We start from the raw sequence: 115,343 nt of genomic DNA, 5'->3' as shown, positions 1-115,343 counted from the left end.
CGCTGCGCAGCTTGCACGCGCGCTCAAATGGTGAGTTCTTCGGTTCGGTGCTCTTAGGCTCAACACGGCGCGCTTTTACCGGCGCTGCAACCGGCCGACACCTGCGGTCTTTCCGCTTACTTTCGGGCGGCCTGCAAACCCACTGACACAAGAGACAGAGGTTCTGAAAAGATGAGTTTGCGGCCTTGAGGAGCCCTAGAAATCACGCCTATGACTTAGCGCTGGTCTTAAAACATCGATCCCAGCTTGATCAGGATGGGTGTCCAATCGATTCCGGCGAAGGCTGCAGAAGCGCTCACCAAAGCTAGGCTGATGCCGCCAAACATGGTGGCCCCCACCACGGGAAGCTTCGCAGTAGCTTCATCAAGACTTTCCGGTTCAGACACCGCGCCACACTGAGTGGAGACAACATCCTGCGAGCTGAGTGCAGCGCCCTTCAGGGAGTCATCGCTTTGAGAGCCCAATACGGAGGCCAGCTGGCACTGCTCTTCTGGGGCTAGTTCCACAGCCGAAGCAGCTGCGCCGCCACCCAGCAGGGTGGCAGATGCGAACACGGATAGACCTACTCGCAGAGACAAGCGGCGCATACTGACTCAACCTCCGAAGAACAATAATTAATGTTCTGACAGTATATACCTAACTACTTCCAATAAAAAGACGCCGTGGGGAATGATTCCCACGGCGTCCTGCGTTGACTAGCGCTGGCGCATCAAGGTTGCCCTAGGCTTCCGCTTCATCCACTGCGTTTGCCTCTTCCTGCGCCTTGAACTGCTTGCGCAGCATAAACAGCTGGCGCACGGTTTCTTCCTTGACCGCGTCGTTCATGGCATTGAACATGTCGCCGCCTTCCTTCTGGTACTCCACCAGAGGATCTCGCTGCGCCATGGCACGCAGACCGATGCCTTCCTTGAGGTAATCCATCTCATAGAGGTGCTCGCGCCACTTCTGGTCAATAACCGGCAGGATGATCATGCGCTCGGTATTGCGCATCTGGCTCTCACCACCGATAGCGCTCACAGCTTCTTCGAGTTGGTCATACTCGGAATTCGCATCAGCCAACAGTGCATCGCGCAGCTGCTCCGCAGAAATCTCGCCGGCGGAGCCGTACTCGGTACCGGCGACAAGCTCCTCGTGCGTCATGGTCGGCCCGTAGAGGGATTCCAGCGCATTCCACAGCTCGTCTAGGTTCCAGTCCTCCACGTAGCCGGTAGCCGTCGCACCCGCCACGTAGGCAGACACGGTGTCGTTGATCATCTCGCGGATGTTGTCCTTGATGTCACTGGCCTCGAGGATGTCGTGGCGGGTGGCGTATACCACCTTGCGCTGCTCATTGAGTACCTCATCGTACTTGAGCACGTTCTTACGCATCTCAAAGTTCTGGTTTTCCACCTGTGCCTGTGCACCCTTGATGGAGTTAGAGACCATCTTGGCCTCGATCGGCACATCATCTGGCACGTTGAGGCGGTTCATCATATTCTCCATGGACTGGCCCACGAAGCGCACCATGAGCTCATCACGCATGGACAGGTAGAAACGGGTCTCACCCGGGTCACCCTGACGGCCGGAACGGCCGCGCAGCTGGTTGTCAATACGGCGCGACTCGTGGCGCTCGGTGCCCAATACGTACAGGCCGCCGGCCTCGCGGACCTCGTCGCCCAGGCGCTTGGAGCGTTCCCTCTCCTGATCGATTTCGGCGTCCCAGGCCTCCTGGTACTTCTCTTCATCCTCAAAGGGATCGAGGCCGCGCTCGCGCAGCTTCTCATCCAGGATGACCTCGGGGTTACCGCCGAGCACGATATCGGTACCGCGGCCGGCCATGTTGGTGGCGACGGTTACGGCGCCCGGGCGGCCGGCACGGGCGACGATCTGTCCCTCTTCCTCATGGTGCTTCGCATTGAGTACCGAGTGCTTGATTCCGCGCTTGCTCAACAGTTGCGAGAGGTACTCGGAGCGCTCCACGGAGGTGGTACCCACCAACACCGGCTGGCGGTCGGCAACGTGTTCCTCGATGTCATCCACCACCGCAGCGAACTTGGCTTCCTGGGTCTTGTAGATGCGGTCGGAGTGATCGGTACGCTGGTTCGGCTTATTCGTCGGAATCGGCACCACATCTAGCCCATAGATGGAGTGCAACTCAGCAGCCTCGGTTTCTGCGGTACCGGTCATGCCGGAAATCTTGTCGTAGAGGCGGAAATAGTTCTGGAGCGTAACGGTGGCGAGAGTCTGGTTCTCGTTCTTGATCTCCACCTCTTCCTTTGCCTCAATAGCCTGGTGCATACCTTCGTTGTAGCGGCGGCCAGCCAGAACACGGCCGGTGAAGCTATCCACGATCAGCACTTCGCCATTGCGGACAATGTAGTCCTTATCGCGGGTGAAGAGCTCCTTCGCCTTCAAGGCATTGTTGAGGTAGGACACCAACTGGGAGTGCTCTGGGGCGTAGAGGTTTTCAATGCCCAGCTGATCCTCGACGAATTCGACGCCCTCCTCCAGCACACCAATGGTGCGCTTCTTGTGGTCCACCTCGTAGTGGATGCCCTCGCGCATCTTCGGCGCTAGCTTGGAGAAAACGCCGTAGAACTGGGAGGAGCCGTCGACCGGTCCGGAAATAATGAGCGGGGTACGGGCCTCGTCGATCAGGATGGAGTCAACCTCATCCACAATGCAGTAATTGTGGCCACGCTGGACCGTGTCATTGAGCGAGCGGACCATGTTGTCGCGCAGGTAGTCAAAGCCCAGCTCATTGTTGGTGCCGTACGTGATGTCGCAAGCATAAGCTTCCTTACGCTCCGCAGGGCGCATTTCGGAGAGGATGACGCCAACGGTGAGGCCCAGCCAGCGGTGGACACGGCCCATCATCTCGGCGTCACGCTTGGCCAAGTAATCGTTGACCGTCACGATGTGTACGCCCTTGCCCTCCAGCGCATTGAGGTAGGCCGGCAGCAGCGAGGTCAGGGTCTTGCCCTCACCGGTGCGCATCTCAGCGACGTTGCCGAAGTGCAGGGCGGCACCGCCCATAACCTGCACCTTGTAGTGCTTCTGGTCAAGCACGCGCCAGGCAGCCTCACGCACGGTGGCGAAGGCTTCGAGAAGGATGTCATTCATCTTTTCGCCATCCGCCAGACGCTTCTTAAACTCGTCAGTCTTAGCCTTGAGCTCGTCGTCCGACAGCGCCGCGAATTTATCTTCTAAGGCAATAACATCATCTGCAATTTTGGCCAGGCGCTTGACGGTGCGCCCCTCACCGGCACGGAGCAGCTTGGAAAGTCCAAACACGTCTAGATAGTCCTTCTTGTCGCGACAAATAAGTTAACTCGTCGCCATTGTACTCACTAGCTTTTCTCTCACGATTCGCCACCCAACCCAAAGCGCAATTCTGTCCCCACCCCGACGTTTGCAGGACGCTCCCCTCGGCCGTCACGAAAAAAGATGATCGAAGATTAACAATGCCTAATAGGGACATAAGAAGGCCCCCTGTCTCGCTGCGCGTGTGCGCTGCGGTGCAGGGAGCCTGTGTATTAGGCCCTACGGCCTTTAAGGCTCAGGCCTTAAGCATCAGCATCCGTCAAGGAAATAAGACCGTAGTCGAATGCGTGGCGGCGGTAAACCACAGAAGGCTTGTTGTTCTCCTCGTTGATAAAGAGGTAGAAGTCGTGGCCGACCAGCTCCATCTCGCTGAGCGCATCATCAACAGACATCGGGGTTGCTGGGTGCTCCTTGAAGCGGACAACCTGGCCCGGACGAACATCCTCGACAGTCTCGGCGTAGGGATCGATGTAGCGCTCTTCCTTAGCGGGCTTAGCTGCCTCAGCTTCAGCGACCAGCTCAGCGGCGATCTGACCAGTACCCTTCTGGGCGCGGTGGCCGGACTTCACGTTCTCACGGCGCACCTTAACCTTGCGCAGGGAGCGTTCCATCTTGCCCAGAGCGGTCTCGAGTGCCGCATAGAAAGAATCTTCCTTCGCCTCGGCGCGAGCGATGTGCCCCTTACCGGTAGCGGTGATCTGCAGACGCTCTGCCTCGGACTCGCGGCGCGGGTTCGGCTCGTGCTGCAGCTCCACGTGGAAGAAGGTCAGGGTCGGATCAAGGCGCTCGATCTTGGCTAGTTTTTCAGTGACACGTTCCTGGAAGTGCTCCGGAACCTCCACGTTACGGCCGGTGATGGTGACCTGAGCGTTGGTCTGCTGGGACATGAAATGCCTCCCTATACTCGTGGGGACTGAATGACTGCACATTCTGCGGACTTCTACAAGCCTGTGATAAGGAGCCGGAAGCCCGCTTCCCTGTGACACCCCTCATGTTACCACTGGTCATAACCTACACGATGACTGGCCCCTACACTCATGCATGATGATGGCCCGCCCTACGCATCTGCCAGCACAATCGCGCCCGCGACGTCACCCCCGATAGCCCATACACGCGCGGCGCTAGCACGCAGAGTTGCGCCGGTGGTGATGACGTCGTCGACAAGCATCACGTTCTTCCCCACCAGTTCGCGGGCGGCGGGACGCAACAGCACGGCTGTCCGCATGTTATCGGCGCGCTCCACGGCGCTGAGCTCTGATTGATCCGCACTGCTTTCAGCCGTGCTCAGGGCATTAACCACAGCCCAGCCTGGAAGCCTGGCAGCCGCTGCCTGGCACAGCGCGGCAACAGGATCGCCACCGCGGCGACGAGCCGAGGACACGCGCGTCGGCGCTGGCACGAGCAACCCAGTCTCCGGGATATCACCGCGGGCGCGCAAGTAATCGATGCCGGCAGCGAACACCGCCCCGAGGTGAGCACGCACTGCGTGGTGCCCGTGTTCCTTCATGGCGATGATGACACCACGGCGAGTATCGGAATAGGGACCAAGAGCCCATGCCGGAAACCCCAGGGGCCGCGGCCGTTCCACCCGGCGTGGAACCTGCCGCAAGTGTTCCTGGCAGGAAGCGCACAACACCCCGCCCGCAGCTGTTTCTCCCCCGCACCCAGCGCAGGGGCGTGGCAAGAAAAGCTCCACGAGAGCGGCCGTGGCCTCCCCTATCCCCCGATTCTTCGGCATGCGCCCCACTTTAGCGCGACTCTAGCGCGCGATGATGGGTGAGGATCGCACTCCCTGCAGGCCTTCGACTTCACGCCAATACGAGCGTTCAGATCCGCCTGCGGGAAGCTGCAGTAGAGCATGCGCATCGGTGACGTAGTGCGTCGACGGCGAGGAAGCCACCGCCACCACCGGCGCGGTGATATTTCCGGTAGGTAAGGTGGTAGCAGAGGAACCGTCTTGCTCAATACGCCACACGGGCGAATTCGACGCCGAGGTACCCACGAGCAAAGAACCATCCGTCTGCCACTCCACGGACAAGGCCGAGCCGGTCAGCTCTGGACCAACTTGGTGGATGTTGACGATACGCCGCTCGCCCGAGGTCGCGCGGGCCACCACGCCTGTGTAAATGCTGCCGTCGATGATCATGGCGATACGGGCTCCCGTGAGGGACAGTCGAATGACCGAGATCTCTCCCTCCATGTTCTCCAGTGCAGAGGTGTCCACCTCCGCGGTACTCAGTTCGCCAGTCGCCGGCGAACGCGTCACACGGACTACATGTTTGCCGTCAACAACGGTCCACGCCACCTGGCCGCCCACCTCAAAGGTGGGGCGGGCTAGGGTTTCGCCCTTGACCGAACCCTTGAGTCCGTGGCCGAGCTCGCCCATCGCCAGCTGCGATTCCTTCTCAGAACGCTTACGCACCGCGGCCACCATCCCCTCATCCGAGATATCGGCGGACTGGATGTCATGGATCTGGCCGGCCATGCCCTGTACCTCGGTGCTACCTTCGCCCTTGACTTCCAGCAGGGAGCCGTCGTTGACGGCGTAGAGCTTGGGCACGGATTGGGCAGCTACCTCTGGGTTAAACTCGGCGAAATCATCGATGGTCATCTCCTCCATGTTGTCAACCAAGGGGCTGCCATCGATGGTGGCGCGAACTGAATTAGTGATCTCCGCGTTGTTGAGAGTCCAGACCAACTGGGAGGCAAATTTAAGGCGCTCCTCCTGGCTCATTGCTGACATCCCACTGAATTCATACACACCATCGTTGATGCCTAAGAAAGTGGCATCCTTCGGGATCAAGGTGGAGGTCGCCGGAGCGATATCGGAAGACGGACCCTGTAGCAGGAGGGTGACCAACTCTGAAGCGATCGAGTCCTTTCCCGAGTAGAGCCACCGACGGTCCGCCACCAGTAGGCGCTGGGTTGTACCGAAGAAGTACAGCGACTGCGGGCGGTAGCGGTTGCGCAGTTCCGTGCGCTCGATCACCGCGCCAGTAGGCAGGTCGGTAATGCGCCATTGCCCATTGAACTGGCGCAGGCGGACAGTCGCCTCAAGACGCGAGTTATCCGGGACATAGGCCCCGCCATTCGCCAGACGGCCGATAATGTTGCCGCGCACTGAATACTCGAGGGCACCGTCTTCCATGTTTGAGGTCACAAGGTCGATGGAGTCCACGACGAGCACGGTATCCGTGGGATCCCAGGAATTAGCGATTTCGGAGGCAAGGAAGGTGCGGGCAGCAGCGTAGTTGCCAGTGGGAATCGCCACGGCCGAATAGAAGTCACGGACTAAGAGGTCCGGTTCGCTATCGGTGCGGGGCTCCACGACGGCATCGTCTGCCCGCTCATGAGGTTCAAAGGTGCCGATCACCTGGGGATCAGTGTTATGCGGCAAAGTCGAGCACCCGACGAGGGTAGTAAGCGCGACGCAGCTGAGCACTGCGAGTGAGCGGCGGGCCGGAATCATCGCTGGGCCTCCTCGTCGAAATCGGGGACGATGTCTTGATTGAACGGCGCTTCCGCGCCACGCGCTTCGCGCTCCGAGGGCCACACTATCCCGTTATCCGGCTCTGCCTTTACTGCAGGGGCTCCTAGTTCAGTGCTCACGTCGAGCGCGGACTGTTCCTCCGCTTCGACGGGCTTCGGAGCGCCCGGGACCTCGAGGGCAATGGGCTCAGATTCCACCGCTTCCCCCGGGGTGCGTGGCAGGATTAGACGGAAGCGCGAGCCGGTGCCGAAGTAGCCGATGGCATCCAGAGTGCCTCCATGGAGCACGGCATCCTCGCGAGCGATGGCCAAGCCTAAGCCGGTTCCGCCTGAGTGGCGCTTGCGCGAGGAATCCGCGCGCCAGAAGCGGTTGAAAACCAGCTCCTCCTGACCTTCCTTGAGTCCCACGCCAGAATCGGTGACGGCGATGCCAACGGCATCCTCAGTCGCGCCGATATCCACGGTGACGGGGTTGCCTTCAGAGTGATCAATGGCGTTCGCGAGCAGGTTACGCAAGATGCGCTCGACGCGGCGCGAATCGCATTCCACAGCCACGGGTTCCTCTGGGGCATGAACGATAACCTCCACCCCCAACTCGGCGGCGAGGTGTTCCACCTGGCTCAGTGCGGAGTCCAGGCAGGAGCGAATGTCAAGGGAGGCTGTGGACAAATCAGCCACGCCTGCATCGTGGCGAGAGATCTCCAAAAGGTCCGCGAGCAAGTCCTCGAAACGGTCCAGCTCCTTGATGAGCAACTCCGCCGAACGTTTGGTGTAGGGGTTGAACTCTTCTGCGTCTTCCGCGATGACATCCGCCGCCATGCGCACCGTCGTCAGCGGCGTGCGCAACTCGTGAGAGACATCGGAAGTAAACTGCCGCTGGAGGTCGCCATATTCCTCCAGCTGGGTAATCTGCTTTGACAGCTTGTCTGCCATGTCATTGAAAGAGGAAGCAAGGCGGCCCATCTCATCATCCGAGTTGACCACCATGCGCTCGCGCAGGTGGCCGGCGGCAAATCGTTGTGCAATGCGGGATGCGGAGCGAATCGGGACGATCACCTGCTGGGTAGCCAGCCAGGCAATACCCACGAGGAGGACCACGACCACCACTCCGGCAGCCGAGAGCAGACCACGCATAAGCGCCATCGTGGACTCCTCGGACTCCATGGACAATACGAGGTAGACCTGGGTATTCGGGATATCACTTTCGATGGGTGTGCCCACCATCAACGCGTTATAGGTCGCCCCCGACTGCTGGTCCACCGTGGCATATTGCTGGACAACCTGACCGCGGCCGACGAGCTCGCGCATCCCATCGGGAATACGGTAGCCCTCCGGCGAGGTCGTGGCCGTGCCGTCTGAGTTTTCCACGACGATGACCGGCTCATACACGGCTTGGGCATCGGGCTGTTGCGCCGACATTTGGCCCAAGGCGGCGCGCGCAGAGTTGATGCGCACCTGCGTTGAATTTGCTGTGCCGGTGGCATCGATCTGCTGCTCCACGGCCACACGGGCGCGGTCGAGCTCCTGCAGTGCGGTGTCTTCCTTCTGGCTCACGAGCTGTTGTGTCAACACCGACACCAGTGCATACGCCAGGATGATCATGACCACCGTGGAGGCGACCAGCATCATGCCCAAGACACGTGTCTGCAGGGACGTGCGCCAGCGCTCGACGACGCCATCCCGGGCTCGCCTTAACCAACCAAAAATAGCGGTAGTCCTTTACTCGGCGATTTTTCCAGTCTTGTATCCCACACCGCGCACCGTGAGCACGATGTGTGGATCTTCTGGGTCGTGCTCGATCTTTGCGCGCAGGCGCTGAACATGCACGTTGACCAAGCGAGTATCGGAAGCGTGGCGGTAACCCCAGACGGATTCGAGCAACGCCTCGCGGGTGTGCACCTGTCCGGGCTTTCGAGCCATCTCCAGCAGGAGGTCGAACTCTAGCGGGGTCAGCGAGATCTCCTCGCCGCCCTTACGGGTGACGGTGTGCTCGGGGACGTCGATAAGCAGGTCCCCTACCTCAATTATTTCGCTCGTACCCCCGTCAATCCGGCGCAGGCGCGCACGGATACGGGCGATGAGCTCTTTCGGCTTGAAGGGTTTGGTGATGTAGTCATCCGCGCCCGATTCGAGGCCAAGGACCACATCGACGGTATCGGTCTTTGCGGTGAGCATCACGATAGGCACCGAGGACTCGGTACGGATGGCACGGCAGATATCAACGCCGTTCATGCCCGGAAGCATGAGATCCAACAGGATCAGATCGGGGTCATGCTCGCGGAAGGCCGGGATGGCCTCATTACCATCGTTGACGGCAATAGGTTCCAGCCCTTCCGCCTCGAGCACGATGGTAAGCATTTCGGCAATCGCCGGATCATCATCCACGACCAAGATTTTCGGTGCCACGTTATTGTTCTCCTACAAGCTCCTTGACAGCTTGGATAATCATATCGGCATCCGCGGTGGCGATCCACCGCCCTGCCCACTGCTGCTCCGCCAACCGACGGTAGGCAGCCGCCGTGCGTGACTGCAGCGCGGCATCGCGTTCATAGCGGTCGCGGTTGCGTCCCTCATCCTCTGCTGCACGGGCCACGGCACGCTGGCCGGCAATGGCTACGTCGGTATCCAAAAAGATCTGCAGTTGCGGCACCGGCAGGCCGAAGCGCTCGAATTCGAGCTCATAAATCCAATCGACAATGAGCTCCCCTCCCACCCGCGCGGAAGAGTACGCGGCGTTGGAGGCAACATAACGGTCCAGAATGAGCAGAGAGTCCGAGGACGCAGCGGCGGTGAGGAGCTGTTCCTTGGCGCCGCGCCGATCCAGTGCAAAGAGCGTGGCCATCCCGTAGATCGAATCGGTGAGGTCACCCATACGCCCGTAGAGCGCCTCCTGCGCGAGCTGGGCATGGATGGAGTCTTCGTAGCGCGGGAAGCTTAAGACTTCGACATCGCAGGCTAGTTCTTCCCGCAAGCGCTGGGTGATGGTGTTCTTACCCGCGCCGTCAATTCCTTCAATACTGATCAGCATGCTTGGTGTATCTGGTGCTCGAGCTGTTTCTAGGAAAGCTGGCTCTACGACAGAGCCTCAATGAAGGGCTCAAGGTCATAGTCCTCTTCCACACCTTCGATCAGCTCGAGGGCGTTTTCGTTCAGGTTCTCGCTGCCGGAGCCGGCGAGATCCCGGATGAAGGGGTAGTCCTCAACGACCTCCCCGGCGCTGAACGGAGCACCTGCCCAGATGGCAGCAATCGTGGCCGCCGCTAGGGCGTTGCGCTGCTCCTCTTCAGTCTGCGCCTCACCTGAAGCCGCAAGCGCGCAGGCATCATCGACCGCAGCAACGATCTCTTCATCCTCTAGATCAGCCAGTTCATCCAAGAAGTCGACGTTGGCCTCGTCAGCGAAGATGTCTTCATCCCATGAGCTCATTGTTTTCTCCTTTATGCTCTGGTGAATTAGGGGTCTGTGTTCTTATATCCACGGTGGGCCGGTGCGGATTCGCAGGCGGGGCACGCCGCGCAGCCGCTATCTAATCCAAGTTCTACCATTCTTTAGGCGCACGTATGCAAGGCTTGCTCCTGCGGGCCCGTTTTATTACGGCACTAGCTATCTACCTTTCCTTCCTCTTTCACATTTCTCTCTCCTTCTACAGCGCACCGAAGACCGGCTCGCATAAGAAGCGCGTGGGGATTATTGCCCAGCCCATTTACTATCCTCAGTTTCGTGTTATCGTTGTTACCGTCTTGTGACATTTGAGCAGGCTTTTGCGCAGCAATTTGAGTAGGAAGGAGAGCGCCCCGCATGACGAGCACCCCTCGCCGCATTGTGACTTTCGTCGTGGCAGGCCTCCTGTGCGCCGTCGCCGTTGGCATCGCAGTTTGGCGCATGAGCGCGCCGGATTCCGTGGTATCCAAGCCCTCCGCCGCCACCGCTGCCTCAAGCGCTCCGGCCACGTCATCTTCGGCAACGCACTCCTACACCACCACGGCCTCCCCGACCTCGACGCGCTCCAAGCAGTCCCAGACTCAGGTTGCCGCACCCGCGGAGGATCCGTACTTGGCACCGAATGCCGTGGTGAACCGCACGGAACCGGCTGCGCCCACGGCTGTCTACCGCCCTGATAATGTCTCCTCGCTGCAGAACCAGCAGCCGCAGGTAACGCCGAACACGCAGTACCCGCAGGCGCCGCTCAGCACGGCGCCCACTGCGCCGCCATCTGAAGGTTCCGCTACGACGGCCCCTGGGTCGCCAGTACCGGGCTCTCCTCAGCCGAGCTCAGAACCGACGCAGCCGCCGACCACACCGGAGTCACCGACGATCGTTCCACAAGAGAGCCCAACGGAGGACCACCACGCTGGCCCGCAGTCCTCCGGGCAGCCACAGCCTGAAGAACCTTCTGACTCCCCTGAGTCCTTCAATCCGCGGCCAGCTGGGTTCACCCACGAAGCTCCCGCACCTGATGCTGAGACCCCCGCAGAACCCCGCGAAGCAGGCAAGAAACCGTGGGAAGGAACCGCCCCACTAGTCGGCGATGGCGCGAAAGCTCCGGGGCGCGACGCCGAGACTCATCGAAGCAACGAGGCTCCCACCCCAGCGGCACCGACGGATGATACCCCCGTCGCCGAGGAACCTTCTGCAGCAACCCCCACCGCCACTGCTCCAGCTGAAAGCTCCCCCGAGCCAACTCCCGGACCGGCGATCACAGAGTCGGCTTAAATTCTCTCACACTTAAATCCCCTCACAGCTGCCCAGGCGCACACAAAGCCTGGGCAGCTGCGCAGTTTTAAGGCTGGCCGCACGCCATGGGCTTAGACGCGGGCGATGAATACCTCAGCACCCTCGGCGCCGGCAGCGCGGACGGTAGCAACAGGGTCGTTGGCAGGGAGCCACGCAGCGTGGCCCGCGCTTAAGTTGAGGCTCTCTGCCTCCGCGTTGCTCAACGCAGCTGCGCCGGAGGTACACAGCAGAATCATCGGGCCATCGCTGTCGACATCGACGCTCTCCTCGCCGGAAAGCTCTACACGGTCCAGCAGGAATTCCTCAATCGGTACCGGATAGGACCATGCCTTCGCGCCCTTCACGTTTCCGGTTTCGGAGGCATCCACTAACTCCACTCGCGGGTCTTCAGCCGCCTCGTAGGTGAGGACCTTGACCAGTTCAGGAACGTCAACGAACTTCGGGGTCAATCCGCCGCGTAGCACGTTATCGGAGTTGGCCATGATCTCTACGCCTAAGCCGGAGACATAGGCATGCAGCTGCCCGGCGTCGAGGTAAATCGCCTCCCCCGGCTGCAGGACAATGTGGTTGAGCAGAAGCGCTCCCAGAACGCCGATATCACCTGGGTACTGTTCATTGAGCTTGGCCACGGTACCCATCACGGTGGTCATCCACGGCTCACTTGCCTGGGTGCTGCACAGTCGCTCACCAGCAGCCACCACCGCATTGATCAGTTCCTTGCGCTTGGGGCCAGGGATAGTAATCCAGGTGGTAAACAGCGCGCGGAGACTATCGCCTTCGGCGGCTGGATCCGCATCAAGCATGCCTTCATAGTGCGCTAGTTCTTCGCATTCCAAAGCCGCGAAGAGGCTGCGGGTCTGCGCAAGGGGGCGGAATCCCGCCATGGCGTAAAACTCGGTGAGCGCCACGATGAGTTCCGGCTTGTGGTTGTCATCCTTGTAGTTGCGATTAGCTGCCGCGAGATCGATTCCCGCCGCGTTCTCGCGGGCAAAGCCTTCTTCGGCCTGCTGTTTCGAAGGATGCGCCTGCAGCGATAGCGGTTCGGCGGCTGCCAGAATCTTCAGCAAGAAGGGCAGGCCGGCACCATACTTGTCAGCCACCCGCTGTCCCAGCTGTCCTTCGGGGTCGGCCGCGATGATCTCATCCAGCTTCTCCTCCCCAATCGTTGAAGGGTCAGCCGGATGCGCACCGAACCACAGCTCTGCTACCGGGCTGTGGGCTTCCGGCTCGCCGAGCAGCGTCGGGATAAGCGTGCGCGAACCCCACGAATAATTGCGGGCAGCGCTGGTGAGCAACTTCATTGAAATCCTCTATTTCACGTCGTAGGCGGTCGCGGCATAACTGCGCGTAATCAGCTGCAGCGCGCGGGCCAATTCCCCACAGGAGGTGTCGGCGCTCGCTGCTGCGAAAGAGTGGGGAAGGTTCGCCTCTTCCTGTCCCCATAAAACAACTCTCAAGGGTACCAAAGGCTCTTCCGCTTCAAACGGGTCATAGAAAATATCAGTCGGGTCTGTCTGCAGAATCGGCCCTAAGCCTTCCGCATCAACAACGGTCCCTCCCAGCCCGTGGGCTGCCCACAGCGCACCAGCCATACGGGCAACAAGCGCGTCAAGGTGCACGCGCGTACGCTCCTCCGACAGCGCATAAGGATCGGGCCCACAGCTGTGGATGACTCGCCCGCCCTCTACGAATTCACGCAACGCGCGCCCAGGGTTCGTCGTGGAGTCACGTTGCGGGGATAGTGCTTCCAGCTCACGGTCCACTGCATCGGCGACGTCCTCCACACGGCGGGAAACGAGAACTGGGTCTTCGCTCAGCACCGCGTACACCGCGTGCACAGCTGTAATCACGCGCACCGGGGAGATCCCTTCGGCGGTGGGTAGGTTGGCAATGACGATGGTGTCCTCGGGGGCGTCGTCGATCTCATTGAGAAGGACTGTCGTAGCACCCCGGCGCGCAGCAGTATGCAGCGCGCGCTCCGCCCACGGGCTATCCCCCGCCACCACCACGACATCGAGGGCACCGGTAAAGCGCGGTAGTGACTCGCTGACCATGATGGGGACTTCAGCGGGCTCAGCTAGGCCCACAGCAACGTGAGCGGCAGCGCGGGAAACTTGGTCGGCGGCAAGGATGACGACGCTGCGCGGGCGGAGTCCGCCCAGCACGCGAGCAAGCTCCGGCACGGATGCAGCCACCACGCGCGCCTGGGCGCCTTCGTGGGCAATGTCAAAGAAGCCCACGGTTTCGGGGTCATAGGAAGTCATAGGCCCGAGCATAGCTAGGATTAGTGGCCATGAGCATTCATCCGGTAGTCCTTGTCGGCGGCGGCCCTGGCGCGTGGGATCTCATCACCGTGCGTGGCATGCGGGCGCTGCAGGAGGCCGAGGTCATCGTGGCAGATCACCTCGGTCCTACCGCCCAGCTGGATAAGCTGTGCGATATAGGCACCAAGGAACTTATCGACGTCTCCAAGATCCCCTACCGCGCCCAGGTGGCCCAGGAGCGCATCAACGAGATTCTGGTTGACAACGCCCGCCAGGGGCGCCGCGTGGTCCGCCTCAAGGGTGGGGATCCTTATGTGTTTGGGCGTGGTTTCGAAGAACTCACTGCGCTTACGGAAGCGGGCATCCCGGCGGAAGTGATCCCCGGGGTGACCTCGGCGGTCGCGGTGCCCGCACTGGCGGGAACGCCGGTGACGCACCGTGGCGTCGTCCATGCCTTCACGGTGGTCTCCGGGCACCTGCCGCCAGGCCATCCCAAGTCTTTGGTGGATTGGGCAGCCCTGGCGCAATCTGGGGCTACGTTGTCCGTCATCATGGGTGTCAAGAACGCGGCTGCCATCGCTGCTGCGCTGATCGACGCCTCCCTGTCGCCCCACACCCCCGTGCGCATCATTCAGGAAGGCTCCCTCGATGGCGAACGAGCATTCCAGTGCGAGTTGGCTGAGCTAGGGGCCACGATGGAAGAGAACTCGGTGGCTCCCCCGGCGGTCATCGTCATCGGTGAGGTTGCCGGGCTCTAGCGCCAAGTTCTACTCAACTCCGACGCGCTCGTCCTCCGAATCCGCGGAGCTTCCCGCATGGGCGCCCTCGCGGCCGGTCGGCTCCGTCGTTTCAACGACACGGCTGCCGGTGCGCTGCTGCGAAGCGCTATCCCCCTCCGCGCCCTGCGCGGATCGAGCCCGGCGTTGATTCGCCCAGACCGTGAGAGCAACTCCGAGGACCAGCGCAGCGACCTGCAGCAGAAGGATCTGCTGATGCGCCAGCGCCCACCCTAGTGCTCTAGGAATGTTGAGCGTCACGATAGCCGTGCCCACGAATCCCCCAAGGAGCGTGGGGTTGATGCGCGAGATGAGCCAGGCTGCAATCGGTGCGGTAATCACCCCGCCGATAAGCAACGCTACAACCGCGGCAGCGTTAGCCACGATCTCCTCCCAGAGGCCAACGATGAAGCCCGCCGTGGCACCAAAAGTAACGAGGAATTCTGCAGTGTTGACCGTGCCGACGATGCGCCGCGGCTGCTCACGGCCGACCGCCATGAGCGTCGAGGTGGAAATCGGGCCCCACCCACCGCCGCCTGAAGCATCGACAAAGCCTCCCACCACGCCGAGCCCCGCGAGAAGAGGAGTGGAGTGCTGTCGAGTTTCCTGCGATGTGCGGCTCCGTGGGCGCGAGAAGCGCCAGACGAGGTTGATGCCTAGGACCACGAGAATCGCAGACGTTACGGGCGCGGCAGCTTCGAGAGAAAGGTTAGACAGAACCGTCGCTCCGATGAAGGCTGACAGGCCTCCCGGCACACCGAGCTTGAGCACCGTAGGCCAGTGCACGTTGCCAAAACGCCAGTGGCTAATTCCGGAGACCAAGGTGGTACCCAGCTCCGAGGCGTGCACCACGGCGGAGGCCGTCGCGGGTCCCAAGCCAGCTAGCAGCAGGATGGTGGTGGAGGTGACGCCGAAGCCCATGCCGATGCCACCGTCGACAAGCTGCGCGGCGGCACCCGCAACCGCGATGAGAATGAGGCTACGCATGGGCCACCTCCGCATAACGGTGGGAAACAATGCCGGCGAGTGCCTCACCCAGCGGAGGGAGAATCTGCCGAGTCTCCCCATCGCTGCGCCCTGCATCCTCGTCGAGGCGATCTAAAAGCAGGCCAGGGCTCACAAAGAGTGGCACGACGACCTCCTGTTCTCCGCCCGAGTCAACGGGCTGGCGCGCACCGCGCGTGGCATAGGCAACCTTCGCTGTGCAACCGGCAAGCTCACCGACACGACGCGCTAGACCAGCAACGGCGGCGTTGGCACGCTCATCGGAGGAGCCGACAGAATAGAGCACAACGGTATCTGTTCCCTCTGGAACTCGCTCTGCCAGCAGACGCGCCATGTCCTCACCGGTACCGAGTCCACGGGCTTGGTGAAGGCGCACTCCAGATGCCGCAGAAGCCTGGGCCACAGCTTCAGGAACGTCGATGCGCTGGTGGTAGCCCTCGGTAAAGAGCAATGGCACAACGACCGCCTCGCGTATTCCTTGCGCTGCTAGGCAGCGCGCCGCCTCATCAAGTGGCGGGTTATTGAATTCTAAGTGTGCGGCGGTGGCCGGCACACCGGCCAATTCGCCAGCGGCGTGGGTCAGGGCCATAACGTTCGCTGCAGCCTCAGGGTGGCGTGAGCCGTGTGACAAGGTTAGTAATGCCGTGGTAGCGGTCGGGGCGGTCATGGTGGGTTTCCTTAATTCTGAGTTTTCGCGGTGGAATGGCCGCGGCGAGCGAGAGAGCGCTGCAGCGCCTCCGCGGAGGAGACCGCCGGCGCGGGCGCTACGGGGGCATCGTCTTGGCCGTGGAAGCGTACAGAAAAGATGCGGAGGCACTCTTCGCACTTCCAGGCAAAATCATCTTCCTCATCTGGGAAAAGGTTTGTCCCAGCGCAATAAGGGCAAAAGGCTGGGTGATTGCGGTTGGGGTTAGGTTGACGGCGAAAATTCACTGCAGGTCCTCCTCGTCCGCGCGCAAGACCCAGTGGCGGAACTGTTCGCCGTCTTCGCGCTGTTCCTTGTACTTGTTGACCAAGCGAATGACATAGTCCGGAACCTCATCCGCCACCACCTTGTGCCCACGCAGCTTTCTGCCCCAGTCCGGAGATAGCCCGAGGGCGCCGCCAAGGTGGACCTGGAAACCTTCAACGCGGTTGCCATCGGCATCCGTCACGATCTGTCCCTTGAGCCCGATATCCGCTACCTGCGAACGCGCACAGGCGTTGGGGCAGCCGTTGAGGGCAACAGACAGCGGGACGTCGAGGTCACCGAGGGCATCTTCCAAGATGTCGACGAGCTCGATGGCGCGGGCCTTGGTGGTCACGTGCGCGAGCTTACAAAACTCCAGGCCGGTGCAGGAGATGACGCCGCGGCGGAACTCCGAGGGCTGGGAGTATAGGCCCGTCTCATCCAATGCACGTGACAGCGCGGGAATGTCCTCTTCTTCCACGTCGAGGAAAAGCAGCTCCTTCATCGGTGTCGTGCGAATGCGGCTGATGCCGAATTTCTCGGCCACGTCGGCGATGGCAATGAGCTGCTCGCCAGTGGCATGCCCCACGGTGGGTTTCACGCCGACGTAGAACTTGCCGTCCTGCTGGCGGTGCACGCCCACGTGATCGCGGTTGCCGGGGGCGACGGGGAGCGGGAGGCCATCGAGAAGCGGCGCGTCGAGGTATTCCTCCTCCAGTACCTTGCGGAACTTCTCAATGCCCCACTGCGCCACCAGGAACTTCAGACGCGCGCGGTTGCGGTTGCGACGGAAGCCATAGTCGCGGAAGATGCGCGCCACACCGGCCCACACCTCCGGCACGCGCTCGAGCGGAATCCACGCGCCGAGGGATTGCGAGAGCATCGGGTTCGTGGACAGTCCTCCGCCCACGAAGCAATCGAAGCCCGGGCCGTACTCCGGATGCTGCGTACCCACAAAGGCAACGTCCTGGATCTCGTGGGTCACGTCCTGACGAACGTTGCCGGAGATGGCGGACTTGAATTTACGCGGAAGGTTATGGAATTCATCGCGCAGGAGGTAGTCATTCTTAATCTCCTCGATGGCTGGGGTGGCGTCGATAATTTCGTCGGCAGCCACCCCCGCTACCGGTGAGCCAAGAATGACGCGGGGCACGTCGCCGCAGCCCAACAAGGTATCCAGCCCCACAGAGCGCAGTTTCTCCCAGATGGCGGGGACATCTTCAATCTGAATCCAATGCAGCTGGATGTTCTGGCGGTCCGTAAAGTCCGCGGTGGAGCGCGCATAATCGCGCGAAATCTCTCCCACCGCCCGCAGCTTGGCGGGATCCGCGCGGCCGCCGTCGAAGCGCACGCGCATCATGAAGTACTCGTCCTGTAGCTCGGCGTTGCTGAGCTTGGATGTCATCTCCCCGCCTAGGTTCTGGTTGCGCTGGGTATATAGACCCAACCACTTGAAACGTGGGGCAAGGTCCTCTGCGGGAATCGAGGAAAATCCTTGCTTGGAGTAGATATCGATAACGCGCTGACGCACTGCTAGGGCGTCGTCGGCCTGCTTGATTTCCTCGTCGGAGTTCAGCGGCGCGGTGCCGTCAATCTTCCACTGGCCTTCCGGTTTCTTCGCACGTGGCTTTCGCTGTGTGGCGGTGGTCATAATTTGCTGCCTTTCGTCGGTTAGTGAAAACCTACCGGTCTAGCAATAACAGACAAAGCGGTCTTTTTTATTTTCTCCCGAATATGCAAAGCACGCTGGGTTTATGCCACAATGTTCTCCGAATGTAATTAGGCCCAGTTGCCCTACAGCAGACAAGCCGGTTCAATGAAACCCACGCTTGTTTAGACCTAAGCTTTCGTTAGTTACTACAACATTCCGAAAGGCCATCATGACCCAGCAGCCCCTGAAAGTAGCCGTCATCGGCGCCGGCCCAGCCGGCATCTACGCCTCCGACATCCTGGTGAAGAAAACCGGCGGCAACGTTCAGATCGATCTCATCGAGCAGATGCCCGCCCCCTTCGGGCTCATCCGCTACGGCGTGGCTCCGGACCACCCGCGCATTAAGGGAATCGTTAACTCCCTGCACCGAGTGCTCGACACCGAACAGATCCGCCTTCTGTCCAACATCAACGTGGGCCGCGATGTCACCGTCTCCGAACTCGAGGAGTACTACGACGCCATCGTCTTCGCCACCGGCGCCGTCGGCGACTTGGGCATGCAGATCCCCGGCTCCGATCTCGAGGGCGTCCACGGCGCCGGCGAATTCGTTGGCTTCTACGACGGCAACCCACGCTTCGAGCGCTCCTGGGATCTCTCCGCTACCGACGTCGCCGTGATCGGCGTGGGCAACGTGGGCCTCGACGTCGCCCGCATCCTGGCCAAGACCGGCGATGAGCTCAAGGAATCCACCGAGATTCCCGACAACGTCTATGAGTCCCTGGCCAAGAACCAGGCCACCACCGTCCGCGTCTTCGGCCGCCGCGGCCCGGCGCAGGCCAAGTTCACCCCGCTGGAGCTCAAGGAGCTCGACCACTCCCCGACCATCAACGTGGTGGTGGCCCCGGAGGATATCGACTACGACGAAGCCTCCCTCAAGGCCCGCGAAGAGGCCAAGTCCTGCGACCTGGTGTGCCAGACTCTGGAAGGCTACGCCATCCGTGAGCCGAAGGATGCCCCGCACACCCTACAGATCCACCTCTTCGAGCAGCCGGTGGAGTTCATCGGTGAAAACGGCAAGGTTACCGCTGTGAAGACCGAGCGCACCGCACTCAACGGCGATGGTTCTGTCTCCGGCACCGGCAAGTTCACCGAGTGGCCGGTACAGGCCGTGTACCTGGCCGTGGGCTACCGCTCCGATGCCATCGAGGGCGTTCCCTTCAATAAGCAGAAGAACGTCATCAACAACGACGGCGGCCACGTGGTTGACCTCGACGGCGATATCGTCCCGGGCCTCTACACCACCGGCTGGATCAAGCGCGGCCCGGTGGGGCTCATCGGCAACACCAAGTCCGATGCCACGGAGACCATCGGCATGCTGCTTGCCGACGCCGAAGCGGGCAACCTCTCCCACTCCCGTGACGAGGACATCGTCGAGCTCTTCAAGTCCAAGGGCCTGGAGCACCTGACCTGGGAGGGCTGGAAGAAGCTTGACGCCGCCGAGCGCGCCCTGGGTGAGGCCGAGGGTCGCGAGCGCAAGAAGCTTGTCGAGTGGGAAGAGATGGTCAACCACTCGCGCGACTAAGCCGGCTCGTCCCAATTAAAACTGCCCTATCTGACGAAGTTATCGCTCCCGCCGCAATGAACGCGGGGAAAATCGTCAGATAGGGCAGTTTTCGTCTCAAGGCTCGAGGCCTTCGTGTGAAGGCACGTGCCTTCACACGCTAGGCGCGGATGATGCCGAGGACCTCGTCGACGATGGCCTGCACCTCGTCTTCAGTCTTAGCCTCAACGTTGAGGCGCAGCAGCGGCTCGGTGTTGGAGGCGCGGACGTTGAACCAGGCCTCGGTGCCCTTCAACTGTACGGTCACGCCATCGAGCTCGTCGACGGACTCAATCTTGTCCGCCAGCTCATCCAGCACGCGCTGGGTCGTTGCCTTCTGATCCTCCACGGTGGAGTTAATCTCTCCCGAGGCTTCGTAGCGCGAATACTGGGCCATCAGCTCGCTCAGCGGCTTGTCCTGCTCACCCAGGGCTGCCAGCACGTGCATGGCCGCGAGCATGCCGGAGTCCGCATTCCAGAATTCCTGGAAGTAGTAGTGAGCGGAGTGCTCACCACCAAAGACCGCCTTCTCCTTGGCCATCTGGGCCTTAATGAAGGAGTGGCCCACGCGGGTGCGCACGGCCTTGCCGCCCTTCTCCGCGATGAGCTCCGGAACCGTCTTCGACGTAATCAGGTTGTGGATGACCGTGGAGCCTGGGAACTTGTCCAAGTAGCGCTCCGCCACCAGTGCACAAATAGCAGACGGCGGCACCGGCTGGCCCTTCTCATCCACCACGAAGCAGCGATCCGCATCGCCATCAAAAGCCAGGCCGATATCCGCCTTCTGCTCAACGGTGAACTTCTGCAGGTCCACCAGGTTCTTCGGATCTAGCGGGTTCGCCTCGTGGTTGGGGAAGGTGCCGTCCAGCTCGAAGTAGAGGTCACGCACGTCGAAAGGCAGCCCCTCAAAGACCGCCGGGACGGTGTGTCCACCCATGCCGTTCGCTGCGTCGACAGCCACGACCAGTGGGCGGGAGTTCTCCAGCGGCACCAAGCCGCGAAGGAATGCCGCGTAGTCCGGCAGAACCTCACGCTCAGTGACGGTGCCCGGCTCGCCGTCGAAGGCCGGGATGCCGTCGATCAGCATGTCCTTGATCTGCTCCAGACCTGTCTCCTGGCCCACCGGAACAGCACCCGCGCGGCACAGCTTGATGCCGTTGTACTTCGCCGGGTTGTGGGAGGCGGTAAACATAGCGCCCGCGCAGTTCAGGTGGCCGGCGGCAAAGTACAGCTCATCGGTAGACGTCAGACCGAGATGGATAACATCGAGGCCCTGCGCAGCAGCGCCCTCCGCGAAAGCAGCGGCCAGCTGCGGGGAGGAAGGACGCATGTCATGGCCCACCGCCACGGTGCTCTCCCCTTCCCCACGGAGAATCGCGGCAAAGGCCGCACCAGTATCACGCACGAGGTTCTCATCGATGTCCTCGCCCACGACACCACGGACGTCATAGGCCTTGATCACTGCATTGAGCTGTTCACGAGTTCGCATAGCCCACAAGCATACCCCCGTCGGACGCGGTGATCTGCGTCCGACGGGCTAGAAAGCGCCCGAATGGCTACTCTGCGTCCGGCACCACAGTCAGGTGAGCGCGGCGGCGCTGGCGGGCATCGTGCACTCGGCGGGTGCGGAACACAGGGTGGTTGGAGTTACGCGGATCGGCGCCGTCGAAGGTGGCGGAATAGTCAATGGGATCGGCACCGGAACCAGCAGTGGAATCATCCACCAAGCCTGTGGTCACGCGCCCGGCCTCGCGGACCGCTTCGGCGAGCGCGGTGAGGTCATCATCCTCATCGAGTTCGATGCGGTCAACGCGCACCATCTCCCAACCTTGCGGGGCGGTGATGCGGGCGCTGTGCTTTTCGCACAGGTCCCAGGCGTGGGGATCGGTTTCTTCAGACAGTGGGCCCACGACGGCGGTTTGCTGCGCGTAGGCATAGGTCAACGTCGCCACGGCGGGACGGCCGCAGCCGGGGCGGGAGCAATGGCGAGAGCTATTCACGGGCCCAAGTCTAAACCCTAACTTGAGATTTAGATAGTCCAGCGCGGCGCGTCTCGCCGCAAGCCCTGTTCCGGGCGGCTTAAACTAAGCCGCATGAGCACGCCCCGCCCGCATATTCGCCCGGCCCGCCACCGCCATGGCCGCGGTGCACGCGGACCCCTGCTCCCCCACAACACACCGCGCTATCGCAGCAGCGCTGAGCGCTTCGACATGGCCGTGCTGGAGGCCTACGCACCCATCCACAATGCTTTCGCGGAACAGCTCACCGGGCTCGATCTCGCGGTCGATACCGTGCCCCGAATGCGCCTATCCGTGGATATGACCGTGATGCCGGATGAAATCATCGCCGATGGCCCGGTTCCGCTCGGACGCATTGTCCCCGCAGGGGTCGATTCCGATGGGCAGCCCACACGCGCACGGTTGGTCATCTTCCGCATGCCCGTGGAGGAGCGTGTGCATTCTGCCCAGGAGCGCGAAGAACTACTGTCCACAGTGCTCACCGCGCTGGTGGCACATTATCTCAATGTCGATCCAGGAGATATTGATCCGCGCTTTACCTGGTAAAACCACTATTCCCCCTTACTGTTGAACTCTAAGCCCAACAACAAAGGGGAAGTAAGGTTGTTCGCTCGCGGTTGCGCTACGCTCTAACCAATTTCACGCTTGAGGCGGCGACGCTCACGGTCTGACAGTCCACCCCAGATTCCGAAGCGCTCATCATGCTCCAGGGCATACTCGAGGCATTCATCACGCACCGCACAGGCCTGGCAGATACGCTTAGCCTCGCGGGTAGATCCTCCCTTTTCAGGAAAGAATGCTTCCGGGTCCGTTTGGGCGCACAGCGCCTGGTCTTGCCACTCCTGCTCGACGGCACCAAAGAGTTCATCGAGCGACATCTCTGCAGCAGCACCGCCACGGAGAATAGCGCCGTTATTCGTTGTATTGTCCACGCTGCTTCCTTTCTCCGAGGTCGTTTCTCTCTTAATTCGGTGGCACCGACCCTACACCGAAAAGATTTTTCGGTGCCGCGCCCGCCGTGCCGTTTATTACACTGATGTCATTTCACACCGAATCACTAAATATCGTCAACCTGTCGCGGAAGATTTTTGCGCAGCTCCAGCGAAAACGCTGTACAGAGTCCCCAACTTTCACATCAGTCACAGATCTCCTAGTCGGGGGGTAATCGTCGGGGGTACTACATGTAGTGCCCTCCCCCTATCCTGTGAACAATTCCAAGGTTTCTTCGGCGTGTCGCCACCCAGTCCGGCAAAACACATGGATCCCATTCGCACCACGAAAACCACGAGTCACGGCCATGCGTATCGCTTAGCCTTCGGCGCCGTTACTAAACACAAGAAAAGGAAAGCGCCGAGAGACACCCCCTGCTCTCCGCGCTTTCCTATCGCTTTATTCCACTGCGCGGCAGCACTTAGGCGTCGGAACTAAAACGCACGCCCGCGTCCGGAATGCTCACACCAGGGAAGACGCGCATGCCGCCCTGCAGTTCGCAGCGCGCGCCAATAGTGGCGCCTTCACCGATAACGCAGCCATCGATGTGCGCGTTGGCGCCAATGTGCGCACCCGAGGCAATGATGGAATTGTTGATGATGGCACCCGGCTCAATGGTCACGCCATCAAAGACCACCGTGCCATCCAAACGCGAACCCGCCCCAATGACGGAACCGCGGCCCACCGCCGTACCAGACAGAAGGAGCACGCCACCGGCAATACCCGCGGACTCATCCACCACGGACTCACCCGTGCGGCCCACCAACAACGGCGAATGCGCAATACCGCGCACCAGATCAGAGGAACCGCGGACGAAATCATCCGGACGGCCCATATCGCGCCAGTAGGAGTTGTCCACGTGTCCGACCACAAGGCGGCCCGACTCCAACAGCTGCGGGAAGGTTTCGCGCTCGACAGAAACCACGCGGCCTGCCGGGATGGTCTCGATAACATCCTTCTTGAACACGTAGCAGCCAGCATTAATCTGGTTCGTCGGCGGATCCTCAGTCTTCTCCAAAAAGGCCGTCACCCGGCCCTCAGAATCCGTCGGAACACAACCAAAAGCGCGAGGATCAGCAACGTTGAGCAGGTGCATCGTCACATCCGCATCCTTGGAGTGATGCGTATCGAGGATGCCGTTCAGATCCATTCCGGACAAAACGTCACCGTTGAACACCATGACCGTATCCTGGCGCAACTTGTCATAGACATTGCGGATACCGCCACCAGTGCCCAGAGCGGTCTCCTCCACCACGTACTCAATCTCCAAGCCCAACTCGGAGCCGTCCCCGAAGTACTCCTCAAAGACCTCCGCCTTATAGGAAGTAGAAAGCACCACGTGCTCGATTCCTGCTTCCTTGATACGAGCAAGCAAGTGCTGAAGGAATGGGTAGTTGGCCGTGGGCAACATCGGCTTCGGCGTGCCAATCGTCAGCGGGCGCAGACGGGTGCCGCGACCTCCCACCAGAATGACGGCATCGGCCGTCGATCCCCACTGGGGCGCTGATTCAGTCATATCGTTCCTTAATCTCTTTTCAGATAAGCCACCGTTAGTGTATAAGCGCCCCAGCCCTAGGAGCCGTCGCGGCACGCGCTTAAAACCAGCCCGCGCACCCGCAACCCCAGCCACAAAGCCGCGCGCAGTGGCGCTTGGTACCAGTACGGGTGCCTATCCGCTTGGAAGCGATAGGCGGAGTCATGGTGGGCACGCAGCATCGCGCCGCGATGGGCCTGCGTCGAATGGCCCTTGGCGTGGGTAATCACCGCCGTGGGGCAGAAGATATTGCGCCAGCCGGCGCGGACAAAGCGGTCACCTAAGTCCACGTCCTCCAAATACATGAAGTAACGCTCATCAAAGCCGCCAATCTGCTCAAAAGCCTCCCAGCGCACCAACAGACAGGAGCCGGATAGCCAGCCGGCCGGGCGCTCGCTGTCCATGTCGGCATCATCGCGGTAGGCGCGCGACCACGGATTGGAAGGCCAGATTGTGCCAAAGAGCGCATGGCCAACACCCGTCAGCAACGTCGGCACCGCGCGAGCAGAGGGATAGTTGCTACCATCCGGCTCCACGATGCGCGGCCCCACCGCCGCGGCATCTGGGTGGCGGCGCGCACACGCGATCAGCTCATCCAGAGAACCTTCGCTAAACGTCACGTCCGGGTTAGCAATGAGAAAGAACTCTTCATCGACGCCCTTCGCCCGAGCGAAACGCGCGCCGGCATTCATTCCGGCGCCATAACCGAGGTTTCCCCCGGTATCGAGGAATTCCGCGTCCGCGTGCTCCCGCGCGGCAGCTTCCGGCACCCCATCGGTCGAGCCGTTATCGGCGAGGATGGTGAGGGTTGGACGGGACGTCGCCAAGCGCAGCGAGGACAAGAAATCGCTGAGGTAACGGCCAGGAGAAAAGGTCACGGTGACCACGGCCAGGGGTTTCTGTATATTCTTCACGATAAATTTGAGCGTACCCAACGCCAGTGCGCGCACGCGCCCGCGACACTGCTTCACGTTTTTGCAGCGAGCTCACCTAAACTAGTCCCGTGACTTCCCCGAACTCCCCGCGCGCCGCCCGCCATATCCAGGCCGCGCCCTCGCAGTCCGCGCCCACCGCCCAACGAGGATCGACGCCGGTGAAAGCCGTCGTCGCGTTCCTGTCTGCTGTCGTCCTGGTGCTCTCCGGCGTGGGCTACTTCACCGTGGGAAAGCTGGGAAATGATATTTCCTCCGCCTCCAACCTGGCGCTGGGTAACCAGGGTGGTTTCAAGGACAGCAGTCTCGATGGCGCGGTCGATATCTTGCTCGTGGGCAAGGACTCCCGCACCGATGCCAAGGGGAATCCGCTTTCCGAACAGGAGCTGGCAGACCTGCATGCCGGCGTGGACGAAGGTGAAGAAAACACGGACACCATCATGGTGATCCGTATTCCCAACGATGGCTCGCGCGCCACGGCAGTATCCATTCCGCGCGATACCTATGTCCACGACGAAGACTTCGGAAACACGAAGATCAACGCAGTCTTTGCGCAACACAAGGTAGCCAAGATGGAGGAGCTGCAGCAGGACAACGCGGAGGCTGAAGCAGCGGGCAAAAAGGCACCTCATACGGACAAGGAGATTGAGAAGGAAAGCACGGAGGCCGGCCGTTCTGGCCTCATTTCGATGGTGCACCAACTCACTGATGTCAGCGTTGATCACTACGCAGAAGTGGGATTGCTAGGCTTCGTGCTGCTTACCGACGCCGTCGGGGGCGTCGACGTCTGCCTCAACGACGCCGTCGATGATCCGATGTCGGGCGCCAAGTTCCCGGCCGGGCGCCAAACCTTGAAGGGTTCCGAGGGCCTCTCCTTCGTGCGCCAGCGCTATGATCTTCCGCGCGGTGACCTTGACCGCATCGTGCGCCAGCAGGCCTACATGGCATCGCTGACCTCGAAGGTGCTGGACTCGGGCACGCTGACCTCCCCTGGCAAACTCAACAAGATTGCCGATGCCGTGGAGCGCTCCGTGGTCATCGATGACGGTTGGGACATCATGGGCTTCGTCACCCAGCTGGCCGGGCTGGCCGGCGGCAACGTGACCTTTACGACGATCCCGGTGACCTCAATTACCGGCGTGGGTGACTATGGCGAATCGGTGGTGACCATCGATACCGCAGAGGTCCACCGCTTCATGGAAGATTTGGCCAAGTCCCAAGAAGAAGCCGAGGAAGAAGAAAAGTCTGAGAATGCCGCCTCGGACGAGGGCGGCGACAACGGCGAGAAGCCCGTGGCTGAAAACCTCAACCTGCACGTCTTGAACGCCGGCAACGTCGACGGAATGGCCGGCGGAATCGGCGCGTGGCTGAAGAACGTGGGCTACACAGTTGAGCGCACGGCCAATGCGCAGTCGGGCCTGTATACCGAGTCCCAGATTGTGGCCGCGGATGCTAACGATGAGCGCGCCCGGGCCCTGGCTGAGCAGCTCGGCGGACTGCCAGTCACGGCCAACGAAGAGCTCGAGCCGGATACCTTCATCGTGGTGGCTACTGATGATTACTCCGGCCCGAAGGATGACTCCGCGCAGGAAGAAGAGGCTGCTGCGGAGCCCAGCCAGGGTGGCGACACTCAGCAGGTTGGTACCCCGGGCGATGATTTCGGTACCGCGGAGGTTTCGCCTGAGATCGACGCTGGCGGCGATGGCCCGCGCTGCGTGAACTAGTCTGCTGCGAGGTGAACTCGCAGTAGACTCAAGGGCCTAGTCACCGGTCGTTCGTGGCGGGCTGAGCGCCTGCCACCTACGATGGGCGGACATGGAACTCCTACAGCATCTCCTGTCCGCCGATGCCTCTGCTCCCCGGCTCAGTGTTTATAACGAAACTGACGGCACCCGCATGGACTTCTCGGCGCAAACGCTGGAGAACTGGACCTCCAAGATTGCCAACATGCTGTTGGAAGAGCTCGACCTCGAACCAGACACGGATTCTCGCATCCTCATTGACCTTCCGGTGTCCTGGCAGGCTGCCGTCATTGCGCTTGGGGCGCTCGCCGCCGGAGTCCCCTTCGACATTAAGAATGGTGCGGTTGCTACAGAACCGCACGCCGACGATATCGCCGTGGTTTTCACCTCCCCGGAGACCTATCTCAAGGCTGCGGCGGGCGCCGACTCTGCGTCAGCCCCACTGGTCGATACGGTGCTAGTCACGCAGGATCCTTTTGGCCGCGGCGTTGTCGAAAGCGGCGGCGAGCTGCCGCTGGGCACCATCGACTTCGGCCCCACCGTGCGCTTCTATGGTGATCACTTCTATGGCACCACGACCCCACTGCCGGAGCTTTTCCCCACGGATTTGGGCGCTGAGCGCGTGCTTTCACAGGGCTGGACGGACACCGCTTCCTTCCAGCGTGCAGTGCTCGAACCGCTGGCCGCGGGCGGCTCCGCCGTCATCGTGGCGGGCCTGTGCTCAGCCGACCGTTTGCAGGAAATCGCAGACAACGAGAAGGTCACCGTCCGCTCCTAAAAGCCTTCATGAGATAGTAGAGCAATGTTCAGCTGGCTCTACATCTTTATCGGCGTGCTCATCCTCGTGGGGACAATCTGCCAGGGCACCATCGGATTTGGGCTGGGCACCATCGCCACCCCCATCTTGGCGCTGATCAAACCGGAGCTGGTTCCCACGCTCATTCTCTTGCTGGCCTTCGTCATTTCCACCACGACGATGCTCAAAGCGCGCTCGGCGGTGTCCTGGGACATCGTGGCCATCTCCTCCATCGCGCGAATACCCGGATCCCTGCTCGGCGCGTGGGCCATTGCTTCCCTCTCCCACCGCGGGCTCTCCCTATTCATCGGCTGCGCGGTCATCTTTGCCATGACTTTGTCCAGCCTCGGCTGGTCCCCCAAGCGCACCACCACCAACATTGCGGTGGCAGGCGTTGCCTCTGGGTTCCTGGGAACATCCACCTCCATCGGCGGCCCGCCCATGGCGCTGGTACTCAAGGGCTATGACCCAGCCCGCATACGCGGCACCCTGTCGGGTACCTTCATCATCGGCTGCACCATCTCGCTGGCGATCTTGGGCTTAAGCGGGCAAATCACCAGCCTGCAGCTCACCGCTGCCGCGGCTTACCTGCCGGTAGCCATCGTGGGCCTCATCGCCGCCAGCTACCTCAACCGTTTCATCAACGCCAAGGTGCTCAACCGCATCGTCCTCGTCGTGGCTATCAGCGCGGCCCTGGCGCTCATCGTTGAGGGGCTGGTTGCTGCCTAGCGTCAGCCGTATGCTGCCGGGCACAACTGCCAGGAACATGCCCCACACTGCCCGTCCTGCCAAAGTTTTCGCCTCTGACTCAAGATCTGGCAATAACTTCGTCACCTAGGGCAGTCGGGTGGCTCCGGGAAGTCGGGCGGTTCTGGATAGTCGGGTGGTTCCGGCGGCACAGGCGGCACATACCCCAAGTGCTCGCTGTATTCCCACGGTTTCGGCTTGGGCGGCAACACTCCCTCGTGCCAGAAACCGATGAACTTGAAGTAACGCTTCTCAAAGTCCGGATTCCTGGCATTAGCTATCTGGTCAATGACATAGTCCAGATGATGCGCCACGCAATGACCTGTATAGCGCAGCGTTAGCCACCCAATCAGTGCGCCCTCATTGTTCTTCCAATGGTCCCGCAACCATGACTCTTGCTGGGAATGGAATTTCATCCCGTTGATTTCTACCGCAACTTTGAGCTCTGGGAGCACGATGTCCCAGGTGTAGTGGCCGATAACAACGTTGCACTCGACCTTGAGCCCACGCCTTTTCAGCCCCTTGGCTACTTTCACCTCCGCACCAGAATCCGTGAACAACGCGGCCTGCTCTAGCATTCGTTGGCTTGCAACAGGGGTGACATTGAGTGCTTCGCGGTGACTATCCAGTCGGGCGCGTCCGGCCTTCGAGGAGTAGATGGACTCAAACACGCGAATCCCCAGTTCAGGACTAACAGATTTCATGGCGACAAGAGGATTAAGGACCCGGATCCCAGACGAGGTAACGAAACTCTCGACGCTCACCCGCGAGTGCACATAAAAGGTTGATGTCGGCATTCTCTCCACACTGGCGAGCCGCAGTGGAAAAGTCACGGTCTCGCCAAGAAGCACCTGGGCAGCCGTTGTTCCTGTCGCCTTAAGGAATGGCCTGTGCTCCTGTAATAGCTTTAATAGTTCTAATGGCTCGGGCCTGCCCCAGACATAAAGCCCCTTGGCAAGTCGCGTAATCTCTCCTCGGCGCACGCGAGTTGCAAGCGCACCTTTAGATAGGCCGCACACAATGCCATGTTTCATGTCATTCCCCCCGGAAAGTTAGGCTCCAAGGTAACACGGCACGCCGCTGTGTGCTGCGCAACCGCCCTACTCGCCAAAGTTATTGTCTCCGCCTCAAGATCTGGCCAGATCTTTGGCAACTGGGGCAGTTTTGTCGACTGCGAAACTAGGCGCGCGAAGCGCCCAGCGCCAAGAAAACGCCCTAGCGAAGCGACCCCTCAATAAAACTGCGGAACCGTTGGGCAATCTGCGCAATCTCTTCCCCCGCATAGTGTCCCGGGGACCAGGCCGCGACCAGCGGTACCCCTGCCAGAGCGCGCTCACCATCGACCACGTCGAAGCCCACCAGCCGCACTGGTTGCAGCTCCGTCATGAGCGCTACGGCTCGCCCAGCACGCGCCAAGGCGCATAACGTTGCCGTATCATCGCACTCCACGTGCGAGCCTAAGGCGTAGCCAGCCGTGCCCACGAAGGAATCCACCACCCCGCGAGACACACTTCGCCGCGAGGGCAGCGCCACATTTTCCTGCAATAACCGTTTAACCTCCACGCTGGTCGAACCCGCACACTCCAGTGCTAAGGGATGCGTCGGCGGCACCCAGGCACGCACCGGAATCGTGCCCAAAGCCAGCGAGGCCACGTCATTGCCTGGCGGAATGGTAGCAATCACCACGTCGGCGGCGCCTTCCAGCGCGTCGAAAACGTCATAGTGCGTGACCGGGGTCGTGGTGAGCAGAGGGATAGTTGAGCCAGCGGCCTCAATAAAAGGGGCAAGTAGCGTCGAAATCGTCGTTGGCGTAGCCGCCACACGCAACGCCGGGACACTGCCCGCCCGAAGTGCCTCCACCGCCTGCCCGGCGCGCGCGGATTCCGCGAGGAGGCGGCGGCAAGTCGGGATGAGGGCATGCGCCGCATCGCTGAGCGCTAGCGAGGAACCAGCCCGCACGAAGAGCTCCAGGTCCAGTTCTTTCTCAAAGCGCCTAAGCTGCCGACTCAGCGCCGGCTGAGTTATTCCAAGGCGTTCCGCAGCAGCAGTCACCGTGCCGGAATCCACAACCGCAAGGAAATATTTGGCCTTCACCATGTCCATTTCCCTACTTTTACCACCAACCATGCCCTGAGGGTTTGGCTTTCCAGCTTTTTAGACATTAGACAACATGACATCACCAAAGAATAATGAGACCACCAACACAACTACTTCAGGGAGGTTTCCATGTCACACGTCGGCGCCGCCATTGCCGAATCCCTCGCCGCGCACAACGTCACCCGCGCATTCCTCGTGCCCGGCGAAAGCTTCCTTCCCGTGCTCGACGGCCTCTACGATTCCCCTGTGAAGGCCATCGTCACCCGGCACGAAGGCGGTGCCACCTACATGGCTGAAGCCCACGGCAAAGCCACCGGCCAGCCGGGCGTCGCCATGGTCACCCGCGGCCCCGGGGCGGCCAACGCCTACGTGGGTATCCACACCGCTTGGCAGGACGCCACCCCGCTCGTCCTCTTCGTGGGCCTCATCCCCACCGCCGACCGCGACCGCGAGTCCTTCCAGGAATTCGACCCTAAGGCCTGGTTCGGCACCCAGGCCAAGCAGGTCTTTGTCCTCGACGATCCATCGCGCGCCTCCCGCGTTGTGGCCGAGGCATTCTTCCAAGCCCAGCAGGGTCGCCCCGGTCCCGTCATCGTGGGCCTGCCGGAGGATGTTCTCCACCAGGAGTTCACCGGCAGCATCCACCCACCCATCCCGGTATCGGAGGGCGCGCTTTCCGACGATCACCTGGACCTCCTCTCCCGCGAGCTGAGCCACGCAGAGCGTCCACTCATTTTTGCCGGCGGTCCGCGCTGGACCCCGGAGGCCGCAGAGAAGATCACTCGCTTCGCCGAAGAGCACCGCATCCCGATCATTCAAGACTTCCGCGCCGCTGACCGCGTGCCTTTCGACTCCCCCGCCAACGCCGGCTGGCTCGGATATGGCCGTGATCCGCGCGCAGCGCAGCTACTCGAGGACGCCTCCCTGGTCATCGAGGTAGGAGCTGTGCTGGGTGACGTCCCCACCGACGGCTACACCCTGCGCCAGTCTCCGCAGGCACGCAACATCGCGATCAATCCTGATACCAGCCTGCGCGGGCACTCGGTGGCGCTGCTAGAACACATCGTGGCAAGCCCCGTGGCCTTCGCTAACACGCTGGACCGCCTAAACGTCGAGGGCACGGACAAGCGCGGCGAGTGGTTTGATACCGCGCACGCGAACCACCTCGACTTCGCCACCCTCCCCGAGCCAGCGAACTACCGCCCCGGAAAAGACGGCACCGCCCACATGGAGGCCATCCTCGCAGCACTCCACGAGCAGCTGCCGCAGGATCCCATCTACACCTTCGGCGCCGGCAACCACTGCATCTGGGCCCAGCAGTTCCTGCGCTCGCAGGTCTACCCCTCCCAGTTCAGCGTGCGCAACGGGTCGATGGGCTACTCCATCCCGGCCGCGGTAGCCACCAAACTGCAGTTCCCGGAGCGCACTGTGGTCACCATTGCTGGCGACGGCGAATACCTCATGAACGGCCAAGAGCTGGCCACCGCGCTGCAGTACGGCGCGCCCTTCCTCATCATCGTCATGTCCAATGGCGAGTTCGGAACCATCCGCGATCACCAGAAGAAACACTTCCCTGCTCGCGTCTCCGGCACGCAGCTTATAAACCCGGATTTCGCGGCCGTCGCCCGCGGCTTCGGCGCGCATGGCGAGCTCGTCACCGATGACTCGCAGGCACAAGAGGCTGTAGCCCGGGCCTTGCGCGCCATCACCGAGGACGGCGTACCGGCGCTCATCAACGTCATCACCGACCAGGACCACTCCCTGCCCATCGAATAGAGGAGGCTCACCATGAGCTCTGCCAATACTCCACCAACACCATCCACGCCGCCCACCACTGATCTGAAGGAGGGCGTGCACATTGTGGGCGAGGGGGACGCTGCCAAGCAGCGCCCCGCCGCCTCCACCGCATCGTGGATCATTACGCTCTTCGGCACCGCGGTGGGTGCGGGCATCCTCTTCCTTCCGCTCAATGCGGGCGGTTTCGGTTTCTGGCCGCTCGTCTTCGCTACGGTCTTCATCCTTCCGCTGGTGTACTTTTCACACCGCACCTATGCACGCATCGTTGCGGGCGCGCCCAAGGAGGACCATGGCAAGGACATCCTCGAGCTGGTTTCGCAGTACCTGGGCAAAGGCCAAGGAATTGGCTTCGCGGTGCTGTACTGGATCACGGTCTTTTCCACCGTCCTGATCTACGGTGTCTCCATTACCAACGCGGTGGATAGTTTCATCGTCAACCAGCTTGGCGGGCCCTCCATCGACCGCTGGCTACTCGCCACCATCTGCGTCGGAATCATGACCGGCGGTTTCGCCATCGGCCGCAAACCCATGATTTGGCTGGCCCAAGTGCTGGTCTACCCGCTCATCATCGCACTGGCAATCACCTCCATCTACCTCATTCCGCGCTGGGACCTGCACAGCTTCATCCATTTCGACGATGGTGCCGATGGCTGGGGCCAGATACTCAAGGGCATCTTCCTCATCCTTCCGGTGCTGGTCTTCTCCTTCTCCCACATGGCGGCGCTTTCGCAGTTTGCCATCGACATGCAGCCGCAGTACGGCGAGAAGACCGAGAAGCGCGTCTCCCGCACGGAGTTCTACACCGCCATCCTGCTCGTCGTCTTCACCATGTTCTTCGTGTGGTCCTGCGTCCTCGCACTTGGCGCCGACGGCATGAATGAGGCACTCGAGCAAAATATTCCGGTGCTCTCCTACTTCGCTAACGTCACGGGCACTCCGTTCATGGCCTACATGGCCCCCATCGTGGTCATCTGCGCCATCGTTTCCTCCTACTTCGGCCACATGCTCGGTACCGAAGAGGGAACGGAATACCTGCTGAAGAACGCCGCGCCACAGCTGGCGGAAAAGGTCTCGCACCGCACGCTGCTCAACATCATCTATGTCATCGTCTTCGTGTGCACCACGCTAGTTGCCATCTTTAACCCCTCCATTATTTCGATGATTTCCGTGGTCTCCGGCGTCTTCGTGGCGTTCATCGTTTACCTGGTTCCGGTGTACATGTTCAAGAAGTTGGACGTATACAAGCAATTCCGCAATGACCCGTGGAACTACTTCGTCTTCGGCATGGGCCTGCTGATTATGGCCGTGACCATTTGGGACATGATTTAGAAAGGACGTGATTATGCTTCGTAGTGATCTCTCGAGCTTCCCCGAGTACAAGGTGGGCAAGGACTTCCCCAACGCGCTCAAGCTCTCCTCCAACGAGGTCCCCTTCCCTCCCGCGGAGGACATCATCGCCGCGGTTGCCGACGCCGCCCGCACCACCAACCGCTACCAGCAGCCCGGCAGCTTGGAGCTCACCAACGCCTTGTGCAATTACCTAGATGTTCCGGCGGATAATATCTTCGTCTCTGCGGGTTCCACACCCATCCTGCAGGCCACCATCTTGGCGTCGTGCCACACCGGTGATGAGGTCATCGTGCCCTGGCGCAGCTTCGAGGCCTACCCCCTCTACGTGCGTATGGCCGGAGCGGAGCCAATTCTGGTCCCGCTCACGGAGGATTACCGCGTCGATCTGGAAGCAGTGCTCGATGCACTGACAGACAAGACCAAGCTCATCATCCTGTGCAATCCCAATAACCCGACGGGCACCGTCATCACGCGCGGTGAATTCCGCGCTTTCATGGAACGGGTGCCCCAAGACGTCGTCGTACTGCTCGATGAGGCCTATTGGGAGTACAACGACGCCCCCGATACCCCGGATTCGGTGGAGGAATACCAGCGCTACCCCAATCTGCTCGGCGTGCGCACCTTCTCCAAGGCGTGGGGTTTGGCCGGCATGCGCGTGGGCTACGCGGTGGCAGGACCGGAAATCATCAACGCGCTGCGGCTACTCTCCCTACCGCTGACGGTGACCGCCATGGCAGAAACTGCCGCGGTGGAGGTGCTCAAGCGCCACGACGAGCTTGACGACGCCGTCGAGATCACCAAAGCACAACGCGACCGCGTCTGCACAGAGCTGGGAGCCGAGAAGTCCTACGGCAACTTCGTCTGGCTGCCGCGCCCAGATGCCGAAGAGGTGGAAACGAAGATGCTTGATGAAGGCGTGGTCATCCGCCGCTACCTCGATGAGGGCGTGCGCGTGTCCATTACAGACGAAGCCGAGACCACCCAGTTCTTGGAGGCCTGGCGCCGCGCAGGGATTCAGCCTTGGCGGGGCTAGGTGGCCTCCTTTCACCCCCTCAGCCCAAGTACCCCATAAGCCCATACTGAGATATATGGTATAAAACGCAAACACCTTGCAATAAATCACATTCAGCCCCATAATGGGGCGCAACCCATACACACTTCAATCATTGGAGGATGAAGCAATGTCCGGATTTCGCGTAGAAAACCCCGCTACCGGTGAGGTTCTCGAGACTTTTGACCACGCCACTGACCAGGAGGTCCTGGCCGCTGTCGACTCCGCGCACGAGGCATTCCTCAGCTGGCGCGAGACCCCGATCGAGGAGCGCGCCAAGGTAGTCACGCGCGTTGCCGAGCTCTTCGAAGAGCGCAAGGATGAGCTCGCAGAGATCATCGCTACCGAAATGGGCAAGCCGGTCTCCGAGGGCCTTGAGGAGGCTGAGTTCAGCGGCGCCATCTTTGGCTACTATGCCGACAACGGCCCGAAGTTCGCCGCCGACGAGGAAATCCCCGTCGAAATGGACGGCAAGGGCTACATTCAGCGCCTTCCCATCGGTGTTCTGCTTGGCATCATGCCGTGGAACTTCCCCTACTACCAGGTTGCGCGCTTCGCTGCCCCGAACCTGATGCTGGGCAACACCATCGTCTTGAAGCACGCCACCATCTGCCCACGCTCCGCGCTTGCCATCCAGAAGATCATGGATGACGCCGGCGTACCCAAGGGCGTCTACACCAACATCTTCGCTACCCACGATCAGGCAGAGAAGATCATCGAGCACAAGGAGCTGCGCGGTGTGTCCCTCACCGGGTCCGAGCGCGCTGGTGCTGCGGTGGGCTCTCTGGCTGCGAAGAACCTCAAGAAGGCGGTACTCGAGCTCGGTGGCTCCGACCCGTACGTCATCCTCGACACCGATGACGTCAAGCAGGCAGCCAAGGATGCGTGGGAGACCCGCATGTACAACACCGGCCAGGCATGCAACTCCAACAAGCGCCTGATCGTGATGGAGGATATCTACGACGAGTTCGTCGCAGAGCTGGTCGAGCTCGCAAAGGCCATGAAGCCGGGTACCCCGCAGGAGGCTTCCGAGACCGTCTACACCCCATTGTCTTCGCGCAGCGCGGCAGAAAACCTCAAGGATCAGATCGACCGCACTGTGGCGGCCGGCGCCACCCTGCACGTCGGCGGCGAGCTCGTGGATGAGAAGTCCTCCTACTTCAGCCCCGCCGTACTGACCGATGTTCCGGTTGGCTCTGATGTCTACTACGAAGAGCTCTTCGGCCCCGTGGCCACCGTGTTCAAGGTCAGCAGCGACGAAGAGGCCCTCGAGCTGGCCAACGACACCCAGTACGGCCTGGGCGGTTGCGTCTTCTCCAAGGACGTCGAGCGCGCCGAGAAGATTGCCCAGCGCCTAGAGGTCGGCATGTCCAACGTCAACACCTACGCGGCCGAGGGCGCCGAGGTCCCCTTCGGTGGTGTGAAGAACTCCGGTTACGGTCGCGAGCTGGGCCCCTACGGCATGGATGAATTCGTCAACAAGCGCACTTACTTCGTGGCCAACTAAGGAGATTCCATGACGTCACTAGGAAACTTTGTCCTCGAGGTTCACACTGCGCTTTTCGATGGCCACGAGACCTCCGTCCTGGACAAGCACTTCGCCGACAACTTCGTGGAGCACTCTCCCCTCATCGCTGATGATGCAGAAGGGCTCAAGAAGTTTGTCGCGGATCTGGGAGAGGGCCTGAAGTACACCAACGCCCGGGTGATTGCCGATGAAGCCAACGGCCTCGTCGCTTTGCATGGCCGCTTCGACGGCATCGAGGATGAGCCCTTCGTCGGTTTCGATATCTACCGCGTCGAGGGCGACAAGATTGTCGAGCACTGGGACAACCTCGTTCCCCTAGCAGAACCGAACGCAAGCGGCCGCACGCAGCTCGATGGCGCTACCGAGATCGGAGATGAGAGCCTCACCGAGCAGAACCGAGAGTTCGTCATCGAGTTCTTCACCCGCTCGCTCATCGGCGCTGATTACTCCGGCTTCATCGACAACACCCGCGATGATCAGTTTGCCCAGCACTCCCCTGATATCGCCGATGGTGCCCAGAACTGCGTCGATTTCCTCACCAAGCTGAAGGAAGACGGCGAGGGGCTGGAGTATGAGCGCATCCACCGCACGGTTGCACAAGGACAGTTCGTTCTAACCCATTCCGAAGGCAGCATCGCTGGTGCGCGCCATTCCTATTGCGAGCTGTGGCGCGTCGAGGACGGCAAGCTCGTTGAGATGTGGGATGCCATCTCTGAGGTCCCCTCCGATGACGAGGCACTTCATGACCACGGCATCTTCTAGGCCATAGCCTAGGCCGCACGCCGAAAGGCTGGGCCGCTCCAAATTCCTGGAGCTGCCCAGCCTTTCCGTCTTTTCGGCACGATCTGCAACTAGGTCTGAGCCACAACTGCCCGATCTGCCAAAGTTGTCGCCCCAGCCTCAAGATCTGGCCAGAACTTTGGCAAGTAGGCGGGTGTCGCGTCTAAAAGCCGGTGCTACGCCCAGCCTGCCGGCACCAGCCCAAAGATGGAAATGATCGAGTAGATGAAGGCCAAGACGTAGACCACGATGATGGTGCCCTGGATTACCGGGTGTGCGAGTCCGCCCACGTTCCAGCCTGGGTCGCGGTCGCCCTTCTTTCGGGAAGCGTGCAACAGCATCACCGGAATGACGGACATGATGGCGCCCGCGAAACCACCAGCATAGGACAACGCCGCAACGAAGCCGCCGAGACCAGCAATGGAAATCACCAATGGCGGAACAACCGTCAGTGCTACTGCCACGATGCGCTGTCCCTTCACGCCTTCCCAGTGGAAGATGTCCAAGACGTTGCGCATGGTGGTAAAACCAATCGCCAGGAACGAGGTCAACATAGCCGCCAGGGCAAAGATATTGGCCATGTAGTAGGCCACCGGGCCAAGGGCCTCGCCCCACGCGATGGTTACTACTTCGGTGACCTCCATGCCGAGCAGACCAAGGGCAGCAAAAGGAACCAACGCCAGGGTAAAGCCCGTGATGACCATGCCCATAACGATTGCCCGCGCGGTCTGCTGCGGTTTAGCCGGGTCCATGCCTTGCACCAGCTCCGGAACCACGTACTGCGCCAAGAAAGAAAACACCGCCAGGTTCAGAATCGGGACGATGAAGAACGGGTGAAGAACCAAAAGGTTCTCAATCTTGATTCCCGGGCCTAGGATCGTCCATCCGCACAGGACAGCGATGATGATGGCCATGCCTGCGGTGATGGCTCCTTCAGTCTTACCCGTGGTGTGCAGCCCGCGGTACATCACCCAGGAACCGAACCCAAAGAAGATCAGCGTGCCGAGGAGCGGCGACAACCCGAAAATATTGTTGATCAGGTCGCCCGAACCAGCGGCATAAGCAATGAGCGCGCCGATGCCGTTGACGATGATGGCCACGAAAACCAACCACCGGCCCCATTGCCCCAGGTAATGTTCCGCCAATCCGGAAACCTGTAGCGGCGCCTTGGTGCGCATGGCAGACTCCGCCACGTACAGCATAGAAATGGTCGTCAGCGTACCGGCCACGAGCAAGGCGATAACGAGTGCGAGGAATCCTCCGTTGCGAGCGGCATAAGGAATGGAAAGGACTCCAGCACCGATGTTGGTGCCAAAAATAAGGGCGATGCCCTGCACGAAGGACAGCGCGGGTTTGAATTCCGCCGTGGACTCATCCCTCTGCGGCACGGAAATGTTGTTGGACAAAGACTTCTCCGATAACTAAGGACTAATAAAACAGGAGCTCACCCGGAAAGATCCAGGTGAGCAACAAGGAACTACTTGTATTCGTTGAACTGCTTCACGACGACCTGCAGCGCTTCACGCCACAGATCTTCCGGAATAGCCAGGGAAGGTAGGAAACGGATGACGTTGTGGTCGAGGCCGCAGGTCAGCAGCAGGACGCCTTCGGCCTTGGCGGCGTCGGCAATCTTGTGCACCAGCTCGGAGTCCGGCTCACCCTCAGCGGTGACGAATTCGAGGGCGAGCATCGCGCCGCGGCCGCGGAATTCGGCCACGCGCTCATCGCCCAGGATGGGCTCCAGCTCCTCACGGGCAACCTTCTCTAGGTTCTGAGCACGCGCGCCGAAGTCCTTCTCTTCGAATTCCTTGAAGGTTGCCAGCGCAGCAGCACAGGCCACCGGGTTGCCGGTGTAGGTGCCGCCCAGGCCACCTGGCTGCGGGGCATCCATAATTTCTGCACGGCCAGTTACCGCAGACAGCGGCATGCCGGAAGCAATGCCCTTCGCAATGGTCACCATGTCCGGCACGATTCCCTCATGGTCAGAGGCGAACCACGTACCGGTGCGCATCATGCCTGCCTGGATCTCGTCGACGATGAAGACCACATCGTTCTCGTTGCACCATTTCTGGATTGCTGCGAGGTAGCCCTCGGCTGGGACGACGAAGCCGCCCTCGCCCTGAATCGGCTCAGCAACAACGCAGGCTAGGTTGGCTGCACCAACTTCCTGCTCAATCATGGTGATGGTCTTCTGGGCTGCCTCGGCGCCGCTCAGGCCGTCACGCAGTGGGTAGGACATCGGCGCGCGGTAGATCTCCGGGGCGAAGGGGCCGAAGCCATTCTTGTAGGGCGACTGCTTGGCCGTCATCGCCATGGTCAAGTTGGTGCGGCCGTGGAAGGCACGGTCCATGACCACGACACCGCGCTTGCCGGTGTAGTTACGGGCAATCTTCACTGCGTTCTCCACGGCCTCTGCACCGGAGTTGAACAGCGCGGTCTTCTTCGGGTGATCACCCGGGGTGACCTCGTTGAGCTTTTCCGCCACGGCGACGTAGGACTCGTACGGGGAAATGGTGAAGGAGGTGTGGGTGAAGTGTGCAACAGCATCCTGCACCGCGGCCACGACGGCCGGGTTCGAGGCACCAGCGGAGGTCACGGCGATGCCGGAGGCAAGGTCGATGAAGCGGTTGCCGTCGGCGTCGGCGAGAATGCCGCCATCGGCATCCACCACGTAGCCCGGAAGCGAGGGCGCCATGCCCGCGGGGAGGGCGTTCTTGCGACGCTCATCCAAGGCGGCGCTCTTCGGGCCCGGGACCTGCTGGCCCAGGTGACGGGACTGCTCAATGTGGTACTGAAGTTCCTGCATGGTCTTCCTTTTGTGTTCGGATGAATAGGATGCCACTTAGTGTGGCCCCTACCACCCTGGAACCACTATGGACAGGGTGTATAAATTTTCTATCCATAGCTGTGTACCCTGTCTACCATGCGTGAGATAACCTTTCGCTGGCTGCTCAACCAGCGCTCGTTGAACCTGCGAAACATCGTCACCGATAGCGCTACGTTCAACACTATCCACGCCTCCGAGCTCGCGGACCCCAGCGAGTTCACCTCCCCCGGCGCGCTCATGCTCACCCTGGGGCTTGCTTTTCAGGAAGAACCGGAGGGGTTTGAGCGCTATGGCGCGGCTCTGGCCACGGCCGGCGTGCAGGGCATCGGCTTCGGTACCGGGCTGGCCTTCAGTGAGGTCCCCACAGAACTTATCCGCGCCTGCTCCCAGCACAATCTCACCCTTTTTGAGGTCCCACGCGCCACCCGCTTCGTATCCATCACCACAGCCGTGGCTCAGGAACAGGCCCGCTTGGACAACAACGCGCACTTTGCACTCCACCGCCAGCAGGAACGCCTCAACCAGGCGGCAGCCACGAGCATCGACGCACTCATCGCACAGGCAGGCAAGGAACTCGGCGCCGCGGTAGCAGTAGCCAGTTTCTCCGGAGCGGTGGTCAGCCGCAGCGATCGCGGCCGGATCAGTGCGGCCGACGCCGCGGTGGAAGCCGCGGAGCAGACGGGGCGGGGAACGGGGACGTCGACAAGCACAGGCGCCACCATCACCAGCATCTTCGGATCAGCGGGACGACGCTGGGCCATCGCGGTAACGCGTGCAGAGAAATTCGATTCCTACTCCCGCGCGCTCATCCGACACCTCACCGGCCTGGCCAGCCTGCTCTTAGATCATCCCGACACCACTGCGCACACGATCCTCGGAGCGTTGGCGCTTGATACCCAACTGGCCGGCGTTGACTCCCCCGCCCTGCAGGCGGCTTTTCATATGGCCGATAGCCATGATCTCATCGATGTCCTGTTTCTCACGGCAGCTTCCCCCTCCCGCCTCGCGCGGGCTTTGAGCGAGATCGGAAAAGCCGAGCCTCTCAACCTCATCCGCCCGGAACACGATTCGGCCCTTATCGCGCTTCCCCCGGGCACCGCACACCCAGGTTTAAGCGGGAAACACACTCGCTACCTCCGCACATCCATCCTGCAGCGCATCCAATGGCAGGCGTTGACACCGGCGCTCTTGTCCTCTCTCCAGAGCCACGCGCGCAGCCTGCCGCTCGGCGCTGTGGCCACCTTCGATTCGGCTGCCCCTACCTGGCTGTCAGAGCCCGGAGTACCCGAGGCCCTCACTGCCCGGCGCGCGGCGACGGTCAGCCGCCTAGCCGAACACGATGTTCAGCACAATACGGAGTTGCTCGCCACTTTGCGCGCCTTCCTCGTGGGCAACGCCAACCTAGCCACTGCCGCCGCGGAGCTTGGGGTTCACCGGCACACCGTGCGCGCTCGGTTGGATAAAGTGGAGCAACTTTGTGGCGTGGACTTGGCTAACCCCGTCACCCGCGCAGAACTCCTCTTACTCAGTATTGATTCTTAACTGACCATTGAGGACTCAGTTCGGAACGCTGACCCCGAGGATGAGCAGCTCCGCCGCCACGAGAGGATCCTTGAGGTCGACTTCGAGAAGATCCTCCAAGTCCGCGATGCGCTTGCGAACGGTATGCCGATGCGATTGCAGCTCCTCAGCGGTGCGGCTCACGTGCCCACCCGCGCGCAAATAAACCTCCAAGGTTTCCGCCAATTCGGTGCCGTGCTCCGCGTCGTACGCGCGCACCTTGCCCCAGGTTTCTTCGGCGCGATTGTGCACCGCACCCTTGACCCTGGGATCCCTGGTCCAGCTCAGCGTCCGCGATTCTGGTCCCGCCAACATTCCTGGCTGCAGCCCAAAGGCGAAGGATTCCAATTCACGGACAACTCCTACTCCCAGCTCGCCCCATGGCATGGGTTGCCCCACGACGATGCGCTTGCTTCCCCGAATATCACGCAACAAGTCTTGCAAGTTCTTCATCGAACGACTCCCCCTAAAGAGCAGGAGGCTGGAGGAGTTATCCAGCGCGTACTCGAAAAGCAAGCGCCCGTGCTCCTGCAGGCGAGCGTCCAAGGCGTGGAGGAAGCGCTGGTGGGCGCGCTCGCCTTCCGACTTCACTAAGACCGGACGTACCCGACCCTGCGCATCGCCCACCATGTGGAAGATGCGGCGCATGGGATCTTCCGGCTGGTCCATGCCCAACTGAATGGCCATGGCCATGGAGTTGAGTTCGTTTTGGGTGCGCCGCAGCTCCTGCGGGCGCTTCACGGTGAGTTCCGCGAGACCTGCAGCCTGTTTGAGCAGTGCGCGCTCGTTCACACCGAAACTCTCACGCGCCACCGCCAGCAGCCCGAAGGAGCGCGCACCGTGGTCGGCCAAGCGCTGGGCCAAGACGTTCCACCCGCCGACGCGGCGTGCGGCGTAGAAGTTCTGCGCGCGGGTATCGGTAATTACCGGGCCCCACTCCACTGGGGGCAGGCCGGGGTGACTCGACTGCGCGAAGACCCGTCCGTCCTTATCCACGAGGCAGCAGTGCGCTCCCAACAGGCGTCCGGTCTTATCCACGAGGGCATCGAGGCCGGCGATGGCGGCGTCGTTCAGCGCACCCTGCTGCGCAATGAAGAGTTCCAGGCCTTCCTCACGCTGACGCTGAAGCTCGTCGTGGAGACGCGCGAGTACCGAAACGAAGGGAACACGCCGCGCCACCGTGAAGAGCGAAATATCGCATTCCCGGGCGGCCTCCACCATGGAGGGCGGAACCTCGGCAAAGGCAATCCCAACGCCGAAGCCCACCCCCGTTACCCCGCCTTCGGCCACCCTGTGGATGTACTCCGCCAGCTCTTCCGGCTTCCCTTCAAAGGCCATGCCGGTAAGCAGGATAACCACCTCAGACCCCACAAACTCGCGGGGATCGCGCAGCTCACACGGGTGTATTACGGAAAAAGGGCGCCCACAATCGTGCAGAATTTCTATCCCCAAATCAGGCTGATTAGCCAACCATCTCAGGGAAACGCTCCCCTCTTCCAGCCCGACCGCTACCCCCGTATCCATTGTGGACAAATTCTCACCATTCTTTCACCAGATTGTCTATGGCCCTTCTGAAGTTTAGCCATAAGAATGACCCACGTCATAAAAAAATTCCGAGTATTAAGGAGCAGACAGCATGCAGGATCTCAAGCACCGCCTCCCCCAGGAGCGGAATGTCTCCACCGCAATCCCTGGCCCTCGCAGCCAGGAGCTGAATGCCGCCCGTGAAGCAGACGTCGCTGCTGGCGTCATCCCGGGCTACCCCTCCTACATCACCGACGGTGATGGTGGCGTGCTTGTCGACGTCGACGGCAACACCATCGTCGACTTCGCATCCGGCATCGCCGTGACCTCCGTCGGCGCCTCCAACCAGCGCGTTGCCAAGGCCGTGGCCGAGGCCGCCAGCCACCTCACCCACACCTGCTTCCTCAATGCTCCGTACCAGGGCTTCGTTGATGTCTGCAAGAAGCTCAATGAGCTGACCCCGGGCACCCACGAGAAGAAGACCTGCCTCTTCTCCACCGGTGCTGAGGCAGTGGAGAACGCCATCAAGATCGCTCGCCGCTACACCGGCAAGAACCGCGTTGTGGTCTTCGACGGCGCCTTCCACGGCCGCACCAACCTCACCATGACCATGACCGCCAAGAACAAGCCCTACAAGCAAGGCTTTGGCACCCTGGCCGCTGATATCTACCGCGCGCCGATGTCCTACCCGCTGCGCGACGGCCTCGACGGCAAGCAGGCTGCAGCGCGCACCCTGCGCTACATCGAGCAGTACGTCGGCACCGAAGAACTGGCTGCCGTCATCATCGAGCCGGTGCAGGGCGAGGGTGGCTTCGTCGAGCCTGCCAAGGGCTTCCTCCCGGCACTGCAGGAATGGTGCACCGACAACGGCGTTGTCTTCATCGCCGATGAAATTCAGGCCGGTATCTGCCGCACTGGATCCTGGTTCGCCTGCGACGATGAGGGCATCATCCCGGACCTCATCACCACCGCCAAGGGCGTGGGCGGCGGCATGCCGCTGTCCGCTGTGACCGGCCGCGCCGAGATCATGGATGCCCCGGACCCGGGCTCCCTGGGTGGCACCTACGCCGGTAACCCGGTGGCCTGTGCTGCTTCCCTGGCAGCTTTCGAGGAGATGGAGGAGCTGGATCTGGCTTCCCGCGCCCGCGAGATCGAGGCCATCACCCGCGAGGAGCTGGAGCCGCTGCTCGAGCTCACCACCGTCGCCGAGGTCCGCGGCCGCGGCGCCATGATCGCCATCGAGCTGGTAGACGACAACAACCAGCCGAACGCTGACCTCACCGCCAAGGTAGCCAAGACCTGCCGCGAGCAGGGCGTGCTCATCCTCACCTGCGGCCTCGACGGCAACGTCATCCGCCTCCTGCCCCCGCTGGTCATCAATGAGTCCACCCTGCGCGACGGCCTCCAGGTCCTGGCCGAAGCCATCCGCGCAAACTAATCCACACCACCACCGTCTAAAAGGAGACACACCACTATGAAGATCTACGATTGCATCATCCTCGGCACCGGCTACGGCGGACTGGGCATGGGCGCCCAGCTGGTCCGCGACGAGCAGAAAGACTTCCTCATCCTCGAGGCTGCCGATGAGGTCGGCGGCGTGTGGCGCGACAACACCTACCCGGGTGCTGCCTGCGATACCCAGGCTCTGATCTACTGCTACTCCTACTTCCTCAACCTTGGCGTCTCCCGCATGTTCGCCGGTCAGGACGAAATGCAGGGCTACCTCAAGGCTCTTGCTGAGGAGTTCAACCTCTACGACCACATCAAGTTCAACCACCGCATCACCAACGCCGAGTGGAAGGAAGACCTCAAGGCCTGGGAGATCGAGGCCAACGGTGAGACCTACTACGGCCGCGTCTTCGTCGGTGCGTGGGGCCAGCTCTCCAAGCCGAAGGTTCCGAACTTCCCGAACCGCGAGGCATTCCAGGGCGTGCAGTTCCACTCCGCCGAGTGGAACCACGACGTTGACCTGGCCGGCAAGAAGGTCGCCGTCATCGGCAACGCTGCTTCTGCAGTTCAGCTGGTCCCGGAGGTAGCAAAGGTGGCGGAGAAGCTCTCCGTGTTCCAGCGCTCCGCTAACTACATCCTGCCGCGCAACCAGGTCATCTTCACCGATGAGGAACTTAAGGAGTTCCAGGAGAACCCGGATTCCTACCGCGCTATCCGCCAGGAGATCCACGAGGTCCGCGAGGAGGGCTTCGACCGCACCCGCAAGGGCACCGATTCCGCTGCTGAGGGTGTCGAGCAGGCCATGGAGCACCTGCGCTCCCAGGTCAACGACCCGGAGCTGGTGGAGAAGCTCACCCCGACCTTCGCCTTCGGCTGCAAGCGTATTCTGCGCTCCGATGACTTCTACCCCACCTTCAACCGTGACAACGTAGAGCTCATCACCGCTGGCATCGAGAAGTTCACCGAGACCGGCATCCGCACCGATGACGGAGCAGAGCACGACTTTGACGTGGTCATCTACGCCACCGGCTTCCACTCCCAGGAGTTCCAGGGTGATTTGCCGATTGCTGGCCGCGATGGCGTCGACCTGCGCGAGCGCTGGGGTAACTCCCCGGAGGCTTACCTGGGCATGACCGTGGACGGCTTCCCGAACTTCTTCATGCTCTATGGCCCGAACACCAACCTCAACCACCACTCCGTGGTGGCCATGCTCGAGGCACAGGATCGCTACATCTCCCAGGCCGTTGCTTACCTGCGCGAGAACCCGGAGGCAGCCCTCGACGTGAAGAAGAACGTCATCGACGAGTTCAACACCAAGATCCAGAAGGAGCTCGAGGCATCTGCGTTCTCCGCTGACTGCTCCTCCTGGTACAAGAACGAAGAAGGCCGCGTCATCAACAACTGGTCCGGCAACGTCGCTGAGTACTACGAGCTGACCGACAAGCTCGAGCTCAACGACTACGAGCTGGTCTAGGAGGTAGTTCACAATGCACACTCTGCACGACGATTTTTCCGGGCGTCCCGTCGCTGAGGATGCGTGGAAGGCGCTGAAACCTTTCCGCGATGGTGGGGCGAAGTCCTTCCATAACTTCCCCATCCCGCAGGTGCGTGAGAACTACGTAGCCTCGGCCCACGCCAACCCGCTCCACGAGGAGAAGGAACCCGCGACCACGGATTTCCAGGTTGACCAGTTCCAAGTTCGCCTCTACGACCCCCGCCCGGAGGCGGAGCGCGGCCAGGAGACCCCAGCGGTGCTCTACATGCACGGCGGCGGCTGGCTCATGGGCAACCTGGAGACCCACCACTCCTCGGTACGCCGTATCGCGGTGCTGACCGGTCTCCCGGTCGTTGCGGTGGACTATCGCCTTGCCCCGGAGCACACCTACCCGGCGGCTATCGACGATTGCCGCGCTGCCTACCGCTGGTTGTCCAACCCTGAGGCCGAGCACGGCCTGACCGTGACCTCCATCGCGGTAGCGGGTGACTCGGCCGGCGGCCAGCTCGCCGCCACCCTGGCGAACGAGTTTGTGAGCGAAGAAGACGTCGCCAAGCTCAGCTCCCAAATCCTGCTCTACCCCATCACGGATTGCTCCCGCGAGCGAACCGAGAACGGTGCCTCCTACAAGCGCTTGGAGGAGGGCTTCCCGCTGGCATCGGACACCATGCGCTGGTTCATCGATACCTTCGTCACGGAGGAGGCACAGCGCACGGCAACGGATCTCTCCCCGCTGTTGCTAGAAGAGCTACCGGAGGGCCTGCCCCCGTCACTCGTGATCACGGTGGATAACGATCCGCTCGCGGACGAGGGCATCGAGTACGCCGGCAAGCTGGCGAAGGCGGGCGTCGACGTCACGCACAAGCACCTTCTGGGCTACCACCACGGGCTGTTCACCTCCGCCGGTGTCATTGACCGCGGCGAGGAAGAGCTCGCAGTCGTCGCCGAGTTCATCAAGGCGGCAGCGAACTAGAAGCTTCCGCTCCATCACGCACGGGGCAGGCACCTTCAAAGGCAGCCTGCCCCGTTTGCATAAGTAGCTATTTCTGTCCACCTAAAGTTAGGTTCACCATGCTTAAACGCTCATTCGGCATCGCGATGGCCTTCATCGGCGTACTCGCGGGTGCCTCCTTCGCTTCCGGCCGCGAGGCCCTTCAATACTTCGTTGCCTTCGGCAACATGGGCATCGTCGGTGCCATCGTTGCTGCACTGGCCATGACCATCTCCGGTATCACTATTCTCCAACTAGGTTCTTATCACCGTGCCAAGGAGCACACCTCCGTCTTCAACGCGGTGTCCACCCCCATTGTGTCGAAGGTCCTCGACTTCGCCACGCTGACCTGTCTCTTTTGCATCGGCTTCGCCATGTTCGCCGGTGCCGGCGCCAACCTTAACCAGCAGTGGGGCTGGCCAGTATGGATCGGCGCGGTCCTCATGCTCGTGCTCACCCTGCTAACTGGCCTGCTTGACGTGGACAAGGTAACCATCGCCATCGGCGCTATCACCCCGTTCATCATCGTCCTGCTCACCATCGGCACGGTCTATACCGTGCTCACGTCCAACCCCGATTGGTCGCACCTCAACGAGCAGGCACAGCAGCTGCCGACGACGCTGCCGAACTGGTGGGTCTCCTCTATCAATAACCTGGGTCTTAACGTCATCGTCGTGGTCTCCATGATGATCGTTATTGGCGGTAACTTCCTCGATGCTAAGGAAGTGGGCTACGGCGGCATCCTCGGCGGCCTGTGCTTCCTGTTCCTGCTGGCGGTCCTCGTCGGTGGCCTCTACGTCTCCGTGGGCCCGATCACCGAGGCTGAGATGCCAACGCTGGCCATGATTGAGCAGATTCACCCGTGGCTTGGTGTCGCCATGTCCGTTGCTATTTACGGCATGATTTATAACACCTCCATCGGCATGTTCTATGCCTTTGCCAAGCGCCTCACCCGCGGCAAGCCGCAGCACTTCTACAAGGTCTATGTCATCTCCGTGCTCATCGGCTTCGTGCTCTCCTTCATCGGCTTCTCCAACCTCATCGGCTGGGTTTACCCGATTCTGGGCTACATGGGCATCGCCATCATGTTCATCATCGGCTTCGCCTGGCTGAAGAACCGCGGGGAACTGCAGTCCGAGGCAGACCTGCGCCGCCGCGCACGCGAGCTCCTCAAGAAGCGCTTTGAGAATGACAACCACCTCTCCGATGAGGAGATGCGTGAACTCGTGGCCATTGCTCGCAACTCCTCCATCCCGGAGTCTGACTTCATCAAGGAAATCATGACGGAAGTTGATTCCGCGGATCTCCCGGAGGACATGCAGATTGGCGATGGCAAGCTCCACGCGCTCATCACCGGCAAGCCCATCCCACGCAGCAAGAAGAAGGTGTAGTTCTCTCCCCTCCCCCTCTCACTCTCTGCCCTCACACCTTCTCCGTGCCCCCGCATCCAGCCGCCTAGCGCTGCATACGGGGGCGCAGCGCTTTCCACAGCGCCCACAGGACCAGGTCCGCATCGGAGAAGCGAATACGTTCCGCCAGTGCCTCCAACCGGTGCCGGACCGTATTGGCATGTACACCCACGACCTTGGCCGCACGGGCGACAGAAAACCCTTCGGCCTCATAAGCGTGGAAGATTTCTTCCCCATCTTTAATGGAGCCGATGGCGCGGTCGAGCTGCCCCACTGCATCTTCGAGGCCGCGCTGCCCCAGGTAGGCCGCTGCCTTCTCAATGGCACTGCACTGAGAAAACTCCATGCTCTGCAGGTGCAAGGAATGTTTCCGCTCCACCACCACAGCGGCAAGCAATGCCTGCAGCCACGCCTGCGGGCCTTCCTCGACGGTATCGAAGCCGTCGGAAAGCCCCACTGAGCCGAAGAGCACATCCGCAATCTTGGTCTCCGTACCCGATTGCGTCGTCAGCACGCAGGTACGGCCAGCCACATATCCCAGCACCAGTGGCACGCCCGCATCTTGGGCCACGGCGAAAGCTTTGTCGCGCACATCACTGCGATAGGAATCCTTGATGGAATCGGAAACGATGAGGCGCATTTTCGCGTGTTCCGAAAAGCCCCGCCTGCGCAACGTGGTGGCCACTTCTTCCCTATTCGAATTCTCATCGCACAACGCCACCATCAACGCGCTCGATTCGGCAACGTGGTTGCGCAGGATGTTTCTCTGCGCCATGAGGGAAGCGGTGAGCAGTTCCTCCAGCGCTGCGAAAGCGGGGTCATCGAAGTCTGCATCCTGACTGGTCTGCCGCCCCCGGATCAGCCAGTAGCCATGGTCGAAGGAGGGGCTCTCACCAGCAATGTCAAGCCACCGAGCAAAGACCTTCCAACGCCCCACGTGCATGCTCGTGGTGCTGTGGTTGACCACCACCGACAGGGAACGTGCAATACTCCGCGCAGGCAGTTCGCCGGCGGCGGCAATAACCCGACCATCAACGGTCAACAACAACAAGGAATCTCCACTAAACCTGGCAAATCGCGCGAGGATCTCGGACTCCGGCGCCGGGTTAACCAACCCGGGGCTTAATTGCCCGATGGTGCTGAGCTTGCGCCAGGATGCCAGGTTGGGTTGGCGCCGCAAAAGCTCATCCACCGCGCGCCGGATATCTTGGCGCGTGATCCCATCGGTGCCGTACAGGAGGGCGCCGGTTCCCTCTACCGAGTCCAGGACTTCCTGCTCATCGAACTCGGAGTCGAGGAAGATGACCCCGGCGGCGTCGACCAGCCGGCGCTGGATGGCGCGTGGGCTTCCCTCCGGCTGGGGAAGGACTAGCCAGCCCGCCACGTCCCCATCGCCCTCGGCGCACAGCCCCACAAAATTCTCATCCTCGAGCGTCTTGCTCAAGCGGCGCAGCCGCGGCTCCATCACGACGAGATCGGCGATCCGCAGCACCGGATCATCTTGTGACGCCACTTAATCCTCCAAAAAATAGTGTCCTATCTTACTTTTAATCAGGTAATTCTAGCGCCCTGCAACCTGGCTTTTTGGAGTTTCCTCCACCGTTTTCCATCTTGATTCACTGTTTCTCCATTGCTCCCCTCCTCATGCCATATCAAGATTCCTCTCAACCGAATTCACCATCTTTTGAAAGAGAGGTCCACACCATGACGGAGACCAAGCCTTTTCGCGTATCCGTTGACGTCGGCGGAACGTTCACCGACGTCGCGATTGTTAACACCGAGACCCACGAGTTGTCGGTAGCCAAGGTTCCCTCCACCCCGGATGACCCGATGAAGGCGGTGATGAACGGCCTCAAGTCGGCCGACGTCCAGCTCAACCAGGTCGAGGTGTTCTCCCACGGCACCACAGTGGCCACGAATGCGTTGATCCAGCGCCGCTTCCCGCCGGCAGCGCTCATCACCACGAAGGGCTTCCGCGATGTGTTGGAGATCCGTGACGGCACCAAGGATGAGCTCTGGGATGCCTACCACGACGTTCCGGAGCCCTATATCCGCCGCCGCGACCGCTACGAGGTCGAAGAGCGCATCGACTTCGACGGCGCAGAGGTCACCCCGCTCGATGAGGCAGAGGCACGCCGCATCGCCGGCATCCTGCGCCGCAAGAAGATTGAGACCGTGGCGATCTGCTTCATCAACTCCCACGCCAACGCCTCCCACGAGGAACGCATGGCCGAGATCCTGCGCGAGGAGCTTCCCGACGCCGCTATCTCCACCTCCTCCGAAATCCTCCCAGAGATCTTCGAGCACGACCGCTTCTCCACGACCGTCGCCAATGCGGTCCTAGCCCCGCTCGTCTCCGGCTACGTCAACCGCCTATCCCGCCAGCTGGAGGAAGGCGGCTACGACGGTGACCTGCTACTCCTCCACTCCGGCGGCGGTTCCATGACCCCGGAGATGGTCTCCCGCTACCCGGTCCGCCTGGCCGCCTCCGGTATCGCCGCCGGCGCCATCGCGGTGCAGGACATCGCTACGCGCTGCGGCTACTCCAACGCCATCGGCCTGGAGATGGGTGGTACCTCCACCGACATCGCCTTGGTCTACGAAGGTGATATTCGCATTACCAAGCAGTGGCAGGTCGAGTACGGCTTCCCCATCTGCTTCCCGTCCATTGAGGTGGGCACCATCGGTGCCGGTGGCGGTTCGGAGGCCTGGATCGATGAGGCAGGATCCCTGCGCAATGGTCCGCAGTCGGCCGGTGCGGATCCGGGGCCGGTCTGTTACGAGCGCGGCGGCACCGAAGCCACGAATACCGATGCCAATGTCACCCTCGGCCGCCTCGGCACTGAGCTCATCGGCGGCGCGCTGAAGCTCAACCCGGATGCCGCGCGTGAGGCCGTCAACAAGACCGTCGCCGATCCTCTGGGCCTCGATACCGAGACCGCCGCGGAAAACATCGTCCAGGTGGCCAACGCCAACATGGCCGACGCCGTTCGTCTGCTGTCCATCCGCCGCGGCTACGACCCGCGTGACTTCGTCCTCGTCGTCGGCGGCGGCGCCGGCGCACTGCACGGTGCCGAGGTGGCCCGCGACCTCTCCATCCCCACCGTCGTCGTCCCGCCGCACCCGGGCGTTACCTCCGCACAGGGCTGCCTGCTCGTGGATATCCGCCACGACATCACCAAGATGTACCAAGCCCCTGTGGATGAGGTGGACACCGCAGACCTGCGCAAGGAATTCCAGGCACTCATTTCCGAAGCCCGCGAGCGCCTCCACAAGGAGCACGTGCCAGAGGAGCGCATGAAGTTCAAGCTGACTGCCTCCATGCGCTACCGCGGCCAGTGGCGCTCCCTCACCGTGGAAATCCCCGAGTCCGATAACCCGCTCGATGATGCCGTCGCCATGTTCCACGACGAGCACGAGCGCGAGTACTCCTTCGCTGACCGCGAAGGTGCCGTGGAGTTCTACCAGATTGGCCTCATCGCTATCGGTGAGCTGGAGAACCCGCCCTTCAAGCACTATGACGTCGAAGAGCACGAGGCAGAGCTCCCGGAGACCACCCGCCCTGTGTACTTCTCCGCGCACGGCGGCTGGGCCGATGTCCCGATTTACCACCGCCCGGATCTGAAGGCCGGCGCAAAGCTCAACGGCCCCGCCATCATCGATCAATTCGACGCCACCACCGTCATTCCGCCTGGTGACCGCGCAGAAATTGATGAGTGGTCCAACATCCGCATCCACATCGGCAAGGCGACCAACGCCTAAGACGCTCGCCTAAGACTCTCCTTTGAAAGGAATCGACATGACTACTACTCAGACACAGCCACAGAAGCCGTCGCCGTCTTCTTCCAGCCGCCGTACGCTCGACCCGGTTACCTTCGAGGTGCTCAAGAACGCCTTTGCCACCTCGGTCAACCTCATGTCCGAGCAGATTCTTCGCACCTGCTATTCCTTCGTTATTTATTCGCGCGACTTCTCCTCCGCGCTCTGCGACGCCGAGGGCAACACCGTCATGCAGGGTGACCAGGACATCGCCGTCCACGTCGGCACGCTGCACTTCCAGTGCCAGGCCGTGCTCGAGGAATTCGGCGATGACATCCACGAAGGCGATGTTTTCGCCATCAATGACCCCTACCAGGGCGGCACGCACATGAATGACGTGTCCTTCCTGCGCCCCATCTTCTACGAGGGCACCCTGCTGGCCTTCGCGCAGAACAAGGGCCACTGGGCTGATGCCGGCGGCTCCGTCCCGGGCTCCTTCGATGTGTCCGCCACTAACTACTACACCGAGGGCCTGCGCATCACTCCGGTGCGCGTGTGGTCCAAGGGCGTGTTCCTCAAGGACGTGGCCAAGCTCCTAGCGGGCAACACCCGTAGCCCAGAGATCGTCATGGGTGACCTCAAGGCCCAGGCCGAAGCCACCGCGGTCTGTGAGCGTGAGATCCACCGTCTCGTGGACAAGTACTCGGTCGACATCGTGCGGACCGCGCTGCGTGAGGTCCAGGACTACGTGGAAGACATCGTCAGCGCCCGCGTCGCCGACTTGGAGGACGGCGAGTGGTCCACCACCGACTACATCGACCTCGACCCGGCCAAGGAAGAAGGCCTGGTTCCCATCAAGGTGACGATGCGCATCAAGGGCGGGCGCCTCTCTTACTCACTGGATGGTTCCGCACCGGCGGTCGCCAGCTTCCTCAACGCCGGCTATGGCTCCGCGTTCTCTGGAATCGTCGCCGGTACGAAGACCTTCTTCCCCGATGTACCGCTCAACTCCGGTCTTTACCGCGCCATGGACATCGACCTCGGCCCAGAGGGAACCGTGGTCAATGCCGGAATGCCGCACGCGGTGACCGGCTTCTGTTCCGGCCCCTTCGAGAAGATCATGAACGCCGTCTTCGAGCTGTGGTCCCAGCTCATGCAGGAGCGCGCCATGGCTTGCGCCTTCAACCTGGAGTACCTGCTCATCGGCGGTTGGGATACGCGTGATGCGAAGAAACCGCAGGATAAGGGCGAGTTCTTCATGTGGTACGACTGGATGGCCGGCGGCTGGGGCGGTCGCGTCGACCGCGATGGTTCTTCTGCTACCGCACCGGTCTTCGGTCCGGGCCTGGCGGTCCAGCCGGTGGAAGGCCAGGAGCGCCTCTCCCCTGTGATCACCAGCCACCACGCGCTGGTCACCGACTCGGCCGGCCCCGGCAAGTTCCGCGGCGGCGTCGGCGTATCCAAGGGCGGCGTGCTCACGGACGCGAACCAGACCGTGATGAGCTACTGCTGTGACCGCTCCCGTTCGGTCACCTGGGGCATTGAGGGTGGTCTGCCGTCTATCCCGCAGGGCGTGTGGCTCAACCGCGGCACCCCGGATGAGAAGTACCTCGGAGCGCTCTTCTCCAACGTGCCAGTCGGCCCGGGCGATACCTTCGAACGCCCCTCTGCCGGTGGTGGCGGATTCGGCGATGCCCTGGAGCGTGACCCGCAGGCCGTGTTGGAGGACGTCATCGACGGTTACGTGTCCGTGGGCCGTGCTGCCAAAGACTACGGCGTTGTCATCCACGCCATCGACCCCGAGATCGATGAGTACGAGCTCGATGAGGAGGAAACCACGAAGCTACGTGAGGAACTTCGCTCCTCCCGCCTGGACAAGCTGGCGGAGGACCCGGAATCCGTGGCAGAGCGCTACAACGCGGGCGAGCTGGACCAGCTCGACCTGGTCCGCCACTACGGCGTCATCCTGGACTGGGCCACCGGTGAGCTCCTGCCCACCACCACTCAGCAGTACCGTGAGCAGATGACCAAGCGTTCCTCTTCCCACTGGAAGTAGGTGGCGCCCCGCCCAGCCTCCTAAACTAGGGAGCATGTCTCTCCTCGGCCCCGTACTCTCCCATCTCGCCAGCGGCACCCGTGTCCCCGACGAGCTGCGCGAGCAATTGGCGGCCGAGGAGCTTGGCGCGCTTCGGGCCATCGAGGAGACCATGCGCGCCAACCACACATGGCGGGTGATGTCGACCAAACTGCTCGACGTCTCCCACATGCTCAACTCCGGCCGCGAATCCACTGATATCTTCCAGGCCATCGTGCGCCACGCGCGCTCCACCATCGGCACCGACGTGGGCTATCTCAGCCTCAACGATGAGGACACCGGCTTTACCAAGGTGCTGGCCACCAGTGGTGTCGTCACGGAGGAATTCCGCACCATCAACATGCCGATAGGCTCCGGAGTCCTCGGCATCGTGGCCGCCACCAACCGCCCAGCGTGGACCTATGACCATTCCGCAGATCCCAACGTTACGCACGTGGATTACGTGGACCGCGCGGTAGAAGCCGAAGGAATCCGCGGAATCCTCGGCGCCCCGATCCGCACCGCCGGGCGCACCATCGGCGCGCTGCTCGTGGGCGACCGCCACCCCCGCCACTACACGCACGAAGAAATCGCGGCCCTCGAGGTGCTTGGCTCTATTACCTCCGTGGCGCTGGAGAATGCGCAAGTCATCGAGAGCCAAGGCGAATCCGTGGCCGAGTTGACCCGCTCCCAGATTGCGCTCAGCCGCCATGTCGAAGAACTGCAGTGGCTCAATGACGTCAACACGCAGCTGCTCCACGTGCTGATGAATAACGCGAGTTTTGAGGAACTCGAACGCGTGTTGGCTGAAAGCCTCGATGCACCGGTGATGCTGTGGACCACGGAAGGTGCCCCGAACACTTCCCCAACCAGTACCTTCCCCGTGGAGTTCAACGGGCGGGCCTTAGGCACGATTGGCGTGGACAAAGAGCTCAGCGATGCCGAACTGCGCGTCATCAGCCACGCTTCTGCTGCCTTTACTGCGATTGCTCTTTTTGCCGAAGCGCTTGTCGACGCCACCGCGCGCAAAGTCGATGACCTCGTCTACGCCGTGGCTCTGGGTAATGCTGGGCGCGAGGAGATCGCTCGTCTGCGCCACCTAACGGGAATCAGCCTGAATTCTTCGGTACAGCTCTATTTCGTCGGCTTACACTCGGCAAAGAGTTTGCCAACTCGCCCGCAACTAGAGCACCTTCTGCCGGGAAATGCCGCTATCACACACCACGACCAGCACGTGTGCGTGCTGTACCAGCCGGATCGAGCAATTGATAAGGCACTTGCCCCGCTGCTGTCTGAGTTTCCTGACTTGACGGTTTCTGCCATCGGCTTCGACGGGCTGGATTCGGCACGCAGCGCCCACGATTCCGCTATGGCCTACTTGGAGTCAGCTTTAGCGCTCGGCGTACAAGGCCGCTTAGTCACCGAAGATACCTTGGGCACTGTCGGCCTCATCTTGGGCGCGGACCCGCAGGCGTTGAGCGCGCTGTCCACGCGCACGATCGGCCCGTTGGTGCGTTATGACGCGGAGCATTCCACGGAGCTGACCGATACCGCGCACCACTACTTGCTCTCCGGCCACAGCATCCCGCAAACAGCTCGCGCCATGTTTATCCACCCCAATACGGTGCGCCAGCGACTCGACCGGATCGCTGAGCTCATGGGAGATGAGTGGGCCGTGGGCCAGCGCGGGCTCGATGTCTTCGTAGCGCTGCGCGCTCACGCGCTCAGCAGGTAGAGAATTCTCCATCCGAGCATATATTGGGTGTAGTTTTTCCCATGCCGTTCTCGCCCTCCCCGACGTGACGTGGCGTACATTGCGAGGCATTAACCCCATCCGATGTCTGGAGGTATCAATGTCTGACACGATTACCATTCGCGGCGCCGTTCTGGAGCGCTCCGGCGATGAGCGCCCCTACGCCGACTCTCAGCCCATCACCGTGAGCGAGCTCGAGCTCTCCGCTCCCGGCGAGGGCGAGATTCTGGTCAAGATCACCGCCGCTGGCCTCTGCCACTCCGACCTCTCCGTGGTCAACAACAACCGCCCCCGTCCGCTGCCGATGCTGCTAGGCCACGAGTCCGCCGGCATCGTCGAGGAAATCGGCCCGGGTGTTACCAACGTCAAGGTTGGCGACCACGTGGTCATGACCTTCCTCCCGCGCTGCGGCGAGTGTGCCGGCTGCAAGACCGACGGCAAGATGCCGTGTGAGGTTGGCTCCAAGACCAACAACGAGGGCACCCTCATCCGCGGCACCCGCCACCTCACCCGCAACGGTGAGACGGTTCAGCACCACCTCGGTGTCTCCGGCTTCGCCACCCACGCCGTGGTCTCCGAGCTCTCCGTCGTACCGGTGGGCTCCGATGTCCCGGCGGACATCGCCGCTATCCTCGGCTGCGCCATCCTCACCGGTGGCGGCGCCGTCCTCAACGAGATTGATCCGAAGCCGGAGGACAGCATCGCTGTCGTTGGCCTCGGTGGAGTGGGCATGGCCGCGATCATTACCGCCGCTGCACTCGGCGTGAAGGAGATCGTGGGCATCGACATGCAGAAGGACAAGTGCGAAAAGGCCCTCGAAATCGGCGCCACCTCCGCCATGACCCCACAGGAAGCCGAAGAGTCCGGCAAGAAGTTCACCGCCGTCGTGGAGGCTGCCGGCCACCCGAAGGCACTGGAGACCGCTTACAAGGTCACCGCACCGGGCGGCCTGACCGTCACCGTTGGCCTGCCGGCACCGGGCTCCACCATCACCATCGACCCGCTCGTAATGACCGGTGAAGCACGCCGCGTGCACGGCTGCTACCTGGGTTCCTCCGTTCCGTCGAAGGATATCCCGAAGTACGAACAGCTATGGCGTGAGGGCAAGCTCAACGCAGAGGCCCTCATCTCTGATCACATCAAGCTCGAGGACATCAACACCGCCATGGACCGCCTCTCCGACGGTGCAGCCCTGCGCCAGATCATCGAGTTCGACTAAACAGAGCTCGGCTAAACCTCAACAAATCTCTCACCTTTCCTCACCAAGCCCCGCGCTGCTAAGGCGCGGGGCTTCAAACGTTTTCCGACAAGTAACAATCGCTACATAAGAGGTATCTGTTCCAAACTCGCCGCCCGTCAACATGGTTAAATATCCACTTCCAAGGGAAAATTATAGAACTATCCACATATTGTTACCCATGTCACGACAGGGCCGGTTGGTAACTTAGGCCTCACTCTACCGGTGTGTGGAGTATTGCTCGCTGTTATATCCCCTGAGAGAGGCTCACCATGAAAATCCGAGGTGCTGTACTTGAACGTCTGGGAGCACCACGCCCATACGCAGAATCGCAACCACTCACAGTCCAGGAATTGGAACTTGATCCGCCTGGGCCAGGCGAAGTTCTTGTCCGAATTACTGCTGCCGGTGTTTGCCATTCTGATTTATCTGTAGTTAATAACAATCGACCTCGACCAGTCCCGATGTTGTTGGGACACGAATCCGCTGGCGTCGTAGAACAAATAGGTGAAGGCGTAAATGACCTGGAGGTTGGTCAGCAGGTCGTCTTCACCTTCCTTCCGCGATGCGGAAAGTGCAAGCAGTGCCAAACCAACGGCATGATGCCTTGTTCCGTCGGTTCTCAAACTAATGAGGAAGGAACGCTTCTGGGAGGAACCCGACGACTACATCGCGGCGACGAGATTGTTCAGCACCATGTAGGTGTTTCATGCTTCGCAACCCACGCTGTTGCAGCTAGAGAAACGCTAGTGCCCATCGGAAACGACGTTCCCTCAGATATCGCAGCGGTTTTCGGATGCGCAATCTTAACCGGTGGTGGTGCCATCCTAAATGAGCTAAAACCGTCCCCGGATAACACCGTCGCCGTGGTTGGTATCGGTGGCGTTGGAATGGCTGCAGTTATCACTGCTCTCGCCCTCGACGTAAAGAAAGTCGTTGGCATCGACATGCAGGAATCGAAACGTCAAGCCGCCCTCGATCTCGGCGCGCACGAGGCATATTCACCTCAAGAGGCGGAAGACTTGGGCCTCAAATTCGATGGTGTCGTCGAGGCAGCCGGCCACCCGAAGGCACTAGAAACCGCCTTTAAAGTAACAGCACCCGGAGGAACAACAGTCACTGTCGGTCTCCCCGCACCAAACAGCTCGATCACCCTGGATCCACTCACAATTACTGCTGAGGCCCGAAGAGTACACGGAAGCTACCTTGGTTCTTCAGTTCCAAGCGTAGATATTCCCAAATATGAGCAGCTTTGGCGAGACGGGAAACTCAAGGCAGAAGGACTGATTTCCTCCCACATCAAGCTTGATGAAATCAACGAAGCCATGGACTCCCTATCCGATGGCGCTGTGCTTCGACAGATCATCACTTTTGACTAACCCTCACCTCAAGAAATGATTTTGAAATTCAAGAAAGGGCCGTGAGCATGGCTACAACCACCCCTGGAATTGACGAAGGAATTGGCACTCCGACCCCCAGTTGGAAACTTGGCCCCTTCGACGTCCGCATCCCTTTTCTTCACTACCGTTTTGAGTTCGCAGACTTCTCGCAAGGCCTGATTATGTGTGCAGTCGATCTGGCTGCAATTCCTCTTATTACCGAAGCCGTAGGAATGTCTTTCGAGATGGCGATTGCTATCGTCCTCATGAACGGCTTCCTCTACCTCCTACATGCGCTTCTAGGCGATCCCGTTGTTCCCGGTTGGATTACGCCTGCGATTCCTCTACTGCTCGTTTATCTCCACAGCTTTCCGGAGGATGAGCGTGTGTGGGCTCTCGTCGCCTTCCAGCTCCTCTTAGGCTTGTTCTCGATGACGCTAGGAATAACAGGCTGGGCGTCTAAAGTTGTACGTTTTGTTCCCGGGTCGATTAGGGCCGGCGTTATTATGGGTGCCGGACTAGCGGCAGTTATTCAGGTATTCGGCGAGGACGGCAAGTTCCACAGCTTCCCAATCACCATTTCAATACTTCTAGCCGTGGCCTTCTTCATTATGTATTCGAGGGCGTTCGCTATGCTGCGCGCGAAGAGAAAAGGTTGGCGCATAGTAGGTTCTCTTGGCATTATTCCCGCTATCTTTTTGGCCGTTATTGTTGCACCACTTGTTGGCGAGTCTCCCTGGCCCAAGCTTGAATTTGGGTTCTCCAGCCCAGACTTTATTGGCCTATGGCAGAACTACACTGTTTTTGGCCTTGGCTTCCCGCCGTTGAACATGTTCATTACCGCGATTCCTACGGTGCTCGCCGCATATATTGTGGTCTTCGGTGATGTGCTTCAAGCAAAGGCGGTACTCCACGAGGCAGACCACGTCAGAACCGATGAGGCTGTCGTTTATGATCCCAACCGCGCCCACATGCTTTTCGGAGCCCGAAACACGATCATGAGTATCATCGGCCCCGATGCTTGTATGTGCGGGCCTCTGTGGGCTGCGATGCACGTCGTGATGGTCGAGCGTTTCAAGCAAGGCCGAAAAGCAATGCAGTCGATTTTCGGAGGCACCTTCTCATTCCGAATTGGGTGCCAAACCGGAATCATGCTTCTCCCAATCGTGACACTCGTACAACCCATTTTGCCAGTGGCACTAGCACTTACCCTTGTCATTCAAGGCTTCGTCAGTGTCCGTGTCGGCATCATGGAAGCAAAGAATCAGCGAGATTTGGGAATAGCAGGCGTTATCGCTGCAATTCTCGCAATTCAGGGAGCAACTTGGGGCTTCGCTGCCGGAATCCTCCTTGTTGCCGTAATTTACGGACGCGACTTCTTCAAGGAACAGCGAGATGGAACGCTACGCCAGTTCGATGAAATCCCCGAAGAAGAGGCCCGAGCACACCACCTTGCCTCCTCTCGCGTAAGCTTCTCCTTCGAAGACAAGGACGGCAGTGAACCAACGTCTACTCCAAATGAAGCATCAACCGAGTCGAAATAGGAGTTCTCGGCCGAGCATTTACGCCATTTCTCCTGTGCGTTGGTGACGGCACGATTCTCTGTCCCCCCTTTAGATGGTCCCTTTACTCTGCTCCCTAGCAGAGTAAAGGGACCATCTGCGCAGCAGCACCAGTGCGGCAGCACCGGTCCGACGCCATACGGTTAGCTAAACGCTGCCTCCCCCGTCAGCACGCGCCCCAGAATCAACGTGTGGATCTCATCGGTGCCCTCGTAGGTGCGCACTGATTCCAGGTTGGCGGCGTGGCGCAGCGGCGAGTAGTCCGCGGTGATACCGTTGCCGCCCAGGATGGTGCGGGCTTGGCGGCAAATGTCGATGGCGGTGCGACAATTAGCCAGCTTGCCCACCGAAATCTGGTAGGGCTCCAGCGTGCCTGCATCCTTGGCGCGGCCCAGGTTCAGTGCCAGCAACTGCCCCTTGTTCAGCTCCACCGCCATGTCCACCAGCTTCTGCTGGGTGAGCTGGAAGGACGCCAGCGAGCGGTCGAATTGCTTGCGCTCCTTGGCATAGGCCAGAGCCGCCTCCAAAGAATCACGAGCAGCGCCCAAAGCGCCAAAGCTGATGCCGAAGCGAGCCTCGTTCAAGCACATAAACGGACCCTTGAGCCCTGGATGCTTGGGCAGCAGTGCATCAGCAGGCAGAGTAACGCTGCCCAATTCAATATCGCACTGAATGGAAGCGCGCATGGACAGCTTGCGGGTAATTGGGGTGGCGTTAAAGCCTGGCGTAGACGTCGGCACGATGAACCCGCGCACGCCCGCTTCCACCCCGGCAGCCGCCGCGTCCTCCTCAGAAACCTTCGCCCAGATGATGGCTACCCCAGCAACGCTCGCCAGACCGATCCAACGCTTCGCACCATCAATGACCCATTCACCAGAGCGGTAGCGCGCCACCGTCGCCATGCCCGCCGGGTCCGAGCCCGCGGTCGGCTCCGTCAGGCCGAAACAACCAATGACCTCGCCGGCGGCCATCTTGGGAAGCCACTGTTGCTTTTGATCCTCCGAGCCGTGCTTATAAATCGCCGACATTGCCAGCGATCCTTGCACCGATACCACCGTGCGGATACCGGAGTCCCCTGCTTCCAGCTCCTGCATGGCTAGTCCGTATTCAACCGCGGAGCGCCCGGCGCAGCCATAGCCTTCCAGATGCATTCCGAACAGACCGGCCTCCGCGAGCACCGGGAAGATCGACTCCGGCAGCACCGCATCCTCGTACCACTGCCCCACATGCGGCCGGATGTGTTCATCCACCAGTGCGGCAACGCGGTCGCGGGTAGCTTTTTCTTTTTCACTCAGCAGAGCATCGATTCCCAGAAGATCTGTCATGGCATTCTCCTCACGATTCGAGCAACGAACCACAATTCGTATGTATAGTAATGTGCATCACTCTACCCGCTTGCCCCAGGAGGAACAATGCGCGCGCCCGCCAACGCCATCCCGATACCCCTCGCCTTGCGGTGGTCCGACCAAGACGCCAACGCCCACGTCAACAACGCCACAGTGGTCACCCTCCTGGAGGAGGCGCGCGTCCGTGCAGCCGCCACTCTCACCGGCCCCGTCGCCACCGATTCCTATGCTCACGTGGTTCGATCCCTCGATGTCCAGTATGACGCCGAGCTCACCTACACCGATTCCATCGAGGCTCGCGTGTGGATTTCTCGCATCGGAAACACCTCCTATCAAGTCGCCCACGAACTCATTCAGGATGGCACCCCGTGCGTGTTTGCCACGGCGACGCTGGTGCTTATCGACGTCTCCGCGCGCCGCCCCATCGCCCTGCCGGACGAACTTATCGAGCGCCTGCGTGCCCATTTTTCCGAATAACCATTCACCGCCGTTTAGTTCAGGAACTCAGTCATCACTCCCCCACGCTTTCCTCACCACGAAGGAGCACAATCCTCATGATTTCCACCCGTGTTACCGAGATGCTCGGCATCGAGCATCCCATCATCCAAGGCGGCATGCAGTGGGTCGGCCGTGCCGAACTCGCCGCAGCCGTATCTAACGCCGGTGGCCTCGGCGTCGTCACCGCGCTCACTCAGCCCACCCCGGAGGATCTGCGCCACGAGATTCGCCGCACCCGCGAGCTCACCGACAAGCCTTTCGGCGTCAACCTCACCATGCTCCCTGCAATTACCCCACCGCCCTATGCGGAGTACCGCGACGTCATCATTGAGGAAGGCGTGAAGATCGCAGAAACCGCCGGTAACAACCCCAAGGACCACATGCCGGCTTTCAAGGATGCTGGCATCACTGTCATCCACAAATGCACCTCCGTGCGGCACGCCCTCAGCGCCCAGAAAGTCGGCGTGGACATCGTGAGCATCGACGGCTTCGAATGTGCCGGGCACCCTGGCGAGGATGATATCCCGGGCCTCGTCCTCATCCCTGCCGCCGCCGATCAACTCGACATTCCCATCGTGGCCTCGGGCGGCTTCGCGGATGGCAGAGGGCTCGCTGCTGCCTTGGCACTGGGCGCCGAAGGCATCAACATGGGCACCCGCTTCGTGGCCTCCACGGAGGCCCCGGTGCACGAGAACGTCAAGCAGGCCATCGTGGAGCGCAGCGAGCTGGATACCCAGCTCATCCTCCGGGAGCTGCGCAATTCCACCCGCGTGGCCAAGAATGCTGTAAGCGATGAAGTGGCCGAGCGCCTCGCCCAGGGCGCGGAGTTCGGCGACATCCGCCACCTCGTTGCAGGCAAGCGCGGCCGCGCGGTCTACGAGACCGGTGACTTGGACGCGGGTGTGTGGACTTGCGGCACCTCGCAGGGCCTTATCCACGATGTCGCGCCGTGCGCTGACATCGTCTCCCGCATTTCCGCCGATGCCCAGCGCATCATTTCCTCCCTCGCCGAACTCCTTAAGGACTAATTCATGACCGACGCCATCCTCACCCGCCGCGAAGGCTCTGCCCTTATCGCCCAGATCAACAACTCCGCGCGGCGCAACGCCATTGCCAAGGAACACTGCGAGGCGCTTTCGGCTGCGCTTAACGACGCCTCCTCGGATCCCTCCATCCGCGCCCTCATCATCACCGGTGATGAGACGGCCTTTTGCGCCGGTGCGGATCTGGTCGCCGCCGCACACTCAGCAGCCGCCGCGCAGGCCACGGGAAAAGCTCCTACCCCTGCCGAGTCCACCATGCTGCCCCAGCTCAATGCGCTCGTCACCGAAATCCAGGCCGCGGATATTCCGGTCATCGCTGCGGTCGAAGGCGCGGCCGCTGGCGCTGGTGCATCGCTGGCCTTCGCCTGCGATCTCATCGTGGCTGCTGAAGAATCCTATTTCACGCTACCCTTTGGCAAGATTGGCCTCATCCCGGACGGCGGCGTAAGCCTTACCGCGCTCGCCTCCGTGGGGCGCCACCGCGCCCTTGCACTGGCACTTCTCCAGGACAAGCTCGGCGTCGCCGAAGCGGAGGCAGCTGGGATCGTCGCCCAACGCGCGCACCAGGGCCACGCCCTCGAGGCCGCGCTGCAGCTAGCGCAGCGCCTGCACATCGCGCCGCGCGATGCCCTCGCAAAAGCCAAAGAGGCCATCAACCGCACGGCGCTGGGCCAGCTAGACGAACAACTTGCCTGGGAAGAGCCGACGCAATATGCGCAAATGGCCTCTGCCGGACACAAGGAAGGCGTCAGGGCCTTTCTAGAAAAGCGCCCCGCGCACTTTGACTAGAAGATTTTTGACTAGCAGAAAACTGCCAGGAAGAGTTCATGGCGGTGCCAGCGTTGGCCTCCATACTCAATGTTGTGCGTTTGAGAGAGCGCATGCGAGAGAGAACCCCTCACCCTCCAGAGGGCGGCCAATGGCTGATAGTTGGAGGGACTTGATAGAGACGCCGTTGGGCCCCTCCCCGAGGAATCGGAGGACGGGGCCCAACGGTGTTTTCACCTAGTCTGGTTCACATGAACTCCTGCTCAAGCGGCTCCAGCGCCCTGGACCTTCACTCCAGTGCCACCGACCGCGCCATGGAACTGCCCGGCGCCACGCTGACGCATCCTTTTGGACCAGACTGGGACGTGTTTAAGGTGCGCGGCAAGGTCTTCCTCCTTCTCACTGCGGTCACTGGCCGCCAGCAGGCCATCCTCAAGGCCGATCCCCTGGATGCAGAAGCGTTGCGTAGCGAGCACTCCTTCATCACGCCCGGCTACCACATGAATAAGAGACATTGGGTGTCGGTGCACCCAGCTCCCCAGCTGACCCCGGAACTTCTGGCCGAACTCGTGACGGACTCGTACCGCCTCGTAGTAGAAAAGCTCCCCCGTTCACAACGCCCCATCGATCCCTCCACCTTTGGATAGAGTTGCCGCTATAAACATTTGCGGCCACCAACCCCGAGCTCTTAGGCTTGATCACGTGACGGATTTTGACCTCATCGATGAGACCATCGCGGAATACCGCCGCTTCGAGCGCGCCCGCGCGCGCTTCGATACCGAAGCACGCCGCGAGTACGGCATCACCGGTTCGCACCTTTCGCTCCTCCGGCTGATCGATAAAAAGAGCCCCATTCCCATCTTGCAACTGCGCAAGGAGCTGGGTTGGCAGCCCGCCACCATCGGGCAGGCGGTCAAGCGCTTGGTGCGTGACGATCTCATTGCCATCGACGATGATCCAGAGGACCTGCGCCGCCGCCTGTGCAGCATCACAGAGGAAGGCCGGCGCTTCCTGCTCCACGTCCCCCTCACCGGCCCGGCGCGCCTGCGCACCTATGAGTTCAGCGAGGAAGAGTTAACCACCATGAAGCGTGGGTTCGAGACCGCGCTGAAGGCTTTCGGGTATGTGCCGTGGAGTGATGAGGACTAGCGCGGATGACTAGTGCAGGGCCGCGCTAGGGGCCTAATCCTCCCCGCAACCGTTTTCCACGAGGCGCTGCGCCACGTGCGCCAGCACGTCCAGGCCGGCCACGCAGTCTTCCTCCGTGGTGAATTCCTTTTCGTTGTGTGAGATGCCGTCGACGGAGGGGATGAAGAGCATAACCGTCGGCACCACTTCCTTAAGGTTGGTCGAGTCATGGCCGGCCACCGTGTAGATCTCCTGGTGCGAGTAGCCCAGCTCCTCCACGACCTCCTGGGCGAGCGCCACGCCGGCTGCTGGGTAGGGGTTGAGTGCCCACTCGTGCGTTGGGGATAGCTCGACCGAGGTGCGTGATTCCTCCTCTGCTTCGGCGATAATCTCCTGCAGGCGCGCTTGGGCTTTCTCCAGCACCTCCGTGGAGGGTGAGCGCACATCCACGTTGAAGCGCACCTCGCGGGCGATGGTCACGGGCGAGTTCGGCTCCAGTGTTAGCTGCGAGACCGAAGCCTGCAGCTGGCCTTCGGCGAATTCGTGGGTGAGGCGCTCTACTGAAGCAATGATGAGGGAGGCGCCGAAGAGCGCATCCTTCCTATCGGCCATCAGAGTGGAACCGGTATGGCCCTGCTCACCGGAGACCACCGCCTGGAATTTCTTCGCACCCCACGTGGCGGTAACCAGGCCAATCGTGTTGCCGGCAGCTTCAAGTTCCTTACCTTGCTCGACGTGGATCTCCGCATAGGCCGCGAGCTTCGGGGCTTCACCGCGCGGGGCCCATCCGGCTTCTTCCTGGGCCTGCGCCACAGTGACGCCGGCAAGGTCGGTGGCGGAGTGGGCGCGGTCAAGCGCCAGCGTTCCCACATACACGGAGCTGCCCATCATGGAGGGCGCAAAGCGCGAGCCCTCCTCGTTGAACCAGTTGATGACCGCCAGGTTATAGCGCGCCTTGGCACCCGACTGCGCCACGCGCCCGGCAGCATGGGCTGCAGCCAGCACGCCATAAGCACCGTCGAAACGGCCGGCCAAGGGCTGCGAATCCAGATGTGAGCCCAGGCCCACGTACTCGGCGCCGGGGACAAGCTCGAAGAGCCCGTACTGGTTGCCAATCTCGTCATAGATGACGCGCGCCCCGAGGGACTCTAGGACCTCGTGGAACCAGGCGCGGTTGAGGTTATCGCCGGCACTGGCTGCCTGTCGCTCCACGCCACCGCCCGGAGTGGCACCGTTGGCGGACATGGCTTGGAAATCGGCCAGGAATTGTTCGTTGGTGGTTGATCGCATTTCTACTCCTTAAAAGCTTCCGTAGCGCAGCTCGCCGCCCACAATGGTGGCGGCCACGTCGATGGTGGAAAGGTCATCAGTCTGCAGCGGGTCCTGGGAAAGCAGTACAAAATCCGCCAGCTGCCCCGGCATCACCTGCCCCTTGCGCCCGGCCCAGCCCGTCGCCGCGGCCGAACCGGCGGTATAGGCGTGGAGCGCCTCGGCTGAGGTCAGACGATCCTTAGGCCCGTAGTCCCGGCCCGAGGCGGTGCGCCGCTCCACGAAGGCCTGCATGACCTCCAGGGGCACACCTGGTGCCACGGGTTGATCGGAGCTGCCGGGGAGAATGAGGGAGGCGTCGAGAAGCCGCTTGCCCGGGTAACTCCACTCCGTGCGCTCCGGGCCGAGGGCATCCGCCATCGCGTCACCGAAGGCCTGAATGAACAGCGGCTGCGGCACCACCACGATGGGCTTGCCGCGCAGGCGCTCAATCTGGTCGGGGCGCACCACGCCGCCGTGTTCGATGCGGTGCGGCATGGCGGGCACGCCATGCTTGTCGACGGCCTCCTCCAGCGTCTCTATCGCAAAATCTACCGCTGCATCCCCAATGGCGTGGATGGCCAGTGACCAGCCAGAATTCGCCGCTCGCAACGCGCGGGTGCGCATCTGTTCTGGGTCACCCTGGAAGTAGCCGTGGTGGGAGCAACAAGCATAGTTTTCACTCAGCGCAGCAGTGGTTCCCAGCAGGGAGCCATCGCTGAAAATCTTCACTGGTCCGATCTGCAGCCACTCATCGCCGAAACCGGTGCGCAGCCCGCCATCCAGTCCCCAGCCGGTCCCGTCGGAGGCGTGTCCGGAAATCTCGTGGAGCACATCCATGGTCACCATCACCTGCATGCGGGTGTGCAGGGTGGCGTTCTGATAGGCCGCAATCTCGCGCGGGCTGTGCCCAATCCAGCCGCCAGCCACACCGGCATCCGTGACAGAGGTCAGTCCACGTTCGAGGTAGCGGCGCGTGGCCAGTTCCAGGGCGCGGGCAATCTCCTCGCCGGATTCCGGCAGTGTCACCTCTTGGATAGCGCGCATAGCGTTTTCGTCGAGCAGCCCAGTGCAGTGGCCATCGGCATCGCAAACGAACTCGCCGCCTTCCACCTCCGGCGGGTTGGCGGGGTCAACGCCTGCCGCGTGCAGGGCCGCGGTGTTCACCGTGTAGGCATGACCCGAGTTGTGTTTGATGAGCAGCGGAGCCCCGCCGGTCACGCGGTCAAGCTGCTCTATCTCCACCGGCGCATCCAGCCCGGAGGGGCGAAACCCTGCGGCCACTACCCAACCGTCGGGGTTGGGCTCGGCCTCGTGCAATGCAGAGTAGACATCCTCTGGCGTTGTGGCCCGGGAGAGGTCGACTTCCAGCAGCGTTTGGCCAAACCACACGGTGTGGGAATGCACGTCATTAAAACCAGGGCTCAGCGTGCGCCCGCCGGCATCGCACACCTGGTCAGCTGGCAGGTCACGGGCGGCCTGCCCCACTGCCAGGATGCGCCCGTTGGCAAAGGCCACCGCATCCGTGACTGGCCGCGCAGGGTCTTGGGTCAGGATGTGGGCGTTGTCGATGCGCGTGATCATGCGTCCTCCTGTGTTCTCCTGTTTCTCCGACGAACTGCACGCGGTGCGTGCTGTGTCTGCCCCCACAGGTTAAACCTAGAAGTGATACACCTCTCCGCATTGAGGGCAATTCACCAGTGACCACCGTGTAGCGTTGTGCACATGCACGAACAACGCTGGCACGATATCGTTGCGGAGGTCCAGGGCACCATCCCCCGGCTGGTGGAGGATTTCCTCACCGCCTTTAGCCGCTCAGGGCGCTATGGCGACTCACTAGTGAGCGAGGCCGAGCTACGCCTTACAGCCTTTGAGGTCCTCGCTCGCATCTCCGATGTGCTGGTCGGCGCGATGGATGAGGAGGAGCTGCGCGCCCACGCGCAGAGCCTGGGTCGGCGGCGCGCACACCAGGGCGTGGAATTAGCAACGCTGATCGACGCCATCCAGCTCGACTTCACGGTCCTCTGGGAGCATTTACGCCGGGCCGCCGGCGCGGACCAGGAAGTGCTCATCGACCACGTGACCCAGCTGCATTCCGTTGTGACGATGTACAACCTGGTGGTACGCGACGCCTACCGCCTAGAAGAAGCGCGCGGGCAGCACGACGTGCACCGCGCCCACGCCCGACATTTGGAAAGGCTCTTTGCGGCCGAATCACTGGGCACGCTCGGCATTGCGGAAATCACCCGCGCGCTCAACCTGGATGCCGATTGCCACTTCGATGTCGTGGTGGCCCATCCCACTGCGGCGGTGGAGTTGCGCGCGCTTCTCCACGAACCCATCTCCTCCGGCAAGGCCTTCGGCCACGGTGTGCGCGGGATGTTTGTGGCCTTTTGGCCCAGTGAACAGTGCCCCATCCGCCATTCCACAGGACGCAGGACCAAAGAGTTGGCAGATATTTCCGGGGTGCTCTTTCGCAACGTCACCGGACTAGCCGGAGCGCGCGCGGCTGCACATCAGGCACCACGCATCTTCGATGCCACCGGGCCGCTGAACCAACTCACCGAAGCGCCCGATGCACTCTGGGCCGTCGCCGGGGATGCCCTCGCAGACTTCACCGCCAGCGGCATGACGGAGCTCACCCAGACAATCGCCGAATTACGGCTTCACCACGCGCCGCTCTACCTGACCATCACCGCCTACCTGGACTGCGGGTCCATCAAGGATTCCGCGGAAGCGCTGCACTGCCACCGCAATACCGTGCTCAACCGCCTACGACACGTCAACGAGCTCACCGGTCTTGACATCACTCGCCCAAAGGATGCCGCGCGAGCTTTGCTAGCACTCCATCGCACTGCCCGATAGCACTTGTGCACAGACACAACCACAGCACTCGGCCAGTGGGGCAATGCATAGAAAACTCTCCGCCCCATTCACCCCAAGGTGACGCGCACCTAATGTTCCATAGAAAGGTAATGCATTTCACATAAGGAGCACCTCGATATGACTACCCATGCAGCGCCGGCCGCCTCGGCCCAATCCGGCGCCGAGGAAATCAAGGTCGACTCAAAGGACGTCTTCCGCATCGCCAGTTCCGCATTCGTCGGCACAGCCCTCGAATGGTATGATTTCTTCCTCTTCGGCACCGCCGCCGCGCTCGTCTTCAACGAACTCTTCTTCTCTGGAATGTCGGGCACCGGCGCCACCCTCGCCTCCTTCGCCACTTTCGGCGTAGGCTTCCTCGCCCGCCCACTCGGCGCGGTTATTTTCGGGCAAATTGGCGATAAGATGGGGCGCCGACCAGCCCTTATCATCTCCATCGTCGTTATCGGAGTAGCCACCGGAGTCATTGGCCTCCTGCCCACCTTTGACAGCATTGGCATCTGGGCACCTATCACTCTGGTCATCCTGCGTCTGCTCCAGGGAGTCGCCGTCGGCGGCGAATGGGGTGGTGCAACAACCATGGCTATCGAACACGCGCCGGCAGAAAAGCGCGGCCGTTACGCAGCCTTCGTGCAAATCGGCTCCCCCGCCGGTACGTTGCTCTCCTCCGGCGCCTTCGCGCTTGTACTCATGCTCGATGATGACGCGGTGAGCTCATGGGGCTGGCGCATCCCCTTCCTCATCGCTTTCCCCTTCCTGGCAGTAGCACTGTGGATTCGCTCGAAGGCTGAGGAATCCCCGGTGTACAAAGCACTCGAAGAGGAGGCCGAGGCAGACGAAGCCGCGCACCAAGGCTCCCTGAAGGAGCTTTTCACACAACACTTCCCACAACTATGCCTCGCCTCTGCGGCAGCCTTCCTAGGCATCGGCGGGTTCTTCGTCATGAGCACCTACGTCCTCTCCTATGCCACAACCACGCTAGACTTCGAGCGCCAGACCGTCGTGAACGCCACCCTCCTCGGCGCTGTGTGCCAGATCTTTATCAACATCATCTTCGGCCGCCTCGGCGAAAAGATTGGCCCCGGTCGCGTTATCGGATACGGCGCGCTTGCCACCGCCATCATGGCGTGGCCGCTGTGGGCGATGATCGATACCGGCAATGCTGTACTACTCACGCTTGCTGTTTGCACTGGACTGTCCCTAGTTACAATCACCTATTCCGTGTCGGGCGTCCTACTCTCAGAGATCTTCCCGGCTAACGTCCGTTATTCCGGGGTGGCCATCTCTGCCAATATCGCCTCCGCAGTATCGGGACTGCTACCTTTCCTCGCTACCGCGCTGAACGCCTCCAATGACACGCCTAGCTCTACACCGGGAATTATCATCCTGGCCGCCACCGCGCTCATTACAGCCTTCGGTGGCTTCGCCGGCGAAAGGCACCGCCGCGAGGACGACGTCACCATCGTCGACTAATACACAACCGCTCATAAGAAAAATAAGTTGGGACTCGGCGCCGCAAAGCAAGCTATGGCCTAGCCGGACTCATCCTGATTCCTGCCGTGGCATCCTATGCCATGGCCATATGGAAGATCGTCACTGGCGCCGTGCCCGAGCCGCTCACGCTTTCCGGCACGGCCGTAGCCGCCATGCTCATCAATCTGCTCTGCGCGGTGTTATTGCTGCAACTGCGTCACGGCAGCGCGCTCACGCGCGGTGCTTGGTTGGCCGCGCGCAACGATGTTGCCGCCAACATTCTCATTCTTGGCGCCGGCCTTCTCATGCTGGCATGGGCAAGCCCGTGGCCGGATATCGTAGTCGGCCTCATCATCGGCACCATTAATCTGCGCGCCGCGGCAGAGGTCTTCGAGCAAGCCCGTTCGGAAGACCCGGAGATCGAAGAAGAATGACGCAGCCCCTTTAAGAAATCCCTTAATTCAGAAGCCTACGGCTGCGCCCACATCCCTGCCCCCTCAGGGCCAAACCACCCGCCGCCCATCCCCGACGCGCCCCTTAAGCACCCCTCGATGGGGTCATTCTTTAGTTTGTGAACGAATGGTCAAAGAGACGTTTTCCCAGAATACGGTCTACTGGGACAAAACCAAGGTTGGCGCAAATTTCTTAGTGAAATGTTCACTTCAGACCCACCCGATCGAAATATACTTCCATGGGCAAAAATATTAACAATTCTAAGGGTGCGCGATCCTGAAAAGCGTCTTATCGTTGCAACACGTCACGCACTGGGCACAACAGCGCTCCTACAGCGCCACCGCAGTGCGTCACCACATTGCCCCAAAAATTTTCATCCAGGAGAACAACAATGACCAAGCGTCGTCGCACCGCCAGCCTCATCGCCGGCCTCGCGATTGCAGGCACTGCCCTCATCGCGCCGGCTGCCTCCGCAGCTACCCAGACCGAGTCCTACCCGGAGACCCCGGCTGTGAACGCCAAGCTGCCCATCGTTCACACGTCCCACGGCTCCGACCACATGAAGGCCAACGTGCTCAACCCGCGCCCGGTCTGCAACCCGTGGGAGGACCACCGCACCGTGGTCTACAAGGTGACCGATAACTTCATGCCGGCTGGCACCATCTCCACCACCAACCAGACCAAGAAGGACATCCCGCTGCAGCAGGACCTGTCCAAGTCCCAGTCCATCACCCTGTCCGTCAACGGTGACCGCACTGAGACCACCTCCATGAACGCAGGCGGCAAGGGCTCCGGCAAGAACTCTGAGGGCTCCTTCGGCGTCTCCCACGAGATTGCTACCAAGCTCGGTGCTTCGGCTTCCTACTCCCTGTCCTGGGAGGCTGGCCAGTCCATCGGCCCGTACGATGTTCCGCCGAACCACACCGGTGAAGCTACCTACGGCTTCCGCGTTCTGAACATGACCGGTACCCAGCAGTACTGCAAGCCGAACGGCACCTGGTCCACCCCGACCTTCTGGTCCGCAATGCAGCCGATGAAGAACGAGGTTCGCGTCAAGCTCTACGACGACATCGCTGATTCCTACGCTCCAAACAAGGACGCTCAGAACACCACCGACGTCAACGACCCGAAGGTTGTTGAGGAAGAGAAGTCCCCGGAGGCTGACGCCGAGGTCATCAAGGACAACGAGGTCGCTCCGGAGGAGAAGGCCGTGTCCGAGGCTGAGGGTAAGAAGGAAGAGGAAGCCGACAAGAAGGTCCAGGAGGACCTTGATAACGGCAAGACCGATGAGGCCAAGCAGAAGCTGGACCTGAAGCCGGTTCTGACCACCTCCGGCGCTAAGCACGCAGGCTTTGCCGGCACCGTTGCTCTCCGCCTGGAGAACGTCGGCACCGAGCGCTACTACGGCGACTTCCCAGCTGTCCAGTACCGCGTTGACGTCAAGACCGCTGAGGGCCCGAAGGGCGTTGACCGCCTCATCACCCCGCGCTCCTCCAACGGTGCGCACATCCGCGACTTGGGCTTCGATGAGAAGACCTCCACCCGCTCCTTCGAGGTCACCCTGGCCAACCCGATTAACGCTGGCGAGAGCGCTCGCGTTGCCAACCTGGACTTCGGCGACGGCAACACCAAGGAAGGCCGCCTGAAGAACTACATCGAGGTGACCCAGATTTCCCGCCTGAAGGGTGATAACTCCACCGACAACGACCAGAACGTTGACTCCCGCGAGATCACCGTGAAGGACACCGGCAAGAAGGCTGAGGGCCTGTTCTAAGGAACACCCCACGCCCGCTTCACAGAGAGTGCAGCCCGCCGGCGCTTAGTCCGGCAGTGAGAGAGTGAGAGGACCCCGACCGCCATACGCGGTCGGGGTTTCTTTGTGCCCAGCGGCTCTTTCACGAGGCTCTCATATCGCAGACGGCATTTCGCGGTACACAATTAGTTGGCTATTGTGAACCAATGCATTTCTCTCGCACCGCACTAGCGGGCCTTCTTTCAGTGGGGCTGATCCTTTCCCCCACTCACGCTCACCCGGCGCACGCACAGGCGCCAGATGCGATGAGCAGCGATATCGCCAACATCGATCAACACTCCAGTGCCCTCGATCCCATAGCCCTGGGCCCACTAGCTCCAGTACTCTTTGCCGATAATATCTTCGCTGCTTGGGGGAAGTTACTTCAGCAAGTGAGAATCCCGACGGTCGCACCAGAAGCTACGCGCCCACCCGCGACCACCGCACCGGCACAACTGCGCGAGCTGCGGCATATCCAAGACAACGTGTGGGAGCTTAAGGCCTATTCACCGGCCATGGACCGCGTTATCGCTAACGACATCATTCTTCCTCTGGGAGGATTAGAGAATACTCAGCCTCGCCCGACCTATTACCTGCTGGGCGGCGCCGGCGGAGGCGAGGACGCACTGTGGTGGGACGGTGGCGGAGCTTCCGAGTTCTTCCGCGACAAGCACGTGAATGTCGTATCACCCCGCGGTGCTTATGGCTCGATGATGTCCGACTGGGCGCAGCCCCATGACACCCACGGAAAATACAAGTGGGCCACCTATCTCACCAAGGAACTCCCGCAGCTTATCGACGCCAAGTTTCACGGCAACGGCCGCGACGGCATCGCGGGCGTGAGCAACTCGGGCGGCCCAGCGCTGGAGCTTGCCACTTTTGATCCGCGGTTCAAGGTTGCTGGTTCCTTCTCCGGCTGCCCTTCGACCACAGGTATCCTCGCGCAGTCCTTCGCATGGGTAAGCGCGGCTTTCTACGGTACGGACCCAGCTCGTTCTTTCGGCGCGCCGTGGGATCCGGCGTGGGCGCAGCATTCGCCGGTTCTCAACCTCGATCACCAAAAGGGGCGGAAGACCTTTGTCATCGTCTCCCGCGGCGGCCCGGCAGACTTTGATGTCGATATTGAGGACTCACCGCTCCCAGCCTTGGGACTCAACGAACGCTTGGATTACTGGTGCAGTTCCTTTTACGCCAAGCGTGCCACCGCCGCTGGCGTTGATCTTGACTACTACGAGCTTCCGGCCGGGCGCCACACGTGGGGGCTCTTCCGCCGGGAGCTAGCCATCAGTTGGGCCACGGTGGGCCCGGCACTCGGCGTGGACTAGCACCGTCAATCACGCGCACAACTACAACGCGTGAGCTCTAGATCACCACGCACGGCGCACGTAAAATCAACATTCATGAATGTCATGGACACTTGGGAGCCCACGCTGGGCACCGGACCTCTGTTAGGAATTGCGGTGGCGGCTATCGCCGTCATCCTCATCCTCGTCATCCACTTCAAGGTGCACGCCTTCGTCACCCTTGTCACGGTTTCCGCGCTCACCGCTTTGGCCGCCGGAATCCCGCTGGATGGCGTGGTTCCCACCATGACGAGCGGCTTCGGTTCGACTCTCGGTTCCGTAGCCTTGTTGGTGGGCCTCGGCGCCATGATCGGGCGCTTGGCAGAGACCTCCGGCGGAGCCAAAACGCTTGCCGACGCCCTCGTGAAACTCTTCGGCGAGGCCAAGGCCCCTTTGGCACTCGGCGTGGCTTCTCTCATCATGGGCTTTCCCATCTTCTTCGACGCAGGCCTCATGGTGATGCTGCCGGTCATCTTTGCCGTCGCCAGGCGCCTGGACGGCCCAGTCTTGGCCTATGGCATTCCTGCGGCCGGTGCTTTCTCCGTCATGCACGTCTTCGTGCCACCGCACCCAGGCCCCGTCGCAGCAGGTGAGTTCTTCAGCGCGAACATCGGTCTGATCCTTATCTTCGGCCTCCTCATCGCGTTGCCTACGTGGTATCTCTCCGGCTACCGCTTCGGGCTCCACTTGGGCAAGAAATACCCCTACCGCCTTGAGAAGGCCATAACCGGCGCGCTGGTCAGCGATGCTGAATTGCCGGATCGCCCGGCCTCCCCGGCTTCAGTAATCAGCATCCTGCTCATCCCCATGGTCCTCATCTTTGGCAATACCGGGTTGACTACCTTGGGCACAGCTGGCGTTGTCGATCCTTCCGCCACCTGGGTGCGCTTCTTCATCTTTCTGGGGCAAACGCCGATCGCGCTCATCATCACCACGCTTGCGGCGATGGCCGTGCTGGGCCTGCGCCGCGGGGAAGGCAAAAGCGCCATTGAGAAGACCATGGAGTCTTCGCTCGGCCCAATTTGCTCCGTCATCCTCATCACCGGTGCCGGAGGCATGTTCGGCGGGGTGCTGCGTACCAGCGGCATTGGTGATGCCCTCGCGGATTCTATGTCCGGCCTCGGCGTCCCCGTTATCTTGGCCTGCTACCTCATCGCGGTCGCCCTGCGCCTGGCGCAAGGCTCAGCCACCGTTGCCCTCACCACGGCCGCCGCGCTCATGGCGCCTGCCGTCGAGGCTGGCGGCTTCAGCGAAATCCAACTGGTCCTCATTACGCTGGCCACCGCGGCTGGCTCGGTCTTTGGCAGCCACGTCAATGACTCGGGCTTCTGGCTCGTGGGCCGCCTCATGGGCATGGATGTGTCGACCACACTGCGGACGTGGACAGTAAACCAGGCACTCATTTCCTCTATTGGCTTCGGTATTGTCCTTATCTTCTACGGTGCTGCCGCGCTGCTCTAGGCCTGCAGATACTCGGCCGCCGCGGCGACCAGCTCCTCCTTCTTCGCTCCCCTCGCAACGTGCAACATTTACGTGCCTTCATTGACATGCTGGAGGCGTCTGGCAAAAGGCATCAGTCATAAGGCGTTTTCACGGCTGAAAACGCCATTTACTTATCGCAGATGGCGTTTTTAGACCCAAAGATGCCTTTTGCCAGATGCCTTCTGCAGGACGCCCTTCAGACTTAGGCCATTTTAGTGCGGAACAATCCCACCCCACCGCCGAACAACACCAAGTAGCAGTGCAAGAGTGGCGTTGCTCATCCACCCATGACTTAAGTCAGGAAGCACCAGCTAAGCCCGCAAGTACTCGGCCGCCGCGGCGGCAAGCTTCTCCGGGGTGGCGCTGACGTCCAGCACCACTCCTGCTTCTTCTGGGCGCAGTTCCTCCAAGGTCTCGAACTGCGAATCAAGCAGGGATACAGGCATAAAGTGTCCGGAGCGCTGGCTCATGCGCTCTTTGAGCAGCTCATAGGAGCCGTGCAAGTGCACGAAAACCGTATCTGGCGCTGCGGCGCGAATGAGTTCGCGGTAGGAATGCTTGAGCGCGGAGCAACCAACGATGGCGCCACCTTCTTGGTCTGCGAGGAAGCGGCCGATGGATTCGAGCCAGGGTTTCCGGTCATCGTCGTCAAGCGCCTGTCCCGAGGCCATCTTTTCGATGTTCGCTGCCGGGTGCATGTCATCCCCGTCCTGGAAGGGAAGGCCGGTGTGCTGCGCCAGCAACTCCCCGACCGTGGACTTACCGCAGCTTGAGACTCCCATGATCACAACATGCTTGTGCATCATCCTCCTTCACACGCCACCCGATTTTATGCGCTACGCACTACGTGACGTAGCGCGGTTCAATACGGCGCGGCTTAGCCCAGCGGCGCGTAGCCAAAGTCACCGCGCTGCACCTGACTGCGGGCATTCCGGTCGAAGGTTGCGCACAAGGCAGCCGCCACGTAGCGCACACCGCCTGCCGGCGAAGAGGAGCCGACGCGCTCGGCGCAGTTCTCCAGGGCTGGCAGGCCGATACTCTCCCCAGGCGAAGTCATGGAGAAGAAGGACGCGGCCATCATGGTGTTGCCATCGGCGCGCACGTACTCTGAGGAGCCCTTAATAGCCTGCCAAGCAATCGCCCCGACGGGATCGGTGCGGAACTGGTCCCGCTCAGTTTGGGTCAGCTCGGCGTTAGCAGCAGGCACGGACAGTGTTGTGATGAGTAGTGCTGCTGTTGCAGCAAGGAGAGGAAACTTTTTCATAGGAACACTCTATCTCCCGCGCCACAGTTTTTCTCGGCATTGCCGGCCCCGGCTTAACTGATGACGCTGCGCAACTGTCGAATCTCGGCAGGCCCCACACGGCAACAGCCGCCCAGCAAGCTAACGCCTGCAGCCTGAAGCTCCACCGCTGCGTCGGTCAGGTTCATAGCACCGACGGGAGCAGGACGCCAGTCGCAAGCGCCGTGGTCCCAGTTCTCCCCGCTGTTGGGGCAGGCCAGAAGCGGCTTATCGGTGCCGCTTCGCAGTTGCTTCACCACCGCGCATGCCCGTGATGGGTCGACGCAATTTACGCCCAGGGCTCCCAGCCGCGGCGACTGGTTGGCAAGCTCAATAACCCGCGAGAGCTTCTCGGGGTCCGCCGCGATGGCGCCGGTAATACTCAGTGCGAAGGGCTTAGGCTGCTCCTCAAAGAGCTCGAGCAATGCGGCCGCCTCCTCGACGTTGGGAATGGTCTCCGCAAGGAGGAAGTCGGCATCAGTATCCGCGAGTACCGCTATCCTGCGGGCATGCCAGCGCTGTAGCTCACCGCGACGCAGATCATAAGCACCGTCATAGTCCGTCCCCTTCCCCGGACCCGCACCATAGGGGCCGATGGATGCAGCGACCAGCAGATCACCATGGGCAGTGCGCTTGTCGACGACCACTCGCACCGCCTCACGGGCCACTGCGACGCTGCGGCGAAGAAGCTTCTCCGCTTCTTCACCAAGCACATCGAAGGTGACTTGGTAGGAGGCCGCGGTAGCAACCTGCGCGCCGGCGGCGAAGAAGTCCACGTGCGCAGACTCAATGAGCGCGGGGTTCTCCCGCAACACCCGCGCCGACCACAGCGGGCCAGAGATGTCATGCCCCTGGGCTTCAAGGTGGGTTCCGAGGCCGCCGTCGACAAGCATCGGCGCATCACACAGTGCCATAACGCACGAGCCTAGCAGCGCACCGTGCCCGCAAGGTCCAGCTCGACAACAGGAAGTTGTTATAGCTTCGTTATTCGCTTGAGATTGGTGGACTCCCCCACCACGTCAGAACCCTAAGTATCCGCAGCACTCAGGCATGGGACTGCACTCTTCACAACACGCGCCGCGAGCGCGCAGCTAACTGCAAAACCTGTCCGCAAGCTGATTTTTTGGTTGAAACAATCTGGATGTCATGACACGGTGGACGAGTTAGCGATTCCCGCAGCAAGGAGGGGAAATGGCAGCGATTACTGCCAAGAATCTGTACAAGGTCTTTGGCAAACATGCCAAGAGAGGGGTGGAATCCCTCAAGAATGGGTCTACTCGTGAAGATCTCCGCGAGCAGGGCCTCACCGCCGCGGTGATTGATGCCAGCTTTGAGGTTGAACCGGGGGAGATCTTCGTTGTTATGGGCCTGTCGGGCTCCGGAAAGTCCACGCTCATCCGAATGATCAACGGTCTGTGGGATGCCACCTCAGGCGAGATTTTCATTGGCGACCAAAACTTAGCAGCCATGTCGGAGGAGGAGCTACGCGCTGTAAGACGCGACCGCATCTCCATGGTTTTCCAGTCCTTCGCTTTGCTACCCCACCGCACTGTCGGTGAGAACGCGGCGTATGGGCTGGAAATCAAGGGCGTCGGAAAGCAAGAGCGTGAGGCCAAGGCAGAGGAAGCCTTGGCCATGGTGGGGCTCGAAGGCTGGGCTGATTCCATGCCAGACGAGCTCTCCGGCGGCATGCAGCAGCGTGTGGGCCTCGCCCGTGCGCTGGCAGCAGATACAGACATCCTGCTCATGGATGAGGCGTTCTCCGCATTGGACCCGCTCATCCGCAAGGACATGCAGGATCAGCTCATCGACCTGCAGGCTTCCCTCAACAAGACCATCGTCTTTATTACCCACGATCTCAACGAAGCCATGCGTATTGGTGACCACATCGCCATGATGCGCGACGGCCGAGTGGAACAAATTGGTACCGCCGAAGAGATTTTGCAAAACCCCGCCAATAATTACGTGGCCGACTTCGTTAAGGATGTCGACCGCTCCCGCGTACTCAATGCGGAGAATATCGTCGAACGCCCACAGAACACCCTAAACGCGAGCCAGGGCCCGCTCACCGCGCAAAAGCTCCTGCGCGAATCTCAAAACTCCTGGCTCGTGGTGCTCAATGCCGACCGCACACCAGCCGGCGTGGTCTGGGAAGAGGACATCGCCAAGGCGGTGCGCAACGGCAACAGCGAGCTGCCGCTGGATTCCAGCACCACGCACATTGTCCATGAGGGCCAGAACATTGCGGAGCTCTTCGGATATGCCGCCGACACCACGACCCCTCTGCTCGTTGTCGACGGCAACGGCAAGTTCACCGGTGTTATTCCGCGCGTGACTCTCTTGTCCGCCGCATCGAGTGACATCGACACCACTGGAGAGGAGAACTAAGCCATGGATCAAAACGCATTGCCCCGCATCCCCGTGGGCGATTGGGTCTCGGACGGCATTGACTGGCTCACCGATAACGCCGCTGTGCTTTTCGACGCCTTCTCCGCCATCATGAGCTTCCTCATTGACGGTTTCTCAGAGGTGCTCCTCTCCGTCCCTGGCATCATCATGCTCGTCATCTTGGCGTTGTTGGGTTGGTTCTTCCGCTCGCCCAAGTTCGCCATCGGCTCCGCCCTGGGCTTTTTGCTGGTGATGTGCATGCGCCAATGGGACACCATGTTGGAGACCATGTCGCTGGTGCTCATCGCCACTTTATCTGCCACCATCCTGGCGGTTCCACTGGGCATTTGGGCAGCAAAGTCGAACACTGCCAGCGCGATCATCCGCCCCATCATGGACTTCATGCAGACCATGCCGGCCTTTGTCTACCTCATCCCAGCGGTGACATTCTTCTCTATCGGCGTGGTCCCGGGCATTTTCTCCACGATCATCTTCGCGCTGCCTCCGGGTGTGCGCATGACCGAACTGGGCATCCGCCAGGTGGATAGCGAAACCGTAGAGGCCGGCAAGTCCTACGGTGCCACCAATTGGCAGATCCTCAAGGGCATCCAGCTCCCGCTGGCCGTGCCGACCATCATGGCCGGTATTAACCAGGTCATCATGCTCTCTCTGTCCATGGCAGTCATCGCCGGCATGGTGGGCGCGGACGGCCTGGGCAAGGAAGTGGTCTCCGCTATTTCCACCCTGGATATTGCTCAGGGCGTTGAAGCCGGACTCGCGGTGGTTATCTTGGCCGTCTTCCTTGACCGCCTCACCGCGGCTCTGGGTTCGCTCAAGAGCTACCCGGCCTCGATTCTGAACTTGGTGCGCAAATAGAACCGCGCACGGAGAAATCCTAGACAGACCGAAAACAGTCAACACAACGAACAAGAAGGACTCACAATGTTGAAAAACAAGATAGTGGCCGCCGTTTCTGTTGCTGCTTTAGCGTGTGGTTTGGCCTCCTGCTCTTCCGCGGGCGAGGATAAGACTCTTACCCTCGGCTACATGCCTGCGTGGACCGATACGGTATCCGGGGCCAACCTCCTCAAAGAACAATTCACCGAAGCAGGTTATGACGTAGAGCTCGAAGAGCTCTCCGACGCCGCCGTGTTCTACACCGCACTCGATAACGGTGACATTGATATCTTCCCACTGGCATGGAGCGAGCGTACTCACAAGAAATACATGGACCAGTACGGCGAGAACCTCGAAGACTTGGGAATTGGGTACGACAAGGCCGAAAGCTTCTTCGCGGTTCCCACCTATATGGACGATGTCAATTCCATCTCTGATCTCAAGGGGCAGGCGGATCGCTTCGGCGGGAAAATCGTCGGAATTGAACCCGGTGCAGGCCTGACTGAGCTGTCCTCCAACACCGTCGATGCTTATGGCTTGGAGGATGAAGGCTACACGTTGGCAACCTCCTCCACCCCAGCGATGCTGGCTGAGCTAGAAAATGCCATCGACAATCAAGAGGACATCGTCGTCACCCTCTGGAGCCCTTTCTGGGCCAACAGCCAGTACGACATCAAGCGCCTAGAGGATCCGGAAGGTTCCATGGGAGAGCCAGAGAACATGCACTGGCTCGCACGCAAGGGCTTTAGCGAGCAGTTCCCCGACGTCGCCGACTACCTCGGAAACCTCACTTTGGATCAGGAGCAGTACGAGTCCCTCGAAAACCTCATCGTCAACGAGTACGAGGATGGCGACGAAGACAAAGCCGTCCAAGAGTGGCTCGGTACCCATGGCGATGCTTTGCCCAAGCTCAATGACGCTTAAACCTCCGGCGTGAGTGGCACCGCGCCTATCATTACCATTTCGATATCTGAAAGGACCATCAAAAATGTTCTCCCGTAAGATTCTGGCCACCGTCTCTGCCCTCGCGCTGAGCGCTTCCCTCGTGGCCTGCTCCTCTGACTCCTCGGACTCCGCATCTGGCTCCGACAATGACGGTGACAAGGGCACCATCACCATGGGCTACATTCCGTCCTGGACCGATGGCCTGTCCACTGCCCACCTTCTTCAGAACAAGCTGGAGGAGGCCGGCTACACCGTTGAGCACGAGCAGCTTAACGACGCCGCCGTGGTCTACACCGCCCTCGCTTCCGGCGACATCGACATCTACCCGTCTGCCTGGTCCGAGTTCACCCACAAGCAGTACATGGACAAGTACTCCGACAAGATTGAGGACTATGGCGCCTACTACGGAAATGCCCGCCTGACCTGGGCAGTGCCGGAGTACATGGATGATGTCAACTCCATTGAGGACCTGAAGGGCCAGGCTGACCGCTTCGGCGGCCAGGTCGTGGGTATCGAGCCGGGCGCAGGCCTGACCAAGGCCTCCCAGGAGACCATCGAAGGCTACGAGCTGGACGGCTACAACCTGTCCACCTCTTCCACCCCGGCTATGCTTTCTGAGCTGAAGTCCGCTACCGACGCTGAGGAGGACATCGTAGTCACCCTGTGGCGTCCGTTCTGGGCTAACGCTAAGTTCCCAGTCAAGGACCTCGAGGACCCGAAGGGCACCCTGGGTGATACTGAGGGTCTGCACTGGCTAGCCCGCGACGGCTTCGAGGAGGACAACCCTGAGGTGGCCGAGTGGCTCAAGGGCCTGAAGCTGGATGATGAACAGTACGGCACCCTGGAAGACCTCGTGGTCAACGAGTACGGCGAAGGCAAGGAGCTGGAGGCCGTCCAGGAGTGGCTGGACAAGAACCCGGACGTGGTTGAGGACATCAAGTAAACTTCCTCACCCCCATCCGCAAAGCAGCCCCGCATAACGCTTCTGAAGAGGCATTATGCGGGGCTTTGCCAATCCCAACTTCCCCCTCACCAGACAGCCACATAGTTAAATAAGCGCAAACTATGCTTTTCAGAATTAATCCCCGCTTTTGCGCAGAACAACCTTATTTTCTGCCAATAGTTGACAGATCACCAGCGGGTTTTGAAAGCCTTTTCACAACCCTTAACCCCCTCCCCCATCCCCTACCCCCGAGTTCCGAATTTTCTGAAGAAACCTACACAAACTGAAGCCTTAAAAGCCAGTATTCCAAGAAAATCTTAGGCCCAGCACGCACAACACTATAAACCCATAGACGAACCGTAAACTCGCTGGTCAAGTGGATTTTATGCACTATTTCGAGCTTTAATTTTAAGTGAAAGTACCGCTCGGTACGCGGCCAGAAGGGCCGCCGCTTAACCCCTGAAGCAGAAAGAGGTGCCCGACATGTTCCGCCTCCCATTCGGACATAAAACCACAAAGATCATCGCCCCGATTGCTGCCACCGCTGTACTCTTCACCGGCGCTATCAACGCCCCTGCTCAGGCCACCAGCTCCTTCGGCTCTTTCACTCCTGCTGCGTTCGGCTTCACCATGCCATCGGCCGCCGGCCCAGTAGCCGCGACTCCACACGCCGCCGCCAGCGTTCAAGGAATCATTAATCAGACCAATGCACAGCGCGTGGCCAATGGCCTCGCACCGCTGCGCGTGGACCCGCGCCTGACCAACCTGGCACAAGGCTGGGCCAACACCTTAAGCCGCGACGGCAATACCCGCCACCGCCCGAACTACTGGACCCACTACCCCGCCGGCCTGCCAGCCGGTGGCGAGAACGTCCTCCAGGCATGGAGCGACTACTCCCTCCGACGCTCGCGTTGTTCAGCTGTGGATGGACTCCCCGGGCCACCGCAAGAACCTGCTTGACCCCCGCGCCAAGTCCGTGGGCATTGGCATGGCTGTTGCTGCTGACGGCAAGCTGTACGCCGTGCAGAACTTTGGGCGGTAGGCTTCGTACGCCCCGCTGCTAAAGGCACCCGGTAGAGAGATGGTTTTCTCTTTACAGGACGCCATTTAGGGTTTTTCGGATCGGCAGCCTCAGTTCGCACCCACGATTCCAGTGTCCGCGAGCATCACCCACAGAGGGATTCAGTTAGTTTTCTGCTGGACCACGACTCAACGCGGTTATTTTTCATTCCGCTGAAAGGTCTTAGCCACGGCATCTAATTGCTCTTCAACCTCTCGCCACGGAGCATCAAGCTCCAAAGCCTTCGCAGAGATACGGTGACCAGTAATCGAAGCGGAAAAATTGGGGGAAATATCCTCATTAGTTTTTGCGTAAAGTAACAGGCCCGAAACCTCCATTCCGCTTTTGTGGGCAAGGTTAGTCACGTAACTCAATAGTTGGTAAAGATGCTTAGAATGAAGCGTTGCTTTGCCGAATCGGGACCGCTGAAAGGATGACGAATAGTACTTCGCGTCAATAACGAGAGCGGAAGAACTATTTGTCAGCACCACGTCGGAACGCATGACAGGCAGTTGTTCTTCTCCCTGCACTTCCTCGCCCAGATCCCAGGAAATGTGAGGAGAGGATGGTTTTAGTTCCGGGTTATGCCGCTGGTAGTAGCGGAGTAGGAATCGCTCATACAACCTACTTTCTGCTTCTTCCCCCAACCACGAGGCTAATTGGATTCCGTCTTTTGATTCACGTTGCAAAAGTCCTTCAACAACCATCCAACAAATACCGTGCATTAGCTTGTATTCAGTAATCAAACGTGTGTAGTGCACATCGCGCCAACGGATAGAACGCGGTGAGATTGAACGAACTTCGTCAAATACGCGCAAAGCATTCCCGAGCCTGCGCCGACGATACTGGTCCAACTTCCCCTCCGCGAGAAGCAGTTCCATCACCGACTTGAGAATCCTATTGTGCGGTGTATCAAGCAAATACTCATCAAACTCGCACACAATCGCACCACGACTACGAGCGGCAGTTGTAATCGTGCTTGCAAAGTCTATTCGGCCACGCACGGTCCGCAGTTCATCCCGTATACGCTGATAGTCGCGGTGCAAGCCCCGCATAGTCTGCGCTTCAACACCTTGGATGAGGATCTCTGCGCACAGCTCATGGAGATTCTCAAACTCTTCGCCAGAAAATGAAGCAGTTTCTATGCGGCTAATAGAGTCAAAAGCATAGGCCAACATGACATAAATGTTCCGAAGAACGCGTGAGCTCTTCGCCTTTGATGAGTCGGCAGGCACTATTCCACCGCTGCCCGCAGACGACTCGACCACGAATCTACAAGCTCAGGTTCATCAAACCAGTATTCTTCCAACAGCGGAACAAGGTCATCCTCGACGACCGAGTAAAGCCAATCGTCTTCGGTTTCATCCCCACTCGAGCCTTGCACGATATAACTGTGGCCAATCGCAAATCCGCGCCCCAACCTGGGATCATCAGCGACTACGTCATTTAGATCGGTGATTACCCCCACCAACGCGTCAAGTGATTCGCTTTCTTGTGCTGCCTTCCAAGCCTGAAAGCCGGCAGATTCAAAGGCTGGCGGCATGTTGAAAAATCCAAAACGCCGGCGCAAAGCATGATCCATTACCGCGAGACTGCGGTCCGCGGTATTCATAGTTCCGATGAGATACACATTCTCGGGAACGCTAAAGATCTCGTCGTTGTAGATAAGCCGAAGCCCTTGACCACGCTTATCAGACTCAATAAGCATCAGTAGCTCTCCAAAAATCTTCGATACATTGCCGCGGTTAATCTCATCAATGATGAAGAAGAAATGACGGTCGGGTTCCTCTCGGGCCTTCTCACAGAAGGCGTAGAAAGGTCCGTTCACTAAATCAAAGCCACCATCTTTATTGGGCCGGAACCCCATCATAAAGTCCTCATAGGAATAGCTTTGATGGAACTGAATCTGCTCAATTCGCGATGTGTCCCTTTCCCCCATATCTGCAAATGCGATTCGGCGCGCGACGTATGTCTTGCCAACACCAGGCGGACCAGTCAAGATGATATTTTTCTTGCGTCCAATCAAGGACAGTAAACGGTCAAACTGGTGTCTGTTGAAGAAAACTTCATTTAAGAATTCTTTATCTGTGTATGCTTTAACAGGGGAAACGGGGCTTAGCTCGTCTTCTCGCTCTACAGCGAACAAGGCATCGAGCTGATCGATCAAGCCGCGCTTATCGGTGATCCGTGTCAGTGATTTCTGGATAGCGTTTAGGGTGTACTCCCATTCTCCGGTGAACTCCCATTCCACATCACGCACATTCTTAAACTCGCTGCGGTTCTCCTCGTAGCGCGAGGCAGAGACAACAACGCCTCGTCCAAGAATCTTATTCTTGCCACGGCGAGCAAATACAATGTCTCCTATTTGAATCTCTCGTTGAAATTCCCAAACGGCCAGTGGTTGGTTGCGAGAGATTTTTACAGAATCATCCTTCTGCATCTCAGCTTCAATAGAGGCACGATCTGGATATGTACTAAAATCCCCTAAACCATCCCAGCCGAGCCCGATGAGCCCCTCACCCACAAACTCATCCCATCGTTGCTGGCTATCACCGGGATCATAGAGCCAATAGTTGCGGCGTTGGGGCTCTTCTGTTTCTTCCTCGTTCCATAGGGCGAATACAGCCGGGGTCCAAAACCCAAACTCGCCCTCAACCTCCTCTGCTATGGCCGCTCGGATGGAATACAGGTCACGGTCGATGGCCTGCGGCGCTTCCCCCGATCGACCGCCAATCATCGAGCAAAGCTCACCAACTATTCTCTCCTTCAATCCTTGCGCCGAAATTGCTTCAAAAGCTTCTGGGAACAGCAAGAACTGCATAATGTTCCTGATGTCAGATCGGTCATCAATATCCAGATCAAGCATGAAGTCCTGCAGTTTAGCTGGATCGCGCACGGTAGCTCTTCGTTCAGGTTCAGGCAGCTGACGGAATTCTTCTACAAAGCCAGCCATCCATGAAACGTGTCGCCACATGTCTCCGTTGAAAGCTCGGCCTGCCTTAAGGCCGGCGATACCGGATTTCCTGTTCATCCACTCAAGCATGCTATCTGGGATTTCGACTTCCCCTCCAAGACGCTCAAGCACAAGGTCAACATGTTTAATTCGAGTCGACGGGCGAGAATTGATAAGCGCATGCTCACGGAGAAAAACAAGCTCGGCTACTAAAAGGGTTACTACTTTTGAAGCACCTTTTAACTGTACGTCGAGCTTCTCCCATTGAGTCATGCTGGTTCCAACGATCGGGTCCTTGACCAGCCTCTCGCGGACTTCAATAGCTGCCTCAGGCGTCCAGATAGTTACCGAAGGGTCGATGATAGATCGCCCTTCGCCCATGAGGTTCTCCACGATCGGTGCGATTTCATGAGCAATCCTCAAGTCATGAGACAAGCGCGAGCTCGTAACCCGAGGCTCCAACTCAAACTCTTCTCGATATTCCATAGGTCAATTATCCAGGAAACACTTCTGGTTTTTAGGTTTCTCCCTACAAATCAGTATTAATGCTAGTTATTGGAGCGCTCAGCAGGTCTGCAGAATTCGAGCACTCCTATAGTCCCCCGCAATACCGGCATGTATACTCCTGTTATTCTTGTTACTCTCTTCCCCTCGTGAGGTTCCTGATATGGGATTTTTCAAGGTTGTCGCTGGGCTGTTAGCCGCTGGTGGAGTGGGTTACGGTGCCTACGCCGTATTAGGGCCAGACTCTTCCGATGACGTCATTACGGTTCACAACGTCATCGATGGCGACACCATCGATGTAGTGCAAGGCGGTGAGACCACACGCATTCGCCTGCTCAATATCGATACCCCGGAGATGGGCAAAGAGTGCTTGGCCGAGGAATCTAAGCAATACTTGTCTGGCCTGCTGCCAGTGGGCACGGTAGTGACGCTGGAGTACGACGCTGAACGCGAGGACAAATACGGCCGCACGTTGGCCGGCGTATTCAAGGAAGGATCGCTGGTCAACGCTTCCGTTGCTGAGGAGGGTTTCGCTGTTCCGATCAAGGTGGGCGGAAACACTCGTTTCTTCTCGGAGGTCTCTGCTGCTGCCGACAGAGCCCGTGCTGCAGGCAAAGGAATCAACTCGGCCGGCCCGGAATGCGTCTTTGGTGATGACAGCGCCTACCAGTCCTACCAGGACGCACGCTCCGCTGTGGATGAGGCACAGCAGTTCCGCTTCGATGACATGTGGGATGACAAGCAGCTAAACGGAGCTCATGTTCATGTGTCTCGCGTAGCCGATGCAAGGAAATCAATTTCTGCACTGGAAAAAGCAGCCGCAGAACAATCTGAATTCCAGAAAGAAGCATTCGGGAATAAGAATGCCGAGTTGCTAGAAGAGCTCGACAGTGATGCTACCGAGATTGAAACGCTCTTAAACCGCAAAATCACCTATGCTTCAGACGCACGCGAAAAGAAACGCGCCGAGGAAGAAGCGGCGCGTGAAGCTGCAGAGGCCGCGCAACGTGAAGCAGAAGAAGCAGCTCGCCGTGCCGAACAAGAGGCCGCGGAGGCAGCCCGTCGTGCAGAGCAGGAAGCCCAGCACGCTGCACCCGCCTACCAAGCACCGGCTGCACCGGCGCTCAGCAATCCGGTGGATAACTACACCGGTTGCCGCGCCTACGGTGGAAACTACGCAATGACCAGCGTTGATAAAAAGGGACGCCCCTACGCCAAGATTGATTGCACCACACGCGTGCAGATTGGATAAGTTGGGAACACTACGAACTTCAATAACAGGACTCCCTATGAATCACGGTTTCGGCCTCCAAACCCCGCGGCTTTCAATGTCGGTACCTACGGATGCCGATATTGACGCCTTATTTGCTATCCACTCGGATGCTCGTACGTACGAGCACCGCCCTGAACTGGCGATGAAAACTAGAGAAGAAGCCGTGGAGTTAGCGCGCGCATGGCAAGCCAATTGGTGTGAGAAGCAGCTGGGCTACTACGTGGTATCCACGCTTGATGGTACGACCATAGGTTTCACAGGTGTGCGTCATAGCGAGGAAGCAGGTGAAGAAGTACTCAACCTCTACTACCGCTTCGCACCAGAATCGCAGGGGCAAGGCTACGCGAAGGAAGCCGCAGCCGCTGCAATTGCCAGTGCACGCGAGCGTTTCCCACAGCTCCCCATCGTTGCCATCATCGATTCCACCAATGAGGCGTCGATTGCCCTAGCCTTGAAACTCGGACTTCAGCACGTCCCCGGCGCAGGAGTGCCGGGCGACTACGAGGTGTACCGACTGTGCTAATAAAGAAAAACCTCGTCAATGTGCACGCCACATTGACGGAGAAGCTCCACTTATCACCCACAGCTCAGCTGCTCTTTTGATACGTGAAAAGGTCCCCGAAGATGAAACCCCTAGTTACTTATACCGTCCCGGCAAGGAAAGGCGCTCCAAGGGAAGAACTAGTTGCCAAGAGCTCGGCACGAAGGCCCTCAGGTAGCGAACAATCTCATCGAGTACAGGCTTGGGAGTAAACGCGATGAAGGCTCCTGCCAGTGCGGCAATCACCCCGATGGCAATGGCTGCTCCCCGCGAAGAACCAATCGACGATTCTTCTGTCTTCCCACCGTTTGCTGGGCCGTTTGGCTCATCAGGAGTCTTCAAAGGTGAGAGCTCACCGTGCCGCTTGATGTACTCGGAGAAGACATCGACGTCGATTGCCGTGCCGGTAGAAGTGACACGCGCATCGCTGAAGGAACCGATCTTGTCGCCACCGTTTACCACGTAGTTGCTAATGGCCAATGAGTAGGTGGCATTCATGTCCATTGACGTGCCATCATCGAGCTTTATCGCCGTGACGCGCTCACCAAATGGCGCAGATGCGTTGAAATCAAACGTGAATCCGGCAGTTCGCGGGAAGCCGTTTCCACCGTCCGGGTTGGATTCAATCCCCTTTTCCAGTGCATCCTTGATCTGTGCGCCTGTTGCTTGAATCGCGATTGGTGAGTTACCGAAAGGAAGCACCGATTGCGCATCGCGACGGGTCAAGGTCCCTTCTTTCATGTCAGCACGTTGGCCGCCACCGTTCTGCCATCCGAGCTGGGTATCGAAATGTTCGCGGTACGCGTCCGCTACCAACGGACCTAGTTCTGCTTTTGATAGAGCTTGCGTCGCGGTACCAAGTTGCTCGCCCAGTTGACGGTCCAATTCGCCGTAGAGTTTCTCGCTGCGCGCCTTCCACTCTTCGTTAGTGTTAAGCGATGTATTGACCGGATGGTTCACTACCTTCACCGTGGTCTTCTGCGTGGAACGGTCAACGGTGACGTCGAGGTGAACCAACGTTCCATAATCAGCACGCGGTGCGACAATCGGCCGACCATCTGCGGTGTAGGTTATCTCTTCCGGTGATTGCGCCTCGTTTTCTTCACGCAGCGCTGCTGCAAGCTCGGGAGTCTCTTCCATTACCCGAGTGGTGTCTTCTTTTGAAATCTGGCTGAGCAAAACGATTGCATCGACGCCTTCTTCTTGGAGCTTGTTAACCCCGGCGCGTGCGGATTCAACGAAGTCCCCCATCACGACGTCCTTGGCAGCTACCGTTCGATCAAGGTCGTCAGTAAGAGAAACAAACCCGACGGTGAGGTCGCCGGACTTAGCAGTGAAGGTGGTCCCGTCCTCGCTGATCGGCTCGCCATTCTGGGTAGTCAGGTTGCTGGAAATCCATGGAAACTCGGCCTTTTCGATAAGGCTACGAGTGTGGTCCACGCCGTAATCAAAGTCATGGTTGCCAAAGTTGCCAACGTCCACACCGAGTTCGTTAAAAGCCTCGACAAATGGCTCACCGCGAAAGACTGAGCCGAATAGGCTGCCGGCAGCGAGTTCTCCGCCAAAGGCGACGATAGGGTCGCCCTCTTCTCGACGGATATTCTCGAGGGCAGTTGCCAAGTAAGCGATGCCACCTTGGTGACTACCGTCATCCCAGACTCGGGGCTCGAACTCCTTCATATCCTGGAAGTAGAGAACGTCTCCAGTTGCTACTGCCGCCTGACCTGGGTCCGATTCAGCAGCGATAGCGTTAGATGCGTTGAGAGAAAGAAGAGCAGTCAAAGCAAGAATGGTGTGACGATTGCGCATAGAAGAATTGTGCCTAACGCCGCTAGAGGTTCCCCGACCTTGAGGCAAAATCTAGATGAACATTCACAGTCCAGATGCTTACCGCTGGGCACGAGCTACGAATACGCCTAGCCCGCGGGCATGTCCCTTCAGGAACCCCACGGCTTCAATGCTTTAACCGGGTACCGCCCATCAACGGTAAAACGCTGGCACACCACCTGGGTGTCGTCGCTGATGTCTAGCTCTCCGATGTATTCAACGAACTCGGGTGAACGCCAGAACTGCTCGTGCCCGGCGCGCCATTCGCTGACATCAGCGTAGCCTTCACCTTCGGCGATGGCGTGCTCGTCGCTGACATCCGCAAGCCGACAGATCTGGACCTCGGTGGTACGGATGACGCACACCACGTTGTCGTGTGAATCGAGTACGGCCTCAAGAGTGCCCACATCCTCGCGCGGGTCGTGGTCGCGCGGGTGCTCAACCAGTAAGGATGTCGTAGTGGTTTTCGTGCCGTCCAGAATGGCGGTAACGAGAGCCTCGCGAAGCGGGCCCGGAAAGGCGAACTCGCCGCGGGGCAGTTCCGATATAGGTTCCAAAGCGTTCTGAGCCATACGTTTACACTACGTGGCTCAGGAATACTGTTAACCAAGCACGTGTTTACCGTTTCGTCCGACTGGACGTTCGACCCGCGCGTTCGAATCATTCACAGCAATGTCCGGCCCCTCTCCTAATGTCAACGATGCCCCTACACGGAAAGACTGGGATTCAAGGCTGAGATTCCGCCCTTCTTCCCTATCGCTCCGGGGCCGCGCTGCCACTTCCCATTGCTTAGCGGTGCGGCCCCTCTTTCAAACTTCACAGCTCTTCATAAACTTCAAAAAATTCACAAACTTCATAAACTTCACAAGACTTCAAAAGCTTCGTGGGCTGGAGTCGGACAATGGGGGTGCGAGCTCTCATGAGAAAATCTCCCCTTTCTACTATTCGCGCAGAGTTTTCATTCCCACCACATTTATTCATGCGGTGTTGGGCTCGGACACGATGGCTTTCGGTGCTGGGGTGGAGGGAGGGGCGTCGGCAAGCGCGGCGTGGAACCGCACCTTGTGCGCACCGGGCCCCTGTGAATAAACGCGAATAATAGTATGCACACAGCTGAAAACCTGCACCTACGTGGTCTTTTCTCCACTATCGAGAGCTTGAAAAAGTTCGAACTTTTCTTAGAATTGTCACCTAGTTCACAGTTCATCTTTGGCAGTACCGTCGCTCACCGCGCATGAGGATGGCGCAGTGTAGCCAGCGCCGAGAAAGGTTTCAGACACATGACAACTCCCCCGCTGGGCGTTTGGTCCGAGGTCGGCAAGCTCCACCAGGTCATGGTGTGTGCACCGGGGCTCGCGCATGAGCGGCTCACTCCGAGCAATTGTGCGGAGCTGCTTTTTGACGATGTCCTCTGGGTCGACGAAGCCAAGAAGCACCACGCCGAGTTCGTCTCCCAGCTGCGCGGCTACGGCGTCGAGGTGCTGGAAATGCACAAGCTTTTGGAGGAGACCCTGGACACCCCGGGCGGGCGGGATTTCATCCTCGACTACAAGCTGCTGGACAAGAACGTTGGCGCTGGCATCGGCGGCGAGCTGCGCCACTGGTTCGACGAAATGTCGAATGCACACCTGGCAGAGCTCCTCATCGGCGGGCTACCCTTCGCTGAAATCCCTCAGGGCTTAGGTCACGGCACCATCGACGCCATGCGCGAGGTCTACGGACCTTCTGCTTTTGCATTGCGCCCGCTGCCCAACACGCAGTACGCGCGCGATAACTCGGCGTGGATTTATGGTGGGGTCTCCCTCAACCCCATGCGCATGCCGGCGCGCCACCAGGAAACGCTGCTGACCCGGGCCATCTACAACTATCACCCGCGATTTGCGCAAGCAGATTTCCAATTCTGGTACGGCAATACAGATGAGGAGCCCGGGTTGGCAGCGCTGGAGGGCGGTGACATCATGCCGATTGGCAAGGGCATCGTCCTCGTTGGCATGGGCGAGCGCACCACATGGCAGGGCGTGAGCCAGCTGGCCATGCGCCTGTTCGAGGAAGGTGCGGCGGAGAAGATCATCATCGCCGCCATGGCCGCCGATCGTGCCTCGATGCACTTGGACACCGTGCTCACCTTCCTGGATGCCGATAAGGTCACCGCCTACCCCAAGGTTGTGGACAGCATTCGGCCCATCGTGCTGCACCCTTCCACGAGCACGGCGCCTTTCGACGTTGAACTGCCCACCGATTCTTTCCTCGATGTCGTAGCCCAGGCACTCGGCATTGGACGCTTCGAGGTCATTGAAACAGGTGGGGATGTTTATACCGCCGCGCGTGAGCAGTGGGATGATGCCAACAACGTCGTGGCCATTGAACCTGGCGTGGTGGTGGCCTATGACCGCAACAAGTACACCAACAAGAAATTGCGGGCTGCCGGCATTGAGGTAGTGGAGATCGGCTCGGCAGAGCTAGGCCGCGGGCGCGGCGGCGGGCACTGCATGACCTGCCCGATTGTGCGCGGGTCGGTGGATTTTTAGCAACCCGACGGGAATACACATTCGCATCGACCAACGCACGCCCCTGACCTGCATAAGAGTGGGCCGTGAGGGAGACCAGGGGGACGTCGCCAAGCACAGCGCCAATCCCACCACGGAACAGCCGCACATTCCTCACCCCAGGGTGAGAAATTCGGACATGGCAAGACCTTCAGCCCCCTCAACCTCACGGTAGGAAACGGGCAGGGTGAAGCCCACTGCCAGCAGATTCGTTTGAAACCCTAAAATTTCCTCAACCCCGTATAGGGTCAATCAAATTATTGTGCACGAAAGGTCAAAACACTGGCAGTCATCATATTGACACCGCCAACTTCCCCCAAGACCTTAGGAAATCTCTTGTCCAGCTTTCAAAGCCTCCGGTTTCGGCACCTAAGATTGTTTCAGGATTAAATTAGTTCCCCATCATTCTTTGAGTTTCTTTAAGGACGGTATCCAGGTGCACATCAAGAGACTCCGCGCACTCGCGCCGCTGGCGGCTACAGCCGCGATGGCAACCGCGGCCTTCATCGCGCCCGCAGCACAGGCAGCCAATATTCCGCCGATGCCGCAGGCCTACCCCATCACGAACCTCTACAAGAGCTGCAGCGCAGCAGGCGAAGACCTCACCACCCCGGAGTGGCACTTTGCCGAAACCGGCCGCCGTTACTTAAGCGATGGCACCCTGCAGTTCAAGAACACCACTGACCAAGAAGTGCCCTATACCGCTTCGGTGGAAACGGGCACCAACCACAAGATTGAGGCCAGTTCCAAGGCCGCGATGCCTTCTGGCTGGGACACCACCGCTAAGTCCGATATCGGATTGAAGCTGAGCAACGGCTGGCAGGAGAAGGAAACCTTCGGTCCCATCACGCTCAAGCCGGGTGAATCCTTCCGCGTGGAATACGGCGTGGTGGAAAAGGACTTCATCTCTATGTTCGTCGGCTGTAACGACGACCGTCTAGAGAACATGCCCGGCGCCAACGTTATCCGCGGCAAGGGCCCGGCCGAGCGCTATGCCTTTGCTTACATCATCAAGTCGGACGGCTCCGTTTCGGACCTGGCCATGGAGATTCCCTCCCGCTCCCCGGGCGCGAACTCCAAGCCCATCGAGGGCAACTACACCTCCGTATCCGGCCCCAGCCTGGAAAAGATTGCGGATCCGAAGAAGGATGAAATCATGCAGCCTTCCGAGGACCTGCAGCGCGATCCCTCCTGGCCCAAGGAGGGCGAGACCTGCGAGGGTCGCGATAGCTCCTGGTACCCGCTGGATATCACTGCCGTGACGCCGACCTTCCGCAAGCCGGGCTACTCCACGGACTTCCTCAACTGGTCCAAGGGCGACTATGAATACGCACCGGTTACTGACTTCGTCGTTGGCGCCGAGCACGCCCCCTACACCAACTGGCGCGGAAACCGCGGCGATATCCCGAAGGGCTGGCTGGAATCCGTCGGCGCGGTCAAGCGCGCCTACATGCCGGTGGGAACTGAACTCGAGCACGTCGACCTCGCCCCCGGTGAGCGCGTGCGCGTGGAGTACGGCACCACTATGACCCGCATCAACTACCGCGAAATCCACTGCGGCAAGGACGGCAAGTACAGCCTGACCTCCAACTACAAGCAGACCACCGCTCCCAGCGGCTTCTGGGCGGAGGCCACCATCACGGGCAAGGACGGCTCCACTCGCACCGAGGACGTCACCCCGGAGGAGTACCGCAACCTCCCAGTCCCGACCCAGACCATCTACTAATCCACCTTTAATCCCCAAGGAGAAATCACCATGTTCAAGACCAAGATTGCTTCCACCACCGCTGCCGTGGCCATCGCCTGCGGTCTGATCGCTACCCCGGCCGCTAACGCCCTCCCGGCACGTGACCTGGGCCCGGCCAACCCGACCACCATTGGTGAGCACTGCACCAACCCGGGCGACACCGGCCAGACCGTTAAGATCAAGCGCACCTACTTCGACGGCTCCGCTGGCTCCTGGACCATCTCCAACTACAACGATGAGCCGCTGCCGGTGACCCGCTCCATCAAGGAAACCAAGACCAAGACCTGGAACGTCTCCGCCGGTGTGGACTTCAAGCTGCTGGATCTGATCAACTTCACCTTCTCCTCCAGCTACACCGACTCCCAGTCCTACGAGGTCGGCGAGCAGGTCGGCCCGTACAACATCGCTCCGGGCAAGACCGCCGTCATGCGCGCGGGTTGGGTGGTTTCCGACTTTGAGGGCCAGAAGACCATCTGCGGTTCCGATAACACCTGGCAGGCTAACGGCGACACCTTCACCGCTACCCTGCCGAAGGAGCGCCACGTGGAGGTCTCCACCCGCGACAACAACGATTGGGGCTAAGACGTGCTGAAGAAGTCCATCGCGCGCGCTGCCGCGAGCGTCTTCGCTGCGCTGAGCCTGCTGGCAGCCGCTCCCGTTGCCCACGCCGCTGACTTCGGCGGGGACTTCGAGCTGCCCCAGCGTTGGAACGATGATTTCAAGCCGGGCACGCACTGCGCAACACCCGGTGAGAACGGCACCTACGTCACCGCCACTCGCCGCTGGTTCAAGCAGACGGATGCCACCAGCGTGGCCAACCGCAACGATGAGTCCGTGCCGGTCAGCCACACCGTGACCCAGGCCCGCACTCAGACCATTGAGGTCTCCGGCTCCATCAAGGGCGAGGGCGAACTGGCCAAGGTGCTGACCCAGACCTACGGTTTCACCTACGTGCACGAGCAGCACTGGAAGCTGAACCAGGAGGTTGGTCCGTACACGCTGCCGGCAAACTCCCAGGGCAAGCTGGTGTGGGGCTTTACCATGCTTGATACTGACGGCCAGGATGTGCGCTGCAACGCCGACCAGGAATGGGAGGCCGTGGGCAAGCCATACTCCGCCACCGTTCCGGAGGCGCGCTACTCTGAGCTGCAGCTTGGCGATGCCCCCGTCTGGGACTAACCCAGCTATCTCACCCGCCCAGACTTTACAAAAGAGGGCACCTTCACACCGCTTCGCAGCGGCCGAGGGTTCCCTCTTTTCGGCGCATCACAGCGTGATCAAACGGCAATGAGAGCATTGCAGAATGGCAGTGGGAGCCTTGCAGAACGGCAACGAAGGCTTTGTAGAACGGCAACAACGCAGGTAATTCTTTCCGCGCAGGAATTGTTTTGTACACGGGCAAGGACGTCCTGCCAATGGGTGAAAACCTCTGGGCAATGCCAATTTCGACGCTCTGGCACGGCTAAGTCCGCGACAACGAACGGCCTCCACTCACCATGAGGCTCACCGATATATTGCATCCATGTCTCACCGCATCTTTTCCGTGCCCTTCGCCGATATCTATCCGCACTACGTTAAGAAAGTAGAGCGCAAAGGCAGGACTGTCAGTGAGCTCCACGAAGTCATCACCTGGCTTACCGGCTACTCGGTTGAAGGACTCGAGCGAGTCCGGGAGCAAAAGATCACCCTCGAGGATTTCTTCGAGCAGGCCCCGCACCTGAACCCATCCCGCTCCCTCATCACCGGCAGCATCTGCGGGCACCGTGTCCAGGACATCGAGGACCCACTGATGCAGAATATTCGGTACCTGGACAAGCTCGTTGACGAGCTAGCCAAAGGAAAGGCCATGGAGAAAATCCTTCGCGGCTAGTATTCACCAACTGCGCTATTCAAAGCTTCAAGCTTTAAGCCACAAAGGGATACGGCGGCGCGGTCTTCTCACGGAAGAAGTAGCGCGCGTGCGTGTGCCGAACGGACTCTAGGCTTTCAGCGCCAATGGCAACGAGCTCAACGTCTGGGTCATCGTTGATTTGATCGAGGTCGTGACGAGCAAGAGTTGCCGCAGTTAGGGATTCAAACTCCGTGACATTCAGTGCACCCGTCGGACGATGATATTTGATAAGAAAAGCCGGCATACTATTTACTCCCTTCCGACTCGTTTTCTGTCCGTCTCCGGTCGAGCTCACTAATTAGCCTATCCAACATCCTAGAAGTCCTTTGTCGCAATAGCCGGGCTTCACGCAACTCCACCGTTTCCACGGGGTGCTCGGCAAACGGAGAAGAGAGCACATCGAAGTATTTTTCTACTCTATGCACCACTTCTGAAAGCTCATGCAGTGAGCGGACCTGGGTTTCAAATTGCAACGGTACGTGCTCTCCGAACTCTAGGTATCGGATGCCGCGACCGTACAAGTCACCAGCAAGTTCGTATAGGTTAGCCCATCGTGACTGGAGCGCTGTCCGGAGCTGAAACTCAGCCCGGCCTGCCGGAGAGTAAATGTGTAAATGGATCGCCCTATACCCAGAGTGCGGCTTTTCTCTCATGTCCTGAATTTTGACGCGATCAGCTCCCCTTTCCTCCAAGTCCTGGGCAAGTAACTCCGCCAGCCTTGATTGTTCAGAGAGCGTCACATCAAAGTCCATTCGCACTCCTGAAAAATCTTGGATGCTCTCCAGCGGGAAGCTCGGCATTCTCCGCAGCTTCTCAACGAGCACCGGCCGAGTCTTGACCCTCGAACCTATAAGGAATCGTTTCGAGTCCGGTTCCACAACGGAATCTGTCGAGCGCTCCAGCGGCACGCTTAGTTCACTCAGTGTCGACGCTGCCAAGGACTCAAGATGGTCGCAAAGAGCAGACTGATGTATGAGTATGCGCCGATATAACTCTTCATCGATCTCTTGACCGGTGCGCAACGCACTACCTATTCGATGTACTTGTCTCTTACTAAATGTCGTTGGCTTGTTTTCCAAGAACTTCACAGTTCCCCCTTCTTCGATAGTGGCAACCCCCAAAGACGAAGAGCATTGCCAGTAATTTCAGACACCCACACATCCCCCACCCCTTGGATGCCTGCCCTAAAGGCTACGAGGATGCCCGGACACCAACGCCGCAATTTCGAACATGCATTCTATACCTGCGTTGAAACGCACGCCACCTTCAGCTTTACCATACTTAACGCATGACCACGCTAGAAACTTGTGCCAGCGACTGGGCGGAAACAATTGCGGCCGCACTCGAGCGCGAATTCCCCGCCGCGATGCACCACACAAGCGCTTCCACAGAAGACTGCGACGTGCGCCCCGCAAGCTGCACCCCAGTTTCTACGGTTGTTTCAACTGGCACTCCAGCGTCCACATGCAGTACTCAGGCACGCTACTAAACGAGATTCTCGGCCCCGAGTCTCCCGCCAGACTTACCGCGCTTCTCGACGATCGCCTCAGCCCCCCAAGCCCTCACCGTCGAATACAACTACCTTGTCAATCATCCCGGGTATGAGATGCCCTATGGGCGCGCTTGGCTGTTGCAGCTCGCCTCCGTCCGCCCCAGCGAAGCGATGGACAAACTCGTCGAGCTCACCGCACAGCACTGCCACGACTGGCTTAAATCGCTCAACCAACCGGTGCGGCACGGCATGCATTCCAATACAGCATTCAATCTTTTCCTCATCCTCGAGGCCGCGGAGAAACTCGGGCTGGATTCGCTGGCCAGCTCGGTGCGCGAGGCTGGTGTCCGCCTTTTTGGCGACGACCACAACTACCCGCTCGAATGGGAGCTGTCTGGGCACGATTTCCTGTCCAATGGGCTATCGGAGACGCTACTCATGTCGCGCGTTCTGCCGGATTTGCCGCGGTGGTTCGACGGCTTTCTTCCCCACCGCGCCGAGGCACTGGACTTTCTTACACAAATTCCTGAGGTACTCGACCCAACCGATGGCCGCCTGGCCCACCTCTATGGCCTAGCGCTGACCAGAGCCTGGATGCTCGTTGAACTCGCTGAGCATTTCGACGCCCCCGTCCTTCCACGCGCCCATGCACTCGCCGCCAGTGCGCAACCGCAGCTTGTCGACGGCCACTTCATGTCCACCCACTGGCTCATCACCTACGCACTACGCTTTCAGCTCGCCTGTGAGGGAAAACGCGTGGATGAGCTTCGGTAACAAGTGATTCATAACGCGCACTTAAGGCATGGTTACTGAGCGAGTAGTACTGTAATTTTCTAATTATCGTTCTTCTCAGGAGCTCACCATGGATTCTCGCTACTCGGCACAGCGCGATAGCTACCGCCTGCCGGAAGAAGGAATCCGCATCGATCTGCGCGCTGAGCGTGCCCGCCGACGAAGCTCGACCCACGACCGCGAGGCCACTGGCCCCGAACGCCCACCCTACCGGCCACGACGCCGCCCCAGCCAAGAACGGTTAGCTTCTTCCTCTTCGACCGCTACCCCTTCACGGCGATCCGCTTCCCTGTCGGCGCCTACCCAACAAACACCAACACGAACAGCACCGACGAGAAAACAAGGAACTTCACCACGGCGCCACACAGCGCGCCATCGCCAGCCTGACAGCCGTCGCGGGATGGGGGTCCTCCTGATTCTGGCGTTGGTGTTCCTCGGGATTGTCACCGCGCTTAAGTTCAATAAGGAACCAGAAGCACCCGCGCCGCCACCCGCCGACATAGTCACGGAACCCGCCGCAGTCATCGAGCCCTCCCCCGCAGTCGAGATGTACATCCCAACAATTGATGTACGCACGGAATTCGAAGAAGGCTCCTGCCGAGTCAAAGACAACAAGATCAATCCGGACTCGATGAATAAGGCCTGCACCTATACCGCGGAGGATAAGCCCTATTCACTTCCCGGTACGGATGCACAGGACATCGTGGTTATCGCCGGGCATACTGGCGCGGGTGTGCCGGCAGTATTTAATAATCTCTACGACGGCCGGGCAGACGAGCACAAGGCTTCAATAGGCGACAAGCTATACCTGCGCACGCAGAACTCCGCCGATCAGTGGCTGGTATACACCGCGACAGATCTGCACGATCCCTCAAAGGACGGTCTCGAGCAGGACGAGAGCATCTGGGGCGCCGATGCCCAGCCCGGCCGCCTGCTCACCATCAGCTGCATCCAGCCAGCCAACCCACTGGCAGCGGCGGTACGCAATGCCGTGGTGGGATGGCAGTTTGAAGGCATAGCTGAAGCACCTGAAGCCGCCAACCAAGACTAGATCTACCCGCCGTACCCCCCTAAGAGGGGGGCACTCAGCGCATTGGTATTTTATCGAATATTTTCGCAGCTCAACGATTTACCCCTACACATTCATGCAGGTCAACAGGCCCCAAAGACACAATGGGCAGGCTTCCATGTGTCGAACATGCGGCCCGTTTGGCGCGATAAGCATCCGCCATGTTAATGAGCGAAACCCCCAAACCCTTGTGACTGATGTGAAAGCTGTGACTATTGTTGTGCATGTTGGATTAAATCCCTCTCACTACCCTCACAAGGAGAAACTTATGAAGCACATCAACCGCACTTTGACCGCAGCCGTCCTGGCTGGTTCCCTCGCACTCGGCGGCACCGCCGTTGCCTCTGCCCAGATCCCGGCCCCGGCCGAGTTTGAACTCGATGGCGTGACCTACCAGAGGCAGGCCGACGGTACCTACGCGCACCGCAACGAGGACGGCGAGCTGGACGGAACCACCAAACTGACCGAAGAGCAGGCACAGTGGGCTTGGGAGCAACTGCAGGCTCGGCAGGCCCCTGAAGAGGAAGCTCCTGAAGAGGATGCTCCGGCCGACGATGCAGAAAACCCGGAAGGCGAGGGCAACGAAGGCTCCACCAACGAGGGCGAAGGCTCCACCAATGAAGACCCCTCCTCCAGCGAGACTGACTTCGACAAGAAGCAGCTGGCTTGGCTGGCTCTGCCGGCTGCCGTCGTCATCGGTGGCGTGACCTGGTACCTGGCCAAGGATGGAAAGACCTACGTGAAGTCTCAGGAGGCTGCACAGAAGGACGCTCCGACCGCCGAGGAGAAGGCTGCTTCCGAGCAGATGCTGCAGGAGAACAAGGACGAGGTCATCGCCCAGGGTGGCCAGATTGCTGACAGCACCGCCGCACAGACCCCGGCACAGACCCGCGGTATCTCCGCTGAGACCGGCTCCAACACCGTTGCTCGCGGCCTTGCCGCCCTGGTCTTCGCAGCCATGATCGCTGCTGGCGCTTTCGCCGCTCGTCGCAAGTTCTTCGCTTAAGAACAACTAGCGCCACACACCGCGTTTCTCCCCCACCTAAAGGCGGAGGAACGCGGTTTATGCGTTTTGCCAACCTCCCGAGGCGCAAATCACCACCGCCCAACCGGTGGCACACCTTGAGGCAAGTTAAAAATTCAACGAATGAACTAGAACATCGATAGGCCACAATATCGAAGTTAACCAGGAGCATTGCCACAAAATGGCTCCTCGCAGACACCCCCAACCGCCACCCCGCACCCTGAGACCTTCATGACAATTCCCGTGGAATAGCTTAAAAATACAAAATAGTTTGACTCATCTCACTTTTTTCTGGTTAGTATGTGGGCAGTCGAAATCAGTTAACGGTGACAACATCGTCTGATACGGCATTGACCCAACTTTCCCGATCTATTCCCAGGAGAAGAAACATGAAGCGCATCTCCCGTAACCTCACCGCAGCAGCCCTGACCGGCGCCCTCGCACTCGCAGGCGTGACCGCCGCTCACGCCGAAGAGGGCAGCAGCCAGGACACCAACACCAGCTCCTCCGCCGGTACCGAGGGTAATAACGGCAGCAGCGAGCAGGGCGGCGACAACGGCAGCAGCGAGCAGGGCGGCGACAAGAACAAGGATGGCCAGAGCTCCTTCGATGACTTCAAGGGCAAGCTCTCCTCCGAAGACGGCAAGCCGACCGACTTGGGCATCGCCGCTATCGTCCTAGGTGTCCTCGGCGCACTGGCCGCAGTCGGCCCAGCCGCAGCACAGGCACTGGGAATCAACCTCCCGTTCTAGTTCAAAGCTTCTATACCTAAGCTTTTAAAGCGCCAAGCTAAAGGCGTTAACCAGCAACACCCCCATCACGCGACAGCGATGGGGGTGCTTTCACTTCCCACAGCCGCAAAGATGAGGGACACACTTCACAAATTGACGTGATGCGGGCTACACTAGTCACCCATAGATTGTTCAACAATTCGGGAACTATAGAAGAGGTGTCCTCCTGTCATGAGCGCGCTGCACATAGACCTCAACGCTGATCTCGGCGAGACTACCGCCGGAAACCCCGTGGCCGATGACGCCGCGATGCTCCAGCTCGTCTCCTCCGCCAACGTCGCCACCGGCTTCCATGCCGGTGATCCGCACTCCATCGCGGGCACCCTCAAGGCGGCCGCAGAAGCAGGCGTTACCGTCGGCGCGCACGTGGGCTATAACGACCCGGCAGCCTTCGGCCGCCGCTTCATCGATTACGCCCCTGCCGAGCTTGCCGCCGAAATCACCTACCAAATCGGCGCCCTCCAAGCCCTGGCCCAGGCCAACGGAATCCAGGTGGCCTACGTGAAGCCACACGGCGCGATGTACAACACCATCGTCCACCACGAGGTCCAGGCCCACGCGGTTATCGACGGCATCAAGGCCTTCGGCGACCTGCCCGTCATGCTGCTGCCCGGCGGCATCGCCGTCGACATCGCCGAGAAGAAGGGCCTCACCGTCATCCGCGAGGCCTTCGCCGACCGCAACTACAACCCCGATGGCACGCTCGTCTCACGGCGCGAGGCGAATGCGGTGATGGGCGATGAGGGGGACGTCGTCAAGCGCGTGCTCGAGGTCGCCGAAACCGGCTCTATTACCGCCATCGACGGCTCCGTGCTCAACGTGGATGCCCAGTCGGTGTGCACGCACGGTGATTCGCCCGGCGCGGTCCAGCTGCTGCGCGGTGTGGTCAAGGAGCTGCAGGCGCGCGGGATTGAGATTCGGAGCGCCATCTGATGCATATTCACCCCGTAGGAACGCGCGCGCTGCTCATAGAGCTGGAGGACTTGCCCCAGGTCATGGCGTGGCACGCGGCCCTCGACGCTAATCCGCTCAAAGATCAAGTCGACGCGATTGCTGCCGCCACCACCTTGCTGTTGACCTTTGCCACGCCGAATTCCGCCGCCGCAGCCGCGGAGAAGCTGCAGGACTTCCACCCCACCGCGCAGGCGGGCGAGGATCCGCGCTTTGTGGAGATCGACGTTCTCTATGACGGCGAGGACCTCGATGAGGCCGCCGAGTTGATGGGCATGTCGCGCGAAGGCCTCATTGATTGGCACACGTCCACCGAGTGGCTCGCCGCTTTTGGCGGCTTCGCGCCCGGTTTTACTTATTGCACCCCGGCGGACTCGGCGCAGAATTTCAACATCGAGCGCCGCGCCACCCCGCGCACTGCGGTGCCGGCTGGTGCCGTCGGTATTGCCGGCGGTTTCTCCGCTGTCTACCCGCGCGTCTCCCCGGGCGGCTGGCAGCTGTTGGGCACTACTTCAACTCCGATGTGGGAATCTGATGCCCACCCGCCGGCACTGGTCCAGCCCGGTGACCGCGTGCGCTATCGCGCGGTGAGCTCGCTGCCGGACGTGGTGTCCACCACGCCTTTTGGCCGCCGCACCCCGGCGCGCTTGCCGCGCTTGGAGGTCCTCGATGCTGGCCTGCTGACGCTTTATCAGGATCAGGGCCGCCCCGGCCGCGGCAACTTGGGCGTCACGCCCTCGGGTGCTGCTGACTTGGCTGCGGCCGCCACGGCCAACGTCGCGGTGGGCAACCCGCGCGGCGCCACCGTACTAGAGAATATCGGCGGCATTCGCCTGCGCGCGCTGACCGACGCCGTCGTGTGCGTCACCGGCGCCCAATCCCGCGTGCTTCTCGACGATATGCCGGTACACCTCGCGCGCCCAGTGCTCGTCACCGCCGGCTCAACGGTCACCGTGGATCCCGCGACGGTGGGCCTGCGCAGCTACATCGCCATCCGCGGTGGCATCGTGGCGGATGCGGAGCTGGGCTCAGCCTCCACCGACGTGCTCTCCGGGCTGGGGCCTACACCGGTACGGCTGGGCGATGTCATCGGTGTCCTCCCCCGCTCCACCGCAATGACGGATGCGCAGCTGAGCAACCCGATGCGCGTTCGCGAAGGCGCGCACGGACAGACCGAGGGTGTGCTGCGCTGCGTGCTCGGCCCGCGCGATGACTGGTTTACGCCCGAAAGTCTGGAGGCGTTCCTGGCCACCGAGTGGACCGTTACTGCACAGTCCAACCGCGTGGGCGTGCGCCTGGTCGGCCCGGAGGGCTCCGTGGCGTTGAGCCGCGCCCGGGAGGGCGAGCTGCCCTCGGAGGGTATGGTCGCCGGCTCCGTCCAGGTTCCGCCGAGCGGTGAGCCCGTGATTTTCCTCCGCGATCACGCCGTGACCGGTGGCTACCCGGTCATCGCCACAGTCCTCGAAGAAGATATTGATATCGCCGCGCAGCTCCCGCCGGGGGCGACGGTCCGCTTTGAACTCGCTTAAACACTAGTAAAGGAACACCCACCCATGATCTCTGCAGTCCTTATTGCTAACCGCGGCGAGATTGCCGTCCGTATTGCCCGAACCGCGCGTGACCTGGGCATCCGCTCCATCGCCATTTATTCCGAAGCCGATGCTGGCGCACTGCACACTCAGGTGGCCGACGAAGCCTATGCGCTTCCCGGCAACTCCGCGGCGGATACCTACATGAACATCCCGGCTCTCCTCGATATCGCCGTGCGCGCCGGCGCTGACGCCATCCACCCCGGTTATGGCTTCCTCTCGGAGAACGCCGACTTTGCCCGCACCGTGGCCGAAGCCGGCTTGACGTGGATTGGTCCCTCGCCGGAGTCCATCGAGCTGCTCGGTGACAAGATTGCTGCGCGTCGCGTGGCTGAGGAGGTCGGCGCCCCACTGGCACCAGGTACCTCCGATCCCATCGATGACTGGCAGGAGGCCCGCGCCTTCGCTGAGGAGCACGGCCTGCCCATCGCCATCAAGGCTGCATACGGCGGCGGCGGACGCGGCCTCAAGGTGGTGGAAAACCTCGAGGACATCGAGGCTGCCTTCAACTCGGCAGGCCGCGAAGCCAAGGAGGCCTTCGGACGCGCGGAGTGCTACGTGGAGAAATTCCTGACCCACCCGCGCCACGTGGAGGCCCAGATTCTGGCCGATACGCACGACAACGTCGCCGTGCTGGGCACCCGCGATTGCTCCACGCAGCGCCGCTTCCAAAAACTCATCGAGGAGGCCCCGGCGCCCGCGCTTTCCGACGAGCAGCGCACCGGCATCCACGAGGGTGCCCGCGCCATCTGCGCGAAGGTGGGCTACACCGGTGCAGGCACCGTCGAGTACATCGTCTCCGAGGATGGCACGATCTCCTTCCTCGAGGTCAATACCCGCGTGCAGGTGGAGCACCCAGTGACCGAGATGGTCACGGGCGTGGACATCATCGCCGAGCAGTTCCGCATCGCCTCTGGCGAGCCTCTCTCCTTCGTGTCCGGCGCGTCCGATTCCTCATCTTCGTCCGATGCGTCTGAAGCGCATGCGTCTGAAGCTCATGCTTCAGACCCTGAAATGGACGGCCACGCCTTCGAGTTCCGCATCAACGCCGAAGACATCCTCAACGGCTTCGCTCCCTGCCCCGGCACCATCGTGCGCTTTGAGCCGCCGACCGGTCCTGGCATCCGCGTCGATTCGGGTGTGCGCTCCGGATCCATCGTGCCGCCCTACTATGACTCGCTCGTGGCCAAGCTCCTGGTCTGGGGCCCAACCCGCGAGATCGCGCTGAAACGCGCGCAGCAGGCCCTTCAGGAATTCGATATCGAAGGTGTTCGCACCGTGCTGCCCTTCCACCGCGATATGGTCTCCTCCCAGGTCCTCGTGGACCATGGCGACGCCGATGCCGCGGCCGGCATCTACACCGACTGGCTCGACCACAACTACCGCCCCTCCGCGGAGGCCACGAGTACTACCGTTCCTGTCGAGGCCATCTACGCGCAGCGCACCCGCGTGGCGCTGGAAATCGACGGCAAGCTGGTCAGCGTGGGCTTCCCCACGGAGATGTTGTCGCAGGGGCCGGTGAAGGGGGCGTCGGCAAGCGCGGCGTCTGGAGCCAGCGGCAGCGGCAACGAGGTGACCTGCCCCTACGAGGCCAACCTCGTGGCATGGAACGTAGAAGACGGCGAGACTGTCGAAGAAGGCCAGGCTATCGCCACGATCGAGGCAATGAAGATGGAATCTGCGGTCAAGGCTCCGTCTGCGGGCAAGCTAAGCCGGGTGGCAACGGAAGGCTCGAGACTGGAACCGGGCGCGGTAATCGCCACGATTTCTTAAGCGGCGGGCTACTGTAAGTCGCATGCTTGCAGATTCCGTCGCCTCCGCGCTCCGCGCCGCCATCTCTGAGGGCGAGTACATGCCTGGGCAACAGCTCAGCGAGGTCCGCGCGGCCGAGCGCTTCGAATGCTCCCGCAACACGCTGCGGGAGTCCTTCGCCATGCTCGCTTCCGAGCGCATCGTAGAGCGCATCCCGCACAGGGGCGTGTTCATCGCTACCCCGGATACCGATTTCGTGCGCGATCTTTATTTAGCCCGCGCCGCGATCGAGCCGGCCGCGGCGCGCTATGCCACCTTCGAAGACCCAGGCGAGCTGGTGCGGCTGACCGAATCCGCCGTGCAAGACGGCGCTCCCCGCCCCCTCATCAACCAGCGCTTCCACAAGAGGTTAGTCGCTGGTCTGGGCTCACCGACGCTGGACCGCTCAATGTCTCATCTCCTAGCGCGCATGCGACTCACCTTCTTGCTGACATTGGAGCGCTACCCGCAGATTCACGATAACCACGTGCAGGCCAACATCGACTTAGCCCATCTCATCGCGCAAGGCGAGCGTGAGGCCGCCGCCGATGCCTGCCGCGCGGACTTGATGCGCGCGATGGAATCGATTCTTCGGGTCCTTTAGTCTCCGAGTCCTCTACGCTCCTGTTAGCCGGTTCCACCCGCGCGAAACTGCTCGGCCCACATGGTTCTAGTGAGATGGTTCGGGTCAAAAGGTTCGTTTACCCCCAAGTGAACCATGTACGCATTCACAGAAGGTTTGTTTGCCCCCAAACAAACCTTCTGACCAGAACCATCTGAGTAGAACCATGTATCGGCGTCATGAGAGCTAGAGGAAACGCCACCGAACTGGGGGCTCAGGGGATGAGGAAGTCGCGGTCCGGGATGTCGGTGACGAGCATCTTGCCTGGGGCGTGCGTGATGGCCAGGCTAGGCCGCGAGTTCATCACGATGGCCTGCGGAGTCACGCCGCACGCCCAGAAGACCGGGATTGTGCCCTCAGGAATGTCGACGGCTTCGCCGAAATCGGGCTGCGATAGGTCTTCGATGCCGATGGCGGCCGGGTCGCCCACGTGAACCGGGGCGCCGTGGACGCCTGGATAGCGGGAGGTGATGCGGACGGCATCGGACACCTGGCTCGCAGGAATGGGGCGCATGGAGACCACCATCGGCCCCGAGAAGGCACCCGCCGGGGTGCAGGGAATCGTCGTGCGATACATCGGTACGTTGCGACCTTGGTCGATGTGCGCAATGGAGATGCCGTTCTCCAGAAGGGCGTTCTCAAAGGTAAAGGAACAACCGATGAGGAAGGAGACGATGTCTTCGGAGTAGAAGGGGGAAGCGTCGCCAAGCGTCTGCGTGAGCTGGCCGTCCTCGTAGATGTTATAGGCGGGAATGTCGGTGCGGATGTCCCCGCCCGGGATGAGGTCGGAGGTGAACTGCCCCGCCTCCAGCACGCCCACGATGGGGCATGGCTTGGGATTGCGCTGCGCAAAGAGGAGGAAGTCGAAGGCGTACTCGCGCGGCAGCGCAATGAGGTTGGCTTGCATGAAGCCGCGGGCGTGGCCGGCGGTGGTGGTCATGTCGTGTGCGCGGGCGAAGGCGCGCACTTCTGCGGGAGTCTGCATCATGCCCATAGGTTAACGATTCCGGAGATGGACTTGATGCCGATGAAGATTTCCAACGCGAGTGCCAGCACACCGGCGATAAGCAGCCACATCGGCTGCTTAACACCGTGGGTAAGGTCGTGGCGTTTGAACGCGACCCACATCACCATAGCGAAAGCGATGGGCAGGATGATGCCGTTGAAGGCACCCGCGAAAATGAGGAGTTTCTGCGGCGCGGAGTTGAGAATGCCGAAGAGAATGGCGCAGACAACGATGAAGCCTACGGTGAGGAAATTGCGGGTGCGCGGGCTGACCTTCTGGGTGGTCACGAAGGTGATCGAGGTGTAGGACGCGCCGATAACGGAGGACAAGCCGGCAGCGAAGAGCACAACGCCGAAGGCGCGGAGACCAAATTCGCCGGCTGCGTGACGGAAGGCATCGGCAGCCGTGTTGTCTTCAGAGAGCGCAACGCCGGTCGACACGACGCCGAGGACCGCGAGGAAGAGTAGCACGCGCATAATGCCGGTGACGATGATGCCGAGCACGGAGGTCTTGGTAATCGCGTTGACGTTTTCCGGTCCGGACAGGCCGGAGTCGATGAGGCGGTGCGCGCCGGCGAAGGTGATGTAGCCGCCCACGGTGCCACCGATGAGGGTGGTGATGACGAAGAAATCGACGCTCTCCGGCATGACGGTATTCTTCAGGGCCTCGCCCACCGGCGGCTGGGAAACAATCGCCACGTAGAGCATGAGCAGAATCATGATGGCGCCCAGCGCGGCGACGATGCGGTCGAGCGCGACGCCCGCCCGCTTGGACAAGAAGATGAAGATGGCGATAGCGGAGGCGATAAGGCCGCCGATGCGCGCATCAATGCCGATCATAGCGTTCAGGCCCAGGCCCGAGCCGGCGATGTTACCGATATTAAAGACCATGCCACCGATGAAGACTAGGACCGCGAGGAACCATCCAAGGCCAGGCAGAACAGTATTACCCAGCTCGTTGGCACGCATGCCGGAGATGGCAAGCACGCGCCACACGTTCAGCTGGATGGCGATGTCGACGATGATCGACAACGCAATGGCGAAGGCAAAGGCCGCGCCCATCTGCACGGTAAAGACGGAGGTTTGGGTCAAAAAGCCCGGGCCGATGGCGGAGGTGGCCATGAGGAACATGGCGCCGGCCATGGCGCCGATACCCTTGGGAGCCTGCGCTTCTTGCGGCGCGTTCTGGGCGGCTTCCTGGGAAGCGGAGGGATTGGTGGGTTCCGAACTCATTGTTGGGCACCTTTCGTGACGAAGGTCGCATTAAACGTTGGTGAAAGCATAAGGGTTGTTGAACAATCTGTAAACAGCGCGGGGGTGGCGCACGTTACACCCACGCCAAAAGTGCAGCCACCCCCACACCCCTCGCCTGATTTCATTGCACGGCAATAGAAAGTGACCTAGGATACAAGTTAACTAATGGCCATTCGCATAAATCTATGGAGGAATTCATGCCCCAGGACATTTACATCGCCGGGGCTGCACGCCTGCCTATCGGCAAATTCGGCGGCAGCCTCGCTCGACTTTCCCTGACCGAACTTGGCTCCCTTGCGGCCGAAACGGCTATTGAGCGTTCGGGGCTTTCAGGAGCAGACCTCGACACCGCCGTGGCCTCCAACGTCATGCCCGTTGTGCCGAAGGACCTCTATCTCTCCCGCGCGATTGCCCGGAACGTAGGGTTGCCAGACTCCTCCACTGCCATGGGCGTCAACCGCCTCTGCGGCTCCGGTGTCCAAGCAGTCATCAGTGCGGCCCAACTCCTGCAGTCTGGCGACGGCTCTCTAGCGTTAGCCGTCGGCGCAGAATCCATGAGTAACGCGCCCTACTCCGTCGAAGGAGCGCGCTTTGGCAAGCGCATGGGGGATGGCAAACTCTACGACTGGCTCACCGGCGCACTCTCCTGCCCCTTCGGCACCGGCCACATGGGTGTCACCGCAGAAAACGTCGCTGCGGATAACAACATCTCCCGCGAACGCCAGGACGAATTCGCCGCCGAGTCCCAGGAGCGTGCCGCGAAGGCCCGCGCGGAGGACGTGCATACCGAGGAAATCGTCCCGGTCGGCGAGCTGGACTTTGATGAGAGCGTGCGGGAGACGAGCGTCGAGAAGCTGGCAAAGCTCAAGCCGGTCTTCGTTAAAGATGGAACCGTCACCGCCGGCAACGCCTCCGGCATCAACGATGGCGCTGCGGCCGCCGTGCTGGCCACCGCAGAGGAGGTGACCAAGCGTGGCCTAGACCCGCTGGCGAAGATTGTGTCCTGGTCCATCGCGGGCGTGGACCCGACGCGCATGGGCATCGGTCCGGCGGCTGCAGTGCCGAAGGCGCTTGAGAAGGCCGGCCTGGAGTTGCAGGATATTGACCTCATCGAATCAAACGAGGCCTTCGCCGCCCAGGCCATCGCCGTGCAGGACCAGCTGGGCTTCGACCCGGCCAAGACGAATATCTATGGCGGTGCCGTCGCGCACGGTCACCCGGTTGGCGCGACGGGCGTCATCCTGCTGACCAAGCTAGCTTATGCGCTTCGCCGCGAGGGCAAGCGCTATGGCCTGGTCACCATGTGCATCGGCGGCGGTCAAGGAATCGCCATGATTATTGAGAATGGAGCGAAGTAAATGAGCATCACCAAGGTAGCCGTCATCGGCGCAGGTTCCATGGGTTCTGGCATTGCGGCACTGTGTGCGTCGGCAGGCATGGACGTCGTGCTGCTGGACCAGGACGCGGAGGGCGCCCAGAGGGGCGTCGAGATCCAGCTCAAGCGCAAGGGTTTCCACCTGCCGGAATTTGCCGAGCGCGTGCGCGCCAGCGATGACTACGCCCTGCTGGAGGACCGCGAGTGGATCATCGAGGCCATCTTCGAGGACCTCGGCGCCAAGCATTCGCTCTATCAGGCCATTGAGCCTTATTTGTCTGCGGACGCTCTGTTGAGCTCGAATACCTCTACCCTGCCACTGGCTTCGCTCCTGGAGGGCGTGCCGGAGACCCGCCGCGACAAGTTCGCCATCACGCACTTCTTCAACCCACCGAAGGTCATGCGCCTGGTAGAGCTCATCGCTTCCGGCTCCACGGAGGCTGCTCTGCGAACGACCATCGAGCAAACCCTGGGCAAGATTGCGCTTGAGTGCCGCGATACGCCGGGCTTCATTGCCAACCGCGTGGGCTGTTACTGGATGGCCGCCGGCGTGGCCCGCGCCCGCGAGTTCGACGTGAGCTACGAGCTTGCGGACGCTGCCTTCGGCCGCGCCTTCGGCATCCCCCGCACCGGTATTTTCGGGCTGCTCGACTACATCGGTCTCCAGCTAGTCAAGCCCATTTGGACGTCGTTGGAGACGGCCTTGCCGGCAGGTGATCCGCTGCTTGACGTCCCCCTTGGTAATGACTCCTTCATCGAAGGTCTCGTTTCTCGGGGGCTGACCGGCCGCACTGGTGAGGGTGGCTTCTATCGCGGCCGTGACGAGGTCATCAACGCTTCCTACGAATACGTCCCCCGCTCAACGTTGTCCGATCCTGTCGTGGGCCTCAAGGATCCGCGCGAGGTCATGAACACCGACTCCCCCGGCGGCCGTTTTGCCCGCGCGGTCTTCCTCGACACGCTGGCCTACTGCTGCGAGGTAGCTCCCTCCATCGCGGACCACGTGGGCCTCATCGACGATGGCCTGACCTTGGGCTTCGGTTGGAAGAAGGGCATCTTCGCGCTTGCCGACGCCATCGGTATCGACCACGTCGCCTCCGCTTATGGTGCAGACGTTCCTGAATTGGTCTCCGCTGCTGCTCAGGCGGGTGGCTTTTATGGCGAGGGCTCAGTGCTGTCCTCGACGGGTTCTCGTCAGGAGCTCGCGCCGCGCGAGGGCGTCGTAACGCTGGCCTCTCTTGATACTGAGACCATCGTTTCTCTGGAGGCGGGCGCGGTCCACGCGGTGTCCACGTCGGCTGGGCGCATTGGCATCATCGACCTGCACACACCGATGAACTCCATGCCAACCCCGGCCCTTTCAGTTATTCGCGCGGCCCTCGACGCTGTGTCCTCTTCCAACCTTGTCGCTCTGGTCATTGCTAACGACAAGCCGGTCTTCTGCGCGGGGGCGGACCTCGCTTCCATTGCGGCTGCGGGTGAATCGGGTTCCGCTTCGCGCGTCGAATCATTGATTTCGGATGGCTCCAAGACCCTGCGTGCGCTCAAGTTCGCCCCGGTTCCCGTGGTAGCGGCTGTGCGGGGTGTTGCCTTGGGTGGCGGCTTTGAAACTGCGCTGTCCTGCGACCGCATTGTTGCTCATGCCGATGCGCGCCTCGGTTTCCCGGAGCGCACGGTGGGTCTCTACCCAGGCTGGACGGGCACAATCTCCTCGCTGGAGCGCCTCAAGGCGGCCGGTGTCGAAGACTATCACCAGAAGGCCTTCGACTTCATCGCCTCGGCGCGCAACTTCTCTTCTGCTTTCGAGGCACAGAAGGCTGGTTTCTTGGCTTCGGATGACGTCGTGCTCATGTCCTTCGACCACGTCCTCGCTCACGCTTTGCTCGAGGCCGCGGACCTGGCTGCCTCCTACACCCCGCCTGCAGACGCTTCTATCGAGATGTACTCCGGCTCCCCCGCCTTGGACCATGACTGGCCCATCGAGGGCACCACCGAGAACGACCACGTTATCGTGGCCAAGCTCGCCGAGATGTATACCGCCCCTACTTCCTCCAACTCCGCCTCGGCTTCGCTGAGCTTCACCGAGTTCTGTGAGCGCGAAGTGGAATTCGACGTACCGCTGGTCCTCCTCCCAGCCAACGTGGAGCGCGCCAAACACATGGCCGCAACCCGCAAGCCCCTCAACAACTAGCCCCGGCCGCTTCTATTTCCCAACCCCGCTCCCTTTTTCGGAGTGGGGTTTCTCCTTGTTCGTTGCGACCTGGACCGGCAATTGACAGGCAGGTTTAAGCTGGTCACTTGCAAGTTTGAGCTGGTCATTCTGTGTACAGCTCAAACTTGCACATGGTTCCACTTAAAAGGCATTAGTCACATGGTTTACTTGCCCGTTACCCCCCAACACCACCCCACCCCAAAGTTCAATACATTGAATTTGGTGATTCATTGAACTGAACACTATTCTTGGCTGCCATGAGTATTAGCGTCCAGAACTTGAGCGTGAGCTACGGCGCGAACACCGCGATTCGGAACATCAGCTTCACCCTCGACTCCCCCGGCATGCACGGCATCATCGGCCCCAACGGCTCAGGCAAATCCACCCTCATGAAGGCGATGCTCCAGATCCTGGACAAACACAACGTCCACGGCACAGGCCCCACCGGCGCCCCTGCCGGCTACCCCGTCACCCTCGACGGCAAGGCCCCCGCCGAGCAGCGCCGCGCGATCGCTTATATCGAGCAGCGCTCTGACCTCGACCGCAACTTCCCCACCAGCGTCTTCGACACCGTCCTGATGGGCACTTACCCGCGCCTGGGTCTTTTCCACCGCCCCGGCAAGGCCGAACGCGAAGCAGCCACCCAGGCTCTCAAGGACGTCGACATGTGGGACTTTCGCCACCGCCACATCAGCGAACTCTCGGGCGGACAGTTCCAGCGCGTCCTCTTTGCCCGCGCCATCGTCCAGGACGCGGAGTACATCTTCCTGGACGAGCCCTTCGTCGGCATCGACGTCCCCAGCGAGAAGACGATCGTGACCCTGCTGCGGCAGATGGCGGACGCGGGCAAGCACGTCGTCGTCGTGCACCACGACATGAACACGGTGCGCGGCTACTACAACGACCTCATCGTCCTCAACGGCGAGCTCGTCGCGGCGGGTCCCACCGAGGAGGTCTTCGTCCCCGACGTGCTGCAGAAGGCCTTCGGCGCGCTCGTCATCCGCGAGCCGTCAGCACCAGCCCACCCCACGCCACGGCAGGCAGCCCTCCAGGAGGAGACAGCATGATCGCGGAGTTCCTCGACTCACTACTCAGCCACGGCTACCTGCAAAATGCGCTGATCACCTCGGTGATCGTGGGCGTGGCCTGCGGCATCGTCGGCAGCTTCATCGTGCTGCGCGGCATGGCCCTGATCGGCGACGCCATCTCGCACGCCGTACTACCGGGGGTCGCGGCCTCCTACCTGCTCGGCACGAACCTCTTCCTCGGGGCGGTGGTCGCGGGTCTACTCGCCACACTGGCGATCGGGCTGATCAGCGAACGCTCCACTGTGAAGAACGATTCGGCGATCGGCATCGTCTTTTCCGCCTTCTTCGCGATCGGCGTGCTGCTCATGGCGAAAGCGCAGACGGCGACGGATCTGACGGAGATCCTCTTCGGCAACGTCCTGACCGTTCAGGACGCCGACCGCAACCTCTCGATCGGTATTGCCGCTGCCGTGCTGATTCTCACGCTGGTCTTTTACAAGGAGCTCAAGCTCAGCACCTTCGACCCCGTCATGGCGCAGTCGGCTGGCGTGCCCGTGCGGGCAATCCACTACGGGCTGATGGTGGTGCTCACGCTGGTGACGGTCATTTCCCTGCAGACGGTGGGCGTGATCCTGGTGGTCTCCCTGCTGATTACTCCGGCGTCGGCGGCGTACCTGCTGACGAACCGGCTGGGAGTGATGATCGGGCTTTCAGTGGCGATCTCGGCGCTCAGCTCCGTAGTGGGGCTGTTCCTGAGCTATAGCTACAACGTGTCCTCCGGCGTGACGATCGTGCTGACCGCCAGCGCGCTGTTCCTGCTGGCTTTCCTCTTCGCGCCAGGCAAGGGACTGATTGCTCGCTCGCTGGGCAATAAGCCACTGGCCGCGCTGTTGGCCCTCCTGGTGGGCGGTGCCCTCGTGTTCGGGGCCGTGACCTTCTCGACGGAGGAGAAGGCAGACGGTGAGCAGCTGAACGTCGTCACCACCTTCACGCTGCTGGCGGACCTGGTGGAGGAGATCGGCGGCGAGGCGGTGGACGTCCATAACCTCGTGCCGACCGGCACGGACCCGCACGACTACGACCCCCTGCCCGCGGACCTGGATGCGACGAGCGACGCCGACCTGCTGTTCTACAACGGGCTGAACCTCGAGGGCGGTGAGCACGGCTGGCTCGCGAAACTGAAAAACACCGCGGGCCTGGACGATTCCCAGATGGTCGAGGCCACCAAGGGCGTGGAACCGAAGTACCTCAAGGACGAAAAGGGCAATCAGGAGATCAACCCGCACGCCTTCCTGGACCCGACCGTCGGCATCGCGATGGCCGAGAACGTGACCGCGGCGCTGGCCGAGGCCCTGCCCGAGCGTGCCGAGCACATCGAGGAGAAGGGGGCGGAGTACAAGGCCATGCTGGAGAGCATCGACGCCGACTACCGCGAGCAGATCGGTGCGCTGCCGAAGGAGGATCGTGTGCTCGTGGCCAGTGAACATGCCTTCCAATACATGGTCGACACCTACGGCATGGAGCAGCTGTATATCTGGCAGATCGACACGGATGAAAACGGCTCCCCCGCGCAGATCGGACACCTCGTGCGCCAGCTGAAGGACAAGCGCCCGAAGCACCTGTTCGTGGAGTCGAACGTGGATACGCGCCCCATGAAGACCGTCTCGAAGGAGGCCGGGATTCCGATCTTCGACGAGCCACTGCACTCCGATGAGCTCGGCAAGCCGGGCACGGTCGCGGGAACCTACGAGGATTTCCTGCGCAGCAACTTGAAGACCATGATCGCGGGGCTGAAGCGCTAAAACGCGAATGCTCGAGGCCCACATGCGTTGGGCTTCCCCGGTCGCATTCCCCCCCCCCCCCCCCCCCCCCCCCCCCCCCC

Annotated in this window: 101 protein-coding genes (1 of these 101 only partly in view); 61 read left to right on the top strand and 40 right to left on the bottom strand. The window is 60.6% G+C overall.

What is annotated here, in order from left to right; translation table 11 throughout:
* Positions 1-146, top strand: partial view of a hypothetical protein gene (locus HMPREF2996_RS12460; protein WP_083276453.1) — the 3' portion only. 259 nt of this gene lie to the left of the window's left edge; only the last 146 of its 405 coding nucleotides appear in the window; its start codon lies off the left edge, out of view; the stop codon is at positions 144-146.
* Positions 147-227: 81 nt separating this feature from the next.
* Here the strand turns inward: HMPREF2996_RS12460 and HMPREF2996_RS06715 are convergent, their stop codons facing one another.
* From HMPREF2996_RS06715 to HMPREF2996_RS06675, 9 genes are all read right to left on the bottom strand, one after another.
* On the bottom strand, positions 228-554 hold the full coding sequence (locus HMPREF2996_RS06715; RefSeq protein ID WP_246822998.1) for a hypothetical protein: 327 nt from the start codon (positions 552-554) through the stop codon (positions 228-230).
* Between the two features lie 166 nt (positions 555-720).
* Positions 721-3,273 carry a preprotein translocase subunit SecA gene (gene secA / locus HMPREF2996_RS06710; RefSeq protein WP_070644121.1) on the bottom strand — a complete coding sequence of 851 codons (2,553 nt, stop codon included), beginning with the start codon at positions 3,271-3,273 and terminating at the stop codon, positions 721-723.
* A 272-nt stretch (positions 3,274-3,545) separates the two neighbouring features.
* Positions 3,546-4,190 (bottom strand): ribosome hibernation-promoting factor, HPF/YfiA family, encoded by a 645-nt coding sequence (gene hpf / locus HMPREF2996_RS06705; protein WP_010189188.1) that lies wholly within the window; start codon positions 4,188-4,190, stop codon positions 3,546-3,548.
* A gap of 170 nt (positions 4,191-4,360) precedes the next feature.
* Complete coding sequence (locus HMPREF2996_RS06700) at positions 4,361-5,041, bottom strand: ComF family protein (protein WP_049754559.1); 681 nt, start codon at positions 5,039-5,041, stop codon at positions 4,361-4,363.
* A gap of 21 nt (positions 5,042-5,062) precedes the next feature.
* A complete protein-coding gene (lpqB, locus tag HMPREF2996_RS06695) occupies positions 5,063-6,772 on the bottom strand; it encodes an MtrAB system accessory lipoprotein LpqB (RefSeq protein ID WP_070446161.1) in 1,710 nt (569 codons plus the stop codon).
* The gene (gene mtrB / locus HMPREF2996_RS06690) at positions 6,769-8,442 is read right to left on the bottom strand and encodes an MtrAB system histidine kinase MtrB (RefSeq protein WP_284762979.1); all 1,674 of its coding nucleotides are present in this window, start codon (positions 8,440-8,442) and stop codon (positions 6,769-6,771) included. The genes lpqB and mtrB overlap by 4 nt, the downstream gene beginning before the upstream one ends.
* A 69-nt stretch (positions 8,443-8,511) precedes the next feature.
* Positions 8,512-9,198: an MtrAB system response regulator MtrA gene (mtrA, locus tag HMPREF2996_RS06685; RefSeq protein ID WP_070446165.1), complete on the bottom strand. Its 687-nt coding sequence runs from the start codon at positions 9,196-9,198 to the stop codon at positions 8,512-8,514.
* A gap of 1 nt (position 9,199) precedes the next feature.
* The gene (locus tag HMPREF2996_RS06680) at positions 9,200-9,820 is read right to left on the bottom strand and encodes a dTMP kinase (protein ID WP_070730652.1); all 621 of its coding nucleotides are present in this window, start codon (positions 9,818-9,820) and stop codon (positions 9,200-9,202) included.
* Positions 9,821-9,864: 44 nt separating this feature from the next.
* Positions 9,865-10,218 (bottom strand): DUF4259 domain-containing protein, encoded by a 354-nt coding sequence (locus HMPREF2996_RS06675; RefSeq protein WP_070446169.1) that lies wholly within the window; start codon positions 10,216-10,218, stop codon positions 9,865-9,867.
* 372 nt (positions 10,219-10,590) lie between these two features.
* On the opposite strand from HMPREF2996_RS06675, the gene HMPREF2996_RS06665 reads away from it, so the two are divergent.
* Complete coding sequence (locus tag HMPREF2996_RS06665; protein ID WP_070730649.1) at positions 10,591-11,505, top strand: DNA-directed RNA polymerase II; 915 nt, start codon at positions 10,591-10,593, stop codon at positions 11,503-11,505.
* Between the two features lie 92 nt (positions 11,506-11,597).
* Here the strand turns inward: HMPREF2996_RS06665 and manA are convergent, their stop codons facing one another.
* The gene (manA, locus tag HMPREF2996_RS06660) at positions 11,598-12,827 is read right to left on the bottom strand and encodes a mannose-6-phosphate isomerase, class I (RefSeq protein WP_070730647.1); all 1,230 of its coding nucleotides are present in this window, start codon (positions 12,825-12,827) and stop codon (positions 11,598-11,600) included.
* A 9-nt stretch (positions 12,828-12,836) separates the two neighbouring features.
* Positions 12,837-13,790, bottom strand: coding sequence for an exopolyphosphatase (locus HMPREF2996_RS06655; protein WP_246822997.1), 954 nt, complete (start codon positions 13,788-13,790; stop codon positions 12,837-12,839).
* A gap of 29 nt (positions 13,791-13,819) precedes the next feature.
* Between HMPREF2996_RS06655 and cobA the strand changes: the two genes are divergently transcribed.
* Positions 13,820-14,548, top strand: a complete 729-nt coding sequence (gene cobA / locus HMPREF2996_RS06650; RefSeq protein WP_070719610.1) for a uroporphyrinogen-III C-methyltransferase — start codon at positions 13,820-13,822, stop codon at positions 14,546-14,548.
* Positions 14,549-14,557: 9 nt separating this feature from the next.
* Here the strand turns inward: cobA and HMPREF2996_RS06645 are convergent, their stop codons facing one another.
* The 4 genes from HMPREF2996_RS06645 to HMPREF2996_RS06630 are packed head-to-tail and all read right to left on the bottom strand — an operon-like array spanning position 14,558 to position 18,171.
* Positions 14,558-15,553: a sulfite exporter TauE/SafE family protein gene (locus tag HMPREF2996_RS06645; protein ID WP_070730644.1), complete on the bottom strand. Its 996-nt coding sequence runs from the start codon at positions 15,551-15,553 to the stop codon at positions 14,558-14,560.
* Positions 15,546-16,238, bottom strand: coding sequence for a sirohydrochlorin chelatase (locus HMPREF2996_RS06640; protein ID WP_070711168.1), 693 nt, complete (start codon positions 16,236-16,238; stop codon positions 15,546-15,548). Before HMPREF2996_RS06640 ends, HMPREF2996_RS06645 begins: the two co-directional genes overlap by 8 nt.
* 11 nt (positions 16,239-16,249) lie before the next feature.
* Positions 16,250-16,504, bottom strand: a complete 255-nt coding sequence (locus HMPREF2996_RS06635; RefSeq protein WP_070644136.1) for a hypothetical protein — start codon at positions 16,502-16,504, stop codon at positions 16,250-16,252.
* Entirely contained in the window at positions 16,501-18,171 is a 1,671-nt protein-coding gene (locus HMPREF2996_RS06630; RefSeq protein ID WP_070644137.1) for a nitrite/sulfite reductase, read from the bottom strand. Before HMPREF2996_RS06630 ends, HMPREF2996_RS06635 begins: the two co-directional genes overlap by 4 nt.
* Before the next feature lie 229 nt (positions 18,172-18,400).
* Here HMPREF2996_RS06630 and HMPREF2996_RS06625 point away from each other — a divergent pair, with 229 nt between their 5' ends.
* Positions 18,401-19,753 (top strand): FAD-dependent oxidoreductase, encoded by a 1,353-nt coding sequence (locus tag HMPREF2996_RS06625; RefSeq protein WP_070730642.1) that lies wholly within the window; start codon positions 18,401-18,403, stop codon positions 19,751-19,753.
* Between the two features lie 139 nt (positions 19,754-19,892).
* Here HMPREF2996_RS06625 and HMPREF2996_RS06620 read toward each other — a convergent pair whose 3' ends face one another.
* A complete protein-coding gene (locus tag HMPREF2996_RS06620) occupies positions 19,893-21,260 on the bottom strand; it encodes a phosphomannomutase/phosphoglucomutase (protein ID WP_070644141.1) in 1,368 nt (455 codons plus the stop codon).
* Between the two features lie 67 nt (positions 21,261-21,327).
* Positions 21,328-21,771, bottom strand: a complete 444-nt coding sequence (locus tag HMPREF2996_RS06615; protein ID WP_012714896.1) for a DUF3499 domain-containing protein — start codon at positions 21,769-21,771, stop codon at positions 21,328-21,330.
* A gap of 93 nt (positions 21,772-21,864) precedes the next feature.
* On the opposite strand from HMPREF2996_RS06615, the gene HMPREF2996_RS06610 reads away from it, so the two are divergent.
* Complete coding sequence (locus HMPREF2996_RS06610; protein WP_070644146.1) at positions 21,865-22,335, top strand: metallopeptidase family protein; 471 nt, start codon at positions 21,865-21,867, stop codon at positions 22,333-22,335.
* A gap of 83 nt (positions 22,336-22,418) precedes the next feature.
* Here HMPREF2996_RS06610 and HMPREF2996_RS06605 read toward each other — a convergent pair whose 3' ends face one another.
* From HMPREF2996_RS06605 to HMPREF2996_RS06595, 3 genes are all read right to left on the bottom strand, one after another.
* The gene (locus tag HMPREF2996_RS06605) at positions 22,419-22,667 is read right to left on the bottom strand and encodes a WhiB family transcriptional regulator (protein WP_005528147.1); all 249 of its coding nucleotides are present in this window, start codon (positions 22,665-22,667) and stop codon (positions 22,419-22,421) included.
* Between the two features lie 533 nt (positions 22,668-23,200).
* Positions 23,201-24,295, bottom strand: coding sequence for a mannose-1-phosphate guanylyltransferase (locus HMPREF2996_RS06600; RefSeq protein WP_070446197.1), 1,095 nt, complete (start codon positions 24,293-24,295; stop codon positions 23,201-23,203).
* Between the two features lie 56 nt (positions 24,296-24,351).
* On the bottom strand, positions 24,352-25,227 hold the full coding sequence (locus tag HMPREF2996_RS06595) for a glycosyltransferase family 2 protein (protein ID WP_070730693.1): 876 nt from the start codon (positions 25,225-25,227) through the stop codon (positions 24,352-24,354).
* 89 nt (positions 25,228-25,316) lie between these two features.
* Here HMPREF2996_RS06595 and HMPREF2996_RS06590 point away from each other — a divergent pair, with 89 nt between their 5' ends.
* The 3 genes from HMPREF2996_RS06590 to HMPREF2996_RS06580 all read left to right on the top strand — a co-directional run bounded on the left by HMPREF2996_RS06590 (position 25,317) and on the right by HMPREF2996_RS06580 (position 28,512).
* Complete coding sequence (locus tag HMPREF2996_RS06590; protein WP_210398900.1) at positions 25,317-26,969, top strand: LCP family protein; 1,653 nt, start codon at positions 25,317-25,319, stop codon at positions 26,967-26,969.
* 91 nt (positions 26,970-27,060) lie between these two features.
* Positions 27,061-27,765, top strand: coding sequence for a TIGR03089 family protein (locus HMPREF2996_RS06585; protein WP_070446201.1), 705 nt, complete (start codon positions 27,061-27,063; stop codon positions 27,763-27,765).
* Positions 27,766-27,789: 24 nt separating this feature from the next.
* Positions 27,790-28,512 carry a sulfite exporter TauE/SafE family protein gene (locus tag HMPREF2996_RS06580; protein ID WP_070711172.1) on the top strand — a complete coding sequence of 241 codons (723 nt, stop codon included), beginning with the start codon at positions 27,790-27,792 and terminating at the stop codon, positions 28,510-28,512.
* A gap of 101 nt (positions 28,513-28,613) precedes the next feature.
* Here HMPREF2996_RS06580 and HMPREF2996_RS06575 read toward each other — a convergent pair whose 3' ends face one another.
* Both HMPREF2996_RS06575 and HMPREF2996_RS06570 read right to left on the bottom strand, forming a co-directional pair.
* Positions 28,614-29,564, bottom strand: coding sequence for a type IV toxin-antitoxin system AbiEi family antitoxin domain-containing protein (locus tag HMPREF2996_RS06575; protein ID WP_070644155.1), 951 nt, complete (start codon positions 29,562-29,564; stop codon positions 28,614-28,616).
* A gap of 181 nt (positions 29,565-29,745) precedes the next feature.
* The gene (locus tag HMPREF2996_RS06570) at positions 29,746-30,627 is read right to left on the bottom strand and encodes a LysR family transcriptional regulator (RefSeq protein WP_246821758.1); all 882 of its coding nucleotides are present in this window, start codon (positions 30,625-30,627) and stop codon (positions 29,746-29,748) included.
* A 129-nt stretch (positions 30,628-30,756) separates the two neighbouring features.
* Here HMPREF2996_RS06570 and HMPREF2996_RS06565 point away from each other — a divergent pair, with 129 nt between their 5' ends.
* From HMPREF2996_RS06565 to HMPREF2996_RS06545, 5 genes are all read left to right on the top strand, one after another.
* Positions 30,757-32,403: a thiamine pyrophosphate-dependent enzyme gene (locus HMPREF2996_RS06565; RefSeq protein ID WP_070730638.1), complete on the top strand. Its 1,647-nt coding sequence runs from the start codon at positions 30,757-30,759 to the stop codon at positions 32,401-32,403.
* 12 nt (positions 32,404-32,415) lie between these two features.
* A complete protein-coding gene (locus HMPREF2996_RS06560) occupies positions 32,416-33,753 on the top strand; it encodes an aromatic amino acid transport family protein (protein ID WP_070730636.1) in 1,338 nt (445 codons plus the stop codon).
* A gap of 13 nt (positions 33,754-33,766) precedes the next feature.
* Positions 33,767-34,807 carry a histidinol-phosphate transaminase gene (locus HMPREF2996_RS06555; protein WP_070730634.1) on the top strand — a complete coding sequence of 347 codons (1,041 nt, stop codon included), beginning with the start codon at positions 33,767-33,769 and terminating at the stop codon, positions 34,805-34,807.
* Positions 34,808-34,955: 148 nt separating this feature from the next.
* Positions 34,956-36,332, top strand: a complete 1,377-nt coding sequence (locus tag HMPREF2996_RS06550) for an NAD-dependent succinate-semialdehyde dehydrogenase (RefSeq protein ID WP_070730632.1) — start codon at positions 34,956-34,958, stop codon at positions 36,330-36,332.
* Between the two features lie 9 nt (positions 36,333-36,341).
* Entirely contained in the window at positions 36,342-37,115 is a 774-nt protein-coding gene (locus tag HMPREF2996_RS06545) for a nuclear transport factor 2 family protein (RefSeq protein WP_070719601.1), read from the top strand.
* Between the two features lie 194 nt (positions 37,116-37,309).
* Here the strand turns inward: HMPREF2996_RS06545 and HMPREF2996_RS06540 are convergent, their stop codons facing one another.
* Both HMPREF2996_RS06540 and gabT (HMPREF2996_RS06535) read right to left on the bottom strand, forming a co-directional pair.
* Positions 37,310-38,539, bottom strand: coding sequence for an aromatic amino acid transport family protein (locus HMPREF2996_RS06540; protein ID WP_070719600.1), 1,230 nt, complete (start codon positions 38,537-38,539; stop codon positions 37,310-37,312).
* Positions 38,540-38,610: 71 nt separating this feature from the next.
* Positions 38,611-39,939 (bottom strand): 4-aminobutyrate--2-oxoglutarate transaminase, encoded by a 1,329-nt coding sequence (gene gabT / locus HMPREF2996_RS06535; RefSeq protein ID WP_070730630.1) that lies wholly within the window; start codon positions 39,937-39,939, stop codon positions 38,611-38,613.
* A gap of 117 nt (positions 39,940-40,056) precedes the next feature.
* Between gabT (HMPREF2996_RS06535) and HMPREF2996_RS06530 the strand changes: the two genes are divergently transcribed.
* Positions 40,057-41,502, top strand: coding sequence for a PucR family transcriptional regulator (locus HMPREF2996_RS06530; protein ID WP_070730628.1), 1,446 nt, complete (start codon positions 40,057-40,059; stop codon positions 41,500-41,502).
* 15 nt (positions 41,503-41,517) lie between these two features.
* On the opposite strand, the gene HMPREF2996_RS06525 is transcribed toward HMPREF2996_RS06530, so the two are convergent.
* Positions 41,518-43,044, bottom strand: coding sequence for a helix-turn-helix domain-containing protein (locus HMPREF2996_RS06525; protein WP_246822996.1), 1,527 nt, complete (start codon positions 43,042-43,044; stop codon positions 41,518-41,520).
* A gap of 112 nt (positions 43,045-43,156) precedes the next feature.
* Here HMPREF2996_RS06525 and gabT (HMPREF2996_RS06520) point away from each other — a divergent pair, with 112 nt between their 5' ends.
* From gabT (HMPREF2996_RS06520) to HMPREF2996_RS06505, 4 genes are all read left to right on the top strand, one after another.
* Entirely contained in the window at positions 43,157-44,482 is a 1,326-nt protein-coding gene (gene gabT, locus HMPREF2996_RS06520; RefSeq protein ID WP_070644200.1) for a 4-aminobutyrate--2-oxoglutarate transaminase, read from the top strand.
* Between the two features lie 36 nt (positions 44,483-44,518).
* Positions 44,519-45,967 (top strand): flavin-containing monooxygenase, encoded by a 1,449-nt coding sequence (locus tag HMPREF2996_RS06515; protein WP_070446241.1) that lies wholly within the window; start codon positions 44,519-44,521, stop codon positions 45,965-45,967.
* Positions 45,968-45,980: 13 nt separating this feature from the next.
* A complete protein-coding gene (locus HMPREF2996_RS06510) occupies positions 45,981-46,961 on the top strand; it encodes an alpha/beta hydrolase (RefSeq protein WP_070719597.1) in 981 nt (326 codons plus the stop codon).
* A 98-nt stretch (positions 46,962-47,059) separates the two neighbouring features.
* Positions 47,060-48,370 (top strand): YkvI family membrane protein, encoded by a 1,311-nt coding sequence (locus tag HMPREF2996_RS06505; RefSeq protein WP_070446244.1) that lies wholly within the window; start codon positions 47,060-47,062, stop codon positions 48,368-48,370.
* 64 nt (positions 48,371-48,434) lie between these two features.
* Here HMPREF2996_RS06505 and HMPREF2996_RS06500 read toward each other — a convergent pair whose 3' ends face one another.
* Positions 48,435-49,901: a helix-turn-helix domain-containing protein gene (locus tag HMPREF2996_RS06500; RefSeq protein ID WP_070730626.1), complete on the bottom strand. Its 1,467-nt coding sequence runs from the start codon at positions 49,899-49,901 to the stop codon at positions 48,435-48,437.
* A gap of 191 nt (positions 49,902-50,092) precedes the next feature.
* On the opposite strand from HMPREF2996_RS06500, the gene HMPREF2996_RS06495 reads away from it, so the two are divergent.
* The 6 genes from HMPREF2996_RS06495 (at position 50,093) to HMPREF2996_RS06470 (ending at position 60,134) form a co-directional block, all read left to right on the top strand.
* Entirely contained in the window at positions 50,093-52,150 is a 2,058-nt protein-coding gene (locus tag HMPREF2996_RS06495; RefSeq protein ID WP_010189244.1) for a hydantoinase/oxoprolinase family protein, read from the top strand.
* 37 nt (positions 52,151-52,187) lie between these two features.
* Positions 52,188-54,203, top strand: a complete 2,016-nt coding sequence (locus HMPREF2996_RS06490) for a hydantoinase B/oxoprolinase family protein (RefSeq protein WP_070644210.1) — start codon at positions 52,188-52,190, stop codon at positions 54,201-54,203.
* A 34-nt stretch (positions 54,204-54,237) separates the two neighbouring features.
* A complete protein-coding gene (locus HMPREF2996_RS06485; RefSeq protein ID WP_070730624.1) occupies positions 54,238-55,956 on the top strand; it encodes a helix-turn-helix domain-containing protein in 1,719 nt (572 codons plus the stop codon).
* Between the two features lie 118 nt (positions 55,957-56,074).
* Positions 56,075-57,193: an alcohol dehydrogenase catalytic domain-containing protein gene (locus tag HMPREF2996_RS06480; protein WP_070446252.1), complete on the top strand. Its 1,119-nt coding sequence runs from the start codon at positions 56,075-56,077 to the stop codon at positions 57,191-57,193.
* Between the two features lie 290 nt (positions 57,194-57,483).
* Complete coding sequence (locus HMPREF2996_RS06475; protein WP_070730622.1) at positions 57,484-58,590, top strand: alcohol dehydrogenase catalytic domain-containing protein; 1,107 nt, start codon at positions 57,484-57,486, stop codon at positions 58,588-58,590.
* 47 nt (positions 58,591-58,637) lie between these two features.
* The gene (locus tag HMPREF2996_RS06470; RefSeq protein WP_246822995.1) at positions 58,638-60,134 is read left to right on the top strand and encodes a permease family protein; all 1,497 of its coding nucleotides are present in this window, start codon (positions 58,638-58,640) and stop codon (positions 60,132-60,134) included.
* Positions 60,135-60,295: 161 nt separating this feature from the next.
* Here the strand turns inward: HMPREF2996_RS06470 and HMPREF2996_RS06465 are convergent, their stop codons facing one another.
* Positions 60,296-61,477 carry an acyl-CoA dehydrogenase family protein gene (locus HMPREF2996_RS06465; protein ID WP_070730620.1) on the bottom strand — a complete coding sequence of 394 codons (1,182 nt, stop codon included), beginning with the start codon at positions 61,475-61,477 and terminating at the stop codon, positions 60,296-60,298.
* A gap of 87 nt (positions 61,478-61,564) precedes the next feature.
* Here HMPREF2996_RS06465 and HMPREF2996_RS06460 point away from each other — a divergent pair, with 87 nt between their 5' ends.
* From HMPREF2996_RS06460 to HMPREF2996_RS06440, 5 genes are all read left to right on the top strand, one after another.
* On the top strand, positions 61,565-61,975 hold the full coding sequence (locus HMPREF2996_RS06460; RefSeq protein ID WP_070730617.1) for an acyl-CoA thioesterase: 411 nt from the start codon (positions 61,565-61,567) through the stop codon (positions 61,973-61,975).
* 77 nt (positions 61,976-62,052) lie between these two features.
* The gene (locus HMPREF2996_RS06455; protein WP_070730615.1) at positions 62,053-63,024 is read left to right on the top strand and encodes an NAD(P)H-dependent flavin oxidoreductase; all 972 of its coding nucleotides are present in this window, start codon (positions 62,053-62,055) and stop codon (positions 63,022-63,024) included.
* Between the two features lie 3 nt (positions 63,025-63,027).
* A complete protein-coding gene (locus HMPREF2996_RS06450; protein WP_070730612.1) occupies positions 63,028-63,828 on the top strand; it encodes an enoyl-CoA hydratase/isomerase family protein in 801 nt (266 codons plus the stop codon).
* 230 nt (positions 63,829-64,058) lie between these two features.
* The gene (locus tag HMPREF2996_RS06445) at positions 64,059-64,454 is read left to right on the top strand and encodes an MmcQ/YjbR family DNA-binding protein (RefSeq protein WP_210398899.1); all 396 of its coding nucleotides are present in this window, start codon (positions 64,059-64,061) and stop codon (positions 64,452-64,454) included.
* A gap of 55 nt (positions 64,455-64,509) precedes the next feature.
* Positions 64,510-64,956 (top strand): MarR family winged helix-turn-helix transcriptional regulator, encoded by a 447-nt coding sequence (locus HMPREF2996_RS06440; RefSeq protein WP_070446267.1) that lies wholly within the window; start codon positions 64,510-64,512, stop codon positions 64,954-64,956.
* A 33-nt stretch (positions 64,957-64,989) separates the two neighbouring features.
* Here HMPREF2996_RS06440 and HMPREF2996_RS06435 read toward each other — a convergent pair whose 3' ends face one another.
* Together HMPREF2996_RS06435 and HMPREF2996_RS06430 are read right to left on the bottom strand one after the other, a co-directional pair.
* Positions 64,990-66,225 (bottom strand): M20 family metallo-hydrolase, encoded by a 1,236-nt coding sequence (locus HMPREF2996_RS06435; protein WP_070730609.1) that lies wholly within the window; start codon positions 66,223-66,225, stop codon positions 64,990-64,992.
* Positions 66,226-66,234: 9 nt separating this feature from the next.
* Positions 66,235-67,827 carry an amidohydrolase gene (locus HMPREF2996_RS06430; RefSeq protein WP_070730607.1) on the bottom strand — a complete coding sequence of 531 codons (1,593 nt, stop codon included), beginning with the start codon at positions 67,825-67,827 and terminating at the stop codon, positions 66,235-66,237.
* A 141-nt stretch (positions 67,828-67,968) separates the two neighbouring features.
* Between HMPREF2996_RS06430 and HMPREF2996_RS06425 the strand changes: the two genes are divergently transcribed.
* The 6 genes from HMPREF2996_RS06425 to HMPREF2996_RS06400 all read left to right on the top strand — a co-directional run bounded on the left by HMPREF2996_RS06425 (position 67,969) and on the right by HMPREF2996_RS06400 (position 75,648).
* Positions 67,969-69,108, top strand: a complete 1,140-nt coding sequence (locus HMPREF2996_RS06425; protein ID WP_070730606.1) for a helix-turn-helix domain-containing protein — start codon at positions 67,969-67,971, stop codon at positions 69,106-69,108.
* A gap of 138 nt (positions 69,109-69,246) precedes the next feature.
* Positions 69,247-70,599, top strand: a complete 1,353-nt coding sequence (locus tag HMPREF2996_RS06420) for an MFS transporter (RefSeq protein WP_070730603.1) — start codon at positions 69,247-69,249, stop codon at positions 70,597-70,599.
* 71 nt (positions 70,600-70,670) lie between these two features.
* Positions 70,671-71,033: a cation efflux transmembrane domain-containing protein gene (locus tag HMPREF2996_RS06415; protein ID WP_371325894.1), complete on the top strand. Its 363-nt coding sequence runs from the start codon at positions 70,671-70,673 to the stop codon at positions 71,031-71,033.
* Between the two features lie 410 nt (positions 71,034-71,443).
* The gene (locus tag HMPREF2996_RS06410; RefSeq protein WP_070730601.1) at positions 71,444-72,826 is read left to right on the top strand and encodes a hypothetical protein; all 1,383 of its coding nucleotides are present in this window, start codon (positions 71,444-71,446) and stop codon (positions 72,824-72,826) included.
* A 284-nt stretch (positions 72,827-73,110) separates the two neighbouring features.
* Complete coding sequence (locus HMPREF2996_RS06405) at positions 73,111-74,169, top strand: alpha/beta hydrolase (protein WP_246822994.1); 1,059 nt, start codon at positions 73,111-73,113, stop codon at positions 74,167-74,169.
* An 84-nt stretch (positions 74,170-74,253) separates the two neighbouring features.
* A complete protein-coding gene (locus HMPREF2996_RS06400) occupies positions 74,254-75,648 on the top strand; it encodes a GntP family permease (RefSeq protein WP_070730687.1) in 1,395 nt (464 codons plus the stop codon).
* A gap of 332 nt (positions 75,649-75,980) precedes the next feature.
* Here the strand turns inward: HMPREF2996_RS06400 and HMPREF2996_RS06395 are convergent, their stop codons facing one another.
* The 3 genes from HMPREF2996_RS06395 to mmuM all read right to left on the bottom strand — a co-directional run bounded on the left by HMPREF2996_RS06395 (position 75,981) and on the right by mmuM (position 77,865).
* Positions 75,981-76,475, bottom strand: a complete 495-nt coding sequence (locus HMPREF2996_RS06395; RefSeq protein ID WP_083313793.1) for a gluconokinase — start codon at positions 76,473-76,475, stop codon at positions 75,981-75,983.
* A gap of 71 nt (positions 76,476-76,546) precedes the next feature.
* Positions 76,547-76,933: a hypothetical protein gene (locus tag HMPREF2996_RS06390; RefSeq protein ID WP_070644297.1), complete on the bottom strand. Its 387-nt coding sequence runs from the start codon at positions 76,931-76,933 to the stop codon at positions 76,547-76,549.
* Between the two features lie 53 nt (positions 76,934-76,986).
* A complete protein-coding gene (gene mmuM / locus HMPREF2996_RS06385) occupies positions 76,987-77,865 on the bottom strand; it encodes a homocysteine S-methyltransferase (RefSeq protein ID WP_070730598.1) in 879 nt (292 codons plus the stop codon).
* Positions 77,866-78,142: 277 nt separating this feature from the next.
* On the opposite strand from mmuM, the gene HMPREF2996_RS06380 reads away from it, so the two are divergent.
* From HMPREF2996_RS06380 to HMPREF2996_RS13060, 6 genes are all read left to right on the top strand, one after another.
* Entirely contained in the window at positions 78,143-79,339 is a 1,197-nt protein-coding gene (locus HMPREF2996_RS06380) for a quaternary amine ABC transporter ATP-binding protein (protein ID WP_070446287.1), read from the top strand.
* 3 nt (positions 79,340-79,342) lie between these two features.
* Positions 79,343-80,215, top strand: coding sequence for an ABC transporter permease (locus HMPREF2996_RS06375; protein WP_070446289.1), 873 nt, complete (start codon positions 79,343-79,345; stop codon positions 80,213-80,215).
* A 66-nt stretch (positions 80,216-80,281) separates the two neighbouring features.
* Positions 80,282-81,160 (top strand): glycine betaine ABC transporter substrate-binding protein, encoded by an 879-nt coding sequence (locus HMPREF2996_RS06370; RefSeq protein ID WP_070730596.1) that lies wholly within the window; start codon positions 80,282-80,284, stop codon positions 81,158-81,160.
* Positions 81,161-81,224: 64 nt separating this feature from the next.
* Complete coding sequence (locus HMPREF2996_RS06365) at positions 81,225-82,124, top strand: glycine betaine ABC transporter substrate-binding protein (protein ID WP_070446293.1); 900 nt, start codon at positions 81,225-81,227, stop codon at positions 82,122-82,124.
* A gap of 483 nt (positions 82,125-82,607) precedes the next feature.
* A complete protein-coding gene (locus tag HMPREF2996_RS13065) occupies positions 82,608-83,084 on the top strand; it encodes a CAP domain-containing protein (RefSeq protein ID WP_256380909.1) in 477 nt (158 codons plus the stop codon).
* The gene (locus tag HMPREF2996_RS13060; RefSeq protein WP_256380908.1) at positions 83,050-83,166 is read left to right on the top strand and encodes a CAP domain-containing protein; all 117 of its coding nucleotides are present in this window, start codon (positions 83,050-83,052) and stop codon (positions 83,164-83,166) included. The genes HMPREF2996_RS13065 and HMPREF2996_RS13060 overlap by 35 nt, the downstream gene beginning before the upstream one ends.
* A 176-nt stretch (positions 83,167-83,342) precedes the next feature.
* Here HMPREF2996_RS13060 and HMPREF2996_RS06355 read toward each other — a convergent pair whose 3' ends face one another.
* On the bottom strand, positions 83,343-84,362 hold the full coding sequence (locus HMPREF2996_RS06355) for a 5-methylcytosine restriction system specificity protein McrC (RefSeq protein WP_070730594.1): 1,020 nt from the start codon (positions 84,360-84,362) through the stop codon (positions 83,343-83,345).
* A gap of 56 nt (positions 84,363-84,418) precedes the next feature.
* On the bottom strand, positions 84,419-86,623 hold the full coding sequence (locus HMPREF2996_RS06350) for an AAA family ATPase (protein WP_070730593.1): 2,205 nt from the start codon (positions 86,621-86,623) through the stop codon (positions 84,419-84,421).
* Between the two features lie 181 nt (positions 86,624-86,804).
* On the opposite strand from HMPREF2996_RS06350, the gene HMPREF2996_RS06345 reads away from it, so the two are divergent.
* Positions 86,805-87,893, top strand: a complete 1,089-nt coding sequence (locus HMPREF2996_RS06345; protein WP_070730591.1) for a thermonuclease family protein — start codon at positions 86,805-86,807, stop codon at positions 87,891-87,893.
* A gap of 37 nt (positions 87,894-87,930) precedes the next feature.
* On the top strand, positions 87,931-88,437 hold the full coding sequence (locus HMPREF2996_RS06340) for a GNAT family N-acetyltransferase (RefSeq protein ID WP_070730590.1): 507 nt from the start codon (positions 87,931-87,933) through the stop codon (positions 88,435-88,437).
* Between the two features lie 114 nt (positions 88,438-88,551).
* Here the strand turns inward: HMPREF2996_RS06340 and HMPREF2996_RS06335 are convergent, their stop codons facing one another.
* Positions 88,552-90,264 (bottom strand): bifunctional metallophosphatase/5'-nucleotidase, encoded by a 1,713-nt coding sequence (locus HMPREF2996_RS06335; RefSeq protein WP_070730588.1) that lies wholly within the window; start codon positions 90,262-90,264, stop codon positions 88,552-88,554.
* Between the two features lie 128 nt (positions 90,265-90,392).
* Positions 90,393-90,854, bottom strand: coding sequence for an ASCH domain-containing protein (locus HMPREF2996_RS06330; protein ID WP_070730586.1), 462 nt, complete (start codon positions 90,852-90,854; stop codon positions 90,393-90,395).
* Between the two features lie 708 nt (positions 90,855-91,562).
* On the opposite strand from HMPREF2996_RS06330, the gene HMPREF2996_RS06325 reads away from it, so the two are divergent.
* The 5 genes from HMPREF2996_RS06325 to HMPREF2996_RS06305 all read left to right on the top strand — a co-directional run bounded on the left by HMPREF2996_RS06325 (position 91,563) and on the right by HMPREF2996_RS06305 (position 96,445).
* A complete protein-coding gene (locus HMPREF2996_RS06325; RefSeq protein ID WP_070730585.1) occupies positions 91,563-92,810 on the top strand; it encodes an arginine deiminase in 1,248 nt (415 codons plus the stop codon).
* Positions 92,811-93,315: 505 nt separating this feature from the next.
* Positions 93,316-94,554, top strand: coding sequence for a hypothetical protein (locus HMPREF2996_RS06320; protein ID WP_371441124.1), 1,239 nt, complete (start codon positions 93,316-93,318; stop codon positions 94,552-94,554).
* Between the two features lie 30 nt (positions 94,555-94,584).
* Positions 94,585-95,157, top strand: a complete 573-nt coding sequence (locus HMPREF2996_RS06315) for a hypothetical protein (RefSeq protein ID WP_070716965.1) — start codon at positions 94,585-94,587, stop codon at positions 95,155-95,157.
* Positions 95,158-95,160: 3 nt separating this feature from the next.
* Positions 95,161-95,754, top strand: a complete 594-nt coding sequence (locus HMPREF2996_RS06310; RefSeq protein WP_070730582.1) for a hypothetical protein — start codon at positions 95,161-95,163, stop codon at positions 95,752-95,754.
* A 343-nt stretch (positions 95,755-96,097) separates the two neighbouring features.
* Complete coding sequence (locus HMPREF2996_RS06305; protein WP_070730580.1) at positions 96,098-96,445, top strand: DUF2200 domain-containing protein; 348 nt, start codon at positions 96,098-96,100, stop codon at positions 96,443-96,445.
* 34 nt (positions 96,446-96,479) lie between these two features.
* Here HMPREF2996_RS06305 and HMPREF2996_RS06300 read toward each other — a convergent pair whose 3' ends face one another.
* Both HMPREF2996_RS06300 and HMPREF2996_RS06295 read right to left on the bottom strand, forming a co-directional pair.
* Positions 96,480-96,710, bottom strand: a complete 231-nt coding sequence (locus HMPREF2996_RS06300; protein ID WP_070597191.1) for a hypothetical protein — start codon at positions 96,708-96,710, stop codon at positions 96,480-96,482.
* Position 96,711: 1 nt separating this feature from the next.
* The gene (locus HMPREF2996_RS06295; RefSeq protein WP_256380917.1) at positions 96,712-97,344 is read right to left on the bottom strand and encodes a nucleotidyltransferase family protein; all 633 of its coding nucleotides are present in this window, start codon (positions 97,342-97,344) and stop codon (positions 96,712-96,714) included.
* A gap of 352 nt (positions 97,345-97,696) precedes the next feature.
* Here HMPREF2996_RS06295 and HMPREF2996_RS13100 point away from each other — a divergent pair, with 352 nt between their 5' ends.
* From HMPREF2996_RS13100 to HMPREF2996_RS06255, 9 genes are all read left to right on the top strand, one after another.
* The gene (locus HMPREF2996_RS13100; RefSeq protein ID WP_141757482.1) at positions 97,697-98,071 is read left to right on the top strand and encodes a DUF2891 family protein; all 375 of its coding nucleotides are present in this window, start codon (positions 97,697-97,699) and stop codon (positions 98,069-98,071) included.
* Positions 98,007-98,732 (top strand): DUF2891 family protein, encoded by a 726-nt coding sequence (locus tag HMPREF2996_RS12455; RefSeq protein ID WP_083313791.1) that lies wholly within the window; start codon positions 98,007-98,009, stop codon positions 98,730-98,732. The genes HMPREF2996_RS13100 and HMPREF2996_RS12455 overlap by 65 nt, the downstream gene beginning before the upstream one ends.
* 88 nt (positions 98,733-98,820) lie before the next feature.
* Positions 98,821-99,801 carry a sortase family protein gene (locus HMPREF2996_RS12975; protein ID WP_246822992.1) on the top strand — a complete coding sequence of 327 codons (981 nt, stop codon included), beginning with the start codon at positions 98,821-98,823 and terminating at the stop codon, positions 99,799-99,801.
* Positions 99,802-100,087: 286 nt separating this feature from the next.
* Positions 100,088-100,825: a hypothetical protein gene (locus tag HMPREF2996_RS06280; RefSeq protein ID WP_070730578.1), complete on the top strand. Its 738-nt coding sequence runs from the start codon at positions 100,088-100,090 to the stop codon at positions 100,823-100,825.
* A 407-nt stretch (positions 100,826-101,232) separates the two neighbouring features.
* Complete coding sequence (locus HMPREF2996_RS06275; protein ID WP_070730576.1) at positions 101,233-101,595, top strand: hypothetical protein; 363 nt, start codon at positions 101,233-101,235, stop codon at positions 101,593-101,595.
* A gap of 210 nt (positions 101,596-101,805) precedes the next feature.
* Positions 101,806-102,567: a 5-oxoprolinase subunit PxpA gene (locus HMPREF2996_RS06270; RefSeq protein WP_070730573.1), complete on the top strand. Its 762-nt coding sequence runs from the start codon at positions 101,806-101,808 to the stop codon at positions 102,565-102,567.
* Complete coding sequence (locus tag HMPREF2996_RS06265; RefSeq protein ID WP_070710903.1) at positions 102,567-104,114, top strand: 5-oxoprolinase subunit B/C family protein; 1,548 nt, start codon at positions 102,567-102,569, stop codon at positions 104,112-104,114. Before HMPREF2996_RS06270 ends, HMPREF2996_RS06265 begins: the two co-directional genes overlap by 1 nt.
* A 24-nt stretch (positions 104,115-104,138) precedes the next feature.
* Entirely contained in the window at positions 104,139-105,947 is a 1,809-nt protein-coding gene (locus tag HMPREF2996_RS06260; protein ID WP_070730572.1) for an acetyl/propionyl/methylcrotonyl-CoA carboxylase subunit alpha, read from the top strand.
* Positions 105,948-105,969: 22 nt separating this feature from the next.
* Positions 105,970-106,569: a GntR family transcriptional regulator gene (locus HMPREF2996_RS06255; RefSeq protein ID WP_070730570.1), complete on the top strand. Its 600-nt coding sequence runs from the start codon at positions 105,970-105,972 to the stop codon at positions 106,567-106,569.
* A gap of 232 nt (positions 106,570-106,801) precedes the next feature.
* Here the strand turns inward: HMPREF2996_RS06255 and HMPREF2996_RS06250 are convergent, their stop codons facing one another.
* A complete protein-coding gene (locus tag HMPREF2996_RS06250; protein ID WP_371441122.1) occupies positions 106,802-107,581 on the bottom strand; it encodes a putative hydro-lyase in 780 nt (259 codons plus the stop codon).
* Positions 107,572-108,735, bottom strand: coding sequence for an NRAMP family divalent metal transporter (locus tag HMPREF2996_RS06245; RefSeq protein ID WP_210398902.1), 1,164 nt, complete (start codon positions 108,733-108,735; stop codon positions 107,572-107,574). Before HMPREF2996_RS06245 ends, HMPREF2996_RS06250 begins: the two co-directional genes overlap by 10 nt.
* A gap of 308 nt (positions 108,736-109,043) precedes the next feature.
* On the opposite strand from HMPREF2996_RS06245, the gene HMPREF2996_RS06240 reads away from it, so the two are divergent.
* From HMPREF2996_RS06240 to HMPREF2996_RS06225, 4 genes are all read left to right on the top strand, one after another.
* The gene (locus HMPREF2996_RS06240) at positions 109,044-110,204 is read left to right on the top strand and encodes an acetyl-CoA C-acyltransferase (protein ID WP_070730675.1); all 1,161 of its coding nucleotides are present in this window, start codon (positions 109,044-109,046) and stop codon (positions 110,202-110,204) included.
* Complete coding sequence (locus tag HMPREF2996_RS06235) at positions 110,205-112,412, top strand: 3-hydroxyacyl-CoA dehydrogenase/enoyl-CoA hydratase family protein (RefSeq protein WP_070730566.1); 2,208 nt, start codon at positions 110,205-110,207, stop codon at positions 112,410-112,412. It abuts the gene before it with no gap.
* 278 nt (positions 112,413-112,690) lie between these two features.
* Complete coding sequence (locus HMPREF2996_RS06230) at positions 112,691-113,500, top strand: metal ABC transporter ATP-binding protein (RefSeq protein WP_035006260.1); 810 nt, start codon at positions 112,691-112,693, stop codon at positions 113,498-113,500.
* A complete protein-coding gene (locus HMPREF2996_RS06225; protein WP_246815742.1) occupies positions 113,497-115,263 on the top strand; it encodes a metal ABC transporter solute-binding protein, Zn/Mn family in 1,767 nt (588 codons plus the stop codon). The genes HMPREF2996_RS06230 and HMPREF2996_RS06225 overlap by 4 nt, the downstream gene beginning before the upstream one ends.
* The last annotated feature ends 80 nt before the right edge of the window (positions 115,264-115,343 follow it).

It is taken from the genome of Corynebacterium sp. HMSC066C02, from assembly GCF_001814945.1.
GTDB lineage: Bacteria > Actinomycetota > Actinomycetes > Mycobacteriales > Mycobacteriaceae > Corynebacterium > Corynebacterium aurimucosum.
Note: the sequence above shows the minus strand (reverse complement) of the source record. Positions and strands in the feature narration are given on the sequence as shown.

Bases quoted from the DNA above. Each gene is read 5' to 3' on its own strand.
- hpf (WP_010189188.1), bottom strand. From the start codon at position 4,190: ATGTCCCAGCAGACCAACGCTCAGGTCACCATCACCGGCCGTAACGTG.
- HMPREF2996_RS06700 (WP_049754559.1), bottom strand. From the start codon at position 5,041: ATGCCGAAGAATCGGGGGATAGGGGAGGCCACGGCCGCTCTCGTGGAG.
- lpqB (WP_070446161.1), bottom strand. From the start codon at position 6,772: ATGATTCCGGCCCGCCGCTCACTCGCAGTGCTCAGCTGCGTCGCGCTT.
- HMPREF2996_RS06680 (WP_070730652.1), bottom strand. From the start codon at position 9,820: ATGCTGATCAGTATTGAAGGAATTGACGGCGCGGGTAAGAACACCATC.
- HMPREF2996_RS06675 (WP_070446169.1), bottom strand. From the start codon at position 10,218: ATGAGCTCATGGGATGAAGACATCTTCGCTGACGAGGCCAACGTCGAC.
- HMPREF2996_RS06665 (WP_070730649.1), top strand. From the start codon at position 10,591: ATGACGAGCACCCCTCGCCGCATTGTGACTTTCGTCGTGGCAGGCCTC.
- manA (WP_070730647.1), bottom strand. From the start codon at position 12,827: ATGAAGTTGCTCACCAGCGCTGCCCGCAATTATTCGTGGGGTTCGCGC.
- HMPREF2996_RS06655 (WP_246822997.1), bottom strand. From the start codon at position 13,790: ATGACTTCCTATGACCCCGAAACCGTGGGCTTCTTTGACATTGCCCAC.
- cobA (WP_070719610.1), top strand. From the start codon at position 13,820: ATGAGCATTCATCCGGTAGTCCTTGTCGGCGGCGGCCCTGGCGCGTGG.
- HMPREF2996_RS06645 (WP_070730644.1), bottom strand. From the start codon at position 15,553: ATGCGTAGCCTCATTCTCATCGCGGTTGCGGGTGCCGCCGCGCAGCTT.
- HMPREF2996_RS06640 (WP_070711168.1), bottom strand. From the start codon at position 16,238: ATGACCGCCCCGACCGCTACCACGGCATTACTAACCTTGTCACACGGC.
- HMPREF2996_RS06630 (WP_070644137.1), bottom strand. From the start codon at position 18,171: ATGACCACCGCCACACAGCGAAAGCCACGTGCGAAGAAACCGGAAGGC.
- HMPREF2996_RS06625 (WP_070730642.1), top strand. From the start codon at position 18,401: ATGACCCAGCAGCCCCTGAAAGTAGCCGTCATCGGCGCCGGCCCAGCC.
- HMPREF2996_RS06620 (WP_070644141.1), bottom strand. From the start codon at position 21,260: ATGCGAACTCGTGAACAGCTCAATGCAGTGATCAAGGCCTATGACGTC.
- HMPREF2996_RS06610 (WP_070644146.1), top strand. From the start codon at position 21,865: ATGAGCACGCCCCGCCCGCATATTCGCCCGGCCCGCCACCGCCATGGC.
- HMPREF2996_RS06605 (WP_005528147.1), bottom strand. From the start codon at position 22,667: ATGTCGCTCGATGAACTCTTTGGTGCCGTCGAGCAGGAGTGGCAAGAC.
- HMPREF2996_RS06600 (WP_070446197.1), bottom strand. From the start codon at position 24,295: ATGACTGAATCAGCGCCCCAGTGGGGATCGACGGCCGATGCCGTCATT.
- HMPREF2996_RS06585 (WP_070446201.1), top strand. From the start codon at position 27,061: ATGGAACTCCTACAGCATCTCCTGTCCGCCGATGCCTCTGCTCCCCGG.
- HMPREF2996_RS06580 (WP_070711172.1), top strand. From the start codon at position 27,790: ATGTTCAGCTGGCTCTACATCTTTATCGGCGTGCTCATCCTCGTGGGG.
- HMPREF2996_RS06575 (WP_070644155.1), bottom strand. From the start codon at position 29,564: ATGAAACATGGCATTGTGTGCGGCCTATCTAAAGGTGCGCTTGCAACT.
- HMPREF2996_RS06570 (WP_246821758.1), bottom strand. From the start codon at position 30,627: ATGGTGAAGGCCAAATATTTCCTTGCGGTTGTGGATTCCGGCACGGTG.
- HMPREF2996_RS06565 (WP_070730638.1), top strand. From the start codon at position 30,757: ATGTCACACGTCGGCGCCGCCATTGCCGAATCCCTCGCCGCGCACAAC.
- HMPREF2996_RS06560 (WP_070730636.1), top strand. From the start codon at position 32,416: ATGAGCTCTGCCAATACTCCACCAACACCATCCACGCCGCCCACCACT.
- HMPREF2996_RS06555 (WP_070730634.1), top strand. From the start codon at position 33,767: ATGCTTCGTAGTGATCTCTCGAGCTTCCCCGAGTACAAGGTGGGCAAG.
- HMPREF2996_RS06550 (WP_070730632.1), top strand. From the start codon at position 34,956: ATGTCCGGATTTCGCGTAGAAAACCCCGCTACCGGTGAGGTTCTCGAG.
- HMPREF2996_RS06545 (WP_070719601.1), top strand. From the start codon at position 36,342: ATGACGTCACTAGGAAACTTTGTCCTCGAGGTTCACACTGCGCTTTTC.
- gabT (WP_070730630.1), bottom strand. From the start codon at position 39,939: ATGCAGGAACTTCAGTACCACATTGAGCAGTCCCGTCACCTGGGCCAG.
- HMPREF2996_RS06530 (WP_070730628.1), top strand. From the start codon at position 40,057: ATGCGTGAGATAACCTTTCGCTGGCTGCTCAACCAGCGCTCGTTGAAC.
- HMPREF2996_RS06525 (WP_246822996.1), bottom strand. From the start codon at position 43,044: ATGGATACGGGGGTAGCGGTCGGGCTGGAAGAGGGGAGCGTTTCCCTG.
- gabT (WP_070644200.1), top strand. From the start codon at position 43,157: ATGCAGGATCTCAAGCACCGCCTCCCCCAGGAGCGGAATGTCTCCACC.
- HMPREF2996_RS06515 (WP_070446241.1), top strand. From the start codon at position 44,519: ATGAAGATCTACGATTGCATCATCCTCGGCACCGGCTACGGCGGACTG.
- HMPREF2996_RS06510 (WP_070719597.1), top strand. From the start codon at position 45,981: ATGCACACTCTGCACGACGATTTTTCCGGGCGTCCCGTCGCTGAGGAT.
- HMPREF2996_RS06505 (WP_070446244.1), top strand. From the start codon at position 47,060: ATGCTTAAACGCTCATTCGGCATCGCGATGGCCTTCATCGGCGTACTC.
- HMPREF2996_RS06495 (WP_010189244.1), top strand. From the start codon at position 50,093: ATGACGGAGACCAAGCCTTTTCGCGTATCCGTTGACGTCGGCGGAACG.
- HMPREF2996_RS06490 (WP_070644210.1), top strand. From the start codon at position 52,188: ATGACTACTACTCAGACACAGCCACAGAAGCCGTCGCCGTCTTCTTCC.
- HMPREF2996_RS06485 (WP_070730624.1), top strand. From the start codon at position 54,238: ATGTCTCTCCTCGGCCCCGTACTCTCCCATCTCGCCAGCGGCACCCGT.
- HMPREF2996_RS06480 (WP_070446252.1), top strand. From the start codon at position 56,075: ATGTCTGACACGATTACCATTCGCGGCGCCGTTCTGGAGCGCTCCGGC.
- HMPREF2996_RS06475 (WP_070730622.1), top strand. From the start codon at position 57,484: ATGAAAATCCGAGGTGCTGTACTTGAACGTCTGGGAGCACCACGCCCA.
- HMPREF2996_RS06470 (WP_246822995.1), top strand. From the start codon at position 58,638: ATGGCTACAACCACCCCTGGAATTGACGAAGGAATTGGCACTCCGACC.
- HMPREF2996_RS06465 (WP_070730620.1), bottom strand. From the start codon at position 61,477: ATGACAGATCTTCTGGGAATCGATGCTCTGCTGAGTGAAAAAGAAAAA.
- HMPREF2996_RS06460 (WP_070730617.1), top strand. From the start codon at position 61,565: ATGCGCGCGCCCGCCAACGCCATCCCGATACCCCTCGCCTTGCGGTGG.
- HMPREF2996_RS06455 (WP_070730615.1), top strand. From the start codon at position 62,053: ATGATTTCCACCCGTGTTACCGAGATGCTCGGCATCGAGCATCCCATC.
- HMPREF2996_RS06450 (WP_070730612.1), top strand. From the start codon at position 63,028: ATGACCGACGCCATCCTCACCCGCCGCGAAGGCTCTGCCCTTATCGCC.
- HMPREF2996_RS06445 (WP_210398899.1), top strand. From the start codon at position 64,059: ATGAACTCCTGCTCAAGCGGCTCCAGCGCCCTGGACCTTCACTCCAGT.
- HMPREF2996_RS06435 (WP_070730609.1), bottom strand. From the start codon at position 66,225: ATGCGATCAACCACCAACGAACAATTCCTGGCCGATTTCCAAGCCATG.
- HMPREF2996_RS06430 (WP_070730607.1), bottom strand. From the start codon at position 67,827: ATGATCACGCGCATCGACAACGCCCACATCCTGACCCAAGACCCTGCG.
- HMPREF2996_RS06425 (WP_070730606.1), top strand. From the start codon at position 67,969: ATGCACGAACAACGCTGGCACGATATCGTTGCGGAGGTCCAGGGCACC.
- HMPREF2996_RS06420 (WP_070730603.1), top strand. From the start codon at position 69,247: ATGACTACCCATGCAGCGCCGGCCGCCTCGGCCCAATCCGGCGCCGAG.
- HMPREF2996_RS06410 (WP_070730601.1), top strand. From the start codon at position 71,444: ATGACCAAGCGTCGTCGCACCGCCAGCCTCATCGCCGGCCTCGCGATT.
- HMPREF2996_RS06405 (WP_246822994.1), top strand. From the start codon at position 73,111: ATGAGCAGCGATATCGCCAACATCGATCAACACTCCAGTGCCCTCGAT.
- HMPREF2996_RS06400 (WP_070730687.1), top strand. From the start codon at position 74,254: ATGGACACTTGGGAGCCCACGCTGGGCACCGGACCTCTGTTAGGAATT.
- HMPREF2996_RS06395 (WP_083313793.1), bottom strand. From the start codon at position 76,475: ATGATGCACAAGCATGTTGTGATCATGGGAGTCTCAAGCTGCGGTAAG.
- HMPREF2996_RS06390 (WP_070644297.1), bottom strand. From the start codon at position 76,933: ATGAAAAAGTTTCCTCTCCTTGCTGCAACAGCAGCACTACTCATCACA.
- mmuM (WP_070730598.1), bottom strand. From the start codon at position 77,865: ATGGCACTGTGTGATGCGCCGATGCTTGTCGACGGCGGCCTCGGAACC.
- HMPREF2996_RS06380 (WP_070446287.1), top strand. From the start codon at position 78,143: ATGGCAGCGATTACTGCCAAGAATCTGTACAAGGTCTTTGGCAAACAT.
- HMPREF2996_RS06375 (WP_070446289.1), top strand. From the start codon at position 79,343: ATGGATCAAAACGCATTGCCCCGCATCCCCGTGGGCGATTGGGTCTCG.
- HMPREF2996_RS06370 (WP_070730596.1), top strand. From the start codon at position 80,282: ATGTTGAAAAACAAGATAGTGGCCGCCGTTTCTGTTGCTGCTTTAGCG.
- HMPREF2996_RS06365 (WP_070446293.1), top strand. From the start codon at position 81,225: ATGTTCTCCCGTAAGATTCTGGCCACCGTCTCTGCCCTCGCGCTGAGC.
- HMPREF2996_RS13065 (WP_256380909.1), top strand. From the start codon at position 82,608: ATGTTCCGCCTCCCATTCGGACATAAAACCACAAAGATCATCGCCCCG.
- HMPREF2996_RS13060 (WP_256380908.1), top strand. From the start codon at position 83,050: ATGGACTCCCCGGGCCACCGCAAGAACCTGCTTGACCCCCGCGCCAAG.
- HMPREF2996_RS06355 (WP_070730594.1), bottom strand. From the start codon at position 84,362: ATGTTGGCCTATGCTTTTGACTCTATTAGCCGCATAGAAACTGCTTCA.
- HMPREF2996_RS06350 (WP_070730593.1), bottom strand. From the start codon at position 86,623: ATGGAATATCGAGAAGAGTTTGAGTTGGAGCCTCGGGTTACGAGCTCG.
- HMPREF2996_RS06345 (WP_070730591.1), top strand. From the start codon at position 86,805: ATGGGATTTTTCAAGGTTGTCGCTGGGCTGTTAGCCGCTGGTGGAGTG.
- HMPREF2996_RS06340 (WP_070730590.1), top strand. From the start codon at position 87,931: ATGAATCACGGTTTCGGCCTCCAAACCCCGCGGCTTTCAATGTCGGTA.
- HMPREF2996_RS06335 (WP_070730588.1), bottom strand. From the start codon at position 90,264: ATGCGCAATCGTCACACCATTCTTGCTTTGACTGCTCTTCTTTCTCTC.
- HMPREF2996_RS06330 (WP_070730586.1), bottom strand. From the start codon at position 90,854: ATGGCTCAGAACGCTTTGGAACCTATATCGGAACTGCCCCGCGGCGAG.
- HMPREF2996_RS06325 (WP_070730585.1), top strand. From the start codon at position 91,563: ATGACAACTCCCCCGCTGGGCGTTTGGTCCGAGGTCGGCAAGCTCCAC.
- HMPREF2996_RS06320 (WP_371441124.1), top strand. From the start codon at position 93,316: ATGGCAACCGCGGCCTTCATCGCGCCCGCAGCACAGGCAGCCAATATT.
- HMPREF2996_RS06315 (WP_070716965.1), top strand. From the start codon at position 94,585: ATGTTCAAGACCAAGATTGCTTCCACCACCGCTGCCGTGGCCATCGCC.
- HMPREF2996_RS06305 (WP_070730580.1), top strand. From the start codon at position 96,098: ATGTCTCACCGCATCTTTTCCGTGCCCTTCGCCGATATCTATCCGCAC.
- HMPREF2996_RS06300 (WP_070597191.1), bottom strand. From the start codon at position 96,710: ATGCCGGCTTTTCTTATCAAATATCATCGTCCGACGGGTGCACTGAAT.
- HMPREF2996_RS13100 (WP_141757482.1), top strand. From the start codon at position 97,697: ATGCATTCTATACCTGCGTTGAAACGCACGCCACCTTCAGCTTTACCA.
- HMPREF2996_RS12975 (WP_246822992.1), top strand. From the start codon at position 98,821: ATGGATTCTCGCTACTCGGCACAGCGCGATAGCTACCGCCTGCCGGAA.
- HMPREF2996_RS06280 (WP_070730578.1), top strand. From the start codon at position 100,088: ATGAAGCACATCAACCGCACTTTGACCGCAGCCGTCCTGGCTGGTTCC.
- HMPREF2996_RS06275 (WP_070730576.1), top strand. From the start codon at position 101,233: ATGAAGCGCATCTCCCGTAACCTCACCGCAGCAGCCCTGACCGGCGCC.
- HMPREF2996_RS06270 (WP_070730573.1), top strand. From the start codon at position 101,806: ATGAGCGCGCTGCACATAGACCTCAACGCTGATCTCGGCGAGACTACC.
- HMPREF2996_RS06265 (WP_070710903.1), top strand. From the start codon at position 102,567: ATGCATATTCACCCCGTAGGAACGCGCGCGCTGCTCATAGAGCTGGAG.
- HMPREF2996_RS06260 (WP_070730572.1), top strand. From the start codon at position 104,139: ATGATCTCTGCAGTCCTTATTGCTAACCGCGGCGAGATTGCCGTCCGT.
- HMPREF2996_RS06255 (WP_070730570.1), top strand. From the start codon at position 105,970: ATGCTTGCAGATTCCGTCGCCTCCGCGCTCCGCGCCGCCATCTCTGAG.
- HMPREF2996_RS06250 (WP_371441122.1), bottom strand. From the start codon at position 107,581: ATGGGCATGATGCAGACTCCCGCAGAAGTGCGCGCCTTCGCCCGCGCA.
- HMPREF2996_RS06245 (WP_210398902.1), bottom strand. From the start codon at position 108,735: ATGGCCGGCGCCATGTTCCTCATGGCCACCTCCGCCATCGGCCCGGGC.
- HMPREF2996_RS06240 (WP_070730675.1), top strand. From the start codon at position 109,044: ATGCCCCAGGACATTTACATCGCCGGGGCTGCACGCCTGCCTATCGGC.
- HMPREF2996_RS06235 (WP_070730566.1), top strand. From the start codon at position 110,205: ATGAGCATCACCAAGGTAGCCGTCATCGGCGCAGGTTCCATGGGTTCT.
- HMPREF2996_RS06230 (WP_035006260.1), top strand. From the start codon at position 112,691: ATGAGTATTAGCGTCCAGAACTTGAGCGTGAGCTACGGCGCGAACACC.
- HMPREF2996_RS06225 (WP_246815742.1), top strand. From the start codon at position 113,497: ATGATCGCGGAGTTCCTCGACTCACTACTCAGCCACGGCTACCTGCAA.